Annotated in this window: 114 protein-coding genes, 2 pseudogenes and 2 riboswitches (2 of these 118 running past the window's edge); of the genes and pseudogenes, 51 read left to right on the top strand and 65 right to left on the bottom strand. The window is 43.8% G+C overall.

All coding sequences use genetic code 11. The features are described from left to right. Both A5868_RS15450 and A5868_RS15445 read right to left on the bottom strand, forming a co-directional pair. Positions 1–351 carry the 5' end (the start) of a glucosyltransferase domain-containing protein gene (locus A5868_RS15450; RefSeq protein WP_086304637.1) on the bottom strand. It extends 1,230 nt beyond the left edge of the window, so the window shows 351 of its 1,581 coding nt (coding positions 1–351); it begins with the start codon at positions 349–351; its stop codon lies off the left edge, out of view. Then, positions 348–2,393 (bottom strand): glycosyltransferase family 2 protein, encoded by a 2,046-nt coding sequence (locus A5868_RS15445; protein ID WP_086304635.1) that lies wholly within the window; start codon positions 2,391–2,393, stop codon positions 348–350. The genes A5868_RS15450 and A5868_RS15445 overlap by 4 nt, the downstream gene beginning before the upstream one ends. Positions 2,394–2,972: 579 nt before the next feature. Between A5868_RS15445 and A5868_RS15440 the strand changes: the two genes are divergently transcribed. The 9 genes from A5868_RS15440 (at position 2,973) to rarD (ending at position 9,066) form a co-directional block, all read left to right on the top strand. Next, complete coding sequence (locus tag A5868_RS15440) at positions 2,973–4,004, top strand: galactose-1-epimerase (RefSeq protein ID WP_086304633.1); 1,032 nt, start codon at positions 2,973–2,975, stop codon at positions 4,002–4,004. A gap of 1 nt (position 4,005) precedes the next feature. Further along, entirely contained in the window at positions 4,006–5,175 is a 1,170-nt protein-coding gene (locus A5868_RS15435) for a galactokinase (RefSeq protein WP_086304631.1), read from the top strand. A 143-nt stretch (positions 5,176–5,318) separates the two neighbouring features. Further along, the gene (locus A5868_RS15430; protein ID WP_086304629.1) at positions 5,319–5,498 is read left to right on the top strand and encodes a hypothetical protein; all 180 of its coding nucleotides are present in this window, start codon (positions 5,319–5,321) and stop codon (positions 5,496–5,498) included. Between the two features lie 86 nt (positions 5,499–5,584). Next, positions 5,585–6,016, top strand: a complete 432-nt coding sequence (locus A5868_RS15425; RefSeq protein WP_086304627.1) for a GNAT family N-acetyltransferase — start codon at positions 5,585–5,587, stop codon at positions 6,014–6,016. Between the two features lie 171 nt (positions 6,017–6,187). Beyond that, entirely contained in the window at positions 6,188–6,361 is a 174-nt protein-coding gene (locus tag A5868_RS19135) for a hypothetical protein (RefSeq protein ID WP_155857523.1), read from the top strand. A 105-nt stretch (positions 6,362–6,466) separates the two neighbouring features. Further along, positions 6,467–6,985: an HdeD family acid-resistance protein gene (locus A5868_RS15420; protein WP_086304625.1), complete on the top strand. Its 519-nt coding sequence runs from the start codon at positions 6,467–6,469 to the stop codon at positions 6,983–6,985. A 127-nt stretch (positions 6,986–7,112) separates the two neighbouring features. After that, on the top strand, positions 7,113–7,370 hold the full coding sequence (locus tag A5868_RS15415) for a hypothetical protein (RefSeq protein WP_086304623.1): 258 nt from the start codon (positions 7,113–7,115) through the stop codon (positions 7,368–7,370). Between the two features lie 57 nt (positions 7,371–7,427). After that, positions 7,428–8,075, top strand: a complete 648-nt coding sequence (locus tag A5868_RS15410; RefSeq protein WP_086304621.1) for a hypothetical protein — start codon at positions 7,428–7,430, stop codon at positions 8,073–8,075. A gap of 100 nt (positions 8,076–8,175) precedes the next feature. Beyond that, on the top strand, positions 8,176–9,066 hold the full coding sequence (gene rarD / locus A5868_RS15405; protein WP_086304619.1) for an EamA family transporter RarD: 891 nt from the start codon (positions 8,176–8,178) through the stop codon (positions 9,064–9,066). Positions 9,067–9,100: 34 nt separating this feature from the next. On the opposite strand, the gene A5868_RS19130 is transcribed toward rarD, so the two are convergent. The 11 genes from A5868_RS19130 to A5868_RS15355 all read right to left on the bottom strand — a co-directional run bounded on the left by A5868_RS19130 (position 9,101) and on the right by A5868_RS15355 (position 19,594). Further along, entirely contained in the window at positions 9,101–9,265 is a 165-nt protein-coding gene (locus A5868_RS19130; RefSeq protein WP_176281331.1) for a hypothetical protein, read from the bottom strand. 230 nt (positions 9,266–9,495) lie between these two features. Further along, positions 9,496–10,395 (bottom strand): NAD(P)-dependent oxidoreductase, encoded by a 900-nt coding sequence (locus A5868_RS15400; protein ID WP_086304617.1) that lies wholly within the window; start codon positions 10,393–10,395, stop codon positions 9,496–9,498. 243 nt (positions 10,396–10,638) lie between these two features. After that, positions 10,639–11,601 (bottom strand): hypothetical protein, encoded by a 963-nt coding sequence (locus tag A5868_RS15395; RefSeq protein WP_254908331.1) that lies wholly within the window; start codon positions 11,599–11,601, stop codon positions 10,639–10,641. A gap of 213 nt (positions 11,602–11,814) precedes the next feature. After that, complete coding sequence (gene dapF / locus A5868_RS15390; protein WP_010778575.1) at positions 11,815–12,642, bottom strand: diaminopimelate epimerase; 828 nt, start codon at positions 12,640–12,642, stop codon at positions 11,815–11,817. A gap of 9 nt (positions 12,643–12,651) precedes the next feature. Then, positions 12,652–13,950, bottom strand: a complete 1,299-nt coding sequence (gene lysA, locus A5868_RS15385) for a diaminopimelate decarboxylase (protein ID WP_010778576.1) — start codon at positions 13,948–13,950, stop codon at positions 12,652–12,654. Positions 13,951–13,965: 15 nt separating this feature from the next. Next, the gene (locus A5868_RS15380) at positions 13,966–15,120 is read right to left on the bottom strand and encodes a M20 metallopeptidase family protein (RefSeq protein WP_176281330.1); all 1,155 of its coding nucleotides are present in this window, start codon (positions 15,118–15,120) and stop codon (positions 13,966–13,968) included. 207 nt (positions 15,121–15,327) lie between these two features. Next, on the bottom strand, positions 15,328–16,695 hold the full coding sequence (locus A5868_RS15375) for a sensor histidine kinase (protein ID WP_010778578.1): 1,368 nt from the start codon (positions 16,693–16,695) through the stop codon (positions 15,328–15,330). Further along, the gene (locus A5868_RS15370) at positions 16,683–17,348 is read right to left on the bottom strand and encodes a response regulator transcription factor (protein WP_044926688.1); all 666 of its coding nucleotides are present in this window, start codon (positions 17,346–17,348) and stop codon (positions 16,683–16,685) included. The genes A5868_RS15375 and A5868_RS15370 overlap by 13 nt, the downstream gene beginning before the upstream one ends. 54 nt (positions 17,349–17,402) lie before the next feature. After that, positions 17,403–18,152: a lantibiotic immunity ABC transporter MutG family permease subunit gene (locus tag A5868_RS15365; protein WP_010778580.1), complete on the bottom strand. Its 750-nt coding sequence runs from the start codon at positions 18,150–18,152 to the stop codon at positions 17,403–17,405. Next, a complete protein-coding gene (locus tag A5868_RS15360) occupies positions 18,139–18,879 on the bottom strand; it encodes a lantibiotic immunity ABC transporter MutE/EpiE family permease subunit (RefSeq protein WP_010778581.1) in 741 nt (246 codons plus the stop codon). Before A5868_RS15360 ends, A5868_RS15365 begins: the two co-directional genes overlap by 14 nt. Continuing rightward, positions 18,872–19,594 (bottom strand): lantibiotic protection ABC transporter ATP-binding protein, encoded by a 723-nt coding sequence (locus tag A5868_RS15355; RefSeq protein ID WP_086304613.1) that lies wholly within the window; start codon positions 19,592–19,594, stop codon positions 18,872–18,874. The genes A5868_RS15360 and A5868_RS15355 overlap by 8 nt, the downstream gene beginning before the upstream one ends. 252 nt (positions 19,595–19,846) lie before the next feature. Here A5868_RS15355 and dapA point away from each other — a divergent pair, with 252 nt between their 5' ends. The 4 genes from dapA to A5868_RS15335 all read left to right on the top strand — a co-directional run bounded on the left by dapA (position 19,847) and on the right by A5868_RS15335 (position 22,991). Beyond that, positions 19,847–20,737 carry a 4-hydroxy-tetrahydrodipicolinate synthase gene (gene dapA / locus A5868_RS15350; RefSeq protein ID WP_086304611.1) on the top strand — a complete coding sequence of 297 codons (891 nt, stop codon included), beginning with the start codon at positions 19,847–19,849 and terminating at the stop codon, positions 20,735–20,737. Next, a complete protein-coding gene (gene dapB, locus A5868_RS15345; protein WP_010778584.1) occupies positions 20,734–21,489 on the top strand; it encodes a 4-hydroxy-tetrahydrodipicolinate reductase in 756 nt (251 codons plus the stop codon). Before dapA ends, dapB begins: the two co-directional genes overlap by 4 nt. Before the next feature lie 39 nt (positions 21,490–21,528). Continuing rightward, entirely contained in the window at positions 21,529–22,230 is a 702-nt protein-coding gene (gene dapD, locus A5868_RS15340) for a 2,3,4,5-tetrahydropyridine-2,6-dicarboxylate N-acetyltransferase (protein ID WP_086304609.1), read from the top strand. A gap of 122 nt (positions 22,231–22,352) precedes the next feature. Continuing rightward, on the top strand, positions 22,353–22,991 hold the full coding sequence (locus A5868_RS15335; RefSeq protein ID WP_086304607.1) for a hypothetical protein: 639 nt from the start codon (positions 22,353–22,355) through the stop codon (positions 22,989–22,991). Positions 22,992–23,080: 89 nt separating this feature from the next. On the opposite strand, the gene A5868_RS15330 is transcribed toward A5868_RS15335, so the two are convergent. The 5 genes and pseudogenes from A5868_RS15330 to A5868_RS15310 form a co-directional block, all read right to left on the bottom strand. Then, entirely contained in the window at positions 23,081–24,652 is a 1,572-nt protein-coding gene (locus tag A5868_RS15330) for an IS1182 family transposase (RefSeq protein WP_086304605.1), read from the bottom strand. 147 nt (positions 24,653–24,799) lie between these two features. After that, positions 24,800–25,339, bottom strand: a complete 540-nt coding sequence (locus A5868_RS15325) for a TetR/AcrR family transcriptional regulator (protein WP_086304603.1) — start codon at positions 25,337–25,339, stop codon at positions 24,800–24,802. Between the two features lie 31 nt (positions 25,340–25,370). Further along, positions 25,371–26,074 (bottom strand): annotated as a pseudogene (locus A5868_RS15320) (ABC transporter ATP-binding protein). A 12-nt stretch (positions 26,075–26,086) separates the two neighbouring features. After that, the gene (locus A5868_RS15315) at positions 26,087–27,148 is read right to left on the bottom strand and encodes an ABC transporter permease (RefSeq protein ID WP_086304601.1); all 1,062 of its coding nucleotides are present in this window, start codon (positions 27,146–27,148) and stop codon (positions 26,087–26,089) included. 240 nt (positions 27,149–27,388) lie between these two features. Beyond that, a complete protein-coding gene (locus A5868_RS15310; RefSeq protein WP_086304599.1) occupies positions 27,389–28,192 on the bottom strand; it encodes a helix-turn-helix transcriptional regulator in 804 nt (267 codons plus the stop codon). 90 nt (positions 28,193–28,282) lie between these two features. On the opposite strand from A5868_RS15310, the gene A5868_RS15305 reads away from it, so the two are divergent. After that, on the top strand, positions 28,283–30,454 hold the full coding sequence (locus tag A5868_RS15305) for an alpha-galactosidase (RefSeq protein WP_086304597.1): 2,172 nt from the start codon (positions 28,283–28,285) through the stop codon (positions 30,452–30,454). A 41-nt stretch (positions 30,455–30,495) separates the two neighbouring features. Here the strand turns inward: A5868_RS15305 and A5868_RS15300 are convergent, their stop codons facing one another. Both A5868_RS15300 and A5868_RS15295 read right to left on the bottom strand, forming a co-directional pair. Then, complete coding sequence (locus tag A5868_RS15300) at positions 30,496–32,124, bottom strand: glycoside hydrolase family 13 protein (protein ID WP_086304595.1); 1,629 nt, start codon at positions 32,122–32,124, stop codon at positions 30,496–30,498. Further along, a complete protein-coding gene (locus A5868_RS15295) occupies positions 32,117–34,069 on the bottom strand; it encodes a sucrose-specific PTS transporter subunit IIBC (protein ID WP_086304593.1) in 1,953 nt (650 codons plus the stop codon). Before A5868_RS15295 ends, A5868_RS15300 begins: the two co-directional genes overlap by 8 nt. A gap of 301 nt (positions 34,070–34,370) precedes the next feature. On the opposite strand from A5868_RS15295, the gene A5868_RS15290 reads away from it, so the two are divergent. Together A5868_RS15290 and A5868_RS15285 are read left to right on the top strand one after the other, a co-directional pair. Next, a complete protein-coding gene (locus A5868_RS15290) occupies positions 34,371–35,870 on the top strand; it encodes a sucrose-6-phosphate hydrolase (RefSeq protein WP_086304591.1) in 1,500 nt (499 codons plus the stop codon). A gap of 16 nt (positions 35,871–35,886) precedes the next feature. After that, positions 35,887–36,870: a LacI family DNA-binding transcriptional regulator gene (locus A5868_RS15285; RefSeq protein WP_086304589.1), complete on the top strand. Its 984-nt coding sequence runs from the start codon at positions 35,887–35,889 to the stop codon at positions 36,868–36,870. Between the two features lie 56 nt (positions 36,871–36,926). Here the strand turns inward: A5868_RS15285 and A5868_RS15280 are convergent, their stop codons facing one another. Together A5868_RS15280 and A5868_RS15275 are read right to left on the bottom strand one after the other, a co-directional pair. Then, the gene (locus A5868_RS15280) at positions 36,927–38,102 is read right to left on the bottom strand and encodes an NAD(P)-dependent malic enzyme (RefSeq protein ID WP_086304587.1); all 1,176 of its coding nucleotides are present in this window, start codon (positions 38,100–38,102) and stop codon (positions 36,927–36,929) included. Between the two features lie 205 nt (positions 38,103–38,307). Beyond that, positions 38,308–39,576 carry a 2-hydroxycarboxylate transporter family protein gene (locus A5868_RS15275; RefSeq protein WP_086305400.1) on the bottom strand — a complete coding sequence of 423 codons (1,269 nt, stop codon included), beginning with the start codon at positions 39,574–39,576 and terminating at the stop codon, positions 38,308–38,310. Positions 39,577–39,809: 233 nt separating this feature from the next. On the opposite strand from A5868_RS15275, the gene A5868_RS15270 reads away from it, so the two are divergent. Further along, entirely contained in the window at positions 39,810–41,330 is a 1,521-nt protein-coding gene (locus tag A5868_RS15270; protein ID WP_086304585.1) for a Spo0B domain-containing protein, read from the top strand. 11 nt (positions 41,331–41,341) lie between these two features. Then, on the top strand, positions 41,342–42,004 hold the full coding sequence (locus A5868_RS15265) for a response regulator (RefSeq protein ID WP_086304583.1): 663 nt from the start codon (positions 41,342–41,344) through the stop codon (positions 42,002–42,004). A gap of 369 nt (positions 42,005–42,373) precedes the next feature. Here A5868_RS15265 and A5868_RS15260 read toward each other — a convergent pair whose 3' ends face one another. The 9 genes from A5868_RS15260 to A5868_RS15225 form a co-directional block, all read right to left on the bottom strand. Then, positions 42,374–43,171: a Cof-type HAD-IIB family hydrolase gene (locus A5868_RS15260; RefSeq protein WP_086304581.1), complete on the bottom strand. Its 798-nt coding sequence runs from the start codon at positions 43,169–43,171 to the stop codon at positions 42,374–42,376. Between the two features lie 63 nt (positions 43,172–43,234). Next, on the bottom strand, positions 43,235–43,381 hold the full coding sequence (locus tag A5868_RS19125; protein WP_176281328.1) for a hypothetical protein: 147 nt from the start codon (positions 43,379–43,381) through the stop codon (positions 43,235–43,237). 132 nt (positions 43,382–43,513) lie between these two features. Beyond that, a complete protein-coding gene (locus A5868_RS15255; RefSeq protein WP_086304579.1) occupies positions 43,514–44,632 on the bottom strand; it encodes an ABC transporter ATP-binding protein in 1,119 nt (372 codons plus the stop codon). A 38-nt stretch (positions 44,633–44,670) separates the two neighbouring features. Further along, positions 44,671–45,222 carry a GrpB family protein gene (locus A5868_RS15250; protein WP_086304577.1) on the bottom strand — a complete coding sequence of 184 codons (552 nt, stop codon included), beginning with the start codon at positions 45,220–45,222 and terminating at the stop codon, positions 44,671–44,673. A gap of 118 nt (positions 45,223–45,340) precedes the next feature. Then, on the bottom strand, positions 45,341–47,143 hold the full coding sequence (locus A5868_RS15245) for a glycoside hydrolase family 2 protein (protein WP_086304575.1): 1,803 nt from the start codon (positions 47,141–47,143) through the stop codon (positions 45,341–45,343). 18 nt (positions 47,144–47,161) lie between these two features. Further along, positions 47,162–47,572 (bottom strand): hypothetical protein, encoded by a 411-nt coding sequence (locus A5868_RS15240; protein WP_086304573.1) that lies wholly within the window; start codon positions 47,570–47,572, stop codon positions 47,162–47,164. A gap of 5 nt (positions 47,573–47,577) precedes the next feature. Next, complete coding sequence (locus A5868_RS15235) at positions 47,578–48,414, bottom strand: carbohydrate ABC transporter permease (RefSeq protein ID WP_086304571.1); 837 nt, start codon at positions 48,412–48,414, stop codon at positions 47,578–47,580. Between the two features lie 12 nt (positions 48,415–48,426). Beyond that, entirely contained in the window at positions 48,427–49,332 is a 906-nt protein-coding gene (locus tag A5868_RS15230; RefSeq protein ID WP_374044134.1) for a carbohydrate ABC transporter permease, read from the bottom strand. A gap of 83 nt (positions 49,333–49,415) precedes the next feature. Then, positions 49,416–50,693 (bottom strand): extracellular solute-binding protein, encoded by a 1,278-nt coding sequence (locus tag A5868_RS15225; protein ID WP_086304569.1) that lies wholly within the window; start codon positions 50,691–50,693, stop codon positions 49,416–49,418. A gap of 239 nt (positions 50,694–50,932) precedes the next feature. Here A5868_RS15225 and A5868_RS15220 point away from each other — a divergent pair, with 239 nt between their 5' ends. After that, entirely contained in the window at positions 50,933–51,847 is a 915-nt protein-coding gene (locus A5868_RS15220) for an ArsR/SmtB family transcription factor (protein WP_086304567.1), read from the top strand. A gap of 93 nt (positions 51,848–51,940) precedes the next feature. On the opposite strand, the gene A5868_RS15215 is transcribed toward A5868_RS15220, so the two are convergent. Further along, positions 51,941–53,659 (bottom strand): metallophosphoesterase family protein, encoded by a 1,719-nt coding sequence (locus tag A5868_RS15215; RefSeq protein ID WP_139843616.1) that lies wholly within the window; start codon positions 53,657–53,659, stop codon positions 51,941–51,943. A gap of 225 nt (positions 53,660–53,884) precedes the next feature. Here A5868_RS15215 and A5868_RS19120 point away from each other — a divergent pair, with 225 nt between their 5' ends. Both A5868_RS19120 and A5868_RS15210 read left to right on the top strand, forming a co-directional pair. After that, positions 53,885–54,022 carry a hypothetical protein gene (locus A5868_RS19120; RefSeq protein ID WP_176281327.1) on the top strand — a complete coding sequence of 46 codons (138 nt, stop codon included), beginning with the start codon at positions 53,885–53,887 and terminating at the stop codon, positions 54,020–54,022. A gap of 149 nt (positions 54,023–54,171) precedes the next feature. After that, the gene (locus A5868_RS15210; RefSeq protein ID WP_086304565.1) at positions 54,172–54,459 is read left to right on the top strand and encodes a porin; all 288 of its coding nucleotides are present in this window, start codon (positions 54,172–54,174) and stop codon (positions 54,457–54,459) included. Positions 54,460–54,496: 37 nt separating this feature from the next. On the opposite strand, the gene A5868_RS15205 is transcribed toward A5868_RS15210, so the two are convergent. The 3 genes from A5868_RS15205 to A5868_RS19480 all read right to left on the bottom strand — a co-directional run bounded on the left by A5868_RS15205 (position 54,497) and on the right by A5868_RS19480 (position 57,328). Further along, positions 54,497–54,790, bottom strand: coding sequence for a hypothetical protein (locus A5868_RS15205; protein WP_086304563.1), 294 nt, complete (start codon positions 54,788–54,790; stop codon positions 54,497–54,499). 173 nt (positions 54,791–54,963) lie between these two features. Continuing rightward, the gene (locus A5868_RS15200) at positions 54,964–55,479 is read right to left on the bottom strand and encodes a GNAT family N-acetyltransferase (RefSeq protein WP_086304561.1); all 516 of its coding nucleotides are present in this window, start codon (positions 55,477–55,479) and stop codon (positions 54,964–54,966) included. 127 nt (positions 55,480–55,606) lie between these two features. Further along, entirely contained in the window at positions 55,607–57,328 is a 1,722-nt protein-coding gene (locus A5868_RS19480; protein ID WP_086304560.1) for a C40 family peptidase, read from the bottom strand. 296 nt (positions 57,329–57,624) lie between these two features. Here A5868_RS19480 and A5868_RS15190 point away from each other — a divergent pair, with 296 nt between their 5' ends. Further along, the gene (locus A5868_RS15190) at positions 57,625–58,533 is read left to right on the top strand and encodes a GIY-YIG nuclease family protein (RefSeq protein WP_254911053.1); all 909 of its coding nucleotides are present in this window, start codon (positions 57,625–57,627) and stop codon (positions 58,531–58,533) included. Between the two features lie 74 nt (positions 58,534–58,607). Beyond that, positions 58,608–59,102, top strand: a complete 495-nt coding sequence (locus A5868_RS15185; RefSeq protein ID WP_086304556.1) for a GyrI-like domain-containing protein — start codon at positions 58,608–58,610, stop codon at positions 59,100–59,102. 518 nt (positions 59,103–59,620) lie between these two features. Here the strand turns inward: A5868_RS15185 and A5868_RS15180 are convergent. Beyond that, positions 59,621–60,235: a histidine phosphatase family protein gene (locus A5868_RS15180; protein WP_086304553.1), complete on the bottom strand. Its 615-nt coding sequence runs from the start codon at positions 60,233–60,235 to the stop codon at positions 59,621–59,623. 303 nt (positions 60,236–60,538) lie between these two features. Between A5868_RS15180 and A5868_RS15175 the strand changes: the two genes are divergently transcribed. Together A5868_RS15175 and A5868_RS15170 are read left to right on the top strand one after the other, a co-directional pair. Then, positions 60,539–60,799: a DUF6442 family protein gene (locus tag A5868_RS15175; protein WP_010778603.1), complete on the top strand. Its 261-nt coding sequence runs from the start codon at positions 60,539–60,541 to the stop codon at positions 60,797–60,799. Between the two features lie 97 nt (positions 60,800–60,896). Further along, on the top strand, positions 60,897–61,631 hold the full coding sequence (locus A5868_RS15170) for a YdcF family protein (protein WP_086304551.1): 735 nt from the start codon (positions 60,897–60,899) through the stop codon (positions 61,629–61,631). 166 nt (positions 61,632–61,797) lie between these two features. On the opposite strand, the gene A5868_RS15165 is transcribed toward A5868_RS15170, so the two are convergent. Next, a complete protein-coding gene (locus A5868_RS15165; RefSeq protein ID WP_086304549.1) occupies positions 61,798–62,052 on the bottom strand; it encodes a hypothetical protein in 255 nt (84 codons plus the stop codon). 341 nt (positions 62,053–62,393) lie between these two features. On the opposite strand from A5868_RS15165, the gene aspD reads away from it, so the two are divergent. The 3 genes from aspD (at position 62,394) to A5868_RS15150 (ending at position 65,532) form a co-directional block, all read left to right on the top strand. After that, complete coding sequence (aspD, locus tag A5868_RS15160; protein WP_086304547.1) at positions 62,394–63,989, top strand: aspartate 4-decarboxylase; 1,596 nt, start codon at positions 62,394–62,396, stop codon at positions 63,987–63,989. Between the two features lie 186 nt (positions 63,990–64,175). Then, positions 64,176–64,994, top strand: a complete 819-nt coding sequence (gene thiD, locus A5868_RS15155) for a bifunctional hydroxymethylpyrimidine kinase/phosphomethylpyrimidine kinase (protein WP_086304545.1) — start codon at positions 64,176–64,178, stop codon at positions 64,992–64,994. Then, a complete protein-coding gene (locus A5868_RS15150) occupies positions 64,984–65,532 on the top strand; it encodes an ECF transporter S component (RefSeq protein ID WP_010778609.1) in 549 nt (182 codons plus the stop codon). The genes thiD and A5868_RS15150 overlap by 11 nt, the downstream gene beginning before the upstream one ends. Before the next feature lie 75 nt (positions 65,533–65,607). On the opposite strand, the gene A5868_RS15145 is transcribed toward A5868_RS15150, so the two are convergent. Then, positions 65,608–66,273: a helix-turn-helix domain-containing protein gene (locus A5868_RS15145; protein WP_086304543.1), complete on the bottom strand. Its 666-nt coding sequence runs from the start codon at positions 66,271–66,273 to the stop codon at positions 65,608–65,610. 77 nt (positions 66,274–66,350) lie between these two features. Then, entirely contained in the window at positions 66,351–66,746 is a 396-nt protein-coding gene (locus A5868_RS15140; protein ID WP_086304541.1) for a nuclear transport factor 2 family protein, read from the bottom strand. Positions 66,747–66,911: 165 nt separating this feature from the next. Between A5868_RS15140 and A5868_RS19115 the strand changes: the two genes are divergently transcribed. Both A5868_RS19115 and A5868_RS15135 read left to right on the top strand, forming a co-directional pair. Beyond that, positions 66,912–67,058, top strand: coding sequence for a hypothetical protein (locus A5868_RS19115; RefSeq protein WP_010778612.1), 147 nt, complete (start codon positions 66,912–66,914; stop codon positions 67,056–67,058). A gap of 516 nt (positions 67,059–67,574) precedes the next feature. Continuing rightward, positions 67,575–69,104 (top strand): ABC-F family ATP-binding cassette domain-containing protein, encoded by a 1,530-nt coding sequence (locus A5868_RS15135; protein ID WP_010778614.1) that lies wholly within the window; start codon positions 67,575–67,577, stop codon positions 69,102–69,104. A 104-nt stretch (positions 69,105–69,208) separates the two neighbouring features. On the opposite strand, the gene A5868_RS15130 is transcribed toward A5868_RS15135, so the two are convergent. Beyond that, entirely contained in the window at positions 69,209–69,652 is a 444-nt protein-coding gene (locus tag A5868_RS15130; RefSeq protein WP_254908330.1) for a hypothetical protein, read from the bottom strand. Between the two features lie 160 nt (positions 69,653–69,812). Here A5868_RS15130 and A5868_RS15125 point away from each other — a divergent pair, with 160 nt between their 5' ends. Continuing rightward, positions 69,813–71,384 (top strand): Nramp family divalent metal transporter, encoded by a 1,572-nt coding sequence (locus A5868_RS15125; protein ID WP_086304539.1) that lies wholly within the window; start codon positions 69,813–69,815, stop codon positions 71,382–71,384. A 159-nt stretch (positions 71,385–71,543) separates the two neighbouring features. After that, on the top strand, positions 71,544–71,744 hold the full coding sequence (locus A5868_RS15120; RefSeq protein ID WP_010778617.1) for a DUF4177 domain-containing protein: 201 nt from the start codon (positions 71,544–71,546) through the stop codon (positions 71,742–71,744). A gap of 52 nt (positions 71,745–71,796) precedes the next feature. Here the strand turns inward: A5868_RS15120 and A5868_RS15115 are convergent, their stop codons facing one another. The 5 genes from A5868_RS15115 to A5868_RS15095 all read right to left on the bottom strand — a co-directional run bounded on the left by A5868_RS15115 (position 71,797) and on the right by A5868_RS15095 (position 76,953). Continuing rightward, the gene (locus tag A5868_RS15115) at positions 71,797–72,531 is read right to left on the bottom strand and encodes a DUF5131 family protein (RefSeq protein WP_086304537.1); all 735 of its coding nucleotides are present in this window, start codon (positions 72,529–72,531) and stop codon (positions 71,797–71,799) included. Positions 72,532–72,663: 132 nt separating this feature from the next. Next, positions 72,664–73,356 (bottom strand): tryptophan synthase subunit alpha, encoded by a 693-nt coding sequence (gene trpA, locus A5868_RS15110; protein ID WP_086304536.1) that lies wholly within the window; start codon positions 73,354–73,356, stop codon positions 72,664–72,666. After that, complete coding sequence (locus tag A5868_RS15105) at positions 73,356–74,636, bottom strand: PTS ascorbate transporter subunit IIC (protein WP_086304535.1); 1,281 nt, start codon at positions 74,634–74,636, stop codon at positions 73,356–73,358. The genes trpA and A5868_RS15105 overlap by 1 nt, the downstream gene beginning before the upstream one ends. Before the next feature lie 11 nt (positions 74,637–74,647). Beyond that, positions 74,648–74,920: a PTS sugar transporter subunit IIB gene (locus tag A5868_RS15100; protein WP_086304534.1), complete on the bottom strand. Its 273-nt coding sequence runs from the start codon at positions 74,918–74,920 to the stop codon at positions 74,648–74,650. Continuing rightward, positions 74,917–76,953, bottom strand: coding sequence for a BglG family transcription antiterminator (locus A5868_RS15095; protein WP_086304533.1), 2,037 nt, complete (start codon positions 76,951–76,953; stop codon positions 74,917–74,919). Before A5868_RS15095 ends, A5868_RS15100 begins: the two co-directional genes overlap by 4 nt. A gap of 202 nt (positions 76,954–77,155) precedes the next feature. On the opposite strand from A5868_RS15095, the gene A5868_RS15090 reads away from it, so the two are divergent. From A5868_RS15090 to A5868_RS15075, 4 genes are all read left to right on the top strand, one after another. Further along, positions 77,156–77,425, top strand: coding sequence for a hypothetical protein (locus A5868_RS15090; protein ID WP_010778619.1), 270 nt, complete (start codon positions 77,156–77,158; stop codon positions 77,423–77,425). A 38-nt stretch (positions 77,426–77,463) separates the two neighbouring features. Continuing rightward, positions 77,464–78,393: a DNA/RNA non-specific endonuclease gene (locus A5868_RS15085; protein WP_086304532.1), complete on the top strand. Its 930-nt coding sequence runs from the start codon at positions 77,464–77,466 to the stop codon at positions 78,391–78,393. 121 nt (positions 78,394–78,514) lie between these two features. Next, positions 78,515–79,537, top strand: a complete 1,023-nt coding sequence (locus A5868_RS15080) for an LPXTG cell wall anchor domain-containing protein (protein WP_086304531.1) — start codon at positions 78,515–78,517, stop codon at positions 79,535–79,537. Between the two features lie 174 nt (positions 79,538–79,711). Beyond that, positions 79,712–80,083, top strand: a complete 372-nt coding sequence (locus tag A5868_RS15075; RefSeq protein WP_086305397.1) for a YxeA family protein — start codon at positions 79,712–79,714, stop codon at positions 80,081–80,083. A gap of 61 nt (positions 80,084–80,144) precedes the next feature. Here A5868_RS15075 and A5868_RS15070 read toward each other — a convergent pair whose 3' ends face one another. Together A5868_RS15070 and A5868_RS15065 are read right to left on the bottom strand one after the other, a co-directional pair. Further along, positions 80,145–80,570: a universal stress protein gene (locus A5868_RS15070; RefSeq protein ID WP_086305396.1), complete on the bottom strand. Its 426-nt coding sequence runs from the start codon at positions 80,568–80,570 to the stop codon at positions 80,145–80,147. After that, positions 80,563–82,173 carry an Nramp family divalent metal transporter gene (locus A5868_RS15065; RefSeq protein WP_086304530.1) on the bottom strand — a complete coding sequence of 537 codons (1,611 nt, stop codon included), beginning with the start codon at positions 82,171–82,173 and terminating at the stop codon, positions 80,563–80,565. Before A5868_RS15065 ends, A5868_RS15070 begins: the two co-directional genes overlap by 8 nt. A 426-nt stretch (positions 82,174–82,599) precedes the next feature. Continuing rightward, positions 82,600–82,768: riboswitch (M-box (ykoK) riboswitch) on the top strand. A gap of 81 nt (positions 82,769–82,849) precedes the next feature. On the opposite strand from A5868_RS15065, the gene A5868_RS15060 reads away from it, so the two are divergent. Next, positions 82,850–83,974 carry an LCP family protein gene (locus A5868_RS15060; protein ID WP_086304529.1) on the top strand — a complete coding sequence of 375 codons (1,125 nt, stop codon included), beginning with the start codon at positions 82,850–82,852 and terminating at the stop codon, positions 83,972–83,974. Positions 83,975–84,021: 47 nt separating this feature from the next. On the opposite strand, the gene A5868_RS15055 is transcribed toward A5868_RS15060, so the two are convergent. The 5 genes from A5868_RS15055 to A5868_RS15035 all read right to left on the bottom strand — a co-directional run bounded on the left by A5868_RS15055 (position 84,022) and on the right by A5868_RS15035 (position 90,108). Continuing rightward, the gene (locus tag A5868_RS15055; RefSeq protein WP_086305395.1) at positions 84,022–84,927 is read right to left on the bottom strand and encodes a LysR family transcriptional regulator; all 906 of its coding nucleotides are present in this window, start codon (positions 84,925–84,927) and stop codon (positions 84,022–84,024) included. Between the two features lie 182 nt (positions 84,928–85,109). Beyond that, positions 85,110–87,680, bottom strand: coding sequence for an ABC transporter permease (locus A5868_RS15050; RefSeq protein ID WP_086304528.1), 2,571 nt, complete (start codon positions 87,678–87,680; stop codon positions 85,110–85,112). 2 nt (positions 87,681–87,682) lie between these two features. Next, on the bottom strand, positions 87,683–88,363 hold the full coding sequence (locus A5868_RS15045; protein ID WP_086304527.1) for an ABC transporter ATP-binding protein: 681 nt from the start codon (positions 88,361–88,363) through the stop codon (positions 87,683–87,685). A gap of 82 nt (positions 88,364–88,445) precedes the next feature. After that, a complete protein-coding gene (locus A5868_RS15040) occupies positions 88,446–89,435 on the bottom strand; it encodes a sensor histidine kinase (protein WP_086304526.1) in 990 nt (329 codons plus the stop codon). Then, complete coding sequence (locus A5868_RS15035; protein ID WP_086304525.1) at positions 89,428–90,108, bottom strand: response regulator transcription factor; 681 nt, start codon at positions 90,106–90,108, stop codon at positions 89,428–89,430. The genes A5868_RS15040 and A5868_RS15035 overlap by 8 nt, the downstream gene beginning before the upstream one ends. Positions 90,109–90,457: 349 nt before the next feature. Continuing rightward, a riboswitch (M-box (ykoK) riboswitch) is annotated at positions 90,458–90,626 on the top strand. Between the two features lie 56 nt (positions 90,627–90,682). Between A5868_RS15035 and A5868_RS15030 the strand changes: the two genes are divergently transcribed. The 6 genes from A5868_RS15030 (at position 90,683) to A5868_RS15010 (ending at position 95,276) form a co-directional block, all read left to right on the top strand. Continuing rightward, positions 90,683–92,440, top strand: a complete 1,758-nt coding sequence (locus tag A5868_RS15030; RefSeq protein ID WP_086304524.1) for an ABC transporter permease subunit — start codon at positions 90,683–90,685, stop codon at positions 92,438–92,440. Positions 92,441–92,503: 63 nt separating this feature from the next. Further along, on the top strand, positions 92,504–93,283 hold the full coding sequence (locus A5868_RS15025) for an ABC transporter ATP-binding protein (RefSeq protein WP_010778632.1): 780 nt from the start codon (positions 92,504–92,506) through the stop codon (positions 93,281–93,283). 134 nt (positions 93,284–93,417) lie between these two features. Next, on the top strand, positions 93,418–93,732 hold the full coding sequence (locus A5868_RS15020; protein WP_010778633.1) for a PadR family transcriptional regulator: 315 nt from the start codon (positions 93,418–93,420) through the stop codon (positions 93,730–93,732). Then, positions 93,729–94,313, top strand: coding sequence for a DUF1700 domain-containing protein (locus A5868_RS15015; protein WP_086304523.1), 585 nt, complete (start codon positions 93,729–93,731; stop codon positions 94,311–94,313). The genes A5868_RS15020 and A5868_RS15015 overlap by 4 nt, the downstream gene beginning before the upstream one ends. After that, positions 94,310–94,474 (top strand): hypothetical protein, encoded by a 165-nt coding sequence (locus A5868_RS19110; protein ID WP_176281326.1) that lies wholly within the window; start codon positions 94,310–94,312, stop codon positions 94,472–94,474. The genes A5868_RS15015 and A5868_RS19110 overlap by 4 nt, the downstream gene beginning before the upstream one ends. A 262-nt stretch (positions 94,475–94,736) precedes the next feature. Further along, positions 94,737–95,276, top strand: coding sequence for a GNAT family N-acetyltransferase (locus A5868_RS15010; protein ID WP_086304522.1), 540 nt, complete (start codon positions 94,737–94,739; stop codon positions 95,274–95,276). Between the two features lie 77 nt (positions 95,277–95,353). Here the strand turns inward: A5868_RS15010 and A5868_RS15005 are convergent, their stop codons facing one another. The 7 genes from A5868_RS15005 to A5868_RS14975 all read right to left on the bottom strand — a co-directional run bounded on the left by A5868_RS15005 (position 95,354) and on the right by A5868_RS14975 (position 99,349). After that, positions 95,354–95,986 (bottom strand): alpha/beta fold hydrolase, encoded by a 633-nt coding sequence (locus tag A5868_RS15005; RefSeq protein WP_086304521.1) that lies wholly within the window; start codon positions 95,984–95,986, stop codon positions 95,354–95,356. Between the two features lie 241 nt (positions 95,987–96,227). Further along, positions 96,228–96,746, bottom strand: a complete 519-nt coding sequence (locus A5868_RS15000; protein ID WP_086304520.1) for a GNAT family N-acetyltransferase — start codon at positions 96,744–96,746, stop codon at positions 96,228–96,230. A 136-nt stretch (positions 96,747–96,882) separates the two neighbouring features. After that, positions 96,883–97,092, bottom strand: a complete 210-nt coding sequence (locus tag A5868_RS14995) for a helix-turn-helix transcriptional regulator (RefSeq protein ID WP_010778640.1) — start codon at positions 97,090–97,092, stop codon at positions 96,883–96,885. A gap of 10 nt (positions 97,093–97,102) precedes the next feature. Next, complete coding sequence (locus tag A5868_RS14990) at positions 97,103–97,438, bottom strand: DUF6442 family protein (RefSeq protein WP_086304519.1); 336 nt, start codon at positions 97,436–97,438, stop codon at positions 97,103–97,105. Between the two features lie 67 nt (positions 97,439–97,505). Next, positions 97,506–98,249 carry an ABC transporter permease gene (locus A5868_RS14985; protein WP_086304518.1) on the bottom strand — a complete coding sequence of 248 codons (744 nt, stop codon included), beginning with the start codon at positions 98,247–98,249 and terminating at the stop codon, positions 97,506–97,508. Then, the gene (locus A5868_RS14980) at positions 98,246–99,103 is read right to left on the bottom strand and encodes an ABC transporter ATP-binding protein (RefSeq protein ID WP_086304517.1); all 858 of its coding nucleotides are present in this window, start codon (positions 99,101–99,103) and stop codon (positions 98,246–98,248) included. Before A5868_RS14980 ends, A5868_RS14985 begins: the two co-directional genes overlap by 4 nt. Positions 99,104–99,163: 60 nt before the next feature. Next, positions 99,164–99,349 carry a DUF6440 family protein gene (locus tag A5868_RS14975; protein WP_010778644.1) on the bottom strand — a complete coding sequence of 62 codons (186 nt, stop codon included), beginning with the start codon at positions 99,347–99,349 and terminating at the stop codon, positions 99,164–99,166. Between the two features lie 344 nt (positions 99,350–99,693). On the opposite strand from A5868_RS14975, the gene A5868_RS14970 reads away from it, so the two are divergent. From A5868_RS14970 to A5868_RS14945, 6 genes are all read left to right on the top strand, one after another. Continuing rightward, complete coding sequence (locus tag A5868_RS14970) at positions 99,694–100,638, top strand: ABC transporter permease (protein WP_086304516.1); 945 nt, start codon at positions 99,694–99,696, stop codon at positions 100,636–100,638. Then, positions 100,635–101,603 (top strand): iron chelate uptake ABC transporter family permease subunit, encoded by a 969-nt coding sequence (locus tag A5868_RS14965; protein WP_086304515.1) that lies wholly within the window; start codon positions 100,635–100,637, stop codon positions 101,601–101,603. Before A5868_RS14970 ends, A5868_RS14965 begins: the two co-directional genes overlap by 4 nt. Beyond that, a complete protein-coding gene (locus A5868_RS14960; protein ID WP_086304514.1) occupies positions 101,600–102,358 on the top strand; it encodes an iron ABC transporter ATP-binding protein in 759 nt (252 codons plus the stop codon). The genes A5868_RS14965 and A5868_RS14960 overlap by 4 nt, the downstream gene beginning before the upstream one ends. A gap of 71 nt (positions 102,359–102,429) precedes the next feature. Then, on the top strand, positions 102,430–103,395 hold the full coding sequence (locus A5868_RS14955; protein ID WP_087654175.1) for a siderophore ABC transporter substrate-binding protein: 966 nt from the start codon (positions 102,430–102,432) through the stop codon (positions 103,393–103,395). 488 nt (positions 103,396–103,883) lie between these two features. Beyond that, positions 103,884–106,577: a bifunctional acetaldehyde-CoA/alcohol dehydrogenase gene (adhE, locus tag A5868_RS14950; RefSeq protein WP_438849678.1), complete on the top strand. Its 2,694-nt coding sequence runs from the start codon at positions 103,884–103,886 to the stop codon at positions 106,575–106,577. 350 nt (positions 106,578–106,927) lie between these two features. Next, on the top strand, positions 106,928–108,412 hold the full coding sequence (locus tag A5868_RS14945) for an aldehyde dehydrogenase family protein (protein ID WP_086304512.1): 1,485 nt from the start codon (positions 106,928–106,930) through the stop codon (positions 108,410–108,412). Between the two features lie 45 nt (positions 108,413–108,457). On the opposite strand, the gene A5868_RS14940 is transcribed toward A5868_RS14945, so the two are convergent. Continuing rightward, positions 108,458–109,144 (bottom strand): histidine phosphatase family protein, encoded by a 687-nt coding sequence (locus tag A5868_RS14940; RefSeq protein ID WP_254908328.1) that lies wholly within the window; start codon positions 109,142–109,144, stop codon positions 108,458–108,460. 202 nt (positions 109,145–109,346) lie between these two features. Here A5868_RS14940 and A5868_RS14935 point away from each other — a divergent pair. Both A5868_RS14935 and A5868_RS14930 read left to right on the top strand, forming a co-directional pair. Continuing rightward, positions 109,347–109,724, top strand: a pseudogene (locus tag A5868_RS14935) (hypothetical protein); the annotation flags it as partial. 65 nt (positions 109,725–109,789) lie between these two features. Then, entirely contained in the window at positions 109,790–110,338 is a 549-nt protein-coding gene (locus A5868_RS14930) for a DUF2922 domain-containing protein (RefSeq protein WP_086304509.1), read from the top strand. A 238-nt stretch (positions 110,339–110,576) separates the two neighbouring features. Here the strand turns inward: A5868_RS14930 and A5868_RS14925 are convergent, their stop codons facing one another. From A5868_RS14925 to A5868_RS14905, 5 genes are all read right to left on the bottom strand, one after another. Further along, positions 110,577–110,846, bottom strand: a complete 270-nt coding sequence (locus A5868_RS14925) for a histidine phosphatase family protein (protein ID WP_254908355.1) — start codon at positions 110,844–110,846, stop codon at positions 110,577–110,579. A 42-nt stretch (positions 110,847–110,888) separates the two neighbouring features. Beyond that, entirely contained in the window at positions 110,889–111,659 is a 771-nt protein-coding gene (locus A5868_RS14920; RefSeq protein WP_086304507.1) for a MurR/RpiR family transcriptional regulator, read from the bottom strand. 129 nt (positions 111,660–111,788) lie between these two features. Beyond that, positions 111,789–113,126 (bottom strand): 6-phospho-alpha-glucosidase, encoded by a 1,338-nt coding sequence (locus A5868_RS14915; RefSeq protein ID WP_086304506.1) that lies wholly within the window; start codon positions 113,124–113,126, stop codon positions 111,789–111,791. 35 nt (positions 113,127–113,161) lie between these two features. Next, positions 113,162–114,715, bottom strand: coding sequence for a PTS transporter subunit EIIC (locus A5868_RS14910; protein ID WP_086304505.1), 1,554 nt, complete (start codon positions 114,713–114,715; stop codon positions 113,162–113,164). A 172-nt stretch (positions 114,716–114,887) separates the two neighbouring features. Continuing rightward, positions 114,888–115,343, bottom strand: partial view of a PTS sugar transporter subunit IIA gene (locus A5868_RS14905; protein ID WP_086304504.1) — the 3' portion only. 12 nt of this gene lie beyond the right edge of the window; 456 of the gene's 468 nt are visible here — the last part of the coding sequence; the start codon falls outside the window, past its right edge — the gene reads right to left on this strand; its stop codon occupies positions 114,888–114,890.

Here is a 115,343-nt window from a genome sequence, read left to right as displayed (position 1 = left end):
CGTCATGGGAGAACACGTCAGCGTCAAGCAAAGCAAGACACCTAACAAAGGCTGATTTATGGCGAACAGCTTCATCAAAAGAACACCACTCAAGCTGATAAACAGCAGACTCAGCATCGCAGAAAATGCGGCGTTATTCAGCCCGCCTTGCAGCGCATCCGCAACTACCAAGCCCCAGCGGCCTAAACGAAGCTCCCATTCCCCGCTCATCCGATAAAAACCCGCCATCGTCCCATCAGGGGTCATCAACTGATGAGTATAAACGGTGTAATGAACGATAAGGCCTGCAAGATAGCTGATCCCCAGTACTAGAAAATCCTTGCGTTTAAAAGTCGGCACTCCCTTCGTCACTTCGATTCAGCTCCTTTCTTTTCGGTGTCTCGTTGCAACGGAAACCCAGACAGCTCTTTTTTCTTCTCTTTCCAGCCCCGCCATTCGCCGACTTTAAAAGCGTTGATGAAATTTTTATCAAAATTATCGATCCAAAAGTTTTGATTGACGATCGTCGTCGTGTAGGTGGTCGGTCGATCATGCAGAAGGTGCAAATACTGATTGTAGGCGGGATTCACCTCATCGATCGGTTCTTCAATGAAAAGCTCGATCCCGTCCTCCCCACACGACCGAACCTGAACCGTCAACTCGGTCGTATACCGTTCGTCTGAGAGTTGGAGTTTTCCATGATGATCGAGAAACGAGTCGACGCCCTCAGCCGCCTTCAAGTGGATGCGTTCTTCATTTAAATACACCGTCTCAACCTCGATCGCCCCCTCCCCTTCAGGACCAAAGGTGAGTATGCCCTGCAACACCAGATTCCAACGGATAAATTCATTGTCGATCCCCTTTCGCGGCCGGTTGAAGCTGATCCCATAGAAAAAGCTCACGGCGTTTTGGCATAGCCAGAACAAAATAAATACTTGTGACGCCGTCGGGATTGCATAGATATTGAGGATACTTGCCGCGATCGAGACGACGGTCAATAGCAAGCCCACCACGTTGAACACCACGTAGCGCTTGGGCGGCGCTTCATTGATCCGCCAAAAATCTTTCGGGGTCACGACAAAATGCTCTTCCCTGATGCCCACTAATTCTTTAAATAAAGGCCACGCGATATAGGGTGTCAAAATCGTATCGACAAGGTTGCTGTAGGTTCGATTCAAGGATTTTTCCGAAACACAAGACAGGGCCCAATTGTAGATCATGTAGGCCGGCAGCCAAACCAGCAGCAAGAGCAGAATATCTGTGTCCACGATCCTAAAGTTGAACAGCACACTGATGATGGGAATAAACAAAAACGCCAGCTTACGATAAGGCAGCAGCCAATAATTGTATAGAATCAGGTAGCTAAACTTTGAGAGAAGCGACAATTTACTGAAAAGCAGGCGATTGCTTCGGATTCCCTGCACGAAGCCTCTGCTCCAACGAACCCGTTGGTCCTTCAAGTCCTCGATCGTAAAGGGACACAAGCCGTACACATAACTTTCTGAGAGCACACGTCCCAGATAGCCGGCTTTTTGCATTTTGATACTGGAAGAAAAATCCTCTGTGATACTGTCTGTCGACAAGCCGCCTGTGGATTCCAGCGCGTCTCTTGAGATGATCGCATTTGAGCCGCAATAAATCGCCGAGTTAAACGGGACACGAGCACCGTTGACGTGCTTGAAAAAATAATCCTGCTCATTCGGTAAAATGTTGTCCGCGAACAAATTGTATTGAAAAAGATCCAACGTATAGAAATCCTGCGGCGTTTGAACATAGCCGATTTTATACTGATACCCGTTTTCCGCTAATTCCTCGGAATACGCCGCGATCTCTTCGTCTGTATTGTTTTCAGTTTCATAAAAATACGGAACGACCTTCAGCAAAAAATCGCTTTTAGGGATCATATCGCAATCCAAACAAGCCACCAAAGGCGATGACGAATGCTGCAACGCATTGTTCACATTCCCCGCCTTTTTATCGGGGTTGTCTTCTTTTCGCATCCCGATATAGTGAATGTCAAACAGCGCCGCGATATTCTTCATCTCCTCGCGGCAACTATCGTCGCATAAGTACACGTGGACCTTTTTCGTATCAGGATAACTCAAATTTTTGCAGGCATTGATCGTTTTATACAGCAGCTCGTGGCTTTCGTTGTGCGTGGTGATCAAAATATCCACATGAGGATACTGCTCCGGTTCAAGAGGAACCTCTTTCAACGCCTTCTTTCCAGCGATCGTGATGAATTCATAGATCCCCTGTAAATTCGATGAAAACTCAGACAGCAACAGCAGCAACGCTAAAAATAGGGTGTGAAAGCCCCAACGAAACGGCAGCGTGTACCTAAATCGGAATAATAAATAAATTATTTGACTAATGATCGCTAAAAATACAATAATTCTCTTTTTTTTGTCCATCCCAACATTCCCCTTATTTGTTTCATAATCTTTCTTTTATTTTCTCCCACTAACATATAATAATATTATTATATATAAAATAACTATAAATATCGGTAAAAATAGTTTAAAATAATAAGAAATACACAATAAACACTTTATCAATCCCAATAAAAACAGTCAATAAAAACTTTATAGATTATTTATCGAAGCGACTACCAATTACAATCAAATATAATGCTCAATTGACCCGATTATTATAATTTCCATCCGAAGATAGTCAAAAAAAGAAACAGATGTGCCATTCAGGATTCCGCCACGCTTCAACGATCGTCATTTTCTCTTCTATATAATGAGATAAATGCCTGCTCAAAGAAATGAACATTCCGTTAAGACTGGCGCTATAGATGCTCTTTTTCCCTTTAGTAACATGCAACAAAAAGTTAAATAGTCGTCACAGAAAGACGTTATGGAGAAAACGATTTCTTGTTAAACTAAAGATACGTAAAAAAGCGGCTATTCCTTGTCACTTTCTTGAGAAATCGCTACACTTATTGGGACACGAAACATTTCTACTACACAAAAAGTGAGGTTTTTTAAATGCAAATTACAGAAACGCCTTTTGGCAAAGGCTATCAACTGATCACGCTAGAAAATGAAGACGGTTTCCATTTATCTGTCTCTGACTTAGGGGCACGGATCGTTCGTTTAGGTTGGGATAAAGAATTGGTCTTAGGTTTTGATTCAGCCGAAGAATATTTAGAAAAGGATGCGTTTATCGGGGCTTCTATCGGTCGTACCGCTGGACGGATCGAAAACGGCCGCTTTACGCTTGAAGGCAGGGACTATCAGGTCGCGATCGATCCAAAGACGGGGCATTCTCTTCACGGCGGGCAGCCGGGCTTTGAGACGAAAAAATGGGCCTATCGAGTGGAAAATGGGGATGACGAAGCGTCAGTAGTCTTCACCAGTAGCAGTCCTGACGGCGAGCACGGTTTTCCCGGCAACTTGGACATAGAGGTTCGCCACACATTGACGAAAGAGAACGTTTGGCGGGTGACCACTAAAGGAACAAGCGATCAGGCGACCCTGTTTAATCCAACCAACCATGTTTATTTTAATCTGACCGGCGACGTCACTCAGTCGATCGCTGAACACATGCTTTGGCTGAACAGCGACCACTTTGCTTCTTTGCGTCCGGATGTACTTCCAACAGGCGAAAAAGCTCCTGTCACGGGAACACCGCTGGACTTCCAGCACCCACGGCCGCTAGCGGATGTGTTCACCAGCAGCTTTGACCAGACGAAGCAATACAACGGGCTTGATCATCCCTTCTTCTTAAAGGACAGCCTTTTGGAGAAACCGGCCGCGCGATTGACCAGTCCTGACGGCACGACCGAGCTGATCGTCTCAACGGATGCCTCCAGCGTGGTGATCTTCACTGCGAACTTCGGCAATGACGGGCCAGAGCTGCAAGGAAAAAAACTCGCAGATCATGGCGGGATCACTTTTGAAACTCAAATTGCTCCCGGTGCCGAACAATTTCCAGCATTCGGTTCGATCACCCTGCCCGCCCAGCAAACATTTGAAACGACGACTGAATACAAACTACTCATGAAAGAAGGAAATTAATATGGCCAGCACTCGCGAGCTAACGACAACATTTGCTGAAATTTTTGGACCAAAGAAAACCACACACTATTTCTCACCCGGTCGAATCAACTTGATCGGGGAACATACCGACTACAATGGCGGTCATGTCTTCCCCGCTTCGATCACCTACGGAACGTATGGTTCCGCCGCGCCTCGTGACGATAAAAAAGTCTTGGTCTACTCCACCAACTTTGAGGATGTCGGAGTGATCTCCTTTGCCATCGATCAGTTGGCCTACGATAAAAAGGACAATTGGGCAAACTATGTAAAAGGCATGATCCTGAAAATGCAGGAAGCCGGACACACCATCGATCACGGTTTTGAATTACTCGTTGAAGGCACGATCCCCAACGGTGCTGGCCTTTCCAGCAGCGCCTCTTTAGAATTATTAGTGGGTGTTGTTTTAGAGGATCTGTTTGAACTGGATACGGACCGTCTTGAGCTGGTCCAAACCGGTAAAAAAGTAGAAAATGAGTTTATCGGCGTCAATTCAGGGATCATGGATCAATTTGCCATCGGCTTTGGTGATGTGGACCAAGCGATCCTGCTGGATACCAATACTTTGGCTTATGAAATGGTCCCCGTAAAGCTCGACGGCTATGCCATCGTGATCATGAACACCAATAAACGCCGTGAATTAACGGATTCCAAGTACAACGAGCGCCGCAGTGAATGCGAAGAGGCTCTTGCCCGCCTGCAAACGAAGCTAGACATTCACGCCTTGGGTGATTTGGATGAAGAAACCTTTGAAGCAAACACGGAGCTGATCGGTGATGACACCTTGATCCACCGTGCCCGTCATGCGGTGACCGAGAACCAACGGACCTTGAAGGCCAAAGCAGAATTAGAGAATGGCAATCTGGAAGCCTTCGGTCAGCTTTTGAATGCGTCTCACGATTCGCTGCGTCATGAGTATGAAGTGACGGGGATCGAATTGGACACCCTTGTTGACGCGGCCCAGGCACAGGCAGGTGTTTTGGGGGCACGGATGACAGGCGCTGGTTTCGGCGGCTGCGCCATCGCGCTAGTCAAAGAAGACACGATTCCCGCGTTTAAAAACAATGTTTATGACACGTATATGAACACGGTCGGCTATGCGCCTGATTTTTACGTCGCCCACATCGGCAGCGGAACCACGAAACTCGATTAACCGTCTTCTATGAACGCCTTTCCTCTTTTGCGGGGAGGGCGTTTTTTTCTTCCATCGAGAAAACACTCCCCCGCTTCTTTTTTTGCATACTGGATTCTGATAAACTTAAAGACAGAACTTAGGTATCGAATGGAGGCTTGACGATGAAAAAAAAGACCCCACTGTTTGAACAGAAACGCTTCTACATCCCCGTCGCTCTCTTACTGGGACTCTTGGGCTTTAGCCCGATGCTGGTTTCAGTGCTGGGAAAGAAAAAAGAAGAAACGCTGAATAGCGACTACTACACGTCCCCTCAAGAGCCGCTTTTCAAATCAAAAGAGTGACCGGCTTTTTGAATAGAAAATGCAGTCGGATTCCCTAAAAATCCAAGACGAAGAATAAATGACATTTTTTAGAAAAGGAAAAAAGAATGATCAAACAATTGAACAACCTCACAGAAAATGAATTAACGATACTCTCCGACATATGGCTGAAAAGCAACATCGATGCCCATGCTTTCATCAGTGAAGACTATTGGCTGAGCAATCAGGCCGCGGTGAAAGAAGCCTTCTCCCAGGCATCGATCTATGCCTATTTTCACGAAGGCACCATCGTCGGCTTCCTCGGAATGATGGACGACTACATCGCCGGCATCTTTGTTTTAAGCGCCTATCGTTCACTGGGCATCGGCACCCAACTATTGAATACAGCGAAGTCCGATCACCAGCAGTTGACCTTAGCCGTTTACAAAAAGAATGCCGCGGCATTACGCTTTTATCAGAAAAATCATTTTGATAGCCAAGAGGAACGACTTGATCCAGAAACCAACGAATCCGAAGTGTTGATGTCTTGGCAGGCCTAGTTCAGCTCAAACACACTGCAGCTTTTCAATGCAGTGTGTTTTTTTGCGGAGTTCTTCTTCTGGTAAATAGACCCTTCTCGTTCCCAGCTTATCGGCACTTGTTGTCGGAAAGTCCTACATTTTGACGGCGCCTCTTCAAACCTTTATACTGCCTTAAAAGAGGTGAGTATCATGAAATTCAAAGGGCTGCACAACCCCTACTTCTACATTGCGCTTTCTTATTTTTTCGTCTCGCTGTTTTTTGCGTTTCAAGAAGGCCCGATCTTCAAATGGGCGAGCTTCTTCTTTCTGATCTCTTTTGGGATCAATGCCTTTAAAGCCATTAAGCATGGACAAAACCAATAAAAATTCCCTTTTCTTCTATGAGAACGGTTTATTTTCTGACGAGTGATCGTTTTCTTTTCATATTTTTTCAGTAAGTGGTACTATTTTTTCAAGGGGGTGAAAAATATGGAAAGAAAAACAATCTTTAGCTGGCCTTATTTTTTGATGGGGATTCTTTTTATTCTCGTTTCTCTTGCTGCATTTAGAGATCCAGGAAGCAGTCTCGTTGCCATTGTTTATGTCTTTGCTTTTTCAGCAATTTTAAAAGGACTCTTTGAATTATTCTTTAGACGTAAACTTCACGAATTTACGAATCAAAAATCTACGTTGATGATGGTTTTAGGAGTCGTTGATATCTTGATCGGTATTTTCTTCTTATTCAACATCACTGCTGGATTGGTCGCTTTGCCATTTGTTTTTGCGATTTGGTTTCTCTTCGATTCGATCGTTGGTCTCCTTACAGCGAGCATTTACAAACTTGGAAGCACCGGCTATTACTGGTTCCACATCGCGATCGACGTGATCGGCGTTATCTTAGGATTCATGCTTTTATTCAATCCTTTGACTTCCGCTCTTACACTTGCCTTCCTAGTAGGCTTCTACTTTATGATGGCAGGTATTTCACTTATCGCGTATGCATTTTAATCAAGCAAGAAATAGAGACCGTGTGTCTCTATTTTTTTACCCTGAGCGCGCCTCTGCATGCTATACTATTTGTGAGCCGATTACTGGCATTTTTCCAAACGAATACGTGAAAAAGGAGGATGTTACGATGCTGACAAGAGATGTTGTTGCTTTTCTGCTTTGCCTGCTGGGTGCTGTCCTAGGCCCTTACACCCTCGCATTAGTCAAGAAAAATCCCTCTTTACTGCAACTGCTCGCTACCCTTGTTTTCTCTGGTGGCTCACTCGTTTTCTATTATTATTCCTTTGACAATGTGGAGACGCCGCTTTTACCCATTTTATATTATGGTGTCGTCGTTGGCGCCGCTTTGTTTTTTTCCTGCAAAAAAAATCGTTCCAATCCCTAGCCATTCACTCGTCTGAATGGCTTTTTTGACTATCCCTATCTGAAACGAGGTATCCACATGATCAAACTCTATTATTTATTGGAAAATTCGATCAAAAATTTGACCCGCAGCTCCGGTATTCTAGCGTCACTCGCCTTGAGCTGCTTGTCCTCCTTCATCGCCTTTTCCTTTCTCACCATCAGTCTGTTCTTCTCCCACTGGCACGATCACGCAGTCAGAGAAGCCGCGAGTCACGGCGGCATGGCCATCATGGATCTGATCTCCCCCAGCGGAATGCTGACGACTGTTTTTAAACATTGCTCTACCTTTTTAGCGGGGCTTTGTCTGATAGTGACGCTGAGCGCGATTCGGCGATTGTTTTTTCATATGGCGAACGACCAGCGTGCGTCTTTTAAAACCATGAGTCTCCTTGGCGAAACGACCCCCTTCATCAGCTTGGAATTTTCGCTTCAATCCATTTACGTCGCGCTTTCTTCCTTAGTGATCGGTGCATTGTCGGCGGAGCTCGTTTTGGAAAAGCTTTTTCACTATTCCCTCTCGTTCGGATCGCTAAAGGTGATTGTCGCGACGTTTCACGTTGATCACAAGATCCACGTGCTGATTCTTTTAGCGGGAAGTCTGTACATTGGCTGCCGCGTGTTTCTTTTTGTCCAAAAATATCTTCATTCGTTTTTCGATAATTTGAAAACAGAACTTGACGGCTAAAAAAATCTTCCCTTTGATTCATCAAAGCTGCTTTTTTCTATAAATTCTCTTGAGCGTTTATGTTAAACTAAGTGAACATGACGGAACTAAGGAGGTTTCAATGAAAAAAGATTCAGGGTTGGTTTATGGGTTCAGCGCGTACATTCTTTGGGGCATCCTTCCCCTCTATTGGAAATTATTGGGAAATGTCGGTCCCGTCGACATTCTTTTTTATCGGATCATCTGGTCTCTGGTCTTTATGACTCTTTACTTGATCGTTTTCCGAAAAGTCCCCGGGTTTCTCCAAGAGGTCAAAGCGCTGCTAAAAAGTAATAAAAAGACACTTGCTATTATTGTTGCAGCGATTTTTATTTCCCTCAATTGGGGAATCTATATCTATACTGTTTCGATCGGACAAGTCCAGCAGGCTAGTCTGGGCTATTATATCAATCCCCTGCTGAACGTCCTCGCTGGCGCGATCTACCTAAAGGAGCCTTTGACGAAGCAGGCGAAATTAGCCAGTCTCTCCGCTTTTGTGGGCGTCGTGCTGCTGACGATTCAAACGGGCGTCTTTCCCTTTAATTCAATTTTCCTTGCAGCAAGCTTTTGTTTGTATGGCGTGACTAAGAAACAATTGGATTTGAGTGCAGCGACAAGCATTACTCTTGAAACACTGATCATCGCCCCAATCGCGTTGATTTATTTATTCGTTGTTTCACCGGTAGGCTTTATGCAGTATCCCGCCACTACGAATTGGCTGCTGATCGGAGCCGGCATCGTTACGGCGATCCCGTTGCTGCTCTTTGCGACGGCGGTGAAAAAACTTTCGTATATCACGCTCGGCTTTTTGCAATACGTCAACCCAACGATCATGCTGGCGATGGCGATCTTTCTATTCCATGAGCCCTACCAGTTGCCGCAATTTATTGCCTTCGCGTTTATTTGGTTAGCCATACTGATTTTCGTAGCAGGAAATCTTATCGAAACACGCAAAAGAGGGATTCGTCCGTAGACGTCTCCCTCTTTTTTTGCTTTTAGAAGCTTTCTTAATAGGTAAAATGATGAACGACTTCCCCTGATCTGAATACTTTGCTTTTCTTTACTCTTTGGTAATCGGTCGCATAACACAGCGCTTCACGATGTGTCCGAAAGGTCTCTTCAGTCATTTCCCCGATGATCGTTTCTACTTGAACTAAGTATTGGCGTTCCATATCGCTTCCCCTTTTCTTCCTATCATTCCAACGAGTGTCTCTTCATTTATCCATCATAGCGGGATTTTATGCCGTTTTCAATAACTTATGTTATATTTTCTTACATCAACTGCAAATAATTTCAAAAAAGAAACATTTGATGTGACGTCTTTTGACAGGAGGCTGTTCGCTGTGGCGTTAGACAGAAAAAAGACCCTAGCGCTCACGCTGGAGTCCTATCATTCTATCAATCAATTTTTCGCTTGAAACGTCTCGATATTCCCAATGACTTTTTGCGCCAGGCGAACCTTCGCCATCGACGTTAGTCCCGCATTGGTTTTTCCAGCAAAGACATTTGGCAAACCAATGACTTCTGCTCCTAAACCAGCCTCCGTATCACTGAAGGCGTAATTATCCCCGTGCTCTAACCATTCTTTTAACGCTGGCACTTCATGAGAAGGTGCGATGGATACGTTCATCAAGATTTTTCCGTTGCCAAATGTTTGAAAAGCAGCTTCGTCTAATAAGACCACGTTCTTATTTAAGCAGGTGATCACGATATCTACTTTTCCAAGTAATTCATCGAGCGGCAAATAAGTCATCGCCAGCTCTTTTTCGATGTCTGGCTTCCGCGTACGGCTGTAGTAATTGACGTCCATCCCGAAAAAGTCCATCGTGCGTGCCAGCAGACTTCCGACTGTTCCCATTCCGACGATCCCAACCTTCACATCGGTCAATTCCATTGGCTCTTCTTTCCACATTGCAGGCCCGCGACCTTGCAGCAGGCGAACCAATTCACTGATGGCGTATTCCTTTACGCCTTCATCGCCGTAATCCCGCACGCCAGTCACAACGATGCCTTTTTCCTCTGCATAGCGAATATCGACATTGGCATTCTCCGGCGCATACAGACTCGCGCAAATACCGATATAACGAATGTTCGGACACGCCTCCAACGCTTCCTTATCAATAGAACTGGTGAAGCTCAGCATCACGCAATCAGCATCGCCGATTCGCTCGATGACTATGGCTGTATCTGCGGGGATGTCCTCGTAAAAGACCGTTTCCTCTGCCAGCGCTTTTAGTTTTTCGTCCCATTCAGGCAATAATTTGGTTGGCTCGATCGCCACCATTTTCTTAAATTTTTTCATGTCGGCCTCCTCGTAGCTTGTACTCACTTCATAATACGTCCTACGAAATTTCGCGTCAATGAAGAAGAACAAAACCGCCGTGTTCTCCTCACAAAGGAAGAACGACAAAAGAATTCCGACCGTTAACTCGTTAACGTCCTGCGTAGGATGATAGGATAGCAGCTATTTTTTCTAAAGTCTGCACAAAAGAAACACGATTTTACGCTAGCGTCTGGAACCGTCATCATGCGTGACGGACCGCGCTTATTTTCGTTTCCTATTCCGCTTGGTTCGGCTGTCCTTTTTCTTCCCCTGCTGTTTATCCAGTCTACGTTTGAGATTTTTCTGCCGCTGCTCTTCCTCTACTTGCTCAGGAGTCTTATCAAAGCGCACATAGGAGGACTTCGGTTTGGGCGGGAGGTCGGCGGCGTTATGAGACGGACTTTCTGAGGTCAGAGCTTCTTCGTAAGACAGCTTGTTGGATTTTTTCGGCGATGGGGCTGCGGCGGCGATTGGCTCCGTTGCGGCAGCAAGGACGGGCTGTTTTTCAGTCTTTGTGTTTGTAGGCGTTTCTTCAACGATAGTGTCCTCTTCTGTTTGTTTGGATTTGCCAACCTTGTAGGAAGTCGTCTCCACGTGACCGCCGCCTTTATAATCGACCAATGCCACGAATTTTCGGACGCCGTCTACTTCAAAGATGCTTAGTAAGGTCAACACTTCCAGAATTTCCGCCACCAATGTCTCCTCTTTGTTAGGATCGACATCGCGAATCGTCAACAGATGGCGCTTGCCCGCCGCATCTTCAAAACGGGAACGAATGTCATACACAAGCCCCTCTCTGTAAAGGTCCAAACTGCCCTGTTTTTCAAAGGCATTCTTGAAGGAGCGGATCATTTCAGTCTGGGAAAAATACTCGGAAGGGCTTCCAAAATACTGTTTGATCAAGCCTTCCCATTCTTTGGATTCAAAGTATTCCTTGAAAAAGGGCAGAAAGAGGCGCAGGGTATCTGTCGGCTCGACTGTTAAAAAGAGATCCCGAAGCAGGTCTTTGCAGAGAAAAGAAAAAGCCCCAGTCAAATTCAGCGAATTACGCACCATGACCGCAACCAAATACTCGATCACAGAATTTGCGTCACCGGATTGTTCGTAGTAAGTCACGATCTTCTTCTCCAAAGACTCTCGTTTCATCAAGAATAACTGCCGTGTGCCTAATTTTTTAACATCCATGTTCCCATCCTCCATTTTCAAGAAATCGCTTCCTGTGTTTTTTATACACTTAGGATAATACTAAAATAACGCTCTTGTAAATACCCAATGAAATACTTTTATTTTTTAAATTTACAAACATTATTGAATAAATATTTTCCAACTCATCGATAGAGACAAAGCGAAAATTAAATAACAAAAAAACAACGACCAAAATTATTGGTCGTTGTTTTTTTATACGAAATCTTCGTCTACTATCGTCCCTTCAGCAACGAGGTTCGTGTCGCCAATCAAGTATAAGTCTTCTCCTGTCACCTCTACTTGAAGCTGCCCGCCAAGGACTTCGATCACCGCGGGTTCGACTGCGACGATCTTCTTTTTATTCAATGCATAGGCTGTTGACCCTGTGCCTGTTCCGCAAGCTAAGGTAAACTCTTCTACTCCTCGTTCGTAGGTTCGTTCCACCACTGTTTGGTCTGGCAAAACATCGTAGAAATTCACGTTGGCACCCTTTGGAAAGACTGGGTGGTTGCGCAGTTTTCTAGCAAAATCAAGCATCGTTTCCAGCTCTGTCATCGCCAGATCAGGGAAGTGAACGACTAAGTGAGGAATGCCCGGATCACCTAATTCAACATAATCGACAGTTACTTCTTTGCCATCGACTTGAATCTTTTTGTCTGCTTCAAAGATCGTCGGAGAATTCAACTGGACGCGATACGTCCGTTTGTCCAGCCGTTCAGCCGGAACATTCCCTGCGATGGTTTCGATGGTCATTTTTTCTTGCGCCGCCTTTGTTTCGTAGGCCCATCGTGCGACACAGCGGGCACCGTTCCCGCACATTTCCGCTTCCGACCCGTCGGCATTGAAGAAGCGCGCGTAGAAATCACCTGTTCCGCGAGGGGCTTCAACGGCGATCAACGTGTCCGCACCTACCGACACACGCCGAGTACACACACGGGCTGCGACCTTCGTTAGTTCCTCCGTCGAAAAACCTAGCCCACGATTATCGATCAAAATAAAATCATTTCCAGCACCTTGTATTTTATAAAAAGGAATAGCCATTCTTTCGCCTCATTTCAAAAAACTTGGAATCTCTTCATTTTGGATGATCTGATCCAATGTTTGTCTTTTTACGATACATTCTGCTTGTCCGTCGTTGGTCAATACAACGGCCGGAATCGCCAATTTGTTATAGTTGCTGGCCATGGAATAACCATATGCACCCGTTGAAAAAGTCGCGAAAATATCGCCTGCTTCGACTGTCGGCAATTCGATGTCTTTGACAAGGATATCTGTGCTTTCGCAAGCCTTCCCAGAGACCGTGACTGTTTCAGCGGCTGGCTGATCGGCTTTATTCGCTAAAATCCCTGTGTATTCCGCTTCGTACAGTCCTGGACGAATGTTGTCCGTCATCCCGCCATCGATACTCACATATTTCCGCAGACCCGGAAGCTCTTTGATCGCGCCGATCTTATGCAGGCTGATACCGGCTTCGGCCACGATGCTGCGTCCTGGTTCGATTACGATGGCTGGCTGTGGGAATTGCTCTTCCTCGCAAAACGCCAAAACCTGCGCCATCATCGGGTCCGTAAAATAGCTGAAGGGCTTCGGCTGATCGGCATCCGTGTATCGAACCCCAAAACCGCCGCCGAAATTCAGCTCCTTGATCGTATAATCAAAGCGCTCTTTCACTAATCTCACTAAATCCAAAGCGATCCCTACTGCTGCTAGATGGGCTTCGTTATCGAACAATTGACTTCCGACATGGAAATGAAACCCTAGAAAATTGACTTCAGGCGTCTCGATTGCCTGTTTGATTTGCGGGAAAAGAATCGCTTCATCGATCGGTATCCCGAATTTCGAGTCCTTTTGTCCCGTCGAGATAAAGGAATGGGTCTGGACATTGACCTCCGGCGTGATGCGGAAAAGAATATCCACGACGCGCTGCTTTTCTTTTGCGATCGCTGCGATCAGAGCCACTTCCTGCAGACTGTCGATAATGATTCGTCCAACCCCGTAATCGATCGCCATCTCTAATTCTTCGATGGATTTGTTGTTGCCGTTCATTTCAATGTGCGCTGCGGGAAACTCAGCTTTGACAGCGGTATAAAGCTCGCCATCAGAAACGACATCCAACGAAAAGCCTTGCTTCTCGATGATTTTCAGCATCGCCAACGTCGAAAAGGCTTTGCTGGCAAAGGCTACCCGCACGTTGTCGTATTTTTCAACAAAATCTCGCTGCAACTCCTGGCATTTCTCTTCGATCATCGTTTGTGAAAAAACATAAAGTGGTGTGCCAAATTCTTGTGCCAGAGCGACCGTGTCACAGCCATCCCACATCAAGTGTCCGTTTTTTGTTTCAAAGTCCATTATAAGCCCCCTTAATTAATGTTCATTTAATCCAGCGATCAAGTTGGCATAGGTCTGAATCCCTAATAAGAGATTCACTTCATCAAATTTCATCTGTCCGCTATGCAGCGGATGCGTGTAGCCCTTTGCTTCATCACGAATGCCTAAAAAGAAAAACATTCCGGGAATTTCCTGCTGATACATCGAAAAATCCTCCGCGATCAAATAAGGCGGTGTCTCCACATAATAGTCCGCTGCGACTTTCTCCAGCGTCTCTACCATCTTCGGGTCATTGTCGACGACGCGATACATGTGGTTAAAGTCCACTACGGCTTCACACCCGTAGCCCTTCGCGATTTCACTAGCTAATAATGTTGTCCGTCGAACGACTTCATCGTAGACCTTGTCATCAAATGCCCGCATCGTCCCATGTAAAACAACTTCCTTCGCCACGATATTCATCGCTTCGCCGCCATGGATCGTCCCAAAGGTCAAAACCACGTTATCCAGCGGACCGATATTTCGTGCCAAAATACTGTTCAATCCAGAGATCACACCGCCGGCAGCGACGATAGCATCTTCGCCTAGCTGCGGCTGTGCGCCATGGGTGCTGACCCCTTTGATCGTGATGGTGACTTCTGCATTCCGCGCCATCATCGGTCCAGGTCGGCAGGAAATTTTCCCAGCAGGCAGATCCGGAAATACGTGCAAGCCGACGATTTCCTCCACGCCAAGTTTTTGAAGAATCCCCGCTTTCATGATCAATTCTGCCCCGCCAGGTCCTTCTTCGGCTGGCTGGAACACAAAGACTAGTGTTCCTTGGATCGTTTCAGGATGCTTATGCAAATAGGCAATGAATCCTAGTAAAGTCGACATATGGCCGTCATGACCACAGGCGTGCATTTTTCCCGGAGTCTTGGATGCAAACGCATAGCCGGTCTGCTCCTCCACTGGCAACGCGTCGATATCCGAACGAAAGGCGATCGTTTTTCCCGGTTTGCTTCCTCTTAAGACGGCGATCGTTCCTGTTTCGATTACTTCATAGGTCTCTGTCACACCAAAAGCCGCCAGCTTCTCGCGAATATAAGCAGCCGTGCGCGTCTCCTCTAGTCCCAATTCAGGGATTTGGTGCAGCTCACGGCGCATCGTCGTGACTAATTCTTCTAATTCTTTGACTTCCGTTTCGATCATCGTCTCACTCATTTCCATAAAAATTCTTAGAATAATGCTTATTTGATTAGAAATCCATTGATAGTTTCTCATATTATAGTACAGATTGTCTGATAGGTCATTCATTTGTTTTTAAAATTCTGAAACTAAATGAAAAAATTTCGTTTTCTTTCATTTACTCACAAAAAAAGCCAAAGGAACACGCAGCCTGTGTGCCTTTAACTTCTTTCAAGGTCTAAGTGTTTCTTCATTAGATAGGATGAGCGTAACCTTCCCTCCAACAGTGGTGTTTTCTACGATTACTTGCCCCTCGTGATAGTTGGCAATACGTTCAACGATGGCTAGTCCAATGCCGTAATTGCTGCCTGTTGTCCGGCTTTGATCCTCCTGCCAAAACATTTCCTTCCCATGTAAAAGGGCCTCTGGCGAGAATCCTGGACCATGATCTTCAATCACAAATCTTATGCTTTTTTCGTCGTGCACCGTTTCTACCGTCACTTTTCCCGAATCAGTATATCGAATCGCATTTTCCAAAAGGTTTCCCAATGCGCGCATCAGCATGACAGGGGCCGCATTGATAGCAGTCCCTTGTGGCGAAGGCCCAATCGCCAATTCGATCCCTTTTTTCTTAGCCAGAGGTGTAAATGTCTGCCTCACTTCCTCTAAAATGGTCGTGACGGAAAGAGGACTCTTTTCCTCTTGAACCACATCAAAAGTTGAAACCTGTTGCAGCAAATCGAGGTATTGCTTGGTTTTTTTTCCTGAATCATAGATATGCTGGACAAGCTGCTGCTGTTCTTCGGCAAGTTCTTCTTCCATCAACAGCTCGGCGTTGCCATTGATGATGGTCAGTGGTGTTTTAATATCATGAGTCAGCGCCGCGATCTCTTTTTTTCGCTGCTGCTCTGTCTGCCATTGTTGGACGAGGGAGTCTTTCAAGGCACCGCGCATTTCTTCCATTGAATGCAGCACTTCATTGAATTCCCGGATGCCCGAAGTGGTGCCGATCACAGAATCAAGGTCCTTTTGGGTGATTTGTTGGCTCGCCTGTTCCACCAGCAGCAATTTTTCCTTTAATTGCTTGCTGACTTTTTTGGTAAACAGAAGAAAGAAAAGCAGCAGCGCGAGCACGATCGCAATCAGAAAGAAACTTTCAAAATTCGGAAACAGCTTTCTCAATGTCGGATTGGTAAACTGTGCTTTATAATTCCATGAAAATAACGCATAACTGCCATCAGCCAACGTCACATACGCTCCTGTAGAATAGCTGTCGGTCTTATCCTTGTACTGAGCAAGTGTTTTCTCTAAAGGCTCGCCTGCTAAAGAAGCCGCGTGCACCTTCCCTTCTTTGGTAAAATAAACATACTGATAAAATGACGGTGACAATTTAGCCGGAAAGACCTGATTCTCTTCAATCCGCTTCATCTCCTCTCGCGCATGGATCTCTCCTGCATTTGCCGGCGCGATCTTTTCCGTAGAAATCAAGACTTGAAAAAGAAGCAATGCCAACATCAAAACGACGACGACGCCTGAAAAAGCAGCTGCCAAGAGGCGTGTCACATACCCAGTCAGACTGATTGTTTTTATTTTCGCCATCGATACCCAATCCCCCAAACCGTTTCGATCGGGTCATTTGCTGAGTATTTCTTTAGCTTTCCCCGAATATTCTTGATGTGTTCAACGATCACGCTTTCCTCAGAACGTCCATCAAAGCCAAATACAGCTTCGTACAATTGCCCCTTTGAAAATACTTGACCCGCAGACGTGATCAACTGGGCGGAGATCAAATATTCTGATTTTGTCAGCAACATCTCCTCGCTGCCATAATAAATTTTCTTGCTGGAAATATCTAAAGAAATTTCCCCAACGCGTATGCGATGCGTGTGTCCGCGAGATTCTCGGCGCAGGTGGGCAGATACACGCCCACGCAACTCCGCTAGGGAGAAGGGCTTGCGGATGTAGTCATCTCCTCCGACTCCAAGTCCTTGCAACAAAGCCTTCTCTTCTGTTTTTGCTGTAACAAATAGAATCGGGCAATCTACAAGGTCGCGAATGCTTCGGCAGTAATCAAAGCCGTCCTGATCCGGCATCATGACATCTAACAGGATCAAATCCGCAAATGCGGCTTTTTCCGCCGTCACTTCTCGGGTGGTGGTGAATGTTTCTACCTGATGACCTTCTCGTGTCAATGCTGTTTTAATAAATGCCAAGATGCCCTCATCGTCATCAATAGCGAAAATCATTGCCATAACCTCACCCCTTTTCTTCAATCATACGTTGAAATCGCTCATCCAACAAGGGTCTTACTCCTCACTTGATCGCCCTTCCCATTTTTGAAACCAAAGGAATAACCCACCCAGCATGAATACTGTCAGCAGAACCAGACAGACCAATACCACGTGTACCGTACCAAAGCTCGTGGCTGTCGCTCCTCTCAAATACGCGGCTGCTAAAGGGATCGAACGAACGCCCCACGCACACGGGAAGAAAAACCAGATCGTTTCTCCCAAACCGGTAAGCAACAGTGCGGACAACAGCAACTCGACGGCTGCAACCGCGAAATTGACGTTTCGACCAAAGGAAAGGCCCAGAAATAAATGGAAAAAGTAAAGAAACAAGGCACTGCACCAGACGATGCCCACTAGAAAAAGAATGAACAGACTGGATAACGCGTAGTCTTCGCGAAATTGAACGACCAGATGGTACCCGAAGCCTGCCAGCAGGCAAGCAAACAGACCGCTAACTAAAAGTATCCCAACCTTTGAAGTCAGTACTCGCCAGCGGGATACTGCACTTAATAAGAAGAAACTGTCTCCTGCTTCGCTTTCTTGATCAACAATAAGAGTGGTCATCCATGCCGCAAGAATCGGGTACACGAGACTTAGTACTTGAAAATAATTGATCAGGAGCAGCTGGGAGTGCGTGTTCGTCATCCATTGATACGCGGCGAAAACACCGATGCCCACTAACGGCAAGGCGACATGCAAAAGAAAAAAAGGCGTTTGCCTTATTTTTAGAATATCCCCCAGCAACACACGTCTAAATCGTTTCACGATAACGACCTCCCTTACTGAACCAGCGCGTCGAGAGAAAGCTGCTGGCGAGCAAGAACAGCAACGTGAGTATCAGGCCTGGTAAGACCACTCCTGCGTCATACAACGGACTTCCAGCTTCTAATGGCACGCCATTCGGATTGATATGAATGATTGGCGCCATCAGTCTTGGCGCGATCGCAAAGGGCACGTACCAAAAGGCGCCTCCCGCAATCGATTGACTGGAACAGAATATATTCAAAAAGAGAATGCTTAGAAATGTAACGACCGAATGAAACCGCGTAGCCAAATAAAGCCCTAAAGGAATTTGCCACGCCCACGTGACGGTTAAAACGATGCCCGCAACGAGACCGCGCCAAAGTGGGTATTGCGATGGAAACAACAGACCCGAAAGCGTCGTCAAACCAAAAACGACCGCATTTGAAAAAGCCAAGTAAAGCAGCCCTGTCCAGATTTTTCCGTGCCACATTTTTGCTGGAGAAATAGGAAGTACGTTGCAATTATAAAAACCCAAGCGCTTATCCGCATCCACCAGATTTGTACAAACAAGTCCTACTACCATCGGCAGCAGCAACATGTACCACCAGTTATAGGCACCGATCTGCGTCAATTCTCCTCCCATTAAAAAAATAGCCATCCCGCTTACTAATAATGGGAACAAAATCAAGCTCTTTCTGCCAAAGCTGCGTTTGCCCTTTAGCATTTCCCCTCGAATGATCTTACTCATCCCAGCTCGCCCCTTCCGTCTGATTTTCCTTCGCCACCTTCATGAAGAGTGCTTCTAACGCCACACTGTTTTCCGGCAGATCCCCTTGATACCCTAATTGACCGTTGGCGATGATCCCGATCGTATCCACAGTATGCTCGACCTCTGATAAAATGTGACTGGAAAGAATCACCGAGATTCCTTGGGCAGGAAACGATCGGATCAGTTCGCGAAAAGAGTGAATCCCTAAAGGATCTAAGCCATTCGTCGGCTCATCTAAGATCAATAATTTCGGTTCATTCAATAATGCTAGCGCCAATCCTAGCCGCTGCTTCATCCCCATAGAAAACTGACGGGCTTTTTTCTTACCAGTATTCTGTAGATCAACGATAGCCAAGACCTCGTCGATCCGCCTTTCAGACAACCCTAAAGTCGTGGTGCGTACCAATAGATTTTCGCGAGCTGTCAAATTTCCATACAACGGCGGCCGCTCGATCAAGGCGCCGATCTCTGACAAGTCTTTTCGCTGCCAAGGCTTATTCTGATAGAGAATTTCTCCTTCAGACGGTTGGATCAGTCCGGCGAGCATCTTTAATGTCGTTGATTTTCCGGCACCATTCGCACCAAGCAATCCGTAGACTTTATTTTTAGGGATCTTTAATGATAAGTTGTTTACGGCCTTTTGACCGTGATAGGTTTTCGTTAACTGGTTCGTAGTAACAATCCATTCGTTCATGTGGGTTTCCTCCTCGTTCTACTTCCAGTATGAAAGACAACTATAAGGAAATGATAAGGTTTTTAGATTTTTCAAAAACAAAAAACCTTCTATAGAAAGAAGACCGCGCTTCCTACACCAAATTTCTCTGACTATTCCTGATTAAAAATTCCATGAGATTTCCGTTGGCTTTCACTCATAATTGAGATATAATCCTACTATTAAAGATTTTTTACAAGATCTTTGAAAAAAACAATGAAGGAGTTGTTTCTCTTGAGAATATTTGAAGGATCTGGTGTCGCTTTAGTTACACCCATGAAAGCCGATGGTGCTGTTGATTACAAGAAGTTAGAGGAACTTGTTGAGTGGCAGATCAGCGAAGGTACCGATGCGATCATCGCTTGCGGAACGACTGGTGAAGCCTCCACATTAGCCAATGACGAACATATCGCTGTGATCGAGGCCGTCGTCAATAAGGTGAATGGACGCGTCCCGGTGATTGCAGGCACAGGTGTAAATGACACACAGCATGCCATCGAATTGTCAACAGGCGCTGAAAAAGTAGGTGCCGATGCCCTATTGATCGTGACTCCTTACTATAATAAAGCTTCAGATGAAGGTCTGTTTCTTCACTACCAAAAAATCGCAGAAAACGTGGAATTGCCGATTATTTTATATTCTGTGGCTTCACGTACCAATATGAATATTGCCCCGCAAATGGTCAAACGCTTGAGCGAGATCCCGAATGTGGTGGCGATCAAAGAAGCCAGCGGCAACATTTCGCAAATCGCAGAAATCGCTCAGATCATGCCGGAGGAGTTTGCGATCTATTCTGGAAACGACGATCAAGTCTTGCCGATCATGGCCTTAGGCGGCAGCGGCTCGATTTCAACGATCGCAAACATCGCGCCAAAACAGACCCACGAGCTGACAAAAGCCGCGTTGGAAGGAGATTTCTCTTTAGCAAAAGAATTACAGCTTGCTCAAATCCCGTTGATCCATGCGATCTTCTGCGAAGTGAACCCTATCCCGGTTAAAACAGCAGTTAGTCTTTTAGGGAAAATCGACGTACACTTCCGTCTTCCCTTGTCTCCAGCAAAAGCGGAGACCATTGAAGGATTGAAAAAAGAAATGACTGCCTACGGGTTGGAGGTAGCAGAATGATCGACATCCTTTTAAGCGGTGCAAATGGGCGCATGGGACAAGTCCTGCAAACGATGATCGCGGAACAACCTGAGATGCGCGTCGTAGCCGGTGTTGATCGTGAAGCCTTTGAAGCAGACTTTCCTACCTATCGCTCCATCGAAGACTGCCAGACAAACGCTGACGTCGTCATTGATTTCTCCCATTACTCTGCTGTTCCCGCTGTTCTGGAGTATTGCGGAGACAAAAAGATCCCAGTGGTCGTAGCAACGACCGGCTTGACTGACGAGATCCACGAACAGATCCAACGAACTGCCGAAGAAACGGCGGTCTTCTTCTCAGCAAATATGTCCTTGGGTATCAATCTTCTAGCAAAAGCGATCCGGGAGATCACGCCTGTTTTAGAAGAAGATTTTAATATCGAGATCGTGGAAAAGCACCACAATCAGAAAAAAGATTCACCCAGCGGGACCGCCCTTTTACTTGCGGATGCCGTTAATGATGCCGTTGAAGAAAAGAAAACGTATATTTATGGGCGCCACGGAAATGATCTGGAGAACCCCTTATCTGAGTTGGGTATTCACGCAGTACGCGGCGGGACGATCCCCGGCGAGCATACTGTGATCTACGCGGGTCCAGACGAAGTCATCGAACTGAATCATTTGGCTTTGTCCCGCAATGTCTTCGCCAGCGGTGCCGTAAAAGCAGCTAAATACATCAGCAACAAAACGACCGGTTTATACGATATGGAAAAACTGATCGACGAAAAATAGAATGGAATTTTAATTAGATAAGTAGACAGGAGTAAATTTATGACTTTGACTGATCCTTATGAAATTGCAAAATACATTAAAAATGCCGAAAAAATGACCCCTGTCAAAGCCTACGTACAAGGCGATTTGACGGGTATCACCAAAGAAAAGGTACAGTTTTTCGGACAAGAAAAAACATGGATCTTGATTGGTGAAAGTCAGGCGGTACAAGAAGTATTGACGGAACAAAAACAACACATTACCGAGGTCCACCTTGAAAATGACCGCCGCAACTCAGCGATCCCGATGCTGGATATCTCCTCCGTCAATGCACGGATCGAACCCGGCGCCTTGATTCGCGACCGTGTAGCCATCGGTGACAAGGCGGTTATCATGATGGGCGCCATCATCAACATCGGTGCATCGATCGGCGACAGTACAATGATCGACATGGGTGCGATCTTAGGTGCTCGTGCGACGGTCGGAAACCACGCTCATATCGGCGCCGGCGCCGTCTTGGCTGGTGTTCTTGAGCCGCCTAGCGCCTCTCCTGTAGTTGTGGAAGACAATGTATTAGTAGGTGCCAATGCTGTCATCTTAGAAGGCGTCCACATTGGAAAAGACGCGGTCGTTGCCGCAGGTGCGATTGTGACAAAAGATGTCCCTGCTGGCGCAGTCGTTGCAGGAACGCCTGCACGAATCATTAAAATGAAGGACGAGATCGACCCGGGAAAAACAGAATTTCTCGAAGATTTACGTTAAAATGAGACCCGACGGAGAGAAATCTCCGTCTTTTTTTGCATTATTACTGCACTTCTTACGAAATATGCTATAATACTATCGGATTAGAACAACTCTTAAAAGAAAGCGACTGAATTATACTCGTGAATTTAAAAAGTATCAAAAAATCAATCAAGCTACGCAACAAACAAATCAGCAAAACCTTCGCTCAAGTAGAAGAAACACTTGCGGATCATATCCACAGCGACGTGAAGATTTATTTTGACAAAGTCAACACGCATCAAATCCATTTTGATGAAAAGACACCGGATGGCGAAACTCGCCACATCCAAAGTGGAGAGCAGGATCATTCCTTCAGAGAATTGGTGGAAGCTCACATTAAAAATCCGCAAACCAATACCTTGAATCAATTGACAAACAGCCTGTACAACCTGTGGTCAGAAAGCTTCAAAAAAGCGGCCCCTGCTAGCGCTGAGACAGACAAAGCGGCAGAACTTGCCCAAGACATCATGGCAGATGTTGCCAAAGCACCAGAAAGCAACGGCGTAACAGCAGAACAAGCAGAGGCATTGAACCAAGCCTTGAAAACAAAAACGAATTACTCTGCTGAATGGTCAGAAGCTGACAAAGCGATCGAAGTTTTCTACAACCCGCCAAAAAAAGACCGTCAATTATTAGCAACGGTCGCAGCGGATCAATCGGTCACTTATACAGATGCACTCTCAACAAAACGTGTTATGAAAAAAGAATTGCCTGACATGATCGCAGCCGTATTGGCCTAAGCAAAAAGAGGCTGTGACATAAGTCGTAATCCTTAATCGAACAAAAATTGGCTTCCAGAAATCATTTAATGATTTCTGGAAGCCAATTTTTATGTACTCAAGGTGCCAAGCCGTTTCATTGCGGCTAACTTTCTCATATTTAATGCCATGATAAGGATACCCGTTTCCTTTTTCACCTTTTCTAGGCCTCGAACATGGTATCGAGTGAAATGCAAACAAGCCTTCATCCACCCAAAGACTGGTTCTACGTCAATTTTTCTTTGTGCGTAGATTTTTCCATTTTCAGGTTCTGAAAGCAAGGTGCGTTGTTTTGCTTTAAAGTATTCTAACGAAGGATTGACCTTAATGATGCGTGTATTGCCCCCTTGGGTCAACGCTTCTTGAATCACTTCTTTATTTTCCGTATATTTTTCTGCTTTGTACTCTTTGAAGTCTCGAACAAACCCATCGACTTTATCCGTATCTGTTCTATATGTATTGAAATTGAAACGAACTCCTTTGGGATCAATGTAATAATCCTCTTGTTCGTTATACGTCCAATTCATGACTTTTCGTTCGTCCGACTGCCATTTCTTACTTTGCTCTTTCAACATCGTAGAGTAAGGAATCAATGCGATATGATTCGGTAGTTCATCCTCAAGATACCGATAATTTTGTTCTGAGCCATATCCGGCATCCGCCACAATATACTTAGGAAGTCGACCCGCCCCGTTCATTTTTTCTATAAATGCTGGGAGGGTTTTCGTATCCGTTGGATTTTGATAGACATCATAATCTAAAATGAACTGGTTACTAGTGGCTACTTGAAGGTTGAACGAAGGCTTTAATCGCCCATTACGCATAGGATCTTCTTTGACACGCATAAAGGTGGCATCTGTATCTGTTTTTGAATAACTATTACGGGCACCACAAATAGCTAAGCGCTGTTGATACTCCGCCATTTTATCCCGACGTTCGCTTAGTTTTCGTTTTTGTGCTTTTAATTTACGGCGTTGTTGTTTGGCTGGATTTGGTGAAACCTTTCTGGTTTCAAGTACTTCTTGTTCCAATTCTTCTAACCGTAATTCCAACCTTGTAAGTACTTCATCCAACATATCTAATGTGAGTGAGGTTCCTTCAGGAACATGACTCGCTAAATGCGCCTCTTTGAGTTCAGACATCAAAGAGACGAGCTGTTCACGGTTCATTTTGTCATATTTGATTGTGCTCTTTTTCCAGACGAAACTATATTTATTGGCATCCGCGAGAAGCTTCGTCCCATCGATAAAAATTGAATGAGTAATCAATTGTTGCTCCCTAAGATAATGAATTAATGAATCAAGCCCCTTTTCGATCAATGCTTCTAATTCATTAGATACGCGGAAACGGGCAATGGTTCGGTAAGTCGGGATCTGTTCTTGCGTCAACCATCGAGCCGGTAGGCTCTCTTCAGCTAATTGCTCAATTTTCCGACTGCTAAATACACTCCGCGTATAAGCGAAAAGAACTAGTTTTAACATCGCGCTTAAATCATAATTCCGCGGTCGACCAAAAAGATAAGGCTCTTTGATTTCAAGGGATTCGACAAGTTCATTGATAAACCAAGCCGTGCTATCTTCTTTTGGAATGTAAGAAGTTGTGATATCTAAAGTGAGTTGATTCATGTTATAATTTGTATGCATGATTTTGATCCTTTCGGGGGTTGAATGATTTAGAGTACGAGCGTCATCTCGTACTCTTTTAGTTTACCCAAAAAAGCCAGTGAAATGAACGAATTCTCGTCATTTCACTGGCTTTTTACTTAGAGACTTATGTCACAGCCTCTTTTTTTAGTTATCCAAGACTCCGTAGAAGAAAAGCTGGATGGATTTTTCCATATTTTCCTTTTGTACGGCCTCTGGGGATTCTAAATTTGCCGAGATCAATATGAATAGCTGACGCACCGCAACCTCGGGTTCGACAGACGTACGAATTTTTGGTTCCTGATTGAACAGGTCGAGAAACGGGCGCTTATACGACTCCTGCCAAAAAGAAAAGAGCTGCTTCGCGATTTCAGGATTTAGCGTATGCTGGATGTCATGCATCATCATGAATAAGCTGAACGGGTGTCGCTCCTGCAAGTAAAAGACCATTGCCGTGACACGCACTTCAAAGCTCCCCGCTTTTTTCGATAGATCAGAAAGGTTCTTCCCTACTTCTGTTGATAAGCGTTTCATTACTTGAAAGTAGATCTCTTCTTTATTTTTAAAATGATAGTATATGTTTGGTTGGGTGATGTTTAGGATTTTTGCAATTTGCCGTGTGGAGGTGTCGTTGTACCCTTGTCTCATGAACAAATCTTCTGCAATATCCAAAATCTCTTCGTACATTGAATCGCCTCGCTCTTCTTTTGTACAGTTATTATACGCTATCCGGGTGGGCGTCGTCTTCAGAAAGTTCCTTTTCCTTCAGCATGCCGTCCTTCATTTCTAACACGCGGTCGCAAAATTTTACTAAGCGAGTGTCGTGTGTCACCATGATCGTCGCCTTCTTCTTTTCTTTCGTTTCCTTCGCTAAAATCTTAACGACTTCATAGGCTTTTTCAGAATCCAGACTGGCGGTAGGTTCATCCGCAAGAATGATCGTCGGATCATGATACAAGGCGCGAGCGATCGCGACCCGCTGACGTTCCCCACCCCAGAAAGCTCTTCCGGGTATTTATTCTCTAGGCTCGCGATTCCCAGCTGGTCAAATAATTTCTCCGCGACTTGCGTATTGTCGTTTTTGCTGACCTTATCCACCAGCTTCAATTGCTTTTTGACGGTCAGAAATGGCACTAGATTGGACGCCTGCAAAATAAAGCCGATTTCTTTGAACCGCAATTTTGCCCGATCCTTTTCCTTCTTCTTACTGAAGTCTTCGTCATTGATCAAAACTTCCCCCTCCGAAGGGGATTGCAGACCGCCGGCGATGGTCAAAAAGGTGCTCTTCCCCGAACCGGAGGGACCAATGATCGCGACGAATTCTCCCTTTTCCACGGAAAAATTCGTTTCCTTCAAGGCTTCGATCGTCGAATCGCCATCTTTAAATGTTTTCTCTACTTGTTTAAATTCAATTGCACTCATGGTTTCTCCCCCTTATCCGATTGCTTTCAATGGATCAATCTTCACGATCGTTCGAACGGAGAAGAACGCTCCGATCAACGCCACCAGAATCATCAATAGACTGATTCCGCCGAAAAACAGCATGTTCACTTGAAACGGCACCGCATCTGGCAATACCAGTGCTGTTCCTAGCGTCGCCGCCAAACCAACCACGACACCGACAGTCGCCAGCAAGAAGGTTTGAGCGATCACGGAATTTGAAATGTAGCGGCTTGAGATTCCTTGTGCCTTCATGACGCCGAAAATCTCCGCTTTTTGCATCGTCAATACATAAATGAAGATCCCAATCACGATCGCCGCGATGACGATCAAGAACCCGATCATAAATCCGAAGGTCAATACTTGTGCACTGTAGCCCGGCAGATCATTGATAAAACTGCTGATGCTGGTCTTGTCCAGATCGTCAGGAACCGAATCGACCTTTCCACGCGTAATGATCGCGTTGATCCGAGTATTCTCATTCGTTCCCTGTGTCTCAAAACGAATTTCCTGATACGCGCCGATCGTCGTGTACAATACAGGTGCGACGTTGAATTTTGCGTTATCTGTAAAACCAACGATCGTCAATGTTTTGTCATTGCCGGCCATTTTGACCGTTTCACCGAGCTTCAGATCGTATTCATCCTTCAAGGAAATGTCCGCTACCGCTTCATCGTCAGTCGAGAACATCTTCCCGCTGCTCAGCTTCGGCGCAATAAATTGGTCCTTATCGATCCCAAAAAAACTGACATCAATTTTTTCTCCGTTGTCGCCCTTTATGACACCCGCTGTCTGAGCAAGATACGCTTTCTCATCCGCATTCACGTCGTCAAAGGTTTTTAACGGGATCATAGACATGTTTAAATTGTTATTTGCTTCCTCTGTCAGCAGAATAGAATCTGCATCCCACTTGTCTACTGCCGTCCGATTGTCCTGCGCAAGCCCGTAAGCCAGTCCCGTCAAAAAGAACACCAAATAGGCAATCAGAAACATGACGCCCATCACTAAGGTGTAGCGCAGCTTCGAATGTTTGATTTCATTGATTGCTAAAAACATAAAAAAGACCTCCACTTATCACTTGATAAAATTACCCTACCACGAGTTATTTTTTTAGGGAATTAATCTGCTTAGTGGAATTATTCCGGGAACGACAAAAAAGCAATCTAGTTGGTGATTTGATTGCTTCAACTGCATTCTCTTTTTTTACTAGTAAAATGGATTGGTCTATTTTTTATTGGGTAAATAATCCTATTCGTCTAACTCCCAATTTATTTATAGATTACCGACTTCGTTCATTTAAGTCGTCTGTTTACTTTTTTGGTAGTCGCTGGGAGCCATGCCTACTTCTGCCTTAAAAACCTTAGCAAAATAATTGCCATTCGCCATCCCAACAAGTTGAGCAATCTCATGGATCGTTCGTTGCCCGTCGATTAGAAACGGCAACGAGCGCTTGACTCGATACTTTTTCAAATAAGCCATCGGTGAGAGCGCATAGGCTTTTTCGAACACACGAATCGCTTTGTATTTAGAGATACCAAACTGTTTTTCAATGTCCGCTAAACCAAGCTCCTGTTGATACTGTTGTTCCAAGTAGCCTTTTATTTCCTGAGCCAATGGATATTTTTCCATTCGCTTCGATAGCAATTCCTTTTTTATTGCTAAAACGAGTGCGTATGTTAGGTGGGTATTCTCAAAAAAAGCGACTTCAGATTTCTCCTGTAATTGTGTAACAGCCTCCGTGATTGTGTCTTGAAATGCCGCAGAACTATCATGGTGTGTCTGATTTGTTGGATAAAACCACTGGAGGATTTCTTTAGAAAATTCTAGGTATATAAACTGCCAGTCTTCTTTGCCATAATAGCGGCAATCACTAGGGATCTCTGCAAGAAAGAAACTGCCGATTTTTTGGAGACTTCGCTGAGTGTCTATCTCAAAATAGCCGGTTCCTTTCAAGGTATATTGCAGCACGATCATATTGTCTTTGCGGTTTTGATTGTCCAAAAAATACTGATCGCCGCCATGGCCTACTCCGATCCCCTTCAGATACGGCAAGCTGAAGGTATCCAAATAGTAATAACTTCGAGCGAAATAATGATGCAATTTTTTACCCCCTCACTTAAATTATTTCTTCTTGTTGTCAATACTCCAATTACTTATGCTTACATTATATAGGAGAAAGGAGTTTACTTCATGCCAATTTTATTTGATTCTGAAAAACAAATAGTTCATCTGTCTAACAAATTCATCAGTTATGTCATAGAGATCGTAAAAGACAAATATATTACCCATCGCTATTTAGGAAAATCACTTCCGTTTTATACTGGCAGTAATGCACTCCAAAAGATTGATCGTGGATTTGCGACAAATCCCGATAAAACGGATCGCACATTTTCACTGAACGCTTTACCGATGGAGACTAGCACACAAGGCACTGGGGATCATCGTGTCAGCAATTATCAGATTCGCAGAGAAAACGGCTCCAATGTGACGAACTTTTTTTATCATGGACACACGATCTCCAAGGGAAAACCTCGTTTAGAAGGCTTGCCTAGTTTACGCGGAGATAATACCGAAACGTTGGAAATCGCACTGATCGATGAGGTTCAGGATCTGGAAATGGTTCTTTCTTATACTCTTTATGAAGACTATCCTGTCATCACTCGCAATGTCCGCTTCACTAATCACGGTGAAGAGACCGTATATATTGAAAACGCAGGCTCGCTGATGCTCGACCTTCCACGAACTAACTTCGATCTGGTTACACTGAATGGGTCGCATACAAACGAAGCCAATATCACTCGTCAGCCGCTCCATTCTGGTATTCAAAAAATCGAGAGTTCTCGTGGGACAAGCAGCCCTCAGCATCAGCCCTTTCTAGCGCTAGCAGACCCCACGACAAATGAGTTTCAAGGTGAGGTATTTGCTTTTCATTTGGTTTATAGCGGCAACTTTGCTGCACAAGTTGAGGTGGAACAATATGGATCGAGCCGCGTACAGTTAGGCATTCAGCCGGAAACATTTGAATGGTGCTTACCGCCTGACAAAATGTTTCAGACTCCCGAGGCAGTGCTCAACTACTCAACCAATGGCTTCAACGGAATGTCTCAGATCTTCCACGAAATTTATCAAGACCAGCTAATCCCCGTTTCTTGGCGAAAGAAAGAACGCCCGATCTTATTAAATACGTGGGAAGCAAATTATTTTGATATTCAAGAAGATGCCCTGCTCAAACAAGCTGATTTGGCGAAAGAGGCTGGCATTGAACTGTTTGTTTTGGATGACGGCTGGTTTGGACACCGAAACGATGATACTTCCTCTTTAGGAGATTGGTTTGACAATCGAGAAAAGCTTCCTCGCGGCGTGGCAGGTTTAGCAGAAAAAATCCAGGAAAAAGGATTGAAATTTGGTTTGTGGTTCGAGCCTGAGATGGTCTCTCAGAATAGCCGTCTATTTGAAACGCATCCTGATTGGGTATTGCAAGTCCCTGATTATCCTCTAACAGAAGGGCGCAGACAGTTTGTCTTAGACTTGAGTCAAACGGTCGTTCAACAGTATTTGATCGACGTTTTGACGACTTACTTAGCTACAGGCAAGATCGACTACATCAAATGGGATATGAATCGGCATTTGACCGAAGTCGGCAGTTCGGCCTATCCTGCGGAACAGCAAAAGGAAATCTCCCATCGTTACGTACTCGGACTCTATCACGTCCTTGAAACGATCACTAAACGCTTTCCTGAGTGTCTATTTGAAAATTGTTCCAGCGGCGGCGGCCGTTTCGATCCAGGAATGATGGCTTACATGCCCCAGACTTGGACCAGTGACAATACGGACGCCCTCTGTCGCAGTGGCATTCAGTATGGCTACAGCTTTTTATACCCGCCGATCATGATGGGCGCGCACGTTTCGCCTGTCCCAAATCATCAAGTGGGCCGCACCACCCCCATGCATACGCGAGGACTGATCGCGATGAGCGGGAATTTCGGGTATGAGTTAGATATTACAAATTTGACTACTGACGAAAGAACGGAAATGATTGCGCAAATCGATTTTTACAAGGCCCATCGCTCTTTGCTTCAATTCGGCAAGTTTTATCGTTTACAACCAGCGGATGCCTTCTTTGCTTCGGCTTGGTTGATCATAAATGAGACGGATGTATGGATTATTTATTTCAACGGATTGGCTCGTCCCGCCGTTCCTGCGACGTATCTAAAGACACACTACTTAGACGATCAGGCAATCTACAAAAACGAGGAGACCGGAGAAATCGTCTCTGGTGCCGAGCTGAATCATGCAGGTGTTTTGATCCCGCGTATCAAAGAAGATTTTTCTACGCGAGCGTTTCATTGGAAAAAAGTGTAATTTAAAAGCATTTCCCGCGATCACGATTGCGGGAAATGCTTTTATTTGATTTGCCGAACAGCGTAAGCCTCGTAAGGAGACAATTGCTCCCACTGCTTAGGGTTTTCGGGATAGTTGTGAATCAACATTTCGTGATTCATTAGCTGCGTTGGCAATTGATACTGTTGAATGACATCAGAAAAGTTCACAACGATCGTCAGGACTTCTTTTTCATCCATGCGTTGATAGGCTAGGACAAGCGGATTCTTCGTTTCCACCGCTTGATACCCTCCGTTTACGATCACATTGACTTGTTTTCTCAATTGAATCAATTGTTTGTAGGTATAAAAAAGTGAATTCTTATCAGTAAGAGCGGCCTCAGCATTTACTTTTAAGTAATTGGGATGAACCGGCAGCCAAGGGGTTTCAGTAGAAAAGCCCGCATTTCGCTGCGTATCCCACTGCATAGGATGCCGGGCATTGTCACGCCCCTTCGCATTGATGGACTGAATCAATTCCTTAACTGGATAGCCCTGTTCGAGCCGTTCATTATACATCCGAAGACTTTCAACATCGTCTACTTCTTGAATTTGTTGGATCGGATAATTGATCATTCCGATCTCTTCACCTTGATAAATATAAGGCGTGCCCTTCATGAAATGAAGATAGATAGCCAACATCTTCCCGCTGATCACTCGATAGTCGTCCGAATCATTTCCCCAGCGAGAAATGATTCTAGGCAAATCGTGGTTGTTCCAAAACAATGAATTCCAGCCTTTTTTATCAAGTTGTATTTGCCACTTTGAGAAGACAGCGTGCAGTTCTTGAGGATCTAATGCTTTTAGATCCCATTTTCTTTTTCCTGTTTGCTTGTCTAGATTGATGTGCTCAAATTGGAAGACCATCGACAATTCATCTCGCTCAGGACTTGAATACAATTCCGCGACCTCAGGGGTAGCTCCCCAGGTCTCCCCTACGGTCACCACATCATGAGCTCCAAAGGTTTTACGATTCATCTCCTGCAGCAGCTCATGCAGCTTAGGACCGTTTTGGGTAATTTCTCGATCCGGTTCTTTCCCAATCAAATCGATCACATCTAAACGAAACCCGCCGATGCCTTTTGCCAGCCAAAAATTCATCATATCCCAGATGGCCTGCTTCATTTTGAGATTTTCCCAATTTAGATCCGGTTGCTTTTTCGAATGCAAATGTAAATAGTATTCATCTAAGTGTGGAACATACGTCCATGCGGGACCGCCAAAATTGGATGTCAATCCATTCGGCACGCCACCCGCAACGGGTTTTCGCCAGACATAAAAATCATGGTAAGGATTCTCTTTTCCTTTGAGTGCCTCTTGGAACCAATAATGTTCATCAGAGGTGTGGTTGACGACCAGATCCATAATAATTTTAATGCTTCGTTTATCGGCCTCTTCGATTAATCGATCCATATCCGCCATTGTCCCATACTCCGGTCCAATCGCTTCATAATCGCTGATGTCATAGCCGTTATCATCGTTCGGCGAGGCATAGACGGGACTCAGCCAAAGCGCGTCGATCCCTAAATAAGACAAATAATCTAAGCGCTTGATGATTCCAGTCAAATCCCCGATGCCATCGCCATTGCTGTCTTGAAAACTGCGAGGATAGATTTGATAAATAACTGCCTGTTTCCACCATTGGCTATTCATACGCTTTGCTCACCGCGAGAATGTCCTCTCCTTGAATAACATTCGCCTTATCCAAAGTACTTATTTCGCCATAAGCCGCTGAGTTTGTGACCAAAATCATGACGGTATCATCGTATCCGGCATTTTTAATGGCTTCTCTATCAAAGGTTCCCAATATTTCCCCTTTTTTCACACGCTCGCCCTTCTTCTTATTGGTCGAGAAGAATTTCCCTGCAAGATTCACGGTATCGATCCCGATATGAATAAGGATCTCCGCACCGCTATCCGCCTGAATCCCATACGCGTGCTTTGAATCGTACATCACAGTCAGTACGCCATCCGCTGGCGCAAAGAGCTGATTGCTTTCAGGAGCGATGGCGATTCCTTTACCCATCATCTCTGTTGAAAAAACCGGATCATTGACTTCTTTTAACGGAACGATCGTCCCAGAGACAACAGCCGCCAACACATCATCTTGAACCTCAGAAGAGCCATCTGGATTTTCATTTATGATGACCGCCTCTTGTGCATCCTCTGCTGCTGTTGCAGGAACAGCCATTTTCTTTTTCCCATAGACAAAGGTCAGCGCAAATCCTAGAACAAAGCTGATGACTACGCCGATCATAAAGAACGGAATCGATTTAGGTGCGATTGAAATAAATCCGATGACACTTGCCGGACCCATCGCTACAGACAATACATGAAAGATACCTAACGAGACACTAGCAACTCCCGAAGCGATCATGGCACAAACAAATGGGAATTTTAATTTTAAGTTGATCCCAAAAATTGCTGGTTCTGTGATCCCAAGCAAGGCAGAGATACTCGCAGAAGAGGCTAAACTTTTTTGCTTTTCATTTTTAGAAAGTACGAAGATCGCTAGCGCTGCTGCACCTTGCGCAATATTTGCCACGGATGCCACTGGGAAGATGAAGGACCCTCCCGTTCGCGCGACATCTGCTAACAACGTCGTTTCTATCGCCGGGAAGCTTTGGTGAAGCCCTGTGATCACGATCGGTGAGTAGAACAACCCGAAGACCCCTAAGCCAACCGCTCCTGTTGTCTGGTACAACCACACTAAGCCATCTGTCAAACCATCAGAAACTGTACGCATCACAGGACCAACGAAAATGAAGGTTAAAAAACCGGTAATAATAATGGCTAACATCGGTGTGAAGGTATAGTCAAATGCGGCGGAGATTTTTTTATGAAAGAATTTTTCCAATGTTGCTAAAATCCAAGAAACAGCTAGTACAGGCAACACCGAGCCTTGATAGCCCGCTTGCGCCACTTCCAGACCGAAAATATTCCAGTAAGGCATCGTTCCCTCAGAAATCGCATTGGCAACACCATACCCATTGATCAAATCCGGCATAACCATCGCCATTCCCATTGCCGCCCCTAGATAACCGTTTCCGCCAAAGCGTTTCGTCGCTGAGAATCCGACTAAAATAGGCAGAAAAGCAAAAGGTGCAGAAGAAAGCAGATTGATGATACTGGCAACGTCCTTGATATTAGGAAACATTTCAACAACGGACTGCGGACCGAACAAATTTGGCGAAGTCAAGACATTGTTGATTGCCATTAGTAAACCGCCAGCTACTAGAGCTGGGACGATTGGAACAAAGATATCTGATAAGACTTTGATAAAGGCCATTACCGGATTGACTTTTTTGCCCTCAGCCGCGACCGCTTTCAAATCTTCTGTCGACGCTTCCTTCACATTCGTCAATTTGACCAGTTCAGCATAGACCTTATTTACATCCCCCGGTCCGATGATGATTTGAAATTGCCCGTTGGCTTCAAAGGTTCCCTTTACGTCTTCATTATTGTCCAATGCGGCATGATCGACCTTACTCGGATCCTTTAGTACGAGTCGTAACCTTGTGGCACAGTGAGCGGCGGCTTGAATATTCCCTTCCCCTACTGCTTTATTGACCTCTGCTGCTACTTTTTGATGATTCATGATCTATCCCCTTCCTATGTAATCGCTTTTTTCATTTTTATCATACCGCATATTCTGAAAATGTCAAACGTTTATCAAAAATATTTTTATTCAGCAGGCAATATTATACTTAATCCTTTGATTATATGATATTAAATATTGACAAACGTTTGACAATAATAGGATTTTGCCGTATCTTGGTAATGAAAGAAGGCGTTTTCTGTATTCTTCAGTATCACACTTGGATTCATTGCTCCATACATAACTCCTCAACTTAAAATAGGATACTCACTTTTATCCTAATAGAAAGGAACAATAAAAAATGAATTTAATAGACAAATGGACCTCTGACCTGCGCTATTTACCCTATACTCAATGGAGTGACACCTATCAACATTTTTTACTCGATACGGTTCAAAACTCTCATTGGCGGCTGAACTATCATATCCAACCAGAAAGCGGACTGCTAAATGATCCAAACGGCTTTTCTTACTTCGATGGGAAATGGCAGCTCTTCTATCAATTTTATCCCATGGGACCTGTTCACGGAGTAAAATCTTGGGCCCGTGTGTCATCAAAAAATTTGGTGGATTGGAAAACGGAGGGCATCGCACTCCTGCCTGATTCTGATTATGATCAGCACGGTGTCTATTCAGGGTCCGGTATCGTGGTCGATGACGAACTCGTATTGGCCTACACAGGAAATGTTCGGGATTCAAAATGGGAACGGGCTTCCTATCAAATGTTGGCGCGTATGGACAAAGAGGGAAAAATAATGAAAGAGAAGAAACCAATTATTCCTTCTCCACCTGAGGGCTATACCCATGAATTTCGCGATCCTCAGGTCTTTCATCACCAAGAGAACTATTGGCTTTTGATTGGTGCACAAACCGACGAACTGGAAGGCAAAATACTGGTATATTCCGGCGAATCCTTAGAAACATTGACGTTTGACGGGCCTTTAGATTTTTCAGATCAGTCAATGGGATTTATGGTAGAATGTCCGAACTTGGTCTTTATTGATGACCACCCTGTTTTCTTATTCTGCCCTCAAGGCTTGGATAAAACGATTATGGCTTATCAAAATATTTATCCGAATGCGTATATCGTGGCGGACGCATTGAGTCCTGATGGGCTTTCACTGATCAATCCAAGCCCATTGGCTAATTTGGATGCTGGGTTTGATGTCTACGCGACACAGGCCTTCAATGCGCCAGACGGTCGAGCCTTGTCCGTAAGTTGGATTGGTCTCCCTGAGGTAGCTTATCCAAGTGATTCAGAGGGCTGGGCACATTGCCTAAGTATCATCAAAGAATTGCACCTGCAAGGCGGGCACTTATACCAAAAGCCTATCAAAGAAGTCGTTGAATTGAGGCAGGATCAGACTTCATTTGAGGGTACACTGGCTCAAACACCTACTACGATTGCAGCGCAAACAGACAACTGTTATGAATTGATGCTTGATCTTCCTGCGAATAGTAAGGGCAAATTACATCTTTATTCAGATCCGCAAAGAGATCACTCGTTAACGATCGACTTCGATACAAAAAATGGTATGATTACTTTAGACCGTTCACGCGTAAGCCATGTGTTCGCTCAAGAATACGGGACAACGAGAACCCTCGCGATCGAGAAGTATCGGTCGCTGTCCTTACAGATTTTCGTTGACCGCTCGGTTTGCGAGATTTTCGTAAATGATGGTCAGGCTGTTCTGACTGTACGAGTGTTTCCAACTGAAAATGAAAATGGCCTCTTTCTTGAAGGAAATTCCGGCCATTTTTCTGGAAATATCTGGCGTCTGCGTAAGATGATGAACGATTAAGGAGTAAGAAGATACGATGGCAATCAAATTGACAGATGTCGCAAAAAAAGCAGGCGTCTCTCCCACTACGGTTTCTCGAGTGATCAATAATTATGGCTCGCTCAGTCAAAAAACCATCGACAAAGTGCATGCCGCGATGAAAGAATTGAACTATCAACCCAACTCGCTCGCCCGCTCTTTGCAAGGAAAAAACACACAGTTGATCGGACTTATTTTCCCGACGGTGTCCAATCCTTTTTTTGGCGAACTCGTCGATAAATTGGAGGCCACACTTTTTGAACAAGGCTATAAAACGATCCTCTGCAATAGTGCCAATAACAAAGAAAAAGAACGCGCCTATATCAATATGCTCTCAGCAAATCGAGTGGATGGGATTATCGCTGGCGCACATAACCTAGGAATCAAAGAATACGATGACATCGGACTGCCCATTGTTTCTTTTGACCGCTTTTTATCGGAAAACATCCCGATTATTGGAAGTGACAATTTTCATGGTGGTTACTTAGCGACGGAAAATTTGTATCTGCGAGGCTGTAGAAAAATTGGGATTCTGACAGGGAGCTTGAAATCAGATTCTCCAACGAATGACCGCTTAAAGGGCTATGAGCAATTTTTGTCCAGCAAGCAGTTAGCGTCTCACATTTTTACTATTGATTCCCGAGCCAATTCTATGGCTCTTAAAACGTTAGAAATCAAGCGGATTTTAGAAAATGGAGAGTTGGACAGCCTGTTTTGTACGGATGATCTAACCGCGATTTTAGTTTACAATATCTGCCAAGAGATGAAGATTTCAATTCCAGAAGATTTAAAGCTGATTGGTTATGATGGAACGAAATTTGTTCAAAATTATTTCCCTCAATTATCAACGATCGCTCAACCAATTTCTGATTTTGCGGATTTATTAGTGGATCTTTTGATCCAACGCATCACCCTCCCAGAAAAAAAATTAGAACAATACTATGCACTGCCGATAAAACTTATCCAAGGAAAAACAACGTAATCTTCGCGGCAAGTAAAAAAACGTACTTCCCTCAATCGGAAGTACGTTTTTATTCGTTAAACGGTTGCTGTTTCATACACCGCATCGCTAACAGATTTCGCAACGACTTTTGCAACGCCCGCTTGAAACGGATCAGGAATGATGTTGGTCGTCGTCAATTCATCTTCAGGGATCAAGCTGGCGATCCCCTTCGCCGCTGCAATCTGCATCTCAACAGTGATTTTTCGTGCTCTGGCATCCAGCGCGCCGCGGAAGATACCTGGAAAGGCCAGTACATTATTGATTTGATTTGGAAAATCACTACGGCCTGTTCCTACGATATAAGCCCCTGCCTCCAATGCTTCATCAGGGAATATTTCCGGTGTCGGATTTGCCATCGCGAAGATCACTGGTTTTTCTGCCATCGCCTTGATCCATTCTGGTTTTAACACGCCAGGCGCTGACACGCCGACAAAAACATCTGCGTCCACTAAGGCATCCTGCAATGTTCCAGAGGCATGGGCTGGGTTCGTAACTTTGGCGATTTCCGCATGGTGCTCTGGCAATTCTGCCGCATCATCTGCGTTTAGTATGCCGTGCTTGTCTACCACAGTTACATTTTTTGCGCCTGCTGCTAAGAATTTTCTCGTCACAGAGAGTCCCGCAGAACCGCCGCCATTGACAACGATTTTTACTTCCTCGATCGTTTTTCCAATCAATTTTAAACTATTGAATAACGCAGATAAGACAACGATCGCTGTCCCATGCTGGTCGTCATGAAAAATCGGAATGTCACATTCTTCAATCAAACGCTGTTCGATCTCAAAACAGCGCGGCGCACTGATATCTTCTAAATTCACCCCGCCAAACGTCGGTGCCAGCGCTTTGACGATCTGGATGATCTCCTCGGTATCTTGAGTGTCCAAGACCAAGGGGATCGAATCTACTCCAGCAAATCGTTTAAATAACGCTGCCTTCCCCTCCATGACTGGCATTGCTGCCTCAGGCCCGATATTGCCTAAACCCAAAACTGCTGAACCATCGCTGATCACAGCAACCGTGTTTTTTTTCGTTGTCAATTCGTACGCCAATTTTTTGTCTTCCGCAATAGCCGAAGAAACTGCCGCCACACCTGGCGTATACGCAATACTCAAATCCTCGCGATCATCGATCGTAACCTTCGATACAACTTCCAATTTGCCGCCATACTGTTTCGCCTGCTCCAACGCAAGTGATTTTACATCCTTTTTCATTTGAATTGCTCCTTCTTCAGTTTAATGTAGTCATTTTTCTATCCAGAAAAATAACTTTGATTTTCAGGCCGTATGTCATTCCTCTATACTTTGCTGCCCTTGTTCGGATTGATGTTTTTGTTCCCATACCGCTAATAATCCTGCGAAAAGAGGAACTGAAATCCTTCTTCAGTTTAATATTACTGTGTTTATTTTTCGATCTTTCTTAAAAAATCATCCGTAAGACACCGGTCATCACGATCACGGTGATGGCTCCGCCTAGGCGTGTCGCTACTTGCGCAAATGGCATCAGGTTCATACGATCCGCAGTACTTAAAATCGCCACGTCACCAGTTCCCCCCATGCCGCTTTGGCAGGCAGAGATAATCGCTGCTTCGACAGGATTCATGTTCATAAAGCGTGAAATGAAGAAGCCGGTCACGATGATCGTGAAGACGACACTGATCACCACGATGAAGTATTGCCAGCTAAGTGTGCCGATCACATCTTTCAATGGGATATACAGCAGGCCCAATCCAGCCATTAATGGGAACGTGAAATTTCCAGAAATAAATTTGTACAATTGTTTTGAGCCGCGTTGAGTTTCTTTTGGTACAACGTTCAAATATTTCAACAAAGAGGCCAATACGATCATCAATACAGGTCCAGGAAATCCGGTAAAATGCTGCAGCAAGCCGCCGGCGATAAACAAGGTACACGCCGTCAATACGCCAGCCCCCATTAATTTGACATCAATCGGTGAATTGTCTTCTTTTAATGCATCCGCCATGTCATCAGTGTCGCCAACTTTGACTAGCTGTCCTTGACCAGAAAATTCTGGACGTTTTTCGCCAAAGCGCGACAGCAGCGCGGAACACATGATCGCGAAGAAATTACCAATGATCGTTGCCGGGATCAATTGTGCCACTAATTGCTCACTTCCGACTCCAGTGATTGCGCTGTATCCGATCGATAGCGGCAAGATGCCTTCTCCGATTCCTCCGGCAAGAACGGGTGTAACGATGTAGAACAAAGCGTGCTGCCAATCAAACCCGACCAGCACTCCCACAAGTGTTCCAACACCCATCGCAAAGATCATCCCTACCATCATAGGTACGATCATTCGCATCAAACCCTGTACCAGCATCTTGCGGTTCATTCCCAAAATACTGCCGCAAACAAGACAAGCAATGTAGAAATACAAAAAGTTGGCTTCCTTCATTAAGATGTTCGCAGAAGCTAATACGTTTTGGTTGACCAAATTGAAAAATACCAAGATCGACGGAACTAAAAGAGATAAAATTGCCGGTCCACCAAAGTTTTTGACAAAGGGCAGATTTCCACCGATCGTCCCTAATAACCATCCCATTGTTAAAATGACTGCGAAGCCCCCCAGCATATTTACCGGCAGCTGCTGCGCCATTCCCGTCACGAAGATCACTGCTGAAAGCACGACGTATACCGGCAGCGGGACAGACCCTACTTTAACGTCCATCCACTTTTCGAGAAAAGAGTGCGCCTTCTCGCTCGACTTCGGATGGGTCAGATTCACACTGGGCTTTTGAACATTTTTTTCCATGATTGTTTCTCCTCCTCATTTGTTTCCGCTTTCAGCATAATCGGTTTTCAACGCCTTCGATAGATTGTTCAACTTATTTAAGTAACTCAATTAATTTAAGCGAACGACGAAAGAACTCCCATGCTATACTTATTTCGGAGGAACAAACAATGAAAAAAGGACTACGCCTGTGGGCTTTGCTATCCATTATTTTTATCGCCACGCTCCTAGTGACCAACACCGTACTTTATAGTGTGATTTTATACCAGGACGCGAAGATTGTTCAAAAAAGAGAAGAAGAACTGCTGCTGTCTGTCGGCAAGCAATTGGCTTTAGAACCTTCTGTTCGGCAAACATTACAGAAGAATGCCTTTTCCGAAAAAACGGAGACCTACACTTTAGAGGTCGCCAAGATCCATCAGATGGATTTTATCGTACTGATGGATATGAAGGGGATTCGATTGACCCACCCAGATGAAACGAAGATCGGCAAACATTTTGAAGGCGGGGATGAAGCAAAGGCGCTTCATGGAAAATCCCACGTCTCGATTAGTGAAGGCACCTTAGGCAGATCGTTGCGAGGCTTTGTGCCTGTTTTTGAGAAGGATCAACAGATCGGCGTGATTGCTCTGGGGATCAAACTCGATTCCTTGACTCAATTAGTCGAAAATTCACGCCAGCAATACACGATCGCACTGCTGGTCAGCATCGGCGTCGGATTGATCGTTGCATCGATCGTCGCGTATTACTTGAAGAAGCAACTGCTGAATTTGGAGCCAAAAGAGATCTCCCGTCTGCTAACGGAACGAAATGCGATGCTCGACGAGACCAAAGACGTGGTGGTCGTCATCGATACCGACGATACCATCAATTTAGCAAATATCGCTGCTAACGAGATGTATCATAAATTGAGCGGGTCGGCGGATTCCTTGACGGGCAAGACGATTGATCAGCTTCTATTAGATAAAGAACAAATCGACTTCAACCGCTCCATACAGCAGCTCTATCGCCAAAACGGGCAGGATTATCTGTTTTCAGTCGCTCCGATCTCTGTTCATAAAAAGCGGGTCGGTTCGATCCTCTTCTTACGAAACGCGACAGAATCGTTATTTGTAACGGACCAATTGGCGAATACGACAGCTTACGCTTCCGCCCTGCAAAGCCAGTCTCATGAGTTTATGAATAAGCTCCATGTCATTTACGGCTTAGTGGATTTGGAAAGCTATGACGAACTGAAGATTTATTTGAACGACATTTTGAAGCCGGAGAAGGAATTTTCTCATCGTCTTTCCCTTCTGGTAAGAAATCCAGTAATTGCCGGTTTCTTCATCGGAGAACGGGAAAAATTTGCGGAACGAAAGACCCAGCTCTTAATTGAAATCTCACCGGAAATCCCGAATACCGCAAATCAGGAGCAAACGACACATTTGATCAACATCTATCGCTACATCCATCACGCGCTCCTGCTGCGTCATTTACCTGACGAGATCATCATGGCGATCGATTATCGTGAACAACGTCTGAAAACCTGTTATCATATTCAATTGAAAGAAGCCGATGTACGGACCCTCGAGTCTGTCTTCACCGAGAATTATTTCTCACAGCTCATTGAAGATGCGCAAGGAACATTTCAACTGGAGACAAACGAACAAACCCTTTCCATTTGCTTAGAAACGACGTATCAAGAATAAGGAGAATCGACATGAACGTGCTGATTATCGAAGACGATCCGATGGTGGAATTCATCCATCGCAGCTATTTAGAAAAAATGGGGCTCTTTCAAGCCCTCTACTCCGCCGCAACAGTTGAAGATGCGGAGAATTTGTTAGCAGAAAAAACAATCGCGCTGATCTTACTAGATATTCATTTAAAGGATGGCAACGGGTTGGACATCTTGAGAAAACTGCGGATGAACCAAACGAACCATGAAGTCATTTTGATCACCGCAGCCAACGAAGCGCCCAGCGTCAAGGAAGGATTGCACCTTGGCGTTATCGACTATTTGATCAAACCCTTCACGTTTGAACGATTTAAAAAAAGTATCGCCTTGTTCCAAGAAAAAAAGCAGCGCCTCGAGGGCATCGAGGTCGATCAAGCGACCCTTGACTCACTCTTCAAACAAGCAGCACCCGCCCCTTCCGATGACTTGGAAAAAGGCTTGTCTGTAGATACGCTGACTCATATTTTGACGGTCATCCATGACATCCATCAGCCCTTTACGATCCAAGAGTTAGCGGATCAATGCGGCCTGTCCCACGTGTCAGTACGAAAATACATCAGTCATTTGGAACAAACGAAACAATTAAAAGCAGAGACTGTTTACACCAAGGTTGGTCGTCCCTATAAGGCTTTTCGATGTTTGTAAATGGAAACGACTACCCCCTTAATTGACCTAGCCAGCCACCTGCTTTAGCATGAGTTTCGTTTAATTTCCTCATAACAGCCTTCTTTTCGGGAAAAAGTCGGCCTCACAAAATACGTATGCGATAAGATTAAGAAACAGCCTACAGACGATTATACAAAAAGACCCTACCGCTCCATACGTAAGCGGCAAGGTCTTTCAACTATTTCTAAATCTTCCCCGGAATGACAGAGTGAACTGTCATCGCCGAAGCTCTTCAATTTCTCCATGCTCTCTTTACAGGTTCGTAGCGAAGTAGAATGATCAAACTGCAATAGCACGCTCTCTTCACAAAGTATGTCCCCCATAAAAAGTCACTTCGCTTTCGCCAATCTATCCGAACTGATTGTCCTCAATCAAGCCATTTTCTAGGCAAAAATGGTAGATGCCCTCTTCGGCCACATGTCCGATGACTTCATCCGCGATTTCTTTCAAATCCTCAGACGCATTGTCCATGGCCAAGCCCCAGCCAACGGCTTCAAGCATCTCAATGTCATTATTCCCATCGCCAAATGCAATCGCTTGGTCTCTATCAAAGCCATAATAATCCAGCATTTGTTTGATCCCAGTACCCTTACCGCTGCTAGTTGGGATGATATCCACCGCACGATCCCACCAAGCCGTAATCTTTGAAGCCGTCGTATGCTTCATTACTTCCGCATACTCTTCTTTGCGAGCGCCTAGCATTAATTGAAAGATTTCTTCCTTCTGTATCGTCGCATCAAAGTCCTCTGATACAATCACCGGTTGATGAGCGAATGCAAAATAATCAATTAAATCCACATCTTCGCCATTCGTAATGGTTTTATCACTCGTAGCGATCGCTACCGGACGATTCAGCGCCTTCGCATTTTCAACAACTTGCACCACATCCTTTTGCGGAATCGGATTTTTATAAATACTCTCTTTTTGGTTAAAACAATAAGACCCGTTAAAGGTCAAAAAAGCATCAAAAGTCAGATTTTCAAACTGAGGCAACGCGATTGGGCTTCTCCCCGTCGCAATGCAAAGAACAATATTCTGTTCTTTAAGCGCTCTCAAAGTTGCCAGCATCTTTTCTGAAATTTGTTTTTTCTCCATATCAATCAATGTACCATCCACATCAAAAAAAATAATCTTTACATCCTTCATCCTGTTCCACCTTCTCTTACTTCCTATTTTCAAGCCTAAACCTTCTACTAGATTCCGTTTACTCTACGTTCCGCCTTTGCTTTTTTCATTTTCCCATAGATAATCGGTCTTTTCTGCTAAAAAAGCACATTTATTACCAATCCTTAATTTCTGTGATTTCGATACAACTTTCGGAATTCTGAGTTCTAAAAAGCGACGTAAAAAAGCCATAAATCGGACTCTTCCATCCAAATTTACGGCTTATTCATAAAGTGCATCTCTTCCCCATATTATTCAGTGCTGTTGTGTTCTAGAAAAGAGCCTTATTCACAACTTGTCATTTTATTGAAGATGAACTTTACATCAATCATTTGAATTAAGAGAAATGATATTTTCACTTTCTGGATCAAAGAAATGACTCTTACTGACATTAAATGCCAATTCCACAGTCGCTCCTGGCTGGTGGAAATCACGTGCATCTACCCTTGAAATGAACTCCGTCTCACCCGTTTTCGTATACAACATCGTCTCTGCTCCCAACAATTCTGAAACAACAACATTCGCCTTCACTGTGGAATCTGGTGCCGCATCAATAGCGATTGGCTCTGTGTGAATGTCTTCTGGACGAATACCAAAAATTACATTTTTCCCTTCATAGCCTTTTTCAATTAGCATCTTATTTTTTCCTTCAGGAACACGTAGGCACAATCCTTTTCCGTCGGTAATATAGCCATTGGATATGGTGACAGGGAAGAAATTCATCGCTGGGGACCCGATAAAGCCTGCAACAAATTTGTTTTTCGGTGTATTGTACACTTCCTGCGGTGTGCCAATCTGTTGGATGAATCCGTCTTTCATAATCACGATGCGATCTGCCATTGTCATTGCTTCTGTTTGGTCATGAGTGACATAGATCGTTGTCGTTTTTAACCGACGATGCAGTTTGGCAATCTCTGCCCGCATAGCCACCCGAAGTTTTGCATCCAAATTGGATAATGGCTCATCCATCAAGAAAACTCTCGCATCACGAACGATCGCCCTTCCTAATGCAACTCGCTGACGTTGTCCGCCTGAAAGTCCAGAGGGTTTACTTTGCAGGTACTCCGTCAAACCCAGTATTTCAGCCGCGTTTTCAACTCGTTCTTTGATTTCAGCTTTTTCAAATTTCCGCAGCTTCAAGCCAAAAGCCATGTTATCAAAAACTGTCATATGTGGGTACAATGCATAATTCTGGAACACCATCGCAATATCGCGATCTTTTGGTGCCACATCATTCATTAAGGTCCCACCGATCTTAAATTCCCCTTCGGAAATATCTTCCAGTCCTGCGACCATGCGTAACGTAGTTGATTTCCCACAACCAGAAGGCCCGACAAAAACAATAAACTCACGGTCTTTAATCTGTAGGTTAAAGTCTGTAACAGTGTAATTCTCGTTGCTTTCGTATTTTTTGTAAATGTGATTTAACTCTAATTCGACCATTTTCCATCTCCCGTTTCTTTTTTCCTATCCTCTGGATTCTACTGGACTTCTTTCCCGTCAGCTTGTTTAGCTTGCTGATTTATTTCCTGCAGAATGTTCTCGACAAATTGACTTTTCTCATGAAAATAAGCCATTAGGTCGTCAAAATGTTTCGCAGCTAATGCTTTTTTCAACTGCGCATACTCTGCCATTGCCGCTGGATGTGTTCTTAAATAATCCCGAAACTTCGTATGATAACGATGTGGCGGACTATCCTGCGTGCAGACATATAATTGGTAAGTCATAAATTCATCTTGATACGGCCGCTCAAAAACTTCTCTTCCTTCAACGCCCTGATCGCCAACATGCACATAATCAAGGCGTTCCACCAAGCGTTTTTTCACCTCTGGAAAATCTTTCATGGAAGAAATGACGATATCAATATCCAAAATAGGTTTACCAGCTAAGCCGGGAACCGATGTGCTGCCGACATGTTCAATTTTTAGAATCCGATCAACCAATTCTTCGTTCAACATTTTTTGGATAGCTGTAAACTGCTGCGGCCACGCAGGATCGTACTCGACGATCTGAACTTGTTTTTCCTCTGTCATTTTTTCTCTCCTAGATTGTACGTCCTACATCAATTGAGCAATCTTTTCAGCTAAAGAGTTCTCTTTTGAGCATTGCCTCCCAAAATGATCCGTGTAGAATCCATGCGGATCAACCTTCCTAATTACTAAAACTATCCAAAGTCATCAAATGGTACAAACCATTGATCTTTGCTAATTCTTCCAAGTCACATTTTGGCTCACGATCATAGGTCAGCAAACCATTGATTTCTTGTTCCACATCGCTCAACTGAGTATAGCAATAGCCCCAAAGACCTTCTGAAGCAAAAACAGCTTCCATCACCCGGCGATAGTCTCTTAAAAATTCTTCCCCATTCTCCACGGAGGTATACCCCCAACCAGGTTGACCAGAGACATCAAAGCCAATGCCGCCAAATTCCGTTAATAAAATCGGCTGTTTTTGGTAAGAAAAGCCGTTAGCAAAAATCGGCCATGGCGTTGAACGTCTAGTGATCAATTTTTCAACCGTGGACAAACTGTCTTTGAAATAGAGGTACTTTTCTTTTTCCTCTTCTTCCCCATGCGCATAATTGTGGATCGCGACAATGTCTGTATCTGTCAATGCCCAACCATCATTAGAAATCACCAATCGTGTAGGGTCCAACGATTTGATATAATGATACATCGTTTGTGTATAGTGCTGTTGTTGGCGATCGAAGGAAATGTTTGGTACTCCCCAACTTTCATTGACCGGCACCCAAGTAACGATTGATGGATGATTGTAATCACGGCGAATAATATCTGACCACTCTCTTACTAACCTTTCGGCGGAATCATGGGTATAGACAGTTGGTGCGGCACATTCTCCCCAAACAATGAAACCAAGCTTATCCGCCCAATAAAGAAAACGAGGATCTTCTACTTTTTGGTGTTTACGACAGCCGTTGAATCCCATTTCTTTCGCCAACTCGATGTCTTTGATAAAATCTGCGTCAGTCGGAGCTGTCAATAAGCCGCTCGGCCAATACCCTTGATCCAACACCAGTTTTTGATAGTACGGCTTATTGTTTAGAAATACCATGCCGTCCTCTGCATGAATCTTACGTAAGCCAAAATAACTGGAAACTTCATCCATGGTTTGACCTTCCGCAACTAAGCGAAACTTCACATCAAATAAATTGGGGGTTTCCGGTGTCCAGGTCCATCCTTCATTATGATAATTAGTACGGAAAATATGATTTTGAATGAGTTCCACGTCAAAAACAGTTCTTGTTGATACAACATCCAAATTTCCTGATGCGATCGGTATTTCACCATAGCTAATCTCATAATTTAACGATGTTTTCGACTGCACGGATGGGAGCTCCACATCAAAGGAGACTTTTCCTTCGTCAAATAACGGCGTGATTCGAATGTCTTTGATATAATTCTGTGGAACGATTTCCAACCAAACCGTTTGCCAAATCCCAGTAGAGTTCGTATACCAAATCCCCCGAGATTCAGCCTCCCAAAATTGCTTTCCTCGCGGAATCGTTTCATCATAGTGGCTGTCATACGCCCGCACACTGATTTCTTGCTTTGCATTCGTATTCAAATTTTCCGAAATATCGATTGAAAAACTAGTATTTCCACCAATATGGTGACACACAAGTTGCCCGTTGATATAAACCTCAGCTTCATAATCCACCGCGCCAAAATGAAGAAGTACACGTTCTTCCTTTGCAGGGTGAACCTCAAAAGAGCGCTTATACCAAACAATGTCATGGGGCGTTCGATCGTTGATTCCACTCAATTCAGATTGGTAAACAAAGGGGACATTGATCGTACTGTCCAGTTGCTTATCAGCGAACCAACGCTCCTTCTTTCCTTGATTCTCATCATCAAAGGCGAATTGCCATTCGCCATTTAAATTCATCCAGAACTCTCTGACAAACTGTGGACGCGGGTATTCATTTCTATTCATTTTCTACTCCTGACCTGCTTAACCAGCCTGACTGCTTAAGCGAATACTTTTATTTTTTGCTAGCAGGATTACTGCTGCCGACATTCCTAACACTAAACTAATGACATCTAAGATCATGTAAGAAAACAGCGCTTGAATCAATAGAACAACGCCGATCGCTCTAATGACTTGATCGTCTTTAATGTATTTTTGACTAGCGATCAAATTGAACAAGCCTAGACCGATCAATAATGTGCCAAAGCCACAGATAAACAAAAAGGCATTCCCGAAAAGCGCATTCATTCCATGATACTTTGTGCTAAAATTACTGGTATTGTGATGGGAAAAAAACTCTTGATAAATGCCATAAAACACGATCGTAATAAGCCCGTCGATGACTTGCCAAGTCCCCATAATTTTGATTAACATTCGTTCTTTTTTTCGACTCATCTGCCTTATCCTTTCACACCTGCTGAAAGTGACATTGATTGCAGGAAGTATTTTTGTGCAAAAAGATATAAGATGAAGGTCGGAATGATCGCGATCAAGGCCCCGGCCATCAACAAACCCGGTTTAACATCGTACATTCCTTGCAACAGTTGCAACCCAGCCGTTATTGGCATGCGTTCAACATCATTAAACACAATCGATGGCCACAAAAAGTCGTTCCAAGAACCTGTAAAAGAAAACAATGCAACGACTAATAGAACTGGCTTCACCAAGGGCAGAATAATTTTTGTAAAAATGGTAAATTCACCTGCACCGTCAATTTGTGCTGCTTCGTCAAAATCCTTTGGTATGTTGTCCATAAATTGTCTCACTAAGAAGATATTGAAAACGCCCGCCGCGGCCGGTACGATCATTGCCATTGGAGTATTCACCCATCCGAAAATATCAACGATTTTATAGAGGGGAATCAAATTTACTACCGATGGAAACATCATCGTCACCAATAAAAAGGTGAACAACAAATTTTTCCCTTTGAAATTCAAGCGACTGTAGGCAAAGGCTGAAAAAGAAACAACAAACAGCACCAAAATCGTATGAACTACGGCAATAAACATCGAGTTCAAAAACCATCTTAATAACGGAGCACTTGTATTGTTGACCAATAAGTTGGAGTAATTACTCATCACCCATTCTGCGGGCAAAATCTTAAAGCCGCTAGTCATGATTTCTCCATGAGACTTAAAGGATGTGAAAAAGCCGTAAAGTAATGGCAGCATCCAGATGACTGCCATGACAAATAAAAATAGAAACGCTACGATTTTTGTCACTGGTTTTTTTTTCATTCTATTTCCCTCCTAATCCTTATTTCTCAGCAAAACGAATTGCACAGCGGAAACAACCATGATACACAGTCCTAAAATGACCGCTAACGCTGAAGACATCCCAGCAATCGACTGACCAGAACCAAAAGCATTCTGCTGAATATACATTAAAAGCACCCGCGTTGAATCATTCGGACCACCTTTAGTCACCATCAACGGCTGGCCATAAACATTAAACTGAGAAATCGTCGTCATGACAACGGTATACAAAATCTGGCCTTTAATCGCAGGCAATGTAATCTTGAAAAATTTCTGTACAGAAGTGGCGCCATCAATGTCCGCTGCTTCATAGAAATCTTTTGAAATTCCGTTTAGTGCCGCTTGATAAATGATCATGTTTCCACCGATCACCCACCAAACCGTCACCACGACTAAAGTAGTCCAAGCATAAGGTTGAATCCCTACCCAAGGAATATCCGTTCCCAACAAGTGATTGATCGGTCCGAAGCTGACATTGAACATCATCGTCCAAAGAATGGCTACTGCAGAAATCGCGAATAAGGACGGTAAATAGAATAAGGACTGAAACACTTTCCAAAATTTCGGTTTCGCGTTCAACGCAGCCGCCAACAATAATGGAACGATAATACAAAATGGCACGGTGAAGATCACGAATAGTACGGTGTTCTTAAGACCAATCCGCAATTGCTCATAAAAAATCGAGTCTTGATTAAAGAGTATTTCTTGATAATTAGACAATCCTACAAACTCCGGTGTCCCAACAAGATCCCAATCAGTAAAAGAAACAATCACCCCAAAAACTGAAGGAATCAAGAAAAAGATAAAGAAAATAATTAAATGCGGTGCTAGGAACAGCCAAGGTTTCATCGCAATCTTTATCGGCTTTTTGGTCTTAACATTTTCGGCTGTTGACATCATATTGTTTTCATCCTTTCATCACTAAGAAAGAAAAAGCGTGATCGCAGTGAAAAACCGTTCTTACTTTGATCACGACTTTTTTCCTATTTGTTCGTTTTGTCCTTGGCAACTTTTTCCTTCACTTCTTTTTCCATTCCAGAAGTAAAATCTTTGACTGATTTTTTGCCGAAAACTGCATCAAAACCATTTGTTTCCAAGTAATCGGACACATAACCAAAATATTTATAATCGAAGATGGTCAGTGTTTCTCTTTCTTTTGGATCATTGATGTAAAGGGATTGAGGCATTTTTTGATACTCTTCGTTTTCTAAAATGTCTAAGGACGCAGGGTTTTGTCCAGCTTTTGCCCATTCCAATGAATTGGTACGCACCCATTCAATGAAATCTAGGATTCCTTTCGTCTTTTCATCTGTCCGATCGTCATTTTTAAACATCACGAACTGATGAGAAGACGACCAGTTGACTGCCTTGCTCAAATCGTCTGACAATTGCGGTGAATTGGTAAATCCCCATTCAAATTCTGCTTCATTCACTGTATTTTGCGCCCAGATTCCTTCAGGTAGAAAAATCGCTTTACCCGACACGAAAATTTGCGCTGCATCTTCCCCATCTTTATTTGTATAGCCTGCCTCAGAAAGGTCATGCCACATACCGATTGCCTCTCTTGCTGGAGGTGTATCCAATGTCGGATCAATCCCATTCTCAGATAATTGACCACCATTTTGTTTAAGCAATGACATGAAATTTGGTTTTACCCAAGTAGCTCCAACAGCAGCGATCTTATCCGCTTTCGCTTTTTTTCCTGCCTCTTTTATTTCATCAAAGGTCACGATATTATCATCTAGAGCATTCGGACAATATTTTTTCACTAAATCTTTATTATAATAAGTTCCCCACGAATGGATATCTAATGGTAATCCATAACGTTTTCCATCCAATTCACCGATATTCCAAGCGGCCTCTACATAATTTTCACCTTTAATTTCTGAGTAATCACCTAACGCCTCGTCATAAGGTGTGAGCATATCTCCATCTTTGTATTGTTGGATGCGTTCCGCGTGAACGATATTCAAGTCAGGAATATTTTTACCAGAGCTGACAACTGTTGGGATTTTCTTGTACATATCGATTTCTTTCATTGCAACATTTTTTACTTTATACTCTGGATTTGTATCGTTATATTCATTGATCATGGTTTTGATATTTTCACTATCGGCACCAGTAAAGGGGTTCCAGAAAACAATTTCTTTCTTGTCTTTTGCTGAAGAGCCACCAGACGACTCCCCCTTTCCGCATCCCGCGAGCAATCCTAAACACGCGCTTGCCACAATCACTAAACTTGCCATTTTTGATAGTTTCATTTATTTTCCTCCTTTTTACTAATAAGTTAATCTTTTTAATTCATTCGAAAAAATAAAATTAACTAATTTGTCAAACATAGAATTTCCTTTTGTTCTGAAAAGAAAATATCATGCATAGAAAGCGCTGTCAATGAAGTTTTGACAAACAATCTCAAATAAAACATTTTAGTTAAACACGACATATGATATACTTGTTTGACAAATAAACAATTTAACTTTTTGGTTAAACGGAGGATTTTATGGAACTAGATTTAAGTACGTATTCGCTGCCCGTTCTTGAAGCATTAGCAAGCGAAACAAGAATCAACATTCTATTATTTATCGGAAATAACAAAAAAAGCATCGGTGAGATTGCTCAAAATCTAAAACTCAGCAATGCGATCGTGACCAGACATGTGCAGCAAATGGAAGATGCAGGACTGCTAGGGTCAGAAAGAGGAATCGGTGTTAATCGCAACAAAAAACTTGTCTATCTAAAAGTCGATACCATTCACCTCTCCTTTCCTGAAAAGGTCTATCAGGAGTACAAATCCCACCAAACGAACCTGCGTTTAGGTCATTTTACCGACTTCCATGTAGAGCCGACTTGCGGTCTTGCTACGACAAAAGATATCGTTGGCTTAACCGATGAACCAAAATACTTTATGGATGAAAAACGCGTAGATGCCTCTTTGCTTTGGTTTAATAATGGATTTGTTGAATATAAAATTCCGAATATGCTTCAAGAAGAGGAGATTCCCGAAATGCTGGAGCTCAGCTTTGAAGTTGCGTCGGAATTTCCGGTTTCAAATAACGTTTGGCCGAGTGATATTTCAATTTTTATTAATGACAAAAAAGTAGCTGTCTATACGGTGCCCGGGAATTTTTCTGATATTAGAGGGCGTTATACGCCTTTATGGTGGGGAGATGAGTTTAGTCAATATGGGCTATTAAAACATCTTAGAGTGAATAAGTTAGATACGGGTATTGACGGTCAATCCTATTCTGAATTCTCCATTGATGAGTTGAATCTACATGAAGAAGAGTTTATAACATTACGATTTGAAATTGAGGCAGACTCAAAAAACAAGGGTGGATTGACCTTGTTTGGCAAAGGCTTCGGAAACCATGATCAGGATATAAAAATCAATGTCTACTATCGCGAAAACAACTGACTAAAACGTGTCATTTTCTGGCTCTCTTAATTTTTTTCACTAAAAAACTTCCTTGATAGAAGCTGGCTCTCTTCAATCAAGGAAGTTTGTTTTCTATTTATTCATTTCTGTTTCGTGAAGCAAACTCATTAATTCAAACCCCGTATTCACCTTCGAATAGATCGAACACACGACAAACAATCGTTTGCCCGCAAACGCCGTCTTCTTAAATCGGCGTGAGGACGCGGGGATATGGTGGTGCCCGTGGATCGCGCCGATGATATTGTATTGGGCGAATAGCCTCTCTATCTCTGGTTCCCCGCAGGTATTTTCCTTATTGTAGGCGTCACTCGTTTCTGGCAGCAGACTCAATTCATTGAATAATGGTGCATGACTCACGATCACTGTGGGCGTCTCTTTGTCTGTGTCCAACAAGTTTTTTAGTGTACGCAGAATGAAGCGCTGCTGCTCCTTTTTTCGTTGGACTAAAGCGACAGGAAGGGTTAATCCAATATATCGAACCCCTTCATAAACAAGGCTCTCGTTATTCAACACAGTCATTTTCGGAAAACGCGGAGCGATCTCTGACTTCACCGCTTCGTAGAAATCGTGATCCCCTGTCGGCAGCAAATACCATGCTTCATCTGGCTCCCGATGCAGCTCCTTGAACCACTCATAGTTGAAAAAGGGTTCCCACTTTTGCCACTTCGCATCGGTAAAATCGGTCGTCTCCGGCAATGCATCGGTTAGATCGTGATTTCCCAGAAGATAGATTCCTTTGATTTCTTCCTCCGTGAGATGAGAATCCGACATATCTCCCGCCATAATGTTGAAGTGTCGATTGGTAAAAGGCAGCGGCCCCTCCTTCACGTGGGCGTCAGACACTACATTGATCAAATTTCGATTCTCCGTGGAATGAACATTGGTGAAATATTTTTCCGCCTCGTCGGGTGGAACACTGTGCGCGATGTAATTCTCCCGCGTCCTTGCCAATTCCTCGCCATATTCTGAGCGTAACAGCGGCTGGGTATTGACCACTGGAGCAGAATCTGCCACCACCAGCGCGTTCTCCAATCCCTGCTTCACCTCCTGCGGCAGCAAGGACAACGCCGAATCAATATCTGAATGGATCGTCAATCCCTGATCGATCAACTGCTGATTTTCTTCCCCCGTCTCTAAGAACTGTACTTCTTTGCCATCAATCATTAAAGGCAACGAATTGGCTGCTTGGACAACAAACTTCAAATATTCCGAAAGATACCCGGCGATCCCAGTTTTGGCATTTTCACTAAAGAGGAATTTCCCCGCCAGATTTGCCGACAACGGTCCTGTCTCATCGTGCTGCATCAATCGCCCCGCGACTTGGATCTCCAGTAACGGATTTTGCAGGATCGCCTTGTAGGCTTGCTTTACCTCAAAGGAAGTATCCGATACTCGGTTCCCCGTCACTTGAAAAATACTCAACGTCAAATACTTTTCGATCGTCGATTGGTGCAGCTCGATGTAGCCCCGAATTTCCTCTGGATGGAGCAAATACTGGATTGATGCCCGCTGAATATAATTTCGCGCAGTATCATAAGGGATCGCTGAATAGACAAGATCGCCCCTTGACGAAATCGCCATGGACCGTTTTCTTGTATCATAGGTCAATTGAAAATACTCATTTCTAAAGACGGTTTTATTTACTGGACGGCGGCGATTTTCAGGATAGCCGGCGATCCGTTCAGCCAGCATCGGTGATAGTGCCCCGTTTAAAGGTAAGGGAATGGTCTGCTTTTTGATGACTAGTTCTTTCTTTTCGTCCTTTGGTTTCACAAAAACACCTCGATTCAAGGAGGGACTCTCCTGTATACTATGTTCATTATAACGATTTCGCCGATCATTGGCGGAATAAGTCGTGAATCCAATGAAATTTTTAGGAATTTCTCGTCTGCCGGATCAAGCTTGAGAAAATAACAAGTAAAACGGGTTATACATTATTTCGTTTTCCTAAACATATTTGAAGAGAATGATTTCCCTTTCAATGGTAGCATGGCTTCAGAGAGGGAATGATTATAGATGGAATTAGTTATTGGCAAAACGATCACGACAATCGATTGCTACGGTGAGGAAGTCACAGGAATCATCGAGAAAATCTATGCGAACACGATCATCGTCGGCACCACGACAGAAAAATCGGTCTGCCCCATCGCATAAATAGTAGAAGAACAAACGGCAACGCATCGAGAGAGTGCGCTGCCGTTTTTGTTTGACCCTAGTTTTTTCCAAACTGTAAAAAATCAGAATGCCTTTGCTGTTCGTTTATCTCGTATACTATATGTAGAAAAGAACTATAAAAGAATTAGGTGATTATTTTGGAAAAATATGTCTATGCTGCTTTGCTTTCTTCTTGTATTTTTCTGGAACGTACGTCAGTCATAAGCCTTTCCGTGTTTTTGCTTGTATTTGGAATCATCGCTGGAATCGCTGCGGGCCGTGTTTTTCTTTTTCACAAGTACGAAGTCTTCTACCTATTTCGTAAAGACGGACTCCTTAGTGAAAATGGGAAAATCGTGATTCTCTGCTCCAGTGTGCTCATTTATCTTCTCGCGCTGTCCTTTATAGCCATCGGTTCTTGGATGTTCTTCCAATGAGCCTTCTTCAATTAAAAAAGACCCTCAGAGGTCTTTTTTAATTGGCGTTGGCTTCCACCACATACACCTGATCATCTTTGAGACACAATTCATCGACTAAAAGACGCTTCATCTCTTCTTTTTTCAACGTCGTCTTCCCTCTGAAAACATCGCTGCCATACACTTCCCACTGGGCTGCTTCTTTTATTTTGACATGCTGAAGAATGTTCGGCGCAGGGACCGCTTTGAATGAGACCACCAGCTCATGTAGGACGACATCAGCGGCAGCTTTCTTCGATCGCATGCCGAAATTCGCAAGAAAGGACCGCCATTGCGGCGCTCGATTCGCCATATTCTCCACCCCAAATCATTATTTTTCTTTTTGTATCCGCTTCATTTGCTTAATTATACCAAAATATGCGCAAAATTAATAAACTCCCCCTGTTTATTTTCAGAAATGTACGTGTCAATCAGAAAAATGATTCGAGGCTTTTTGAATCGATAAGCTGCCTTTTCCTTGTTCCCTTAGAATTTCAACAAATATGAAGGATGATCTAGTCCAGTGGGTTCATAATACTGGTTGCCTTGAAATTGGAAGCCGAGTTTACTCAGCACCTTGGCGGACCCTTGATTTTCTGGATGGTGGCCGGCGAATAGTGCGGTCAAGTCGGTGCTTGACCTTGCATAATCAATGACCGCTGCTGCCGCTTCCTTTGCAAGGCCTTTTCCCCATGCATCAGGGACTAAGTGAAAGCCGAGTTCAGCGACATGATTCTCTAAATCGTAGGCATGGAGCCCGCAGCAGCCGACGAATTTTTCGCCATCCTTTAGAAAAATCGGCCAATATTGAAACCCGGCAGTCGCCTGACTATCGATCTCCAGCTGCAAGCGCTGAGCGACTTGCTCTTTCGACAGGTTCCCCTTCTGCGCTATAAATTTCGTCACATTGGGATTCCCCCAAAGTTTTTCCGCCCATTGACTATCCTCTTCTGACCAAAAGGAAAAATAAAGCCGCTCTGTTTCTAATTGTTTTCTTCTCATAGCTATCACTCATTTCTATCGCTATTTCTTTTTACTATAAACACTGTTGTTTCTATTAAACGACAAAAAAATATCCAAGTAAACACCGTCTGCACGAGTTTTCTTGGATATCCTTAGTTCTTTTAGTTTAGTATACGCGGACACCAAAGTCTGGTGAATAGTATTGAGTCGAACCGTATTTCACGTTTTCACCTGGTTGTGGTGCGTGAATGTATTGGTCGCCTCCGGCTGAGATCGCTACATGGTAGCTTGATCCTTTGTCGCCCCAGAATAATAGATCCCCTTGTTGCGCTTGGTCAACTGAAATTTGTGTACCTGATGATTCTTGGGCCACAGTCCAAACACCAATGTCTTTTCCAGTTACTTGTTTGTATACATATTGAGTAAGACCTGAGCAGTCAAAGCCGCTGGTGTCTTTTCCACCCCATACGTAAGGTGTGCCGATATATTTCTCCGCTTCGTTCACAACTTGCTGACCACGTGTAGCATCAGTTGATTGTTGTTGTTGTGCGGCTTGATCTTGTTGTTGTTGCGCAGCTTGTTGCTGTGCAGCTTGTTGCTGTGCAGCCTGTTCTTGTTGTTGCTGTGCCGCTTGTTGCTGAGCCGCTTGTTCTTGTTGTTGTTGCGCCGCTTGCTGTTGTGCTGCCTGCTCTTGTTGTTGTTGAGCGGCTTGTTGCGCAGCTTGTTCTTGCTGTTGTTGTTGTGCGGCTTGATCATTCTGAACCGCTTGTTTTTCAGGTGCTGGCGCTGGCTGATCTTGCTTCACTGCCGGTGCTTGCTCTGCTGGAGCAGGTGCATCTGAAGTTGGTTGCGGTTGAGCGATATCTGATGTTGATGCCAATGTTGAAACATCTGTTGAAGCAGTAGTGTTGACTACTGGTTGTTCCGCTGCTGGTGCTTGCGGTGTTGCATTTTCAACCGGTGCAGTTTCCACAGGTGCTGCTTGCGGTGCAGGTGCAGCGTCTTGTGTGACTGCGCCATTTCCAACGATCACAGATTGTCCAGCATAAATCGTGCTGTCATCGATCTTGTTCCAATCCGTAAACTCTTTTACACCGATTCCGAATTGATCCGTGATAGAATTAACTGTATCGCCAGATTGAACCGTATATTCTTTTGGTTGTTCTGGTGCCGCTGTTGCCGCTTGTTCTGCTGGTGCCGGTTGTGCAACTGGCGGTGTCACAGGTTGAGTAGCATCATAGCTAGTCAAGTCGTGCTCTTGAATCGTTGAAACCAATTTTTGAACATAGCCTTGATCTTCGTTTAAGCGTCCGGCTAACGCTGCTGCTGCAGCTTGGTAATCTTTCGCATTGCTGCGCCAAGTTCCGCTGAAGTAGTTTTCGTTGCCGTCGCGAGAAGTTGTTTTGATGATCTCGATGTAATCTTGGATCGCTTCTTTATATGAACCGTATTTTTTTAATTCTTTCTTTTCGGTTTGACCGTTTCCAGAATCCTTTTTGTCTAGCATTGCTGACTGGCCTTGATATTGACCTTCTAAACCAAATAGATTGTAATAAGGTGCCTGTGCGTATTCGTTGTTTCCCCAGTCACTTTCTACAATGGCTTGCGCGATCATGATCGAAGCATAAAGGTCATGCTTTTCTGCTAACGGTTTGATTTGACTAGAAATTTCATTTATAAACGCTTTTTGATCAACATTTGACGTAGTGGCTGTCGTTTTTCCTTCAACGGCTTCAACTTTATGCGTATTTAGTAATGGTGCCGCTACCGAAACCGTCACTAATGCTGTACCTACGACAGCAGACCCCTTTTTAAGATAGCGATAGTTAGTGGTCTTCTGTCGTTTTTGCTGACGTCGTTCACGTCTCGTTAAAACTTTATTTGACATTTAACATCTCTCCGTTTCTCTCTCTCATTGCTTTCTTAACGTAATTAATTATAACACAATAGAAATGGGCGGTCATTGTTAACGATTCCTATTTTTTGATATTTTAGATTATTTTTTACGGATTTAGACCAAAATGCCCTATTTTTCAATTATTTTCCGAATAGTTAAAAAAAAGATTCCACAACCACCTTTTTAAAAGTCGTTTAGAAATCTTTTTTGTCCATTCGAACAAACGAGGTGATCAATTGCTAAAAGAAAAAATCAGAAGCCTGCCGAAAACACCTGGAATTTACAAGATGAAAAACACGCAAGGGAAAATTATCTACGTCGGAAAGGCAAAAAATTTAAAACAACGTGTGAGTTCTTACTTTATTAAAAACAGCCAGCATTCTAGAAAAGTGCAAGAAATGGTTCGCTGGATCGACGATGTGGAGGTCGAATTGACCGATACAGAATTCGACGCTCTCTTATTAGAATGCCATTTGATTCATCAGATACGTCCTCGATACAATCGTGTGATGAATCATTACGAAAGCTATGGCTATTTTCAATTTACTGACCAGACACCCTACTTAAAGGTGTTGAATGAATGGTCCGATAAAGGTTTAGTGATCGGTCCATTTTTCAAAGAAAGCAAAATTCAAGAATTAAAGCAGATCATCAACAGTGTTTACCGCCTCGATGGCCCCTTGAAGTACGTGGCAGGAATCGTCAAGGATTATCGTGAGATCAGTCCTGACGCAGAATTTGACTTGCGCATCCAAGAAATCAAGGAAACCCTTTTAGGGCAATCCACGGCGTTATTGACACGAATCGATGAGCGAGTCCAGGCAGCGAGTGCGCGACACGATTACGAATCCTCGCATCAATGGTGGAACAATTACTTGACCGTCCAGCGCTTCTTACGCCGCAACAAACAATTGATCCAGATCATGCAAAACAAGACCTTCGTAGGGATCTTGCCTGAGGATGGACACTACTATTGTTACTTATACGCAAAAGGCGAGCTGTTGACTCGTGTCGTTTATCGGCGAGAGCCTACCTTCGAGCAAGCCAAAAAGCGTATGGAAAAAGCCGTTTCTGCGAATACTTGGCAGCGGCTTGAAGCCAAGGATCGACTAGATAAATCAGATGTCGATCTCTTCCCTCTCTTCTTCAATTACTTGAATAAACACGGGCAGGTACAGGCTTTTGAGGGGGATTAGAAGGGGTTCCCATTTGTATTCGATTTCATTCCTTGTTACAATCAGCGTAGGCGTTTATGAAACGGGGGAGAACCATGCAAATTGAGAAGATCACCAAACCTGCGCAAATAATCGTTTCGATGTCCACTCACCTCTCACGTGAGCACATTCCAAATTTCATCGGAACCTCTTTTGTCGAACTATTAGAATACATTCAAAAAAACGACGCTGAGCTCGTAGGAACACCGTTTGTTTCCTATTTGAACTTAGACGATAAAGGGCAGCCGCGAGATGAACTCTTGAGTATCGAGATCGGCTTTCCCATTAACAAAGAAATCCCTTCAACAGAAAAATTTCAAAGTTACGAGCTGCCAAGCTATCAAGCCGTACGCACCTTGTACGTTGGCGATTATGAAGATTTGGCGGACTCTTATGAAGGTCTGATCGACGCGATCAAGCAAGAGAACGGCATCTTTACCTTCCGAAGCTACGAATACTTTTTGACAGACGCTTCGGTGCCACTAGAGGATCAGGAAACAATGATCGAGATGACCTACCGTCCAAAACGAAAAGATCTGATAGCAAATTAGCCGACAGATCCATTCATTAGAATAAAATGAGAGCCCTTCCTGCTATTCGGCGAAGGGCTTTTTTGTGGCTTCTAAGCCTCAAAAGGAGGCTCTCTTAAAACATAAAAACGTTCTTTTATCTCTTAAAAGACCCTTTGCTCGTAAAATAAAAAAACACTTTGAATGAACACATCAAAGAGTTTTTTAAAAGTTATTTATAAGTTGTTGACGGTTGATTCTTAGAAAAGGAGAAGCACCGAATATTAATTTTCTCTTAATTGATCATTTATAAGCAAAAATTAAGCGATTCGACCGCTATTTACCGAAAACAAAAATAGCATTTTTTGTCACACAAATGAAATATATCGTTCCAAAAATAACTATAATCGTCACATGATTTTTCTGGATTACACTTTCAAAATATTCCTTCGTTCTTTTTGAAGGATATAAAAAAGTTTATTATCTTTCGTAAAACATCCCTTTTTATTTACATGATCAAAAATGGGCGGACATTTCTTCATTATTACTCATTTTACTTTTTAGAAGGTTTGTCCCCACGCATCGAAATGCACGCCTGCCTCCGAATACGTCATACGCGTCAAGCTTGAATTATCAACGATGCCGCTTTCCCGAATTTTAGCAAGTGGCGCACCCTTTAACGTATTTAGCAGTGCCATCAATAAGATTCCATGACTGACGACCAATAATTTTTCCTCTGGATAGGCCTTCGCCGCTTCGTGAATGACGGCCGTACTGCGAGCGATCAACTGCTCATAGGTTTCCCCATGGAATTTTTGCGCATCAAACAAATCTGGACGTGTCCGATAATTTTTCAAATCCTCTGGATAGGTCGCCGTGATTCGATCGATCTTCTCACCATCCCAATCTCCTAACCGCATTTCCCGCAGACCTTCTACGACTGTCAGCTCTACCGGGGAATCATTCGCCGCTAAAATAATCTTCGCCGTCGTTTGTGCCCGCATTTGGGGAGAAGACAGCGCACGGTCAAAGCGCACGTTTTTCAAATGCTGCGCCATTCGTTTTGTCGCTTCTACACCAGAAGCAATCAGCGGGGAGTCGACTGTCCCACCATTGAAACGCCCTTCCGCATTGATCTCTGTTTTCCCATGTCGGACAAAATAAAATTCTGTCACACCTCTTCACTCCTATTCAATCGTCCTTCTTCAAATGTTCCCATCTAGTATACACTACTATTCAGTGAATGAGACCAAAAAGAGGAACGATCCCAAAAAATAACTATTTTATTAAATAGTAAGTTCTTTACAGCGTGACATTGTAATCGGATTCATTTATAATGAAAACAACTACCAAAACTTATATTGAACGGTTTTCCCTTTATATAAGGAGATTGAAAACTTAAATTATAGAAGGAATTAACTCGTAATTAAGTAAAAAATTAGTTCAACCAACAAATCTATTTGAATGGAGGGCATCACATGGAAAAAGATCGCAAACAAACCAGTACTGATCTAGCACTAGCTACTTCAGGAATTTTTAGTTTGATACTTTTCAGCATCCTGATGCTTGCTCGCGTAGTCGAGCATGGCGAATACATGGATCTGATCAGTCTCTTTACGGGTGCTGCCGCTGCATTTTGTTACGGGAAATTTCTTTGGATCAAACAAAAGTCTTGGTTAACACTATCTGTCGTCCTCTTTCTCTTATGTATTTTCTTTTTTATCCGGTACTTATTTTGATTCTTCTCTGCTGGTTTCGTACCAGCAGTTTTTTTCTGCCTGAAAGTTTGCTACTATATATAGAAGGAATTTTTGATACCTGTTTAAGGAGGACACGATGCTTGATTTAGCTGTGTTGGTGGATTGTCTTACTACGAGTCCGAAGAACCCAACCTTTCACTCGGATACATTAATACTCGCGGGGAACAGCCTGCCTGATTTGATCGTTTCTACAGCCCGCTTTTGCGAAGAAGAAACGGAGATTCAGCGTGTCCTTTTCGTCGGTGGTGTCGGTCACGGCACGGGGCCGCTGATCGCGAATTGTAAAAAGCAATACCCTGCCCTTGTTCGTGAGGAATGGGACACGCTCTCAGAGGCGGAGATCACGCAGGAAATTTTTTCCTTTTACTGCAAACGTCCCCTCACGATGTTGTTGGAAAAACAATCAACAAACACTGGTGAAAACGCCCGTTTTTCTCACGAGATCTTCCCAGAGGACCCGCCGAAAAATTTTTGGCTCGTTCAAGACCCGTTACTCCAAAAGCGGACCCACGTGACCTTTGCAAAAGAATGGCGACTGCCCTTGTCCGCGATTCAGCCTCTCATTTTTGAGCAGCCTGTACTGATCGCGATGGATACAGCGCCTCACTTTTTAAATTCGGCGATGGACACTTGGTGGGACAAGGAATACTTTTTATCCCTTGTCCTAGGAGAGATTCGGCGGCTGAACGACGATGAACGGGGCTACGGACCAAAAGGAACAGGTTTTATTACCCACGTGGATATCCCAAGAGACGTCTTGGCAAGTTATCGGCGGACCGAGAAGTATCTGGCGAATAACACACGACAATAAAAATCGGCAACAGACAGTCAATTCTCCTGTCTGTTGCCGATTTTTTTATCTCTGTATCCTGATCGTACTTTGAAAATGGTCGTTGCTGTCCTGATTCCGTTCATTACACCCATTTTCTCAACCATATGTAAAAAAAGAAGCTCTCGAAAAGGAGAACTTCTAGCTGCTACTCGATCACGGTTCCGACGAAGCCTGCGACCTTATCGAATAAGTCTCCGAATAAACCTGACACGCTTTGCCATAACCCGCCGAAATTCGGATTCGCGACAAAATTTTGCGCTTGCGCAATCATTTGATCTTTATACACATAAATAATAAATAGCAAAAACAGCACGCCGGCGATACGCCATAAAACTGATCCAACCTTGACGACAAAGAAAACCAGCAACGCGATAAACGCAATAGCTATCAATTGATCCATTTAAAGTTCCTCCTTTACTACAACTATCTATCGTTTTAGTCCATTCATTTATAGGATGGGTAGCTTATGGATATAGTATGCCTCATTTTTATATTATTTTCATGGGTCGAAAGTCTGATATCTTCTATTATAAGAATTCCTTAAACACCTCATTCTAAGAGTTCTGTAAGCGATCCCCTTCTTACAGCCACATACTTCTCAGCAGTTTATGAAAGAAAACACCCTTTATTTCTTTGTGTTTTAACAGAAATTTTCTCATGAACTCTAAGCGTATTTACGCTGTATTAAAAATTATTCTCGTTACTATGGAGTCAAACTATAGCGTAGAAGGAGTCGTATTTGTGACCACACTTACTGAACAAGCCTTAGAAGAACTAAGCCCCTTTGAATTAAGTCTCTTTTTGGAACAAAAGATTCATGAAAATAAACATGTTACTAATCTTCTGAATGCCGGACGCGGGAATCCCAACTGGACAGCCCCTACTCCTCGAGAAGCGTTCTTTTTACTTGGACAATTTGCGACACAAGAAACGTTGTACGGCACGGGCGAATTGACTGCTGGAATGATCCAAACAGATGCGGGCCGCAGCCAGCGTTTCGCTGATTTTCTGGAAGCTCATCCTGGAAAAGGCGCCGACTTCTTGAAAAAGATTTGGTTCTCTGACAACAACTACCTTGGCATGCCAAAGGAAGAATGGTTGACGGAGATGCTGGATCATATCATCGGCGATAATTATCCGAACCCCGTACGGTGTTTGACCGCCTGCGAAGGACCCATCAAAGCCTATTTGAATCAGGAGCTGTTTTCTGACAGCACGATCCCCTTCGATATTTTTGCAGTCGAAGGCGGAACCGCAGGCATCTGCTACATCTTTGATACCCTATTCAATAATTTCCTGTTGAATCATGGAGACAAAATCGCGTTGATGCTGCCGACTTTCGCGCCTTACTTGGAAATTCCAGAATTGCCGAAGTATGCCTTTGAGATCGTCAAGGTCCAAGCAAAACAAACAATGGTCGACGGCAAAATGACCTATCAATACCCGGACGAAGAAATCAACAAGCTGCGGGATTCAGACATCAAAGCCGTCTTTGTCGTGAACCCAAGCAACCCAACTGCGAATGCGTTGGCGCAACCAACGATTGATCTATTGAAGGACATCGTTGCAACAGACAATCCAGAATTGATGATCTTGACGGATGATGTGTATGGGACATTCGTTCCTGTCTTCACGTCGCTCTTTTCTGAGATTCCTTACAACACCGCCTGCATCTATTCGTATTCAAAATATTTTGGTGCGACCGGCTGGCGTGTCGGAACCATCGCTGTCGCCAAACATAATTTATTTGATGAATTGATCGCGAACTTGCCGCAAGAACAAATCGACCGATTGAATGCACGATATGCTTCCCTTACCGCTGATCCAACGACGATCACTTTTATTGATCGGATCGTTGCCGATAGTCGGGACGTCGCATTGAACCACGCTTCGGGACTATCCGCACCACAGCAAGTCATGATGGTGATGTTCAGTTTATACAGCTTGCTAGATGAAGGAAAAGCCTACAAAGCGGAAGTTATGGATATTTGCCGCCAACGAGAAAAACTACTCTTCAGCACTCTTGGGTTGCAAGAACCCTTAGAAGATCTAGACACGGCCTATTACTGTGAGATCAACTACGAAGATTGGTCTCGTAAACGTTACGGCAATGACTTCGCGGATTACTTGAAAAACAAATGGACCGTGACCAAAGTTTTGACTTCCTTAGCGGAAAAAGAACAATTGATGCTGCTGAAAGCTAACGCCTTCGGAAGCAGCGAATGGGCGGTACGGGTGTCCTTAGCGAATTTAGCCACCAATCAATACCCAGAAGTCGGTAAACGGATCATTCGATTGACAGATACGATCCGCGACCAATGGATGAAAACAAAATAACCTTCACAAACCTTGAGCCCTGTGCTCGAGGTTTTTTTGAAGGAGATGTTTTTCTATTTTTTCTGACTAGTGGTACACTCTACTAAGTACAGTCGCCAATTGGCTGAGTCAAAACAAATCCAATTGGCTGTTTTCAGTGAATCCGTAAAAAGATATGCTATAAAAAAACAAATGGAGCGTTTCTCTATGAAAAAAGTTGCAACAATTGCAGGGTCCGACGCCACAGGCGGAGGCGGACTCGAAGCAGATTTAAAAACCTTTGAAGAATTCGGCACCTTTGGATTAGCAGCGATCACTTCGATCGTCACCCTTGATCCAGCAAACGGGACCCATCAGTTGCATGCCCTCCCGCTCGAGCTGATTCAGAAACAGATCGCCTCGGTCTTCGCAGGTCCGATCGATGCGATCAAAACGGGGCTTTTACCCTCTAAAGAAATCATCGCCCTCGTCAGTGAGAAGATTCCTAAAGATCGGCCGCTTCTCGTTGATCCGGTCATCGGCGGCAAAGGGACGCAGGATTTTATCAAAAACGATCAAGTCCAAGCTTTAAAGGAAACATTACTGCCGCATGCCCTCATTACTACTCCGAACTTGAGAGAAGCAGGCATCTTATCCGAAATGGGAGAACTAACCTCTGAAGCTCAGATGGTGCAGGCTGCCAAAAAAATCGCCCTGCTTGGTGTGCCCAACGTGGTAATCAAAGGCGGGGCTCGATTAGATGCAAAAGAAACTGTCGATCTTCATTTCGATGGAAAAACGATCCACCGATATCCTCATCCCGTCATCGATACACCTTACAATCATGGCGCCGGATGTACCTTCGCGGCAGCGATCACAGCTGCGATCGCGAAAAACTATCCCATCGAACAAGCTATCAAGCTGGCGATTGATTTCGTTCAGGCGGCGATTGCTATGGGAGAAAAAATCAATCCGTATGTCGGTCATGTAGGGCATGGCGCGTACACCCACGGAGAAAAACGATTGGAGCTTACTGATGAAGACTGACAAACGCATTCAAAACCTCGTATTGATCGCATTATTTGCGGCATTGACCTTTATAGGGACCATGATCAAGATTCCTTTGCCCACAGGCGCCTTTATCCATTTCGGAAATGCGGTCGTACTGTTGGGGGTACTCTTGATTGGGTACTGGCAAGGCTCGCTGGCAGGCGGGATCGGCTTTTTTATTTTTGATATTTTAAACGGCTTTGCCACCGAAGCACCCTATTTTCTGATCGAGAGCTTTGTCGTAGGTGCTGCCGCTTATGTCGTGTTTCTTCTATTTAAAAAGAAACCGACCCATGTCTATCAAATCATCCTTATTGGTATCTCAGCAGGAATCGCAAAATTTATCATGTCTGTGATAAAAGCGACCGTCATGGGGCTGATCGCTGGTGCCCAGTTAAAGCCCGCTTTCTTTGCGGCGATCGCCACGATGCCTGCGACCGTGATCAATATCTTTTCTACTATTCTGATCGTCAGCCTTGTGTTCTTTGCTCTACGCCGGGCGATGCAGATGATTTTTCACAATCAGCCGATTTAATGCTATACTAAATGTCCTTGGCAGGGGCGAAAGCTTATAAAAGAGCGGCTAACACTTTGATTGTTAGCCGCTCTTTTACTCTTTCATCGATGGAACTTCATAGTATTCCTCACTCATGATGTCGCGATACACTCCTGGGATGGATTTCCAAGAAATAAACGAGATTCTCTTCACATAGGTCCCCTTATGCTGGACCAATGCATAATTTTTTCCCTCTGGCGCTTGCCCTCCTTGAAAATCTAGAAGCATTCCTTCACCAAAAGGGTCATCTGCAACCCAAATGTTCTTGTAAGGATCGGGAAATTGTGGCACTTTTCCATCTTCTCGATATTTTTTTCCGCCATTATAAGTTACGGAAGTTGGCAGTGTCGCATACCCGATGTTCATCTTCATAAACGGATTCAACCGATCCACCCACTGATTTTGATTTTGATACTGTGTCAAAAAGATTATTCCTCCGAATAAGGCAAGAATCATCCCAATGAGAATAGTCCTATATACTTTTTTTAGCCGAATATCCTTATCAATCTTTTTTACGACTTTCACATCTCCCCTCAATAAACTATCCAATGACACGTTGAAGAGTTCACTCAGCTCTACCAGTAAGGTCAGTTCGGGATACGTTCGCCCCGTTTCCCAACTTGAGATCGTCTTGTCAGAAACATTGAGCCGCTCAGCCAGCTCCTTTTGTGTCCATCCACCGTGTTTGCGATGTTCTTTGATTTGTTCTCCAATGTCCAATTGCCAAACCCCTTTCTCCTTTTATCATAAAAGAATCAACGATAGAAGCTACCTATTCGTTGTAGAATCCTGCGTTCTCACACTCTATGATTTGTAGAATCATGTTCCTGCATCGAATCTAACTGTTTTTTTGAATCGCAAAAAACTTGCCACGTCAGTATCTGTTCTTTTTCCACGACGACTTTCCATGCTGCTGGAAATGCCCAATGTCGTTCTGACTGCCCTAAATAGGACCCGCTTGCTCGACCAAGGATCACCGCGAAGCTGTCATTTTCTACATAGTCTTCTACCTCAATCAAGTAATCAGGAAACCAAGCAAAATACCCTGACCACCCAGACACCATGTCTTCCTTAGCTTCACGATTCCCATACGTGTCAATAAATTGAAAATCCTCCGCCATCAGAACAATAATGTCCGGCACCTGTTGGTGATTGATCGCCTCCACAAACTGTTCTATAATTTTCTTTCTCATCGTTTCCTCCAAAAAAAGTTCTTTCTTTTATTATACCAAGCATTCCACACACCAAATTTTAAATAATTAAAAATTTTTTATGAATACAAAATCGTTTTATTATTATCTTCTAATGTGTTATACTTTTATTTGTAACTTTGTTATTAAAAGAAAGGAGGAAAAAACATGACTTTTTTTGACCAAGAAAAACCGTACCGTGTGACATTTGATTTAAAAGAGAACATCTTTATCGTTTACTCTACCCTCACTGGACAACAAGGAACTGGAATCACCATTGAACAAGCGATCTACGACTTAAAAAAATCTGCTTAAGGAGCGCATCTCTCAATGAATGAAGCCTATAGTTAAACGCCTCTGCTTGTAAATCGAAAGCAGAGGCGTTTTTGTGTCGTCATCTTACATAATTGTTCGTTTACCATAAGGGGAATCCATGTCTCTTTGCCCCTCTTCCAAGCTATACTAAGGCAACGAAAAAATTACGGAGGTTGAAAATTATGAAAAAATTGTTATTTCCATTCTTCGCTGTGAGTTATTTGTTGGCCCATGTGACCTTGCATCTGTCCCTTTATCCAATTGGCTGGATTTCTAGTTTGTTTCAGTAAGAGGGAGATTGAATGATAAATCTATTGATGGAATGCTTTAACAGCATGATCAGTTGGGCAGTGGGAACTTTTGGACAAATGATCGATGTTCTTTCGGACATCATTGTTTACCTCTTTTCTGCGCAGCTTTAAAAAGTGGTAGAGTCCTGAAAAAGGGCTCTTTTTTTCTTGACTATCTGCTCCTTTTATTAGATGATGGGAATTTGAGTAAGAAAGTAGGAGAAACATGAGTATCTTAGATTTAACAGGGATCGCCCAACAATTTGGCGACAAGATCCTGTATGAGGATTTAGAATTACATTTGAATAAAGGGGAACATCTTGGCCTGATCGGACAAAACGGTGCGGGAAAAAGTACCTTGATCAAAATAATTACCGGAGAACAGTTACCGGATGAAGGCACCATTGCTTGGCAAAAAAATATCCATGTCGGTTATTTGGATCAGTATGTGGAAGTCGATCCGACGCTGTCGATCAAGGATTTTCTTAAAACGGCGTATGCGGCAGACTTTGCCAAAGAAGCCAGAATCGGTGAGCTTTACATGGAGTACGGCGAATCCATGGAGGACAAGCTGCTGGAAAAAGCCGGCAAGCTTCAAACCGAATTGGACCAAGGCGATTTCTATCAGATCGACACCTTGATCGCTGAAATGAGCAGCGGCTTGGGCTTGGATGTTTTAGGCATGGACACGCCGCTGGAAGATTTGAGTGGTGGGCAACGGTCGAAGCTGATCTTGGCAAAATTATTGCTGGAAAAACCAGACGTTCTTATTTTGGATGAGCCGACAAACCATTTAGATGATGAACACGTGGCGTGGTTGAGTCAGTTTTTACAGGAATTTGAAGGCACGTTTGTGGTTATTTCACATGACCGGGACTTTTTAAATCAAATCACGACCCACATCGCGGATATCGAATTCGGCAAGCTGACCAAGTACACAGGGAACTTGACGAAGGCATTAAAGCAAAAGGAACAATTCCAAGAAACTTATATGAAGCAATATGCGTCACAAAAGAAACAAATCGAGAAAACTGAAGCCTACATCCGCAAATACAAGGCGGGTTCTCGTTCAACGATGGCGAAAAGTCGGCAAAAGCAATTAGACAAGGTCGAACGGTTAACGCCGCCTTCTTCAAATGCCATTGCACACTTCGAGTTTCCTTATGCGCCGATCGTAACGACATTAGCACTTGAAACGACCGATTTAGAGATTGGTTATCAACGACCGCTGCTGCCACCGATCAACGTTACCCTGCGTTACGGCGAAAAAGTCGCGATTCGCGGCTTTAACGGCATCGGGAAATCGACGCTATTAAAAACTCTGATTGGCGCGATCCCGAAACTCGACGGGGAATTCCATTTTCCAGCGAATACAAAGGTCAATTATTTTGAACAGGATCTTCAATGGGAAAACCCATACCAAACACCGCTGCAATACCTAAGCGATCATTTCCCGAAAGAAACGGTCAAAGAATTGCGGAAGCATTTAGCAAAAGCAGGTCTGCCAAACCAATTGGCACAGGAACCTCTCAGCACACTTAGTGGTGGCGAGCAAACGAAAGTCAAGTTGTGTCAAATGACTATGCAAAAAGGCAACCTCTTGATTCTCGATGAACCGACAAACCACATCGACCAAGCGACAAAAGACAGCTTGCGTGAAAGCTTGGCGAATTTCGCTGGTACAGTCATCGTGGTTTCCCACGAAGAAGGCTTCTATCAAGACTGGACCGATCGCGTGATCGAGATCAGTCAATAACCAAAAAGAAAGCCAAACGGCGAATTTCTTTCCTAATGAAAAGAAATTCGCCGTTTTACTTTGCGTTTGTAAAGTATTTTCTGTTTTTACTTTCTACACGCGTTTTAAAGCCACTGAAGTGTTTCCTTTTCTTCGTCACTTAAGCCGAAGCTTTCAGGGTAATTTTCCACTCGTTCACGTAATTTTGGAACCTCTGCCCCGCTTTTCACTAAAATATCAATACCGGCGGGAGTAACCAAAGACTTCTCAAAACGAATCACTAAAACGTCCCCCTTCATCGTCACGACCTGCCATTGACTCGTCAACACCTTCAAGAGGCCTAATCCGCGCCAGACAAATCGCCCATCTTTCAAGCGGTCGATCCCTTTGATCTGCTTCGTTTTGTCCTTTGCCTCATATTCCACCAAATCCAGTAATTCTATTGTGTTTTTTTCTATCCGCTTATAGGTAATCCGCGGACGTTTTCGCTTTTCAGACAGCCACATGGGAAATGTCGTTCCTTTGATCTCCCAAGTCCCATCGAGCTGTGTATGCCACGCTGTCATCATTCCACCTCTTTTTCTTCCTTTTAGTGTAAAATAAAAGGAATTCATGACAAAGAAATATGCTCTCGAAAAATTTTAGGTATACCGAATTTTTTTCTTTTCATTTCCTGATTTTGGGTGTATGATTGCAACGTAGAAAAGTTTATAGAAAGGTGGGAGCTTCTTGAGTAAGAATAAACGTCCCATTTTAGAACATACAAACGGACTTTCCCTAGAGGAAGTCAACGGTACGATCAAAGTACCAAAAGGAAAAAGCTTTTGGCGAACCCTCCTCGCCTATTCTGGACCGGGAGCACTCGTCGCTGTCGGCTATATGGACCCAGGAAACTGGTCGACCTCTATTACTGGGGGACAAAATTTCCAATACCTATTGATGTCTGTCATCTTGCTATCCAGCTTAGTTGCCATGCTGCTGCAATACATGGCCGCAAAATTAGGGATCGTCACTCAAATGGACTTGGCACAAGCCATCCGCGCGAGGACAAGCAAAGCCTTGGGGATCGTCCTTTGGATCTTGACGGAATTAGCCATCATGGCAACAGACATCGCGGAAGTCATCGGGGCAGCCATCGCGTTGTATTTACTGTTTGATATTCCACTGGTCATCGCGGTCTTTATTACAGTATTCGATGTCTTTTTATTGCTGCTGCTGACAAAAGTCGGTTTCCGAAAAATCGAAGCCATCGTCGTCTGCTTGATCTTCGTGATTCTCTTCGTCTTTATTTATCAAGTAGCACTCTCCGATCCAAACTGGGGAGAAGTTTTTAAAGGATTCATTCCGACTAGCGGCACCTTCGCCAATGAACCGGCGATCGGCGGACAAACCCCGTTGACTGGCGCCCTTGGAATCATCGGCGCGACAGTGATGCCTCACAATCTATACCTGCACTCAGCTGTTTCGCAAACGCGCCAGGTCAACCATGACGATGAAGAAGAAGTGGCGAGTGCTGTGCGCTTCACTACTTGGGATTCAAATATTCAACTGTCGATGGCCTTTTTAGTCAATGCGCTGCTCTTGATCATGGGTGTGGCTGTCTTTAAAACAGGAACGGTGAAAGACCCTTCTTTCTTCGGATTGTATGAAGCCTTGTCAAATCCAGCGACGATGAGCAACGGGATCTTGATGAGCGTCGCGAAAACAGGTGCATTGTCCACGTTGTTCGCTGTCGCACTTCTGGCTTCAGGCCAAAATTCGACGATCACAGGAACATTGACCGGACAAGTTATTATGGAAGGCTTCGTTCACATGCGGATGCCGATTTGGCTGCGCCGTTTAGTAACGCGGCTGATCTCGGTGATCCCTGTATTGATTTGTGTGATGCTCACACGGGGTGACACGATCGTACAAGAACACGAAGCGCTGAATGACCTCATGAACAATTCACAAGTTTTCTTGGCCTTTGCCCTGCCATTTTCCATGCTGCCGCTGTTAATGATGACCAATAGCACGGCGGAAATGGGCGAACGTTTCAAAAACAAACGAATCATTCAATTGCTTGGCTGGGTTTCCGTAATCGGATTGACCTATTTGAATTTGATTGGTCTGCCAAGCCAAGTCGAAGGCTTCTTCGGCGACAGCCCATCAACCATGGAGATCGCCACAGCGGATACGATTGCGTATGTTTTGATCGCCGCTGTTCTGGCCCTGCTTCTCTGGACGATCGTGGAACTCCACAAAGGCAACAAACGCGTCGCTCTTGCAGCAAAGGAATTAGAGGAAGAGTTTGACGATTAAATACCTGCAAAAAAAGTTCTTGGGACACCGCTAAGGGTTCCAAGAACTTTTTTGACTTCAAAGTGAACAAATGTAGTAGAAATCACTGCTCGTTTCATTGCAAATGAGTTTTTAATTATAGTAAAATGAGGAAGAACAAATAAACTTCAAAAGCGTATCATGTACGAATACAAATCAGAAGTTTTATACACTAAAACCAAATGGACGACAGACAAAGCTGAAGACAGCGACCTTTTCGAATTGGATAACTTGATCAATCAACGAGCACAAGAAGGCTGGGAGCTTGTCACCTACTCCTACATGTCTACCTCGTTACAGCTCAAAGGCGCTACGTTGATCACCTTCAAAAAGGCACGATAATCCGTTTTTATAGTCAATGCTGCCAATGATGGCAGCTTTTTTTGAGTTTCTTTTAACGATTCGTGGGTGCCTTCTCCTCTGGATACCAGTTGATTTCTGCTTTTTTCGCTTGAGAAAATAATTGCCGATAATTCAGTTGATACGATCGCCCGTCCTTTATAAAATGCGTGCCGCATTGACGAAACTCGAAGGGAATCCCCCGCATTACTGCTTCTTCCCGCAGCTTCAATACCCATTCATACGCCAGCGGACGCGCCTCGCGATGGTATTCGCCGCCTGTCATCACTAATTCTATATCGTCTAGATACTTCTGAATCGTCACCTCTTCGATCAACGGCTGACAAATAATATTCTTGTGTTTGATAGGAAGCTTTTGTAAAAGCGCCAATCGCTGATCTGCCCGCGCTTGATTCTCCACAGAAACCCCGATCGTGACATTCTCATACCCGTCACCCCAATCCTCCGGCACAACAGATAAAAAGCGCTCGATGCGTTTTGTCAAAAAAATAAACTGCAAATCTGGTCGTTCTTTGATCATCTGCCAACATTCTCCCCGCCACGCGTCGGCTTCTTCTATTAGGAAATCGCTAGAAAAACATACGTAGACATTTTGACCGCCCTTCATTTTGTACCCATTTTTCGTTTTTTTGATCGGTGCATCAAATTGCGCGGACTTTTCGATTTTACTGGTATCAACCGCTCTTTTTTTGTCGCCTTCATGAATAAAGCAGTAGCGACACCCTTCACTGACTCGACGACAGCCTCGCCAAGGATTCCAAAATGCCATATACCCACCTGCCCTTTTCTTTTTATCTTAACAAATTTAAAAAGATAAATATGCTCTTTAATAGAAGAATTATACTAGAAAATTTGAGGAGAAAGAAAAAACTTACTTCACTAATAGTGAAGTAAGTCCCTGCTAATAAGCTTTTTGAATCTCACTTAGATAGCTTTCTATCCCTGTGATGCCCTCTTTATTGTAACGATTGATGAATTCAGAGCCAATGATTGCTCCATCTGCACCATTTTTCAAAATGCTAAGAATGTCCTCTGGACTTTTTACTCCAAAGCCGACGAATACAGGCAATGCAGTATTCTTTTTCACGTAAGGCAGTAGTTCAGTATACTCACTTGGCAAATGAGCAAATTCACCTGTTTTTCCTTCTCCAGAAACTAAATAAATGAATTGAGCACTTTGAGATAATTTTGAATCTATTTCTGCCTTTGACATTGTGTGATTAAAGATATGGACAAATCCTGAAAAATCTCTTCTATCTAGCACTTTATCCACACATAAAAGTGCGTCATACAAATTTTTAGAAAGCCGCCGCAAGTTAAACTGTTCAACACCTTCAGAGTAAGTCATTAAAATAATTTTGAAGGAATAGCGTTCCCGTATCTCACTCAGTATCGAAGCGATTTTTTCAGTGCTCAAGTCGGAGAGGACTTTTGCTTGCGATTCTTTGACCGTCGTTCCGTCTAAATAAGGATCGAAAACAGGAATCCCTAGTTCAACATACCCTACGTTAAATTTTTCAACTGTATCTAGAATCTCAAAAAATTTCTGTTTTGTTGGATAACCGAACGTCACATACAACACTAGATTTTTCATTAAGCACCTCCAAGCAGTTGAAGTACCCAACCCAATATTGGACCATATACAGTATAATCGGTCTCACTGAGAATGCGCATGATCGGGGCATAACTGCCCACCATCGGAAGTAAGAACGCCTGACCAAAAATCAAGAGAAAGCCATTTGCCAATGAGCCGATGATCGCACCTCTTCGTCCGCCGTGGGCATTTCCGAAAATAGCTGTTGCTGCCCCTGTAAAAAAGGTAGGGATCAACGCTGGGAATACAACGACTGGATAATTTAGAGCCCCTAAAAGCAGCATACCTACTAAGCCAGACACCAAACTACACAAGAAACCAACAATCACTGAGGTTGGATAGTTAGGAAACAGCAAGGGAATATCGAGGCCGGGCTTTGAATTTGGAATGATTTTATTCGCAATTCCGTGGAATGCTGGAATGATCTCTGAGAGCATCATCCTTACACCTGTGATGATAACCGTGATCCACATACCAAATTCAACACCGCGTAATAAAGAAAAGACAAAAATATCTTGACCACCGGTAACATTTTCCATTGTCCAGCTAGGTGTTGCAAAAAGACTAACGGCTAAAAACAACACGGTCATAACCAATGTTAAGGCAATCGTCATCTCTCTTAAAAAGTTTAATTTTTTAGGAATTTCCATTTGTTCTAAATCATGCTCTTTGTTTCCAAAAACTTTAGCCAGTAAAGTCGCAACCAGCAACCCAAAAGAACTCGAGTGGGCTAAAGTAAATCCTTCTCCACCTTTGACCCCTTTTATACAAACGGCTACGTAAGCACAACTCAAAGTCATATATAGTCCCAAGAGGACTGCACCTACAGCAACGATGCTAGTAAACGACAAATTCGTATTGAATTTCAGCAAAGCTGCAATCAAGCCTGCAAAGAAAAAGGACACATGAGCAGACAAATGAACATATTTAAAACGAGTAAAACGTGCCAGCAACAGGTTGATCAAAAAACCAAACGCAAAGATCAGCGCCATTTCTGTGCCGATATCCGCAAAGCTTTCTGCTTGAGCAGCACCGATATTGGATGAAAAGGACTGCATATCGAATACTTTAGAAATCATTTGCTGTAGCGGCAGCAGAGCCACCCCTAATGTTTGCCCGCCGACATTGATCATGGTGAACCCGATCATTGTTTTTAGCGTACTAGGTAGAATTTGATCCCACGATTTCTTCTGAGCGACCATTCCGACAATAACGACCATCCCAATAATAAAGACGGCTTGGCTTAATACATTATTTACCAAATATAAAAAGACCGACATGTTCAGACCTCCTATTCATTAATCGCTTTTAATAATTGCTCTTTTAAATATTCTTTATCCATCATATTGTCAATACGTACGATAGTCGCTGTTGATTCTCTCAGTGTGTCCGCAAAATCTGATGTAGTAATCAAAATATCATAACTATTTGGATCAACAGAGCCGATATCCGCTGCATCAACAGTCGCCTCAATTTTTTCTGCATCCAAAATTTGTTGTGTAAACAATCGCATCATCATGCTGCTTCCAACACCTGCTCCACATACTGTTACAATCTTTATCATGAGTTTTTTCCTCCTTTAATCATAGCTAAAATCTCTTCTGGTTTTTCTGCGTTTAGAAAACGCTGTACATTTTCTTCGTGTGACAAAATCTCTACCAATTCCGCTAACGCTTTTAAATGCGTTTGATGATCCACCGCACATAGACCAATCACGATTCTTACCGGATCGTTTTTAGGATGCCCAAATACGACCGGCTCTTTCAAAGTAACAATACTGAAGCCTACATCTAAAGCCCCTTCTTCGGGACGAGCGTGAGGCATCGCGATTCCTGGGGCGATGACGATGTACGTGCCATTTATTTCAACATTTTTTAACATCCCATCAATGTAACTTTCAGTTGCCAAACCACTTTTTACTAACAATTCGCCGCTTCTTCTGACTGCTGTATCACGATTTTCCGCAAGATAGTGAAGATCAATCAGATCCTCTGTCAATATTTCTTTAAGCATAGGTTGATACTCCTTTTTCAATTTCTTCTCCGATTTAAGGTTCAAATAAGTTTCAAACTCTTCTGATAACTGTTCTACTTGTTGAGGCGTCAATTCCACATAATTTTTCACCATGCTGATTAATTTTTCTAGACTGACTTCATGGTAGATGGGCTTGATGAATCCGCTGATGATCCCGATATCTTCCTCTGATAAGTAAGGATTTACATGAACAAAGGGCACGCTTTTTAGCTTCAAAGGAATCGTAGTAATGACTAGGTCAACCTTATTATTTGCAAGCCATTTGATCCCTTCTTTTTCGCCAAAGGTTTCAATTACATCAACATTAAAAATATTCTTTATTTTGCTTTTGAGAATCTCTGAGGTACTTATCCCGGCGTGGCAGATAATCACTATTTTTGTTTTATGGGGTACATAAAACTTTTGACGCTCTATCGAAGCCGCAAAAAATAACGTAAAGAAACTAAGTTCGTGCTCTGTGAACTTAACCTTCAGCATTTTTTCAATCAGGAAAATATGTGTACGAATGATTCCGTGCAATGTTTTGTAATTTTCTAACACGTACTCATACATAGGGTTTTCCAATGCTTCGTTTGATAAGGTTCGCTGATAGGCAGGACGTAAATGATTGATCAGCCCTTCATACAATTTTTGATCGCTTTTAAAATCTACGTCAGGAAGTTCATCACTCACTGCTGTAATGAATGTTTCAACAACTAAATTGAATGTCACCCATTTGTCAGATAATAATTCTTGGTGCTTAGTAATTGAGGCTTCAGAAAGCTTATTTGCCAAGAACTTAAGCTCCATAGAACTGATTTGATGATCGAACAGCTCATCTAATTCCCTATGGTGTTCCCGAAGCGCGTGTTCCTCTCTCGTTAATAATTCCTTTTCAGCAATGGACACAAGCGTTTTTCCTAGAGCCATTCTTTTCTTGGCGATCCAAAAGTGAATAATCACTTTTTGAATGGCCTCATCACTCAATTGAATCCCTAGTTTATGACAAATTTTTTCTATGAATACTTCTATATCTAGTAATACCTGCTGTTCAAACTTATAGTGTTCTGTTTCAAACAACAACGGATCTCTTTCAACCGTAGCAGCCAATAAATTACGAATATTCCGCTCTTCACCATTGATTCTGTACCCTCGAAAAGGAATCGTCTCTAAATCAATGTTGTTTTCACTAAGTTTTTTTCGAATCGCTTGTAAATCACTTAATAATGTATTTTTAGAAATGAGTGTCTTTTTCAATAAATCTTCCGTGCAGAAAATTTCTGTTGAAAGTAAAATAGATTCTAATATACGTACTCTTCTAATAGATTTATCGCTACTAACAAACTCACTGTTCAAGAGCAATAATTTTTCAATCGCCACAGGACTTTCTACAGTGGCATACACGCGTCCTTTGTCTATAACAATTAATTCTTGAGAATCCGCAGCGAGTGTTTCATTAAGCTTATTGATATCGTTGTAGATCGTTCGCGTACTTACTTGAAATCGTTCGGCCAATTGAGTGATTTCAACTTCAGTTCCTTTTTTTGCTAGCAAAGTATATAAATTTGATAATCGATTATCCATAAGCGTTCCTCCTAAATTTAGTATAAGGTATTATACACGAACAGAAAAAGAACAGTTCGCTTCAAACTTTTTGAAAGGAACTGTTCTAGGGACTTTCAGAGGCCCCTTTACGAGATCGGCCTTTGACATTTCGTTATCAGAGCATTTATTAAGTAAAAATGCTAAAATTAACCCATAAAGTAAAAAAAAATGAGGTGATTAGTTGGAAGAGTATCGCGGTTTGCTAGAAAAAACGATTTTACTGCAAGAAAAGCCTATTATGATGTCCTTGCTCATCATGACCGATGGGGAGAATAAGACTGAAGTCTTGATCAAGGACCGCTATTTATCTAGTTATGTGTTCCGCCTGCCGGACAATAAATATATGATCCATATCGAAGGGCGGCGCAACAAGCGCAATCAGCTCGTTGCAAAGCATTTTGAGATCATGAATCCTGATGAATACATCAAGATCATCGGCGCACCGGAATAACGAGGCTATGAAGTAAAAAAAGAATAGGAGCAATTCTCTTGTCAAAGAAAACTAAACTAGTTGCTGCGATCGTGATCGCGGCAGCTAGTTTCGCTGTTTACAGCACAATGAATCTTGGATCAGAACCAAAAAAATCCGATCCGGCAACCACGCAGGCGCCCTCTCAAGCGCAGGAAAATCCCACACAACAGGAACTCTCCGCACTTGATTATGAAGGAACGCAAACGATCGAGATCAACCAAAACAAACCGACTTTTTCTGAAGAAGACCTTGCCACTGCACAGGGACCATGGGAAAAGTATGGGGATCTGGATCGGCTGAATCGGGCAACCGGCGCGGAAGCTCTGCTTAATAAAAAGCTGATGCCGACGGAAAAACGCGGCGAGATCGCCAGTGTCACCCCCACCGGCTGGCACAACAAAAAAATCAACGGGCAATACCTTTTTAATCGTTCACACTTGATCGGCTATCAACTGACCGGACAAAATGCGAATTGGAAAAATTTGATTACCGGCACACGCCAATTGAACAGCCCGGAAATGCTGCGCTTTGAAATGGATATCAAGTATTATTTAGAGAAAAGCAGCAAGAATTACGTCCGCTATTCTGTCGTGCCGATTTTTCGTGGAGACGAGCTTCTGGCTCGAGGGGTCCACATGATGGCACAATCCGTCGACAGCACCGAAGTGCACTTCAATGTTTACATTTTTAACGTCCAAAAAGGGGTAACTCTAAACTACGCTGATGGAACGAGCACCGTCAGTGACACTTCGCAACCCTCTAGCGCCTCTTCACAATCTGAGACGGCACGCTATGTTGACGGCAACGGCAAAGGGTTGATTAAAGGATCGAAAAGCGGTGTCTATCACCTTCCCGGCAGTAAATATTATGACAAAACGACGAATCCGAAAGCCTGGTTCAAAACCGTTGATGAAGCTAAAAAAGCGGGTTATCGCCCCACAAAATAATTTTGAAAAATTTTTCACATTTCTTCTTTACAGATATATTTCTTATGTTACAATAATATTACGAAACAAACGTATTACTTTGTTTACATTTATAGAACCAGTTGGAAAAGGAGAGATCATCTTGAAAAGAACATTTTTTGCGTTAGCCTTATTGCTTTTATTCCCATTAGGCGTGAAGGCCGAAACGGAAACATCTACAACAGCGGAGCAATCCCCTGCAACGACTGAACAAGCAGCACCTGCAAACGTTCAAAGCAGCGACAGCGCAACAGTTGAGTCGAACGCTTCCGGTGAATCAAGCACAGCGCCAAGCAATAACAGCGATGTAAAGGACATTGAGAAAGCAAAGGATGATACCGTCGATCAAATCGAAAAAGAAACCGGTGTGAAAAAAAGCAGCGATCCTGTGGGCAATGAACAAGACCCCGCTAAAATCCGTGAGATGCTGAAGGACGATTCAATGAAAAGCATCCTGTCTCCTAGCGAAGTCGACGGCTATACTGATCAGCAGCTATTGAATGCCATGACCCTTTGCCAACGAATCGGTACAGATACCTACGGCTTAGACGTTGGCGGCTATGCTCGGATTCTTCAAGCGCTCTACAAAGACAAAACCTTGTCTTGGAGCAAGATCGAGAATATCTTAAATTACAATCCAAGTGACTACAAAAATGCTATCGAGATGGTGGACCAAATCGACAGCCTGCAAGCCTATTTAGCAGCCGTTTACCCTAGCAACAGCTCGTTTATGGCGATTCGCCAAATGAGTAATCAAGAATTGACCAACGTGTTGACCTACATCTCTCCGATCCAAGAAAAAATGATCGCGGCAGATGGCGACTTCTTCCCTGGTATCATCGCGTGGATCAGCCGTTATTCAGCTAAAGACGATGTGCGAAATGGCGCTGCTGGCACCAGCAGTACGACGGAAACGACAACGACGTCTGAAAGCACCACAGCTACCTCAACCACTCAAAGTGCTGAAAACAAAACGCCGGCTTCCTCAGACAATGATAAAAAAGAAGACAAAGGCGGTTTCTTACCAAAAACTGGAGAAGAAAGACGAACATGGCTGACTGTCGCTGGTGTCCTTATTCTAGTGATCATCGCATTTGTCATGATTCGCCGCAACCGTAAAAAATAACTAATACCTGCCCTGCGATCAATAGAATCGCGGGGCTTTTTTTTGTGATTTTGATGCTAAAAAATAGACGTGTGACAGTTTTGTTAGGCGCAGATAGGACTCCCGCCCGATTTTCGCTCCTGTCTTTCTTGATAAGCTAAGAGTATCAAATTTGAGAGGACGATCATGAGAACTATGATAAAAAAACTACTCGGCATTCTTGCCAGCATCGCCATTTTACTATTTGCAGCAATGCTTTATTCAAAAAATTCATCTAGCGAGGTAGCCGGCATCTTGGATCAGCTCAACCCGTTAGTTCCTAAAAGTGAACTCTATGTAAAAACAACCAAACCACAATCCGTCAATGGATACGGCACAGCCTCTTACCAGCAAATCGCCGCCAATGAAAACGGCAAAACGCGGACGGTCCAATTCAATGGACTCTCTGAATTAAAAACCGATCGCTATTTGAAGCTGACCAATAAAGGCAGCCACATCGAGACCTACGAGGAGGTCCGCCGCGACCAAGTCCCCGAAAAGGCCTTAAAGGAAATTGATCCGCGGTAATGAAAAAGGTTCGTCTGTCAGGAATGATAAACGAACCTTTTTTTGCGGACGATTCTTCGTTTCAACGAATGATCGTTGTTGATATCTTGGCATATCTTGCCATATACGCAGCTTGGCTGCCGAAGAAATTTCGAATCCGACTCGTTGACTTCGCGCCGATAATCAGGAGATCCGGTTCGTAGGCTGGAATATATTTATTCACGATCAGCTCCCCCGGATTGCCTTTATCAACGAGCGCAGTGACACGAACCACGCCATATTCAAGCGCCTCCTTTTTGTAGGCAGCACAACGTTCTTTCAACGCCTCCATTTCCTTCTCCCAGTAGTTTTTGTCCATAGACTGATAAACATTTATCTTTTGTTCTTCTAAAATTGAAACGATCAGCAGTTCAGCCATCTCGTGCCGCGCTTCTTGAATCGCGTAGCGAAAGGCTTTTAGCGCATCAGGACTCTCATCTACGCCTACCATGATTTTCTTACTATTCATCTTCATTCTTCCCTTCATGTTTGACGGCATTAAGCTGTTGCGCGTACCGTTTATTTCCTTTGTACAATTCGATCGTCGTCCAAACCAGCATCAAGAGAACAATAACGACGATGGCGTAGGCGATGGTATCCGCAAGCTGTACCTGCCCCGCAGACGGTGTTTCGCCGAAAAATCCTTCGATTTGATTAGGCAATCCCTTCATATTCAAGAAAATCAGCCCAATTACAGAGAGCCAGCCCAACAATTTTACTACCCACGAATTTTTGAAACGCTCCCCCATCTCCACGCGGCTATCGGTAAACATCAGCAAAGGCAGCATCGAGAACGGCAATGCGAAGGCGAGGAAAACTTGCGAGTTGTTCATCAAATTGTTGATGGCGATGTGCTCCTCCACCTCACTTTTCCCGCTGGTCATGAATACACAGATCAGTACAGGAATGACAGACAAAAGCCGCGTGATCAAACGTCGAAGCCAGATTGGGACTCTCATATGAACAAATCCCTCCATGATGATTTGCCCAGTAAGTGTGCCGGTGATCGTTGAATTTTGTCCAGAAGCCAACAAGGCGACGGCGAAGAGGATCGACAGGATTCCTGAGCTGGCAACCTGCGCCAAGAGGCTATTTGTCATGACTGATGGATCAGACAAGGCTTTGTACAAGCCGAAAAAAGACGGATCGGCTACGCTGCCAGTTTTAAACACAGCCACACCCATGATCAGCAACAAAGAATTGATGAAAAAGGCCATCGTCAGTTGGATGTTGGAATCCCATTTTGAAAAACGCAACGTACGTGCGATGTCCTCTTGATCGTCATGATTGATTTTCCGACTTTGAACGATCGACGAATGCAAATAAAGGTTGTGGGGCATGACCGTTGCGCCGATAATTCCCAAGGCACCAGTCAATGGTGTTTGTCCAGCGACGGAACGAGACGTAGAGAACGCCTCCGAACGAGGAAGCAATCCTTGAAAAACGGCTCGCCATTCGGGCTTCGACAATGCGACCTGGTACGCAAAAATGATGAAAATAACGACGATCAGTGCCACAACGATCGCCTCGATCTTGCGAAAGCCGATCTTTGTCAATAATAGCAGCAGCAAAACGTCAAAGACGGTGATAAACACGGCGATCACTAAAGGGATGTTGAACAATAAGTACAGTGCGATCGCCCCTCCGATGACCTCCGCAATGTCCGTTGCCATGATCGCCAGCTCCGTTAATAGCCACAAAACGATTCCCAGCGTCTTGCTTGTTCGGGCGCGGATCGCTTGCGCCAGATCCATCTGGGAAACGATCCCCAGCTTCGCGGACATATATTGAAGAAGCATCGCGATCAGACTTGAGAGGAGAATAACGGACATCAATAAGTACTGAAAATTTTGCCCTCCCGTGATAGAAGTCGACCAATTTCCTGGGTCCATATATCCTACGGCCACTAGCGCACCCGGCCCAGAATAGGCAAAGAGCGTTCGCCAAAAACCAAGATCCTTTGGAACCGTGATCGTGCCGTTGATTTCTTCAAGCGATGGTCCATTGGCGTATTCTATTAAATGATGCTTACGGGTAGCGGTGTCCGAGTTCTTTTCATGTGTAGCCTTCAACTAAATTCCTTCTTTCAAGCCTTGTGTATATTTTTAGGCATACCTAAAATATCGCACTTCATTTTTTTAAGCAAGGGGCTTTTTTTCCTCACATCAACTAAACGCCCGCGCATAACTAAATGGTTGTTATAAATACAGCTTCCTGTTTCAAAAAATCCGTTGCCTAGCGATTTTTTTCTCTCCCCTTTTCTTCTAGTCAAACAAGCACATACGCTCAAAACGAAAATCGTTATTTTAAAATCGATAAAAACCCCGAGTTCGTTTTTTTATTATTCCATTTATTTTCTTTTCGGTTTTTCCGTAAAGCCTTTTCCCTTATATAACAATGCATTAATCTCAATTTTCTTTTTAAATATATTATTAAGAAAAATAAATCGGCTATTTTTATTTCACACATATCGTTATTATATACTCAGTAAACAGCCCCTATAACCTTGTTAGGTGAGGCGTCTATACAAACACAGGCTATTGCGCAGAAACGTCGAAAGACGCCAATGTGTAAAACAGGAATTGTCGAATTAAGGCTTTTCTAAACATAGCTAAGAATTTTCTTTACGTTGTATAGTGCCAAAACTCAGACGATGAGAGGACAGTAAAGGATCGCCTTCTTGTTGCAGCACAGAAGACGATCCTTTTTGTTGCTATATTTATTTGTTACACGAAAGGACGACTTATTATGAAACGCTCGCAAAAAATTGTTTTACTATGCCTCACGGCTCTATTGATGTGCGCCATTTCAGTCTCTGCCTATTCCTTATTTGTCAATCAGCATTTGAGAAATACCTTAGACAACGGGTACCATCCCATCAAAAACGAGTATCAGACAACTACGAAAAAAGACACCGAATCCTTTCTAGTCATGGGATTGGATAACACGATCGAAAGAAAGCTGGGTACTACTCGAACGGACGCTATGATGGTCATTACCGTCAATCACAAAACCAAAAAAATCACCTTTTGCAGCCTGCCGCGTGACAGCTTCGTGCCCATCAGCTCAAAAAACTATCAGGGCAATCAACGCATAGAAGCCGCCTATACCATCAACGGTCCGACGGCTTCAGTCAACACGGTAGAAAACCTATTGAAAATCCCGATCGATCACTATTGTGTGTTTAATTTTCTATCCTTTATTCAGTTCATTGATGCCATCGACGGGATCGATATCAATGTGCAGCACGCATTTGACGGCGTGACAAAAGACGGCCCCGGTTCCATTCATTTTGATGCAGGCAAACAGCACGTCGATGGTACAAAGGCGCTCTCCTATGCTAGAGAACGGCATAGCGACAACGACATCATGCGGGGCTTTCGTCAGCAGGAGATCATTCAAGCCGTGGGGAAAAAGCTGACCTCTAAAACAGCCGTCAAAAATCTGACCAAGATCATAGACTCTTTCGATAACAATATTCAAACAGATATCACCTCGGATCAGCTAATGGACCTGATGAAAAGCGGTCTGCTCTATAACAGCTATGAAAAACAACGAGTCGACTTTGATTGGCGCACCTTCAGCAATCAAGGACGCAGTATGGTGGAACTTTATCCGGATAGTATCGAGTATGTGAGTCATGAATTACGCGTCAGTCTCGGGATCGATAAAAAGGACGCACGGGATAAAAAAACAAATCCCTTCCATACCAATGGTGAATACCTCTATCAAAGTGACTATTCTGTACAAGACGCGGACGCCGAAGACAAAGAATCTACTTCTTTGAACGGCAATACGTATATAGGCACAGCGGGCAACACCGAGACCGGCCCTCTCCCTACCGTCAAAACTAAAAACGGCTTTGTACAATAACTAAAAAACAGTGTAAAAGCAGGCATCAGGCGCTTTTACACTGTTTTCTATTTATAAGACGAAACGTTCTCTGAACAGTCATTTTCCTTGCGGGCAATCTCCTTGAATAGCTGCTTCACGTGCGCCTCGACTTCTTCGATGCCAAAAAGCTCGCTATTGCTTTTATTTTTATATAAATAATACTCCAGACTCAAGGCAGGAGGCAATGAAAAAAAGTGGACCCATTCGTTCGCCAGCCATTCCTTTTCGATCGCATGAATAACACACACGCCTTTTTGCAGGTGCAGCCACTTATGAATCCCTAAACTGTCCTGACAATACAGATACTCAGGAGCGATTTGAAAATAATCGGTCATTCGCTGCGTCAGCTGCTGATGACCTAGATGATCGCTTAATACAATAAAGGGCAGTTTCGCCAAGGACTCTGGCGTTGCTTGGCTTAATGCAGGAATCATTGAAGAATTTGCCGCAAGGACTATTTTTGAGCGGATCAAGGGCGTACGCTCCAGTTGAGGGTCATCCACTAAACTATTGGTGATCACTAGATCCACCTCTTTTTGCTTCAACTGATTCAACAATGCTAAAGGCGCTGCATGGGTGTAGGTGATGGTGTACGCTTCGTTTGTACAAGGGTACTCCCCCGCTTCAAATAGGAAGACCGATTCACTGACACCCACTTTGAAGGTCGGACGTTCCACCCGTTGATACAGCGGAAAATGGATTTTTCTCGCTTCTTCAATGATTCGTTTGACAAAAGGCAGGATCTCCTTTCCCTCTTCACTTAGCATCAGCTTCTTGCCATAGCGGGTAAACAACTCATAGCCCAGTTCATTCTCGAGACTTTTGAGCGCCGAGCTCAAAGATGAGATCCCAACAAATAATTCCTGCGAGGCTTTAGAAAGGCTGTTGTATTTTGCAATAACATAGAAGTACTCCAATTTTTCAATCGACATTTTTTTCACATCCCATTGCATTAAATTTTAGGTTAACCTAATTTTGCTCCTGCACCTAACATTACGCAAGGGTTAATTTTAAATAACACACATTCTTTAACAGAGATTAAAGATTGCTTTTGAAATTCCCTAAAAAAAGTGCTGATACACTTGATTCGTGTTTCAGCACTTTTAATGATTGCCTAAGCGAGATCGTCCCGCAATGCTTCGATTATCGTTTCTTTTTTGATTTTCTTCACTGCATAAAGCATCGTGATCACCACGATCAGGAAGACTCCTAGAATACTGACCATTAAGGCACTCCACGGAAATTGAAAGCTGATCTCAGCGCCCCCCTTCGACATGCTCTTATAGATCACCCAAGAAAGAAGACTTGCGACAGGAACGCCCAATAACAATGCGCGCCAGCCATAAAAGGCGCACTCATAAAGCATCATTTTAGTGAAATCACGATCTCCCATTCCAATAGAGCGCAGCATCGCCAGCTCCCGCCGACGCAGCTTGATATTCGTAGAGATCGTATTGAACACATTGGCGATCGCAATCAAGGCGATCATCACGACAAAGACTGAACTAAAAAGATTCACCACGAAAATCATGTTTCGATTTTGCTCAAAGATTTCTCTCACGTTGTACAGATCATAGTTTGCGGTGATTCCCTCTTGATCGATGATTGTTTTCATCTCCGTAGCAGAACGTCCAGGGTTATCAGATAAGAAGGTTAATCCCATCGTTTGATCCGCCCCTGTTGGCGAAAATTGAGCTCTCCTCTGATATGGAGCGATCACCATAAACACGTAGGGCTTCTTGTCCACGGACTGCTTCGGCAAAGGGTCGGCTTGGTACGTATCCGTAAAAGTCACAGGAACTGTTTGCGACTGATCCCAAGCAGGTTTTCCTTGGATCTGGGGTGCGATCGCCAGCGGCAGCTCTTTCTTAGAAAAGAGGTCGGTAAGGGTATCTTCTCCTTCAGCTCCCTCGATGCGTTGTTTAGCAACAGCGATCAGCTTGCCATTGCTTCCAGTATAATCCGCGATTGGCAAATGCAGACTTTTAACAAAACGCGCATACGCATGATCCTCTAGAAATTGCATGTCCAGTGGCACTTCTTTAGAATCCTCAGATGTCGCATCCTTTCCTTTAAGATAGGCTTTAGAAAGATCCTGCGCCTTCACGCGACTATTGTATTGCCCGATTGCCTGATACGAACTAGTAGTAACGCCTTCAACTTTTTGCAGCTTTTTATACAGGTGAAGCAGCTCTTGTTCAGGCAGCTCCGAACTGGTCAGAACAATATCATAATCAGATTGTGCCACCATATGCTTCGAGGACTCCTGCATATTACTGGCAAAAGAGCGCGCGGACACGAACAAAATGACACTCAGCGCAAGAGACAAAACGATCGTCCGATAACGTTTCTTATTCCGTTTGAAATTTTTTAAAGCCAACATCCCTTCCAATCCGTATAGTCGTTCAGAAAAGGCGTTCATCTTCATATCCTTCGGCGAGATCTTGACTTCATTGGATTGACGGATGCTTTCCATTACTGGCGTACTTGCCGCCTTTTTCGCAGGGATATATGCGGAGATCAGAATGGTTATCAGACTGACTGCCGCTGCCGCCAATAAAATTGGAACAGACAGCGTGACTGTTAATGGTATATTCGCATAGAGAATGTTGCGAAAGTTTTTAGCCACGATCGTGATGACGATCTGGATACTTAAAAGACCCACTAATGTCCCTAAAGGAATACCCACCGCGCCAATACAAAGTCCTTCGAACAAAACTGAATTTCTCAACTGCTTCGGTGTTGCCCCGATCGAAGCCAAGATTCCGAATTGATGCATTCGCTCATTCAACGAAATCGTAAAGGAATTATAGATCAAGAAGATAGAACCGACCATGATCAGCGCAATCAAGATCACACCAATTGAATACAGCAGCATATTGAAGACCTTGTCGTCGGAAGCGCCGATAAATCGCAATACTTCATCGTTCAACGTGTACGGGGTGTTCCCCGCTACATTTCTAGCAAAAGAGCGGGCTTTTCGGGGGTGCTTCAGTGTGACAAAGAGACTGATTGGATCAGACTTCTCCGCATTATTTCCGAGAGTAATCACCGTATACCCAGGAGCTCTCTTTTCTTCAAATCCTGGTCGCTCACAAATACCCACGACTTTAAAGTTTCTTAGTGTGGTATCCGTCAAAGATTCGTTGTCTTTCTTTTCCTGATCGTAAGTATCATGCTGGGTGAGTCTCCTTGTCCCTTTTTTCCGTTCACCCAAACGGATCGACAAAGTATCACCAATCGAATAGCGAACGCCGCCATTCGCGGCGATATGCGCAGGGATCACGACCTCCTCACTCGATTTCGGCAATCTTCCGGACAACAGCTTAATGGGTAAGCTCCCATAGGTCTGTTGATTGAAACCTGCCACAAAAAGATACGGCTTGTTTGGATTTTTCCCTCCCTCAAGCTTGCCGTAACCAATGTCCTCGAAGGTCGCTGTTTTCTCAACGGCCGTGTTCGTTTCCTGCTTTTTGGCAAAATCAGGTGTAGTATCCTGAAACGCTACCTGCCAGCCGCCATATTTTTGCTCCGCCCCCTTCACCATATAATGTTGCAGTGAAAGCGCAAAGGTAGCTACCGCAGCGATCATTGCTGAGGATAGCAGAACCCCCAAGATCGTCACCAATGTTCTTGTACGGTTCTTTTTCATGCTTTGCAGGGTGATTTTATTGAAGATATTCATGGTCACACCAGCCTCTCGTCTCGTACCACGTGACCATCAGAGATACCGATAATGCGATCTGCCTGCAGCGCGATCTCCTCGTCATGGGTCACCACGATCAAGGTTTGACCATACTTTCGATTACTCATCTTCAGGAGAGTAAGAATTTCATGCCCGTTTTTACTATCCAAGCTTCCTGTCGGCTCATCCGCCAATAAAACCGCTGGCGCGTTGACCAATCCGCGTCCAACAGAGACACGCTGCTGTTGTCCACCTGACAATTGATTGGGCAAATGATTTTTGCGTTGACTCAATCCCAGCAACTCTAACAATTCGTTGAGCCGTTCTTGGTTCACTCGCCGTTTGTCCATTAAAACAGGTAACGTGATGTTCTCTACGACATTCAGCGTCGGGATCAAATTGTGAAATTGATAAATCAGCCCTACCTGTCTCCGCCGAAAAATAGCCAGTTTTTCATTATTTTGCGCGTACACATCTTGCCCATCCAAATAAATTTTCCCGCTTGTAGGGACATCCACGCCTCCGATCATATGCAATAGCGTCGATTTACCTGACCCAGATGTTCCAATGATCGCAACAAATTCCCCTTTTTCGATCGTCAAGGACACATCGTCTAGGGCAACCACTCGATTCTCCCCTTTCCCATACACTTTACTAAGATGTTCGATTCGCAACAGCTCCATTATATGAGCCCCCTTTCACATGGTTCACCTATATAATAGAAGCAACACCTTTCAGCTCGGTGACTTCTAAGTGAGAGATTCGTCACTTGGGAAAACGCAGGACGAACAGTGCACCGCCATCAGGGTGATTTTTCGCCACGATCGTCCCTCCCTGACGTTTGATGATCGAGTGGCTGAGGGACATGCCTATTCCAAACCCAGATTTTTCACCGTTTTGTCCTTGGTAAAAACGCTCGAACACCTGTCGCAGGTCCGATGCTTCAAAACCCTCGCCTGAATCATGGATCGTGAGTTCCGTATACAAGGGGTTCTCCGTTGCTGAGACCGTGATTTCTCCTTGATCACCGATACTTTCGATACAATTTTTGACGATATTCTGAATTGCCTCTGAAAGCCAGATTGGATCGCCATAAATCGACAACGTGGATGGAACAGCTCGTTCCACTTGAATTTCATGAAGATCCAGCGTAACTAAAAAGGGGCGCAAAGATCGATCAATCAATTCCTGAAGATTCACTTTTTCCTGATGGAATTCTACGACATCCGCATCCAATCGTGACAATTTCAGCAACGCTGTAATCAGTCCATCCATGCGAAATAGCAACACTTCGATTTCTCTCAGTGTCCCTTTCTGCTCCTTATCCCCCGTTTTATCCTTCGCCAAAGTTAATAAGAGATTGGCGGAGGTCAGAGGGGTACGCAATTGATGAGCGATATCCGCTAGAGAATCTGCTAAATTTTCTTTTTCCTTTTGAAGTGCCGCGTTCTGCTCCCGAATGCGCAGTGTCATTTTAGCAATCTCACTTTGCAAAACCGACAGCTCTCCCTCCTCCAGAGCATCGATGAACAAATGGTCCTCATTGTGTAAAACGCGATCGATTTGTTCAGATATTTGTGCGATCCGCTGGTATCGAGCACGTGTGGCTAGAAAAAAAAGGCACCCGAAAAGAAATGCTGCTATCAAAACCAGCATCCCAGAGACTGTTCCAAAATAAAAACCGATTCCCGTTAAAATCGTAGCAACAAGTAAAAACAGCCGTGCGAATACTCGAAATTCTCGATTTCTACCCATTGATGCCACCTAGCCGATAGCCGATGCCGCGGACGGTCAAAATGATTTTTGGATTGGAAGGAACCTCCTCTATCTTCTCCCGCAACCGCTTGATGTATACGGTCAACGTATTGTCATTCACAAATTCACCAGTCGTATCCCATAGCTCGTCCAGCAATTGTTCCCGCGTAAGAATATTTTGAGGATTGTTGACGAATACCAGCAGCAAGCGATATTCTAATGCAGAAAGAAACACCTCACGACCATCCTTTTGAACGATCCCGCTCGCAGGATCGACACGCAGCCCCAACACCTCAAATCGGACTTTGCTATGGTCGTATTTTCGCAGCGCATTCCTTATTCGCGCCAACAACTCCCGTGGGCGAAACGGCTTAGTAATATAATCATCCGCTCCCATGGTCAATCCCGTCACAACGCTCGCCTCATCGCCAGAAGCCGTCAAAAAAATAACTGGAATATCCTGTTCCCCTTTGATTGCTGTGCAAACCGTAAACCCATTTCCATCCGGAAGTGAAATATCAACCAACGCTAGATCAAACTGCTGTTGTTCTAGGTGCTCGAGGGCTTCCCTTTTTGTTGCCGCATGTGTCACCGAAAACCCGTCTGTTTGTAATAACGTCATTAAATTTTCTGCGATAGATCGATCGTCCTCTACTAAGAATATATGTGTCATCAGGCAGACTCCTCCGTTGTTTTTTATCCTCTTTATTCTACCACCAAAAATTTTTAAAGCGAATCCAACTCCGTTTTCTCCCCCTCAACAAATTCGTTTGCATGCTTTCAAATAAATGATGGACAGTAGCAACCACCAATAAAATAACGATCTTTATCGAACGTTTTTTCAGAAGAAACTTTCATCGTTCAAGTATCCATGTCTGAAGTTTTTGGAAAGCATTTGGCAAAAAAACGAAATAGCTCATGAAGAGGGACCTCAAAAGGATCTTGGACGCTCCACTTTCTTCCTCCTCCAATTCCCAATTGCTTTCTCTCCTTCCACGCGTAAGATGAGTATGCACAACAAAATAGAATCATATTAGGTGAGGTTACTCTGAAGAACACAGGTTATCGCTCGGAAATGTCGAGAGACAGTAACGAGTAAAGCAGGGATTGTCGAATTAAGGCTTTTCCAAGATAACTAGAAATTTCATTCTTACGTCTCAGAAAGCCAAAGCTCAATTATCGTGATTATTCTCTGTCCCTTTATTCAGCGCGGCCTCCTTAATATGACTATTTAGGAGGTTTTTGTATTGAAATTTTTACGCGCAACACCACAGAAAAAGGCGGTACTTTCGAAAAGCATCGGGAATCTCACCCTCCTGCTGATCGTTGCACTTTTTTCCTTTATTCTCATTTTTTCTTTAGTTAAGATGAATCGCCCGATCCAGATCCTGCCATCCGAAGACTCCTTAGCCACCGCAAGGTCTTCCCATGATTTTTTATCGGTCTCGAATCTTTGGTATTTCTCTGTTCGGACAATGTTCCGTATGATCGTTGGAATGATCTGGTCCTTTCTTTTCTCCTTCATTTTCGGAATACTCGCGGTTAAATACAAAACGGCTAGACGAATTATTTTGCCTATGGTCAATTTTCTTGAATCCGTACCATTGTTAGGGTTTCTGACCTTTACGACGGCTTGGCTGCTTGGCCTCTTTCCAGGAAATGTTTTGGGGGCAGAATGCGTCGCGGTCTTCGCGATTTTCACCGGTCAAGCTTGGAATATCATGCTGACCTTGTATCAGATCATGGAGGTCATCCCTGCCGATCTATCGAACGTGGCCGATCAATTCAAGCTCAATCCATGGGAAAAATTTTGGCGTCTGGAGTTTGTCTACGCGATCCCGGGCTTATTGTGGAATGTGATCATCTCTCAGACCGCCGCATGGTTTGCCCTAGTTGCCAGTGAACAGGCTTCAGTCGCGCTGCCAAAAGATACCACACTGTTTCTGCCGGGGATCGGTTCTTACATTCAAGTCGCTTTGGACCGTGCCGACTTCAGAGCCTGCTTGTGGGCTGTCCTAGCGTTATTGCTAAATGTCGTTATTCTCAATTTCCTCGTCTTCCAGCCTATGGTGCGGGCGACTTACTACTTCAAATATGAAGCAGATGTTGAAAGCTCCGTTCCACCAAAATCCGTCGTTTATCGTTTACTGAAACATGCGACGCTATCCAAGTCAATCGCAAAGGGCTTTCGCAAATTCGCTCATTTTTGGCTTTACAAGCTCCCTGCCTTTTGGTACACCTGCCATTTGGATCGAGTGTATAAAGGGCTCGCAAAGTTCCGGAATTTCTTTAAAACACTTTGGTATGTCAGCCTCGCTATTGTTGTTATCTATAGTTCGATCAAGCTCTATCATTTCTTGCCTCATCAAGATTTCAGCATGATTCCAAGATTGACTCTTTACACCACCCTTCGCGTAACTTTGGCGATGCTCTTCGCCGGACTTATTTTTACGCCATTAGCCATTTGGGTCGCAAGTGACAATCGGCGGCTCAATATTGTTCAGCCGATCGGGCAGATTTTAGGGTCGATTCCTTCAAATGTCTATACGCCCTTCATCGTTATCGTGATCAGTATGGGCGCAAATAAGCTTCAATGGTGGATTCTCCCCCTCATCATGGTCGGCTGCCAATGGTATTACTTCTTTAATGTGATCGCCGGTTATTTAGCGATACCTGATGAGATCCGCGACGTGACTAAGCTGTTTAAATTGTCAAAATGGCAGTGGTGGTTCAAGTATCTGATCCCTTCGATCTTGCCCTACATCATCACCGCCATCATCAATGCTGCGGGGGCCGCTTGGAATGCCGATATCGCTGCAGAAAGTATCCAATGGGGAAAAAAGACCATCAGCGTAAACGGCTTGGGGCAGTACATCTCAGTGAATGACGGTATAAAGAACAAGTCCGCATTAGGGACCTTAGCCATGTGCTTCATGGTCGGGCTATGCATTGCTTTTATCTGGCAGCCCCTGTACCGAGTAGCAAAGGAAAAATTTCATTATTAAAAGAATAACTAGAAAAAGGAGACGTATAAATGAGCCGACTCTCAATTTATACAAAAGAAGACAATGGAAAATACAGAATTATTAAATGTAAGAGCAGTAAGCAAAGAATTTGAGATCGAAGGACGCAAGGAACAACTAAAAGTCCTAGAAAATATTGATTTGACAGTACAAACCAATGAATTTTTAAGTATCATCGGTCAGTCTGGAACAGGAAAATCAACCCTATTAAGAAGTATCGCAGGACTCCTCCAGCCAACAAGAGGCGTGATCACCTTTGAAAACAAGACCCTCACGGAACCCGATGCAAACATCAGTATGGTCTTTCAACATTTTGCCCTCTTTCCTTGGTTGACTGTTGAGAAAAATATCAGTTTTGGATTGGAAAGCCTAGAAGGCCTATCACGAGAACAAATCAGCTTGCGCGTCAGCAATCTGATTGAAATGATCGGATTGAAGGGCTTTGAAAAAGCCTATCCACGGGAACTTTCGGGCGGTATGAAGCAGCGTGTCGGATTTGCCCGTGCCTTAGCGATCGAACCGAGCCTGCTGCTATTGGACGAACCCTTTTCAGCATTGGATATCGTGACCGCCAGCCAGTTGTCCAATGATTTATTAGAAATCTGGTTAGGCAATCAAATCGCGACCAAATCCATCGTCATGATCACCCATGATGTCCAACAAGCCGTTCAGCTTTCCGACCGTGTTGTTTTGATGGACGCCAATCCCGGTCGTGTGGCTAAAATCTACCCGATCACGATCCCAAGAAACCAACGCTCCCCTAAAACGATCCTCCCTATCGTCGAACAAATCACCAAGGAAATGATTCGGCGAATGCAAGCATAGTACCAGCCAATAGAAAAGGCGCAAGACGATTTATCGAACCTGATAAATCGTCTTTTTTTTGAAAATACGCCTAAAGTCCTATAGTTCCTCTATACTATGTAATGTATAGTATGACGTATAGAGAGGTGTTATGGATGGACAGTCAATTGAAAAAAGGATTAATCGAGTATTGTGTGTTAGCTTCGTTGGTGGAGATCGATTCTTACGGCTATCAAATCGTCAAAGAAATCCATCCACAGCTTGAGATCACCGAATCGACGCTTTACCCTATCTTAAAAAGGTTAGAGGCAACGGACAAAGTCGCCACCTATTCAAAAGTCCATAATGGACGCTTGCGAAAATATTATCATTTAACCGATTTAGGACGTGCCAGTATCAAGAAATTTCTGCAAGAATGGAACGATGTCGAAGCGGTGCACCATTACATTAAAAGGAGTGTTGAAAAATGAATCGAGTCGAATTTATCAAGGAACTCAGCAATTATTTATCCTATGAAGTCAGACCTAGCGAGGTTCATCGCTTGATTGAATATTACGATGAAATGATCTTGGATTTGATGGAAGATGGGTATTCAGAACGGGCAGCGGTCAAAAAATTGGGTGACCCGCAGCAATTGGCCTATGAAGCCGCCGGAATCCCTACAGAGGTGAAGGTGCCGCGTCGATTAAACTGGTTATGGATCAGTCTTTTGATCCTCGGATTTCCATTATGGGGCAGCTTGGCGCTTGCCGTATTTTTGGTCCTCTTTAGTATTGACCTTGTGATCTGGTGTATCCCCTTCACTGGTGCCTGTTTGGCCGCGGGAACGATCATCGGCGGGGTCGCTGCCGCATTGACAAGTCCCTTTGTCCTATTCGATTCCTTCTTTTTAGGTGTCACACAGCTCGGCGTAGGCATGTTTCTATTTGGTTTCGGTCTACTGTGCATGTGGCTGACCTATAAATTCAGTGCCGTCTTTATCGAAATGCATCGCGGATTGATGCGTACGATTCGCCGCAACATTTTCCAACGAAAGGTGGTCCAAGTATGAGATCAAAACATTTACTGCCAAAAGTCGCGACCTATTTAGTCGGTGCAGGAATCGTCTTGATGATGCTCGGCTACGCCCTCTCAGGGTTTTCAGGGGAGCGCTACCGCATAGATTATCATGACCGTCACTGGTACAACGTGGTGAGCTTTTATAGTGAGTAACAAAAGAACGAATCCTCCTCGCTTGAGCGAAAAGGATTCGTTTTTTACCTGTCTTTTTAAGGTTTTTCAACGCCTTTAGGATCACTTGACTCAAGTTGGTCCCGCACCCGATCGCGTCCCCCGTCGCCTTTGGGTGCTTCAGAATTTTTTCATTCTGCCCTGTATGTTCAAATAAAGAGCACGACTTTTTAACAAAAAACTATTTCCACTCCTGACATCATGCTACACTAGCACTACTAGATCCCTTTGAGAGGTGAAACCTATGGAAAAGATAACCTTAGTTCTCCCCCAAGCACACCACCAAAACGCAGTAGCGGAATACATCGAGGAACACTGTAACAGTGGCGAAGAATTTTTGCACGGCTCCTCTCGCCTGACAGAAATGGAGAGTTACGTCGAGTGGCTGCGTCATTTATCCAATCAAGCCGATCAAGCCACCGTTTCTCCAGATTGGGTCGCCTCCACTACTTTGCTGGCACTAAGAGAGAGCGATCAAAAACTGTTGGGTACGATCAACATTCGCCATGAACTGAACGATTTTCTCCGCGAATTCGGCGGGCACATCGGGTACGGTGTGCGTCCAACCGAACGAGGAAAAGGCTACGCAACAGAGATTCTTCGCCTTGGATTGGCTCACTGCAGGATGCTTGGACTTGAAAAGGTGATGGTCGCCTGCCACAAAGAGAACGTTGCTTCCGCGCGTACCATTCAACGCAATGGCGGTGTCTTGGAAAAAGAGTTTATTTATACCGATGGAAAAATGGTCCAAATCTATTGGATCGACCTGTTGAAAGAAAAATAAAGCGGCAAGCTGAATTATCTACTTGCCGCTGCTCCTAAAATAGCACAATAGCGATAATTTTCGTGCAATTCCCCTCGCTATATATTCTTGATAAATGCATTCACCTCTGCCGCAACTACCGCGGGGGAGGTTATATTCAGCTCATGTTTGCCTTTTGGGAGGATTCGTATTTTCGCCTGTGGCAGCAGCTCCGCCAATTCCTTCGTCGCCGGCAGATTTACGCGATCCTTTGCCCCGCACAACAAAAGCGTCGGTACTTCTATCAGACGCAGCGACCCTCGCAAATCCAACTTCGCCATGTCCGCCATGAGTTCAAGCAACTGCTTCTTACTTAAATCCATGCCAGACTTTTTCAATAATGAAGGCGGCAGGATTCGAAACACAGAATTTTGCAGAGCCATAAGCGCTTTATTCGGTGCCTCAAATTGTCCATCCGCCACGATGATCCCTCTTAATAAGGGGTCCCCATCCATCCCATGACGAAGTGTCATCACGCCCCCAAGCGAGAGTCCGCCCAAAAGATAGGGCTCACTGTTCCCCTTCAAATACACCTTCAGCTTTTGGTTCAGCCGCTCCAATGTCACTCTTTCATTTGGTACAAGAGTATCAAACAATGAATACACCGTAACCTCGGAAAGACCAATCCCTGCAACCACTTCTCGCCAACTCTCCGTCGTTTGCCCTAGCCCATGCAGTAAAATCAGTTTCATAGGAAACCCCTTTCAGCGCTTGTTTTCTTCATAGTAACAGATTCGGTACGTCTTTATAAAGGATCGTTAAACAAAAAAGGCGGGTTTCTCATCTCCCGCCGTAAACCAGTCGCTCATATACGAACGACTGATAGTTTAATTTATTTTTATTAATTGAACCGTTTTATGATCGAAAAAGAATTTTTATTTATACACCGGATTCCATGCCTCTTCACTTCTCTTTCCATCCATCAAAAAAGGCTTAACGAGTGAAGGTTTTTTCCATAATATAATCGATCTGTTCATCGTTACCAAAGAGGAACGTGTGTTGACCAACTTTTTTAAAGCCAAGGCTTTCATAAAAGGCTATCGCGGAGGGATTCTTTTCCCAGACACCTAACCATATGGACTCTTTTGATTGCTCCTTCGCACGTTCATTCGCCCATTCGTACAATTTTTTTCCGAGGCCTTTTCGCTTAAAATCGGAATCAATATAGATGCGTTCAATTTCTAACGCATGATCCGCGATTTTTTCAGTCTGTGCTGACCCTATATTCAATTTGATATAGCCCGCGACCTGCGATCCAAAATAGATGAAGTAAAATTCAGAGTTTGAATTAGAAAGTTCGTTGATTAATTGCTCCTTATTGTAGGCGTTGGCTAAGTAAGTACTCAATTCTTCAGAATCATTGTTTTTTCCAAAAGTTTCAGCAAATGTCTTCTCACTGATTTTTTGAAGCGTCTCCCAATCCTTTACATCTACTTTTTTGATCTCCATCATTTCAACTCTCCTTCCTTTTCACTCTATGTGGTATAACCATAATCATATGAAGACGTTCCCCATCCTTCAATACGTGTTCATTATTGCCGTTGACAAAAACACCTGTGTCCGATGCTCAGGTCCACAGGTGTGCAGATTAAAAATAGAACAGATCTTCAAATTTCACATCCAACGCAATGCATAGAATCAAAGCGAGTTTTGCGGTTGGGCTGAATTGCCCGGTCTCGATCGAGCTGATGGTCGTTCTTGATACGCCTACTAATTTAGCAAGTGCGGCTTGAGACAATTTTTTATTTTTTCGGGCTTCTTTTAAGCGGTTTTTTAGGACTAATTTTTCTTCTGACATGCGGCTTCACCTAGGATTCCTTTGGGTTAGAGAGCAATTGATTGAGGTGCAGAATGATCAAAACAATCATCACCAATAAATAGATGACACCGAAGATCAACTCTCTGCGTCTCCTAAAATACGCATATCTCACGAGAAAGTCCGTGGCGCCATAGGCAAATGAGACAGCGTACAAGCCAAAATTGAAGCCTTTTCCCATCACTAGTTGGATCACAAAAAGAACCGTCGATAACAAGACAACGACTACGCCCCCAAAAGAGCTGGATTTTTTTTGGATCTCTTCCCAATAGGGATCATTCTTGCGATTTTCTTCCCGACTTTTTGCGAGTATCTCTTCTTTGTTCACGCTTGAACCCCACTTTCTAAGTACCTATTATAGCCAATTTTTACAGCAATGAATAGTGAATCCAACGTTATTCCGCCTCCATGCCTCTTTTTTTGTACGCCATAACGAAAATCACGCTGCATAAGACAAACCAGATCGCCATCGTCAACACATCCCGAGTATTCAGTGCGTATCCTTGATCGCTAAACAGCCCGTCTACATAACTCGCGATCACTCCTGAATAGGTATAACTCGAGACGTCTCTCAGCGTCGTACTAAAAAAGCGAAGCTGCGGCAGCATCGTCAAAACCAGCAGCAATGGTGTACAGACCACTCCCGACTGCGTCTGATCCTTCGTCAAGATTCCCACGACAAATCCTAAAATAATACTGATCAGCGTCCCGCTCATCGTAATCAAAAGAAACGTCGGAAGATGGATCGCTGAAAAAGAAATACCGCTCGCTGGGATCAGCAGGACATTCACGATCATACTGATGGTAAAAGTAGGAATCAGCGAACCGACTAAGTATTCTTTACTTTTCACCGAAGAAGTCATTAGCACACGCAAGGTATGTTTCTCCTTTTCTTCCGCGATGGAGGTGCTGCTGATCATCAATCCGCCGGACACGATATTCATGATCAATCCCAATCCCAGCAGAAAGGCATCCAGCTGGAAGACACCGTTTGCCTGCGGCAGATTGGCCATGACCTCGCGAAACACTCGCACGATCACTAAAGCAATGAGGGGATTGCTCATCATACTGAGGTTGCTAAAAATAGTCTGAAATTTTAATCCTGTGATCGCATGGATTCGTTTGATCGTCCCACTCATACAAGTTCCCTCCCTGTCGCTTCTAAAAAGACTGTTTCCAAGGTCGGCTCACAGGAATGGATCGTTTCTAATTGATCCGTCGCCAGCCATTTCCCGATCCGTTCCGCAGTCTCTACAGATTGCTCCAACCGGAGTTCCGTGTTTCTCTCCTTTAATTTGACGACAAAACGCTTTTGCTTGTTAAATTTAAGTCGTAACTTCTCCGGTGTATCCAACTCCGCGATCTTTCCTTCATTCAATAACGCCACTCGGTCACACAACTTGTCTGCCTCTTCCATATTATGGGTCGTCAGAAAAATCGATGTGCCCTCTGCCCGCAGCTCTTCCATCATCCGATGAACTGCCAATGCCGCATTTGGGTCTAACCCGCTCGTTGGCTCATCTAGGAAAAGAACCTTCGGCTGATGAAGCATTGCCCGAATCAAGACAAGCCGCTGCTTCATTCCCTTAGAAAGATTCTTTGCAGGCACTTTGCGGTGCTCGTACAAGCCAAACCGCTTTAATTGTTCATCTATGACGGTCGGTTCGACATCTAGCAGCTTCGCAAAAAATTTCAAATTCTGATAAACCGTCAACTTTTCATAAAACCCGCTCATGTCAGAAACGATCCCAATTTCTTTATAAATGTCCTCCCGCACGTTTTCCACTGGAATCCCTAAAATACTCGCCTGCCCTGACGTTTGTCTTAGTTGACCTGTTAAAATTTTGATCGTCGTCGTTTTTCCAGCTCCTGACGGTCCTAAAAAGCCAAAAATCTCCCCTTCATACACTCGAAAATCCAACTTTCTGATCGCAGGGTACCCTTTGAATTCCTTGGATATTCCTCTTGCTTCGATTAAAATTCGTCGCTCCATATCGCTTCTCTCCATTTATTGATAAGTTTTCTTGTCAATATCGGTTAAAAAAAATGACCCCTAGTTGTCTTTATCCGCCAACATTGGTTTTCCATCCTGATCCACTAATACTGCCATCCCTGAGCCCATGTTTGGTACGATCGCCAATAAATACTGTACGCCTGAGTTCTTGTCAACGACAACCGTTGTAATTCCTGAGCCACTCGTCTCTATTGTCTCAACATCAAATCTTTTTTCTTTTTTCATGTCTGTTCATCTCCTTATTTTGACAAGTTTTATTGTCAAAAACAGTATAGATCTGACAAGTAAACTTGTCAAGATATTTCTTTCAAAAAAAATGCGAATCACATACAGCCTTTCACTTAGTTGATCGATTCAATGTATCACCTGTCGATCGACACTGCGCATCCAATTATAAAAACCCCCTCCACCTAAAATGACTATAATTAATATTTATACGCTATTCCTATTTTATTCTTTCCAAAATGACGACAAAAAAATTAAAAACTGCTTGCATTTGTTTTCATAATCACCTAAAATTTATATTCAAAGAGAATGATAATCATTATCAATTACAGGGAGGCGAGAAGTTGAAGAAAGTATTTGTACTCGGTCTGCTGTTACTGAGTATTCTCTCTCTTTTTATTGGCGTAAATGATTTGATGCTGCGGGCGTTGCTTCAAGGAGATTCGGAGCAATGGCTGATACTGGCGACGACTCGTGTGCCTCGTACCCTCAGCTTGATTTTGGCTGGCGGAACGATGAGTATTTGCGGGCTGATCATGCAGCATCTTACACAAAATAAATTTGTTTCACCCACCACTGCCGGCACGATGGACAGTGCCCGCTTGGGGATCTTACTGGTCATGCTGTTTTTACCGAATGCCTCGATAGCATCGCGGACATTAGCGGCTTTTCTTTTCGCTTTTTTGGGCACAATGGTTTTTTTAGGCCTAAGTCGGCTGCTTCCTGGAAAAGACCCGGTCTTTCTGCCTTTATTGGGCGTGATGTTTGGCAATATTGTTGGCGCGATCGCCACCTTCTTTGCCTACCAGTTTCAATTGATCCAAAACATGTCCTCATGGTTGCAGGGAAATTTTTCGTTAGTAACAAAAGGCAATTATGAGCTTCTCTACCTGACGATTCCATTGTTTTTCATCATCTATTTTTTTGCTTATTTTTTCACAATCGTCGGGTTAGGAGAAGATGTCGCGATCAATCTGGGCATCAACTATCGCCTGACGCAATTGGTGGGCATCGGATTGGTAGCAGCAGCCAGCGGTTTGGTCTTGATCATGGTTGGTACTGTCCCCTTTCTTGGTGTGATCGTACCGAATATCGTATCACTGATCTATGGCGACCACGTCAAACAGAACTTATGGATCACCGCCTTGAGCGGTAGTCTATTTTTAATGGCCTGCGATATCCTTTCCCGAATCGTCATCGCACCTTATGAGGTTCCAGTCAGTCTAACAGTGGGGATTTTAGGCAGTCTGATTTTTATCTACTTATTGGTAAGGAGGAATCGCGCATGACTCACTCTTTGCGAAAAAAAGAACTGCTGCTGATTGGGCTCACGATCCTCGCCCTCACCTTATGCGGGCTTTACTTAACTTACAATACTTATGGAAATTTCCAGTTTGCCTGGATACTCCGCAGGAAAAAAATCGCCGCTTTTCTATTAGTTGCATTGGCGACAGGCATGTCAACGGTCAGCTTTCAAACGATGACGCAAAATCAGTTTTTGACGCCTAATATCCTTGGCCTAGATTCTCTCTACGTATTGATTCAAACATTCCTGTTTTTTATTGTGGGCGGGGTAAACATGCTGTCACAGGAGCAGACGTCTACTTTTCTGCTCAGCGTCTTTTTGATGGCCATGATGAGTTTGGTACTAGCCAAGGTTCTCTTGCGGCGACAGCAAAACGACCTGTTCATTCTGTTAATGCTGGGAATGATCTTCGGTACCCTGTTCAGCAGCACGAGCAATTTTTTGCAGGTCATGATGGACCCAAACGAGTACGATCTGCTCCAGGGCCGGCTTTTTGCCAGCTTCAGTAATATCAACACTGGACACTTAGGCTTGGCAGCGGTCATTATTCTTGCAGGATCGTTCCTGCTCTTCGCAGCGAACCGCTATTTAGATGTCTTACATCTAGGAGGCGATCATGCGACAAATTTAGGCATTTCTCTCAATACATTCCAACTAATACTGTTATTTCTCATCAGCCTATTGACCGGAACGGCCACAGCATTGGTAGGACCCATCACCTTTTTGGGCTTTATTGTCGCCAATATCAGCTACCAGCTAATGCCGACATATCGCCACAACTACCTGTTTCCAACAGCGATTTTATTGGGTGTCATTTTTCTCGTGGGCAGTCAATTTTTGGTAGAACACGTTTTTCAGCTAAAGACCACTGTCAGTGTGGTGACGCAGTTCATCGGCGGTCTGTATTTTATCTGGAAAATCATTCATGAAAGGAGGAAGCAACGATGATCGATATCAACGATGTCTCAAAACACTACGGCACGAAAATGGTCATTTCCGAGGTGTGTCTGCCCCTCAAAGACGAACAGTTGACGGCGTTTATCGGACCAAATGGTGCCGGAAAAAGCACGCTGCTCTCGATGATCAGTCGATTGATCACGATCGATGCCGGACAAATCTACTTAGATCACAATGAAGTGAAGGCTTGGCGCTCCAACGAATTGTCTAAAAAGCTGTCGATCTTGAAACAAAGCAACGGCGTCAATTTGCGAATCACTGTGCGCGAGCTGGTAAGCTTTGGCCGCTTCCCCTATTCAAAAGGACGGCTGACTTCAGAGGATCAGGAAATGATCGAGTATGCCTTGGAAAAACTCGGTTTAGTCGAAATGGCAGATGATCGGATCGATACCTTATCCGGCGGACAGCTGCAACGGGCATACATCGCGATGATCTTAGCGCAAGACACCGATTATATTCTTTTGGATGAGCCGTTGAACAATTTAGATATGAATCACGCAGTACACCTCATGCAAACGTTGCGCCGATTGGTTGAGGAAGAACATAAAACGGTTCTGCTGGTCATTCACGACATCAACTTTGCGGCCAGCTACGCTGATGAGATCGTAGCGATGAAGGACGGAAAGATCTTTGCTCACGGAACGACCGCGGAAATGATTCAGCCGCATATTTTGAACACACTTTATGAAATGGATATAAAAATCTGTGAATTAGACGGCAAACGTTTTTGCATGTATTTCAATTAAAAATAACACAATCTTTGGTATCAAGACTCCTTTAACAAGGGGCTTTAATTATAAATTAGGGGGAAACAGAAATGAAAAAATATATTGTTGGCTTATCTATGGTATTACTGGGGATAGGCTTGGTGGGCTGCGGCTCGACAAAGAAGGAAAATACGAGTGAGTCCACAGGGAAAGCCGCGACAAGCAGCACTGTCAAAGAAGAATCGATCGAAGTAAAGGACTCAAACGGCACGGTGACTGTACCGAAGAATCCTAAAAAAGTCGTCGTTTTCGATAACGGGTCGCTAGATACATTGGATGCTCTAGGTGCAGGCGATGCCATCGTAGGTGCGGCGACAGATAATCTACCCGCTTATTTGAAGGCCTATAAAAAAGTGCCATCAGCTGGCGGCATCAAAGAACCTGACTTGGAAAAAATCAATCAAATGAAGCCTGATCTGATCATTATCTCCGGTCGTCAACGCGACTTTTTAGATCAACTGAAGGACATCGCGCCAACGATGTATCTGGCTGTAGATCCAGCAAATACATGGCAGTCAATCAAGCAAAATGTTGAAACACTAGCAACAATCTTCGACAAAGAAAAATCTGCCAAAAAACAATTAGCAGAGCTTGAAACCAGCATCAACGAAACAAAAACCAAAGCAGAAGAAAGCAAAGACAAAGCCTTGACTGTCCTAGTCAACGAAGGACAATTATCCGCATACGGCAAAGAATCACGCTTCGGAATCATTTACGACACCTTTGGCTTTGCGACGTCAGATGATGCGATCAAAGCATCTACTCACGGACAAAGTGTTTCTTACGAATATGTTTTAGATAAAAATCCAGATATTCTTTTCGTTGTTGACCGTACCAAAGCAATCGGCGGCGATGACAGCAACAATCATGTTGCCGACAATGAGTTGGTCGCTCAAACGACGGCTGGAAAAAACAAAAAAGTGATCTCCCTGCAACCAGATGTCTGGTACCTTAGCGGCGGTGGACTAGAATCCGTTTCTCTTATGTTGAAGGACGTTAATAAAGCCTTTGAGTAGCAGCCCACACTTTTAGATATAGTTAGCCTCGCCATGAAACGATACATGGCGGGGCTATTTTTATTGAGCAATAAAAATAGCTGCTGCCACACCTCTTGTCTGACTCATCGATCTCTCCTTCTCTCCCCAGATACGTAAAATCTCGATTTCATCATACACACATTCACAAAAAAATTACTTACCTTTAGCCTTTAGTATAGATAAGTTGAATCATCCCCTCACTATTCCATTTGAAATGATTCTTTTATACAGACATTCTATTTCTCACCTAGTTATCCGGGATTTCTAAGTCTTTATCTTTTTTTTACAAATATATTCTTTTCGTCGTCATTTTTACATTTATGCCTTTTTAATACGCATTATCTGCTATTTTATGAATTATTTTTATATTAAAATGCCATTAGTTTGTGAAAAAATATTGTAAAAATAAATGAAGAGGAGTATCCTGTATGTGAAGTAAACGCTTTCTAAAAAATTATGGAGGTCTTATGATGAAAGAAAAGAAACCAGCGTCAACTACTGTCTTGGAGAAAGACACGACACCATCCAAAGAATCTTTAACATCTCACGTCGATACTTTGGTAGAAAGGGCATTGATTGCTGAACAAAAATACGCACATTTCACACAAGAAAAAGTGGACAAAATCGTGAAGGCTGCTGCCCTAGCCGGATCTGAAGCTGCCTTGGTGCTGGCACATGAAGCAGTCTCCGAAACCAAGCGTGGTGTAGTAGAAGATAAAGATACAAAGAACCGCTTTGCTACCGAAAATGTGTTGAATTTGATCAAAGATGAAAAAACCGTTGGTGTTGTTGGCGAAGATAAAATTCGTGGTCAGGTCAAAATTGCTGCACCCCTTGGCGTATTAGCTGGTATCGTCCCTACAACGAATCCTACGTCAACGACCATGTTCAAAATTTTACTGACCTTGAAAACTAGAAATGCGATTGTCTTTGCTTTTCATCCACAAGCACAAGATTGTTCCGCTCATGCAGCCAAAATTTTATACGATGCTGCGGTAGCCGCCGGAGCACCCGAAGATATTATCCAGTGGATCGAGACGCCCTCTTTAGATAATACGACAGCTCTGATCAAAAATCCTAAAATCGCCTCCATCCTAGCCACTGGTGGACCTGGAATGGTAAATGCCGCATTAAAATCTGGTAATCCTTCCATGGGCGTCGGTGCTGGAAACGGCGTCGTATTTGTCGATCATACAGCCTTTCTTGACCGGGCTGTTGAGGATTTGCTTCTCTCCAAGCGCTTCGATAATGGTATGATTTGCGCAACTGAAAATTCAGTTGTCGTTGAAGAACCTGTTTACAAAGACTGGCTAGAAAAAATGCAAAAAAAGGGCGCCTATCTTGTTCCTAAGAAGGACTACGATAAAATAGCCAATTTCGTTTTCAATGAGAAACACGGAGTCAATGGAAATGTCGCTGGTATGTCCTGCAAATGGATTGCTGAGCATGCTGGAGTTGAACTTCCTGAAGAAAAAGATGTAATGTTGTTTGAATTAGACAAGAAAAACATTGGTGAAAAACTTTCATCTGAAAAATTAACGCCCCTGCTTTCTGTATACAAAGCGACAGATCGTCAAGATGCGATTGCTATCGTCGGGAAGTTATTAAGTTATCAAGGGGCTGGGCATAATGCAGCGATTCAAATTGGTTTACAAAAAGATCCGTTTATCAATGAGTTTAGCGACAAAACAAATGCTGCACGAGTGCTTGTCAACCAGCCAGACTCCATCGGCGCGATCGGAGATATTTATACAGACGCCTTGAAAGCAAGTCTTACACTAGGAACAGGATCATGGGGGAAGAATTCATTGTCACACAATCTATGTACAGACGATCTTTTGAATATCAAAACTGTAGCAAAACGACGCAATCGCCCTCAATGGGTGCGATTACCTGAAAAAATTTACTATGAAAATAATGCCATTTCCTATTTGCAAGATGATGTTGAAACCATCGATCGTGCGTTCATCGTTGCTGATCCGGGCATGGTTCAGTTTGGGTTTGTCGATACCGTATATAGTCAATTAGAATTACGCGAAAATGCAGTTGTCACTACCGTTTACGGGACAGTGCATCCAGATCCAACTTTGGGTCAAACGATCGAGATCGCTAAAAAAATGCGCGAATTCGCTCCAGATACCATCATAGCAATAGGTGGAGGCTCCGCATTAGATGCAGCCAAAATTGCCCGATTTATCTACGAGTTTTCACTGGGGCAAGAATCTGGGTTCCTTGATGATTACCGGAAAGTAAGCGAACTATTCTTAGAACTCCAACAAAAATTTATTGATATAAGAAAGCGGATCGTTCGTTTCCATCATCAAACAGAGACAAAGCTGATCTGTGTACCGACGACTTCAGGTACGGGTTCTGAAGTGACCCCGTTCGCAGTTATCACTGATGATGAAACACATGTGAAATATCCATTGACTGACTATGAATTAACGCCGCAGATCGCCATTGTTGATCCAGAGTTTGTCATGACCGTCCCTCGCAGGACTGTAGCTTTGTCTGGATTAGATACGTTGTCACACGCTTTGGAATCTTATGTTTCTGTAATGGCTTCAGATTTCACTCGACCTTGGTCGCTTGAAGCGATTAAGCTGGTTTTCGAGAACCTAGTAGACTCTTATAATTATGATCCAAAGAACCCAACCCGCGAAGGCGAACGAGCAAGAGCCAACATGCATTATGCTGCGACTTTAGGCGGCATGGCTTTTTCCAATGCCTTTCTAGGTATCAATCATTCTATTGCTCATAAGACTGGAGGAGAATTTGGATTACCCCATGGCCTTGTAATAACCATCGCGATGCAACATGTTATTCGTTTCAATGGGGCCTCAGGAAAAGTAAAAAGAAATCCTTACCCAAGATATGAAGTTTACCGTGCTCAAAAAGACTATGCAGATATCGCTAGATCACTTTGTCTAAAAGGCAGCACCGATGAGGCATTGGTTGATTCCTTATGTTTAGAAATTGCCAAGCTGGCTGAAAAGTTGGATGTTGATACAACCTTATCTGGAAATGGGGTTACAAAGGAGCATTTTGATGGGGCCATAGAAAAACTAATTGACCTTGTTTATAACGACCAATGTACACCAGCAAATCCTAGACAACCTGCTCTAAGTGAGATTCGTCAATTATTAATCGACCAGTTTTAAGCAGCCTTAAAAAATGAGGTTCAACGATTTACTCTTCATTATAGAAGCTAAATTAATCAAAAATGACTACCTAACTATTCGCAGTCTTTAAATAGAAAAATTGACGTCAAAATGAAGGACTGATTCTTGACGTCAATTTCTTTCTATTTTACGGTCAGATAAAAATAAGGAATAGAACAAGACTAAATAAATTGAAAATAAAATTTAACTATTAAATTTTAAGCATACAGATGGACTATGTTTTTGCATCCTCCAGCCATTAATTTACCTCTCAACTAGAATTGAAGGTTTTTAGAGAAGGTATCTATTGGAAACTATTTAATTTTAATTAGGAAAGGAAGGCTATTTACATGAATGACAAGGTACAATTGAAGGATCAGTATAGCTTATTTATAGATGGGAAATGGACAGCCTACGACGCGGAACGCGCACTGTTGGCAGTAAATCCCGCAAATGGAGACTGTCTTGCAAAATTTACAGATGCGACAGATGATGAAGTAGATTTAGCAGTCACTGCTGCTAACAACGCCTTAAAAGAATGGCGCAAGGTCTCTATTGAAGAACGCTCTCGGATTCTTTTAAAAATTGCTGACATTATCGATGAACACGCGGAGCATCTAGCACTAGTGGAAACATTAGATAACGGCAAGCCTCTGCGTGAAACACAAACTATCGATATCCCATATGGGGCCGATCACTTCCGTTACTTTGCCGGGGTCTTACGCTCAGAAGAAGGAACTGCCCAGCAATTGGATGAAACGACACTGACAATTAATCTAAAAGAACCCATCGGTGTAGTGGGACAAATCATTCCATGGAATTTCCCGTTCCTGATGGCCGCATGGAAAATCGCTCCTGCTTTAGCTGCTGGAAATACCATTATTATCCACCCTTCTTCTACCACCTCTTTAAGCATTTTGGAGTTTGCTCGGTTGATCCAAGAGGTATTGCCTCCTGGAGTTTTAAATGTTGTTACAGGGAAAGGATCTAAATCTGGAGAATATATGCTCCATCACGAAGGAATCGATAAATTGGCATTTACCGGATCTACTGAGGTTGGTTACAATGTAGCCATTTCTGCCGCAAAACGCTTAGTGCCAGCAACCTTGGAACTAGGTGGTAAATCAGCCAATATCTTCTTCAACGACATGCCCTATGAAAAAGCTTTGGATGGAGCACAATTAGGCATATTGTTCAATCAAGGGCAAGTTTGTTGTGCGGGTTCACGGATATTTGTACAATCTGGTATTTATGATCGTTTCGTAAAGGATTTGGCGGAGGCTTTCAACAAAGTGAATGTTGGGCTACCTTGGGAAGAGGGCATTCAAATGGGGGCTCAAATCAATGAAAATCAAGTCAAAACTATTTTGAAATATATTGACATTGCCAAAGAAGAAGGTGCTGCTATCAAGGCTGGTGGTACGCGTCTTGATACTAATGGATTGGAAAAAGGATGCTTTGTTGCCCCTACCCTGATTACGAATGTTACAAATGATATGAGAGTAGCTAAAGAAGAAATTTTTGGACCAGTAGCTGTCGTAATCAAGTTTGATGAGATCGATGAAGTTATCGAAATGGCCAATGATTCGATTTACGGCTTAGGCGGCGGCGTTTGGACGAAGGATCTGAACACTGCATTAACTGTGAGTCGTGCGTTAGAAACAGGACGCGTCTGGGTCAATACGTACAATCAAATCCCTGCGGGTGCACCATTTGGCGGGTACAAAAAATCAGGAATTGGCCGTGAAACATATAAATCCATGTTAGACGCCTATTCCCAGACAAAAAATATTATGATCGACACAAATAATGAGCCATCAGGATTTTATAGTTGATTTACAAAATAGTTAAAACCACCCGTCTGAACGGGTGGTTTTAATTCACTCTACATATTGAGTATCATTGATTTTAGCTACGGAGTAATGGTTGTCTTTATATTTGAGTGTAGTGACACTACAGTTATCAATAGCTTCTCCTTTATATTCCCCAGGAACCACCATTTCAAGTATAGTAGGAATCATGCTACCGGAAGAAACGATCAGAACCCTTTTCGCTTTTTTCTTTTTGGCGTCAGCGATCACTTTGTCCATTGCTGCTTGTCCTCTTTCAGTGATTTCTTCATACGTTTCAGCTACTTTTAATGAATCTGCCTCTGCAATGGCATCGGCTACTCCTTCATCGCCTAACGTATTCACCAGTTTGTCATAGTCCGTCCATTCCTCGTCAAACGTTAAATCATTTGCTTCAAAGATAGGTGTCCACATTTCAGCGTTTGTCTTACCTTCAAAGCCGCCGTAATTCCACTCCTTGAAGCCATCATGCTCCAAAATCTTGGGCTTTTTGTTTTCATTTTGCGCCAATATTTGTTTCGCTGTATTGCGTTGACGTCCTAAATCACTGGAATAAGCTAAATCAAACTTGATATTTTTCAACCCTTTACCAACCTGCTTCGCTTGTTCGATCCCTTTATCTGTCAATGGCGAGTCCGCAAAGCCTTGGACCTGCCCAGTTGTATTAAAAAATGTTTTTCCTTCAATAGAAAAGTAGAAAATCGAGGAATTCGCCAAAATTACATTTGGGGCTCAAATTTGCAGGTTTTTTAGAAGAATTTTTTTCCGAAAGGTTGATTTATCAGCTTTTCGGAAAAATTGAGAGGGCTTTTTCGTGCAAATTTGAGGGCAATATGCAAAATTGGCGGTTTTGACGTTTTTCCGATTTGTGCATTATGGTGGACTTATCAATTGATACGAAATTAAAGGAGACGATACGATGACTGAGACACTTTTGACACACCGCCAGCTTTTTTCCATGACGCCGAAGAATCTTGAGAAGCGAATCTCGGAGCACTATTACAAAACGCAAAACAGCAGTTTGACGATCCAGTATGCATTGGCTTTGCGTGTTCGCTGCACATTGGGCGCGCAGGAATTCAAGCATATTCTGCGGGATCTTATTCGCGAGCTATTTCTGACGACGAAAGCGACGCGCACGATGAAACGATTCTTTTATTATTTCCAAGACTATTTTATGGCACCGGAATGGCGGAGCTTGAAGCTGCGGGTATTCCCGTTGCGGAATTTTGGCGAGAAGGCAGTGGCAGTGCTGCGTTCTTTCCTTTCGACTGACCGCCCTGACGAAACGACAGAACACCGAGCCTCGAGTATGCGACCTTTGAGTATACCCCCGACCCGACAGAGAAAGGATATGAGACGATGAAACACAAATTAGTCGCAACATTTGCGAACGAACACGGCAAACAGCACAAATGGACCTATAAGGACATTGACACCGACTTGCCCGCGGAAACCATCAAAGAAGCCTGTGAATTATTGACCAGCCTAGATATTTTTGAACAGGACGGTGTGAAGCTTTTTGATTCCGTCGTCACTGCGAAGATCGTGACGACGATCGAACACGAGATTTTTGACCGAACGACAGATCCTTCGGAGGAAGCAGAAGTACCGACAGATGCGACGTGCTGTGCTTCGAGTAAACGCGTGGATACTGTGGGACTGCCTGCGTTTGCGGAGAATCACGAGAATCAGCCCGACTTTCCGACTGTTACACTGCCAACTGTTCCTTTGCATCAGCTATCATCCAGCGAAACTTTACCCGCATTACCTGCGGAATCCGTTAAAAATAGCGGAAGCGAGACGACGAGAGAGGCGCTTTCAGCCTATCCAACGAAGGATTCCCCGCCAAAATCGCGGAAACGGCTCCTCTCCAGCCTGTTACGGCGAGAAAAACGGCAGCCTAAATAATTCGTCTCGACACTTCACTACTATTTTGTTTGACCGATGCTGGCAGAGATCTGTTAAATTTCGAGAATGGGAGTCCGCATAAAAAATACCGATCAGCGTTTCTAATCGGTATCGAGCTTATTTGTGGCGCATACTTTGATCGGCCTTCGTCTACTCATTGGAAAAGATTCGAGTAAAGGTTCCGTTTGTCACATGTAGTTCGGTATAGTTGTCCTGATGGAGCTGGATGTCTCAGAAATTATCTTTCGGAAAGCATTCTGAATGATACGAATGCCGCCAACCATCGCTGCCATACGACAGGATACCTTTGGTTTATTTGGTCTGCACTTAGGCCCTCCCATAAGCCAAAATCTTTTTCATCCAACTCCGGCAAATGGAATTTCGGGTGGTTTGGAAAGCTCAATTCCGCAGTCTCGATCGTTTGCTTTAAGCTACCTGTATAAACAGGTATGGAACTATCCAACTTCGCAAGCTTTTTCTTCAGCAAATAAGCTTGTTTTACGGCTATTTCAATTGAATAATTTGAGATTAACAGGCTCTCATTCCTGTATCAATCACTATCCCTTCGACAATAATCCATGTACCCAAAAGCAAAGGCTTCGATCACTAGAAAGAAAGAAGAGGCGGTCTGAAGCCACCAATCGTTGGGGTTTGGACTACGACTACTTGAGGCGTACAAGGAGTGATCAGAGCGGCCGGACAAGACATTGTTCTGCATATTCGTGATGGAGACGATGGTGGCTCGGTGGGTGGAGAGAACATTCAGTACATTAAGAAGATGCTGATTTTCACCGGACAATGACAGTACAAAGATCAAATCTTCTTCGTTGATATTTTCCATGATGCGTTTGAATTCGTTGGATTGTGAAGAGGCCGGGATCATTTGGGCTGGCTTTCCGATCAACAGTAGGAGACGCTGCAATTCTGCCGCTTGGTTTTGCTGGGTAACGCCAGTACCTAATAAATAAACGTTTCGGCTACGCTCTAGCGAACGGTAAATGGTTTCCCAGTTGTTGTCCTCGAGATAGGTGATCGTCCGTTTTGCGTCAGCAAAAATTCTATTTTTAAAAAGGCCTTCTTTCGCAGCATCGTTTGGATTACTTTGCCATTTTAAAAAATTTCGTAGTTCACTGAAACCTGTAAAGCCCAATTTTTGTGTAAAACGAATGACGGAGGATTTTGAGGAGTGGCAGATTTTCGCAAATTCATTGGTTCCCATGGCGGGGACTTCGTTGAGATTGGCATTGATCCATTTGACCATCTGAAGGTCCCCGTCGTTTAAGTTATCGTAATGTTGATTGACAATATCAGAAAAAAGCATCGGCCTTCTCCTTTCCGTTTTCTTCTTATTCTACCTGACAAAAAAAGGAACGCAATGCCCTAATCCTGTTTGAAAAGAAAAAAAGTATCAATGATCGTTTCCAACCATCAATACTTTTCTGAACGGCGCTTATGTTAATTTTGGCCACCATTCGCCATTTGCTTCGATCATCTCATCTAAAATTTGTTTAGCTACCGAGGCTGAAGGAACAGTCTTAGATAGTGTCATGGCTTGCCATAATTTTTGATATGAATGTTCCTCAAAGGCATCTACCACTAATTTTTCGACTGCGACCTGCTGCTCGATCATCCCTTTTTGGAAATGCGGGATTTTCCCCATGCATAACGGTTCATAACCGCGCTTGCTTACGAGACATGGGACTTCCACCATCGCGTCATCGTCCAAATTCGCGATCGCGCCTTCATTTTTAACGATTAAAAGCATTCGTTCATAGGTATTGTAGGCAAGTGCGCCTGCTAATTGCACGATGAATTCAGCGTGTTCTCCAGCTTCAATGGTCGTGTCCTCTGCTGTTTGAGCAGCAGCGATCCGTTCACACTCCGCAAAGACGTTTTTCTCACGATTATCCATGACTTCGTTGGCTCGTGTGTAGTTTGGATCGGCGTGAGCGACGACATAATCGGGGTATAAGTAATATTTTAGATACGTGTTGGGTACCGTCGTCGGATCGACAGCGTAGACATCTTTGGCTTTTTGGAAGGTGTCCATCCAACTACTTTCTTCCAATAAAGGATTTTCTTCACCGCCGGCTGCCGCATATCCGTAATTTACTAGGTGCTCTTTTAATTTTGGCATGAGATCATTGCCTTGTTTGTCTGTCATCTCAGTCCACCAGCCGAAATGATTCAAGCCATAATAACGATCAACGATGTCACTTTCGTTCTCAAGACCGACGATTTCCGCAATGGATTTTTTGATGGCGACGGGCATATCGCAAATATTGATGATTTTGGCGTTTGGACGCATTCGTCTTGTCGCTTCCGCTACGATCGCTGCTGGATTGGAATAGTTGAGCATCCACGCATTCGGTGAATAGGTTTCCATATAATCGATCAGCTCCACCACGCCAGGAATCGACCGCATACCATAGGCCATCCCGCCCGGTCCGCAGGTTTCTTGACCGACGACCCCATATTTTAGTGGTATTTTTTCATCTTTTTCTCGCATAGACAATCCACCCACGCGAATATGCGCCATGACAAAATCAACATCGGTAAAGGCTTCTTTTGGATCAGTTGTGGCTAAAAACTCGATTTCAGGCGCACGTTCCTTCACGATCACTTCACACGCTTTGGCGACGATACTTTGACGTTCTTCGTCATTGTCATAAAATTTTAATTGACGCAAAGGGAATTTCTCCTGATTTTCAATCAGCATCATGACGATGCCCGCGGTATAAGTGCTTCCTCCGCCTGCAATGACAACGGACTGTTTTTCTAACTTCATTCTTCTCTTCCTTTCACTTGTTAAACGTTCTTTTTTTAAGATTCATTCATCCCTAACCGTTCACAGATGTCTTCTTTAAAGCTCTGTACGCCCATGCCGATGATGACTTGAACATTGGTACCATTCAATACAATGCCCTTTTGCTGGGAGATTTGTTCTAATCGAGAGGAATCCACCAACGCTTCATCCTTCACGGTCACACGTAACCGAGTAAAACAATTAGAAATACTTTCAATGTTCTCTCTTCCGCCTAAGCCGGCGACAACGTCCTCAAAATCATCACTACTGTTAAGAGTCTGTTCCCCTTCTGATCCATCCACTACAACAGCCGCTTCTGACAGAACAGCTTCCCGACCCGGTGTTTGAATATTCAATTTTTTGATCAATAGTACAAAAACGAAATACCAAACCACAGACATTATGATACCGACGATGATGACTAAATAAAACTTCGTCACAGAGGGACTGAAGACCGAGTTGGATACGACCGTATCGATCAAGCCATACAGCATGTAGGTTCTGGCGCCGATACCCCAAAGGATCGTCTCTGAAACGGCCGTTAACAGACTGTGAACAAGCCACAACAATGGCGATGCAAACAAAAAGGAAAAATCTAATGGTTCTGTGATCCCCGCCACCGCTGCAACGAACATCGAAGGCAGAATCATTCCCTTCACCTCTTCCTTGCGATGCTTTTGAGCACAGTGGATCAAGGCGAGAGAAACCGCGATCGAGCCAAAGATTTTCACAAATCCGAAAGTGGCAAAGCGCAAGGACGGGTCCAAGCTAGTGATCGATCCGGCATTGGCCATTTCAGCGTAGAAAATATTCGCTGCTCCATTGTAGACTTGACCGCCAATCTCCGCAGTCCCGCCTAAAGCAGTGAAGCAAAAAGGCATCCACAACAAATGATGCAGCCCTGTCGGTATCAAGAAGCGATTTCCGAATGAGTAGATGAACACGCCCAATAACCCCGTCGTCAAGATGAAGCCTGACAATGAAGAGATCCAGCCATTCACGACTGGCCATAGATAGCTCATCCCAATTGCTGTTCCTAAAATGACTGGAATGAGGATCATGAAGGAGAGCCGCGAGCCGCCATAAATACTCAAGAAATCGACAAACTCTTTCTCAGAAAAACGATTATGGATAAATGCCACGAGACAGCCAACCAACATTCCTAAAAAGACATTCATATCTACCACTTGAAACCCTAAGACGACTGCTTGACCTGTTCCAAACAAGCCCATCTCCCCTGCCTCAGCCAGTTGATTCGTCAGCGTCAGCCAAGCATTATTTGCAGCTAGAAAGAATAAAAAGGCGATCAATGAGATCAAGGCCGCTTCAACCTTTTTCTTTTTAGCCAAAGAAGCCGATATGCCTACACAAAAAATAAGTGCGAGATTATTCAACATACTATCCATCATTGTTTTTATTAGGCCACCGAATGTTTGCAGTACACTTGGCATAAATTCTAATTGTAAAATAACAGATACTGCCAAGAACAAGCCCATTACCGCCATGAATTTCACTGGAACGATCACTGCTCTAGAAAAGTCTTGCATCGTCTGAGAAAATTTACTTTTCATTGTTTCTCTCCATTCCTTTTATTAAGTATACGTATCTCTTAACCCCAGAGTAACAACTTATGAAACCCGTTACAATCCTTCGCTGGCGCTTTGGACCCAAGTCCAAGAATAGGAACCAAAACTAGAAAATATCTGTTTTTAATAACGAGTTTCAAATAAAGATCCACATTTTCTATTTGAAGAGCAGCACGGTTGTCTTCCCAGCCTCTACTTTCTTCAAGTCTGTCGGTATCTCCAACGATCGCCCGTTGGCATCTGTTACAATGAAAATCACCGTATCTTTCAATCCAGCATCCTTAATGACCTGACCATCAAACTTGAGCAGCGGCTCCCCTTTCTTGATCGTTTGACCTTCCTTCACAAAAACAGAAAAGCCTTGATTTTTTAAGGATACGGTGTCGATTCCAACATGGATCAAGGCTTCGCACCCATTTTTCAAACGCAGCCCTATCGCATGACGCATGTCCGTATTCGTACTGATCACCTCTCCGTTAGCAGGAGCGACGATTGTCTCAGTGGTCGGCTCAATAGCAAAACCTTGACCCATCATCTCACTGGAAAATACATCGTCTTCGACCTCACTCAACGCCAGAAACTGTCCGCTAATCGGGGCATCTATTTTTTCCTT

Origin of the sequence: Enterococcus sp. 12F9_DIV0723 (assembly GCF_002174375.1) — a bacterium.
In the GTDB taxonomy this organism is placed as follows: Bacteria; Bacillota; Bacilli; order Lactobacillales; family Enterococcaceae; genus Enterococcus_A; species Enterococcus_A gilvus.
Note: the sequence above shows the minus strand (reverse complement) of the source record. Positions and strands in the feature narration are given on the sequence as shown.

Coding starts and splice junctions, on each gene's coding strand:
- A5868_RS15445 (WP_086304635.1), bottom strand. CDS start 2,393: ATGGACAAAAAAAAGAGAATTATTGTATTTTTAGCGATCATTAGTCAA.
- A5868_RS15440 (WP_086304633.1), top strand. CDS start 2,973: ATGCAAATTACAGAAACGCCTTTTGGCAAAGGCTATCAACTGATCACG.
- A5868_RS15435 (WP_086304631.1), top strand. CDS start 4,006: ATGGCCAGCACTCGCGAGCTAACGACAACATTTGCTGAAATTTTTGGA.
- A5868_RS15430 (WP_086304629.1), top strand. CDS start 5,319: ATGAAAAAAAAGACCCCACTGTTTGAACAGAAACGCTTCTACATCCCC.
- A5868_RS15425 (WP_086304627.1), top strand. CDS start 5,585: ATGATCAAACAATTGAACAACCTCACAGAAAATGAATTAACGATACTC.
- A5868_RS19135 (WP_155857523.1), top strand. CDS start 6,188: ATGAAATTCAAAGGGCTGCACAACCCCTACTTCTACATTGCGCTTTCT.
- A5868_RS15420 (WP_086304625.1), top strand. CDS start 6,467: ATGGAAAGAAAAACAATCTTTAGCTGGCCTTATTTTTTGATGGGGATT.
- A5868_RS15415 (WP_086304623.1), top strand. CDS start 7,113: ATGCTGACAAGAGATGTTGTTGCTTTTCTGCTTTGCCTGCTGGGTGCT.
- A5868_RS15410 (WP_086304621.1), top strand. CDS start 7,428: ATGATCAAACTCTATTATTTATTGGAAAATTCGATCAAAAATTTGACC.
- rarD (WP_086304619.1), top strand. CDS start 8,176: ATGAAAAAAGATTCAGGGTTGGTTTATGGGTTCAGCGCGTACATTCTT.
- A5868_RS19130 (WP_176281331.1), bottom strand. CDS start 9,265: ATGGAACGCCAATACTTAGTTCAAGTAGAAACGATCATCGGGGAAATG.
- A5868_RS15400 (WP_086304617.1), bottom strand. CDS start 10,395: ATGAAAAAATTTAAGAAAATGGTGGCGATCGAGCCAACCAAATTATTG.
- A5868_RS15395 (WP_254908331.1), bottom strand. CDS start 11,601: ATGGATGTTAAAAAATTAGGCACACGGCAGTTATTCTTGATGAAACGA.
- dapF (WP_010778575.1), bottom strand. CDS start 12,642: ATGGCTATTCCTTTTTATAAAATACAAGGTGCTGGAAATGATTTTATT.
- lysA (WP_010778576.1), bottom strand. CDS start 13,950: ATGGACTTTGAAACAAAAAACGGACACTTGATGTGGGATGGCTGTGAC.
- A5868_RS15380 (WP_176281330.1), bottom strand. CDS start 15,120: ATGATCGAAACGGAAGTCAAAGAATTAGAAGAATTAGTCACGACGATG.
- A5868_RS15375 (WP_010778578.1), bottom strand. CDS start 16,695: ATGGCGAAAATAAAAACAATCAGTCTGACTGGGTATGTGACACGCCTC.
- A5868_RS15370 (WP_044926688.1), bottom strand. CDS start 17,348: ATGGCAATGATTTTCGCTATTGATGACGATGAGGGCATCTTGGCATTT.
- A5868_RS15360 (WP_010778581.1), bottom strand. CDS start 18,879: ATGAGTAAGATCATTCGAGGGGAAATGCTAAAGGGCAAACGCAGCTTT.
- A5868_RS15355 (WP_086304613.1), bottom strand. CDS start 19,594: ATGAACGAATGGATTGTTACTACGAACCAGTTAACGAAAACCTATCAC.
- dapB (WP_010778584.1), top strand. CDS start 20,734: ATGATCGACATCCTTTTAAGCGGTGCAAATGGGCGCATGGGACAAGTC.
- dapD (WP_086304609.1), top strand. CDS start 21,529: ATGACTTTGACTGATCCTTATGAAATTGCAAAATACATTAAAAATGCC.
- A5868_RS15330 (WP_086304605.1), bottom strand. CDS start 24,652: ATGCATACAAATTATAACATGAATCAACTCACTTTAGATATCACAACT.
- A5868_RS15325 (WP_086304603.1), bottom strand. CDS start 25,339: ATGTACGAAGAGATTTTGGATATTGCAGAAGATTTGTTCATGAGACAA.
- A5868_RS15315 (WP_086304601.1), bottom strand. CDS start 27,148: ATGTTTTTAGCAATCAATGAAATCAAACATTCGAAGCTGCGCTACACC.
- A5868_RS15305 (WP_086304597.1), top strand. CDS start 28,283: ATGCCAATTTTATTTGATTCTGAAAAACAAATAGTTCATCTGTCTAAC.
- A5868_RS15300 (WP_086304595.1), bottom strand. CDS start 32,124: ATGAATAGCCAATGGTGGAAACAGGCAGTTATTTATCAAATCTATCCT.
- A5868_RS15295 (WP_086304593.1), bottom strand. CDS start 34,069: ATGAATCATCAAAAAGTAGCAGCAGAGGTCAATAAAGCAGTAGGGGAA.
- A5868_RS15290 (WP_086304591.1), top strand. CDS start 34,371: ATGAATTTAATAGACAAATGGACCTCTGACCTGCGCTATTTACCCTAT.
- A5868_RS15285 (WP_086304589.1), top strand. CDS start 35,887: ATGGCAATCAAATTGACAGATGTCGCAAAAAAAGCAGGCGTCTCTCCC.
- A5868_RS15280 (WP_086304587.1), bottom strand. CDS start 38,102: ATGAAAAAGGATGTAAAATCACTTGCGTTGGAGCAGGCGAAACAGTAT.
- A5868_RS15275 (WP_086305400.1), bottom strand. CDS start 39,576: ATGGACGTTAAAGTAGGGTCTGTCCCGCTGCCGGTATACGTCGTGCTT.
- A5868_RS15270 (WP_086304585.1), top strand. CDS start 39,810: ATGAAAAAAGGACTACGCCTGTGGGCTTTGCTATCCATTATTTTTATC.
- A5868_RS15265 (WP_086304583.1), top strand. CDS start 41,342: ATGAACGTGCTGATTATCGAAGACGATCCGATGGTGGAATTCATCCAT.
- A5868_RS15260 (WP_086304581.1), bottom strand. CDS start 43,171: ATGAAGGATGTAAAGATTATTTTTTTTGATGTGGATGGTACATTGATT.
- A5868_RS19125 (WP_176281328.1), bottom strand. CDS start 43,381: ATGGCTTTTTTACGTCGCTTTTTAGAACTCAGAATTCCGAAAGTTGTA.
- A5868_RS15255 (WP_086304579.1), bottom strand. CDS start 44,632: ATGGTCGAATTAGAGTTAAATCACATTTACAAAAAATACGAAAGCAAC.
- A5868_RS15250 (WP_086304577.1), bottom strand. CDS start 45,222: ATGACAGAGGAAAAACAAGTTCAGATCGTCGAGTACGATCCTGCGTGG.
- A5868_RS15245 (WP_086304575.1), bottom strand. CDS start 47,143: ATGAATAGAAATGAATACCCGCGTCCACAGTTTGTCAGAGAGTTCTGG.
- A5868_RS15240 (WP_086304573.1), bottom strand. CDS start 47,572: ATGAGTCGAAAAAAAGAACGAATGTTAATCAAAATTATGGGGACTTGG.
- A5868_RS15235 (WP_086304571.1), bottom strand. CDS start 48,414: ATGAAAAAAAAACCAGTGACAAAAATCGTAGCGTTTCTATTTTTATTT.
- A5868_RS15230 (WP_374044134.1), bottom strand. CDS start 49,332: ATGATGTCAACAGCCGAAAATGTTAAGACCAAAAAGCCGATAAAGATT.
- A5868_RS15225 (WP_086304569.1), bottom strand. CDS start 50,693: ATGAAACTATCAAAAATGGCAAGTTTAGTGATTGTGGCAAGCGCGTGT.
- A5868_RS15220 (WP_086304567.1), top strand. CDS start 50,933: ATGGAACTAGATTTAAGTACGTATTCGCTGCCCGTTCTTGAAGCATTA.
- A5868_RS19120 (WP_176281327.1), top strand. CDS start 53,885: ATGGAATTAGTTATTGGCAAAACGATCACGACAATCGATTGCTACGGT.
- A5868_RS15205 (WP_086304563.1), bottom strand. CDS start 54,790: ATGGCGAATCGAGCGCCGCAATGGCGGTCCTTTCTTGCGAATTTCGGC.
- A5868_RS15200 (WP_086304561.1), bottom strand. CDS start 55,479: ATGAGAAGAAAACAATTAGAAACAGAGCGGCTTTATTTTTCCTTTTGG.
- A5868_RS19480 (WP_086304560.1), bottom strand. CDS start 57,328: ATGTCAAATAAAGTTTTAACGAGACGTGAACGACGTCAGCAAAAACGA.
- A5868_RS15190 (WP_254911053.1), top strand. CDS start 57,625: ATGAAAAACACGCAAGGGAAAATTATCTACGTCGGAAAGGCAAAAAAT.
- A5868_RS15185 (WP_086304556.1), top strand. CDS start 58,608: ATGCAAATTGAGAAGATCACCAAACCTGCGCAAATAATCGTTTCGATG.
- A5868_RS15175 (WP_010778603.1), top strand. CDS start 60,539: ATGGAAAAAGATCGCAAACAAACCAGTACTGATCTAGCACTAGCTACT.
- A5868_RS15170 (WP_086304551.1), top strand. CDS start 60,897: ATGCTTGATTTAGCTGTGTTGGTGGATTGTCTTACTACGAGTCCGAAG.
- A5868_RS15165 (WP_086304549.1), bottom strand. CDS start 62,052: ATGGATCAATTGATAGCTATTGCGTTTATCGCGTTGCTGGTTTTCTTT.
- thiD (WP_086304545.1), top strand. CDS start 64,176: ATGAAAAAAGTTGCAACAATTGCAGGGTCCGACGCCACAGGCGGAGGC.
- A5868_RS15150 (WP_010778609.1), top strand. CDS start 64,984: ATGAAGACTGACAAACGCATTCAAAACCTCGTATTGATCGCATTATTT.
- A5868_RS15140 (WP_086304541.1), bottom strand. CDS start 66,746: ATGAGAAAGAAAATTATAGAACAGTTTGTGGAGGCGATCAATCACCAA.
- A5868_RS19115 (WP_010778612.1), top strand. CDS start 66,912: ATGACTTTTTTTGACCAAGAAAAACCGTACCGTGTGACATTTGATTTA.
- A5868_RS15135 (WP_010778614.1), top strand. CDS start 67,575: ATGAGTATCTTAGATTTAACAGGGATCGCCCAACAATTTGGCGACAAG.
- A5868_RS15130 (WP_254908330.1), bottom strand. CDS start 69,652: ATGATGACAGCGTGGCATACACAGCTCGATGGGACTTGGGAGATCAAA.
- A5868_RS15120 (WP_010778617.1), top strand. CDS start 71,544: ATGTACGAATACAAATCAGAAGTTTTATACACTAAAACCAAATGGACG.
- A5868_RS15115 (WP_086304537.1), bottom strand. CDS start 72,531: ATGGCATTTTGGAATCCTTGGCGAGGCTGTCGTCGAGTCAGTGAAGGG.
- trpA (WP_086304536.1), bottom strand. CDS start 73,356: ATGAAAAATCTAGTGTTGTATGTGACGTTCGGTTATCCAACAAAACAG.
- A5868_RS15105 (WP_086304535.1), bottom strand. CDS start 74,636: ATGTCGGTCTTTTTATATTTGGTAAATAATGTATTAAGCCAAGCCGTC.
- A5868_RS15100 (WP_086304534.1), bottom strand. CDS start 74,920: ATGATAAAGATTGTAACAGTATGTGGAGCAGGTGTTGGAAGCAGCATG.
- A5868_RS15095 (WP_086304533.1), bottom strand. CDS start 76,953: ATGGATAATCGATTATCAAATTTATATACTTTGCTAGCAAAAAAAGGA.
- A5868_RS15075 (WP_086305397.1), top strand. CDS start 79,712: ATGATAAAAAAACTACTCGGCATTCTTGCCAGCATCGCCATTTTACTA.
- A5868_RS15070 (WP_086305396.1), bottom strand. CDS start 80,570: ATGAATAGTAAGAAAATCATGGTAGGCGTAGATGAGAGTCCTGATGCG.
- A5868_RS15060 (WP_086304529.1), top strand. CDS start 82,850: ATGAAACGCTCGCAAAAAATTGTTTTACTATGCCTCACGGCTCTATTG.
- A5868_RS15055 (WP_086305395.1), bottom strand. CDS start 84,927: ATGTCGATTGAAAAATTGGAGTACTTCTATGTTATTGCAAAATACAAC.
- A5868_RS15050 (WP_086304528.1), bottom strand. CDS start 87,680: ATGAATATCTTCAATAAAATCACCCTGCAAAGCATGAAAAAGAACCGT.
- A5868_RS15045 (WP_086304527.1), bottom strand. CDS start 88,363: ATGGAGCTGTTGCGAATCGAACATCTTAGTAAAGTGTATGGGAAAGGG.
- A5868_RS15040 (WP_086304526.1), bottom strand. CDS start 89,435: ATGGGTAGAAATCGAGAATTTCGAGTATTCGCACGGCTGTTTTTACTT.
- A5868_RS15035 (WP_086304525.1), bottom strand. CDS start 90,108: ATGACACATATATTCTTAGTAGAGGACGATCGATCTATCGCAGAAAAT.
- A5868_RS15025 (WP_010778632.1), top strand. CDS start 92,504: ATGGAAAATACAGAATTATTAAATGTAAGAGCAGTAAGCAAAGAATTT.
- A5868_RS15020 (WP_010778633.1), top strand. CDS start 93,418: ATGGACAGTCAATTGAAAAAAGGATTAATCGAGTATTGTGTGTTAGCT.
- A5868_RS15015 (WP_086304523.1), top strand. CDS start 93,729: ATGAATCGAGTCGAATTTATCAAGGAACTCAGCAATTATTTATCCTAT.
- A5868_RS19110 (WP_176281326.1), top strand. CDS start 94,310: ATGAGATCAAAACATTTACTGCCAAAAGTCGCGACCTATTTAGTCGGT.
- A5868_RS15010 (WP_086304522.1), top strand. CDS start 94,737: ATGGAAAAGATAACCTTAGTTCTCCCCCAAGCACACCACCAAAACGCA.
- A5868_RS15005 (WP_086304521.1), bottom strand. CDS start 95,986: ATGAAACTGATTTTACTGCATGGGCTAGGGCAAACGACGGAGAGTTGG.
- A5868_RS15000 (WP_086304520.1), bottom strand. CDS start 96,746: ATGATGGAGATCAAAAAAGTAGATGTAAAGGATTGGGAGACGCTTCAA.
- A5868_RS14995 (WP_010778640.1), bottom strand. CDS start 97,092: ATGTCAGAAGAAAAATTAGTCCTAAAAAACCGCTTAAAAGAAGCCCGA.
- A5868_RS14985 (WP_086304518.1), bottom strand. CDS start 98,249: ATGAGTGGGACGATCAAACGAATCCATGCGATCACAGGATTAAAATTT.
- A5868_RS14980 (WP_086304517.1), bottom strand. CDS start 99,103: ATGGAGCGACGAATTTTAATCGAAGCAAGAGGAATATCCAAGGAATTC.
- A5868_RS14975 (WP_010778644.1), bottom strand. CDS start 99,349: ATGAAAAAAGAAAAAAGATTTGATGTTGAGACAATAGAGACGAGTGGC.
- A5868_RS14965 (WP_086304515.1), top strand. CDS start 100,635: ATGACTCACTCTTTGCGAAAAAAAGAACTGCTGCTGATTGGGCTCACG.
- A5868_RS14960 (WP_086304514.1), top strand. CDS start 101,600: ATGATCGATATCAACGATGTCTCAAAACACTACGGCACGAAAATGGTC.
- A5868_RS14955 (WP_087654175.1), top strand. CDS start 102,430: ATGAAAAAATATATTGTTGGCTTATCTATGGTATTACTGGGGATAGGC.
- adhE (WP_438849678.1), top strand. CDS start 103,884: ATGATGAAAGAAAAGAAACCAGCGTCAACTACTGTCTTGGAGAAAGAC.
- A5868_RS14945 (WP_086304512.1), top strand. CDS start 106,928: ATGAATGACAAGGTACAATTGAAGGATCAGTATAGCTTATTTATAGAT.
- A5868_RS14930 (WP_086304509.1), top strand. CDS start 109,790: ATGAAACACAAATTAGTCGCAACATTTGCGAACGAACACGGCAAACAG.
- A5868_RS14920 (WP_086304507.1), bottom strand. CDS start 111,659: ATGCTTTTTTCTGATATTGTCAATCAACATTACGATAACTTAAACGAC.
- A5868_RS14915 (WP_086304506.1), bottom strand. CDS start 113,126: ATGAAGTTAGAAAAACAGTCCGTTGTCATTGCAGGCGGAGGAAGCACT.
- A5868_RS14910 (WP_086304505.1), bottom strand. CDS start 114,715: ATGAAAAGTAAATTTTCTCAGACGATGCAAGACTTTTCTAGAGCAGTG.